General features: G+C 61.0%; 117 protein-coding genes and 2 tRNA genes (2 of these 119 running past the window's edge). 70 read left to right on the forward strand and 49 right to left on the reverse strand.

Features of this window, described 5'->3' with window-relative positions:
• The 4 genes in view from dnaQ to OF122_RS00580 are tightly spaced (at most 18 nt apart) and all read right to left on the reverse strand, a layout consistent with a single transcriptional unit that may run on beyond the window.
• Positions 1–36, reverse strand: the start of a protein-coding gene (dnaQ, locus tag OF122_RS00565) for a DNA polymerase III subunit epsilon (RefSeq protein ID WP_264227720.1). Its footprint begins 672 nt before the window's first position; 36 of the gene's 708 nt are visible here — the first part of the coding sequence; its start codon is at positions 34–36; the stop codon falls past the left edge of the window.
• A 5-nt stretch (positions 37–41) separates the two neighbouring features.
• Positions 42–635, reverse strand: a complete 594-nt coding sequence (coaE, locus tag OF122_RS00570; RefSeq protein WP_264225953.1) for a dephospho-CoA kinase — start codon at positions 633–635, stop codon at positions 42–44.
• Between the two features lie 18 nt (positions 636–653).
• Positions 654–1481, reverse strand: coding sequence for a shikimate dehydrogenase (locus OF122_RS00575; protein WP_264225954.1), 828 nt, complete (start codon positions 1479–1481; stop codon positions 654–656).
• Complete coding sequence (locus OF122_RS00580) at positions 1478–2146, reverse strand: Maf family protein (protein WP_264225955.1); 669 nt, start codon at positions 2144–2146, stop codon at positions 1478–1480. The genes OF122_RS00575 and OF122_RS00580 overlap by 4 nt, the downstream gene beginning before the upstream one ends.
• Before the next feature lie 401 nt (positions 2147–2547).
• On the opposite strand from OF122_RS00580, the gene hemE reads away from it, so the two are divergent.
• From hemE to OF122_RS00620, 8 genes are all read left to right on the forward strand, one after another.
• Positions 2548–3576 carry a uroporphyrinogen decarboxylase gene (hemE, locus tag OF122_RS00585; protein ID WP_264227721.1) on the forward strand — a complete coding sequence of 343 codons (1029 nt, stop codon included), beginning with the start codon at positions 2548–2550 and terminating at the stop codon, positions 3574–3576.
• Positions 3577–3603: 27 nt separating this feature from the next.
• Entirely contained in the window at positions 3604–4032 is a 429-nt protein-coding gene (gene hemJ, locus OF122_RS00590; RefSeq protein WP_264225956.1) for a protoporphyrinogen oxidase HemJ, read from the forward strand.
• Between the two features lie 150 nt (positions 4033–4182).
• Positions 4183–5448 (forward strand): transcription termination factor Rho, encoded by a 1266-nt coding sequence (gene rho / locus OF122_RS00595; RefSeq protein WP_264225957.1) that lies wholly within the window; start codon positions 4183–4185, stop codon positions 5446–5448.
• An 89-nt stretch (positions 5449–5537) separates the two neighbouring features.
• Entirely contained in the window at positions 5538–6848 is a 1311-nt protein-coding gene (gene mnmE, locus OF122_RS00600; protein ID WP_264225958.1) for a tRNA uridine-5-carboxymethylaminomethyl(34) synthesis GTPase MnmE, read from the forward strand.
• 102 nt (positions 6849–6950) lie between these two features.
• Positions 6951–8816 carry a tRNA uridine-5-carboxymethylaminomethyl(34) synthesis enzyme MnmG gene (mnmG, locus tag OF122_RS00605; RefSeq protein WP_264225959.1) on the forward strand — a complete coding sequence of 622 codons (1866 nt, stop codon included), beginning with the start codon at positions 6951–6953 and terminating at the stop codon, positions 8814–8816.
• Positions 8813–9472, forward strand: coding sequence for a 16S rRNA (guanine(527)-N(7))-methyltransferase RsmG (gene rsmG / locus OF122_RS00610; RefSeq protein WP_264225960.1), 660 nt, complete (start codon positions 8813–8815; stop codon positions 9470–9472). Before mnmG ends, rsmG begins: the two co-directional genes overlap by 4 nt.
• A 37-nt stretch (positions 9473–9509) precedes the next feature.
• Entirely contained in the window at positions 9510–10310 is an 801-nt protein-coding gene (locus OF122_RS00615; RefSeq protein ID WP_264225961.1) for a ParA family protein, read from the forward strand.
• A gap of 11 nt (positions 10311–10321) precedes the next feature.
• Positions 10322–11203, forward strand: coding sequence for a ParB/RepB/Spo0J family partition protein (locus tag OF122_RS00620; RefSeq protein ID WP_264225962.1), 882 nt, complete (start codon positions 10322–10324; stop codon positions 11201–11203).
• Between the two features lie 42 nt (positions 11204–11245).
• Here the strand turns inward: OF122_RS00620 and holA are convergent, their stop codons facing one another.
• Genes holA through leuS form a run of 3 tightly spaced genes read right to left on the reverse strand, consistent with a single transcriptional unit; the run spans position 11246 to position 15367 of the window.
• The gene (holA, locus tag OF122_RS00625; protein ID WP_264225963.1) at positions 11246–12268 is read right to left on the reverse strand and encodes a DNA polymerase III subunit delta; all 1023 of its coding nucleotides are present in this window, start codon (positions 12266–12268) and stop codon (positions 11246–11248) included.
• On the reverse strand, positions 12265–12759 hold the full coding sequence (lptE, locus tag OF122_RS00630; RefSeq protein WP_264225964.1) for an LPS assembly lipoprotein LptE: 495 nt from the start codon (positions 12757–12759) through the stop codon (positions 12265–12267). Before lptE ends, holA begins: the two co-directional genes overlap by 4 nt.
• A complete protein-coding gene (gene leuS / locus OF122_RS00635) occupies positions 12746–15367 on the reverse strand; it encodes a leucine--tRNA ligase (RefSeq protein WP_264225965.1) in 2622 nt (873 codons plus the stop codon). The genes lptE and leuS overlap by 14 nt, the downstream gene beginning before the upstream one ends.
• A 93-nt stretch (positions 15368–15460) precedes the next feature.
• Here leuS and OF122_RS00640 point away from each other — a divergent pair, with 93 nt between their 5' ends.
• From OF122_RS00640 to OF122_RS00650, 3 genes are all read left to right on the forward strand, one after another.
• Positions 15461–16135, forward strand: a complete 675-nt coding sequence (locus OF122_RS00640) for a YggS family pyridoxal phosphate-dependent enzyme (RefSeq protein ID WP_264225966.1) — start codon at positions 15461–15463, stop codon at positions 16133–16135.
• A 103-nt stretch (positions 16136–16238) separates the two neighbouring features.
• Complete coding sequence (locus OF122_RS00645) at positions 16239–16922, forward strand: response regulator transcription factor (protein WP_264225967.1); 684 nt, start codon at positions 16239–16241, stop codon at positions 16920–16922.
• An 87-nt stretch (positions 16923–17009) separates the two neighbouring features.
• Positions 17010–17462, forward strand: a complete 453-nt coding sequence (locus OF122_RS00650; RefSeq protein ID WP_264225968.1) for a cyclic nucleotide-binding domain-containing protein — start codon at positions 17010–17012, stop codon at positions 17460–17462.
• A 34-nt stretch (positions 17463–17496) separates the two neighbouring features.
• Here OF122_RS00650 and xth read toward each other — a convergent pair whose 3' ends face one another.
• The 5 genes from xth to OF122_RS00675 form a co-directional block, all read right to left on the reverse strand.
• Positions 17497–18297 carry an exodeoxyribonuclease III gene (gene xth / locus OF122_RS00655; RefSeq protein WP_264225969.1) on the reverse strand — a complete coding sequence of 267 codons (801 nt, stop codon included), beginning with the start codon at positions 18295–18297 and terminating at the stop codon, positions 17497–17499.
• An 86-nt stretch (positions 18298–18383) separates the two neighbouring features.
• The gene (locus tag OF122_RS00660; protein WP_264225970.1) at positions 18384–19016 is read right to left on the reverse strand and encodes a LolA family protein; all 633 of its coding nucleotides are present in this window, start codon (positions 19014–19016) and stop codon (positions 18384–18386) included.
• A gap of 161 nt (positions 19017–19177) precedes the next feature.
• Positions 19178–21781 carry a DNA translocase FtsK gene (locus OF122_RS00665; RefSeq protein WP_264225971.1) on the reverse strand — a complete coding sequence of 868 codons (2604 nt, stop codon included), beginning with the start codon at positions 21779–21781 and terminating at the stop codon, positions 19178–19180.
• A gap of 253 nt (positions 21782–22034) precedes the next feature.
• Entirely contained in the window at positions 22035–23408 is a 1374-nt protein-coding gene (locus OF122_RS00670) for an ammonium transporter family protein (protein WP_264225972.1), read from the reverse strand.
• Between the two features lie 32 nt (positions 23409–23440).
• Entirely contained in the window at positions 23441–23779 is a 339-nt protein-coding gene (locus tag OF122_RS00675; protein WP_264225973.1) for a P-II family nitrogen regulator, read from the reverse strand.
• 292 nt (positions 23780–24071) lie between these two features.
• Here OF122_RS00675 and OF122_RS00680 point away from each other — a divergent pair, with 292 nt between their 5' ends.
• The gene (locus tag OF122_RS00680; protein WP_408636280.1) at positions 24072–25298 is read left to right on the forward strand and encodes an FAD-dependent monooxygenase; all 1227 of its coding nucleotides are present in this window, start codon (positions 24072–24074) and stop codon (positions 25296–25298) included.
• Between the two features lie 9 nt (positions 25299–25307).
• Here OF122_RS00680 and OF122_RS00685 read toward each other — a convergent pair whose 3' ends face one another.
• From OF122_RS00685 to OF122_RS00695, 3 genes are all read right to left on the reverse strand, one after another.
• Positions 25308–25565, reverse strand: coding sequence for a Trm112 family protein (locus tag OF122_RS00685; protein ID WP_264225974.1), 258 nt, complete (start codon positions 25563–25565; stop codon positions 25308–25310).
• Positions 25562–26221 carry an LON peptidase substrate-binding domain-containing protein gene (locus OF122_RS00690; protein WP_264225975.1) on the reverse strand — a complete coding sequence of 220 codons (660 nt, stop codon included), beginning with the start codon at positions 26219–26221 and terminating at the stop codon, positions 25562–25564. Before OF122_RS00690 ends, OF122_RS00685 begins: the two co-directional genes overlap by 4 nt.
• 87 nt (positions 26222–26308) lie before the next feature.
• Entirely contained in the window at positions 26309–27244 is a 936-nt protein-coding gene (locus tag OF122_RS00695) for a thioredoxin family protein (protein ID WP_264225976.1), read from the reverse strand.
• 218 nt (positions 27245–27462) lie between these two features.
• Here OF122_RS00695 and OF122_RS00700 point away from each other — a divergent pair.
• From OF122_RS00700 to OF122_RS00720, 5 genes are all read left to right on the forward strand, one after another.
• Positions 27463–27537 (forward strand) — tRNA-Gly (locus OF122_RS00700).
• A gap of 343 nt (positions 27538–27880) precedes the next feature.
• On the forward strand, positions 27881–28087 hold the full coding sequence (locus tag OF122_RS00705; protein ID WP_264225977.1) for a cold-shock protein: 207 nt from the start codon (positions 27881–27883) through the stop codon (positions 28085–28087).
• Between the two features lie 53 nt (positions 28088–28140).
• A complete protein-coding gene (locus tag OF122_RS00710) occupies positions 28141–28317 on the forward strand; it encodes a hypothetical protein (RefSeq protein WP_264225978.1) in 177 nt (58 codons plus the stop codon).
• A 19-nt stretch (positions 28318–28336) separates the two neighbouring features.
• Positions 28337–28588 (forward strand): hypothetical protein, encoded by a 252-nt coding sequence (locus OF122_RS00715; protein WP_264225979.1) that lies wholly within the window; start codon positions 28337–28339, stop codon positions 28586–28588.
• Positions 28589–28779: 191 nt separating this feature from the next.
• Positions 28780–29055 (forward strand): DUF1488 family protein, encoded by a 276-nt coding sequence (locus OF122_RS00720; RefSeq protein WP_264225980.1) that lies wholly within the window; start codon positions 28780–28782, stop codon positions 29053–29055.
• A 111-nt stretch (positions 29056–29166) separates the two neighbouring features.
• Here OF122_RS00720 and OF122_RS00725 read toward each other — a convergent pair whose 3' ends face one another.
• Positions 29167–29880 carry a fumarylacetoacetate hydrolase family protein gene (locus tag OF122_RS00725; RefSeq protein ID WP_264225981.1) on the reverse strand — a complete coding sequence of 238 codons (714 nt, stop codon included), beginning with the start codon at positions 29878–29880 and terminating at the stop codon, positions 29167–29169.
• Between the two features lie 133 nt (positions 29881–30013).
• Between OF122_RS00725 and OF122_RS00730 the strand changes: the two genes are divergently transcribed.
• Positions 30014–30754: a sulfite exporter TauE/SafE family protein gene (locus tag OF122_RS00730; protein WP_264225982.1), complete on the forward strand. Its 741-nt coding sequence runs from the start codon at positions 30014–30016 to the stop codon at positions 30752–30754.
• Between the two features lie 69 nt (positions 30755–30823).
• On the opposite strand, the gene acnA is transcribed toward OF122_RS00730, so the two are convergent.
• On the reverse strand, positions 30824–33589 hold the full coding sequence (gene acnA / locus OF122_RS00735; RefSeq protein ID WP_264225983.1) for an aconitate hydratase AcnA: 2766 nt from the start codon (positions 33587–33589) through the stop codon (positions 30824–30826).
• Positions 33590–33808: 219 nt separating this feature from the next.
• On the opposite strand from acnA, the gene ccmA reads away from it, so the two are divergent.
• Genes ccmA through OF122_RS00760 form a run of 5 tightly spaced genes read left to right on the forward strand, consistent with a single transcriptional unit; the run spans position 33809 to position 36589 of the window.
• Complete coding sequence (gene ccmA / locus OF122_RS00740) at positions 33809–34453, forward strand: heme ABC exporter ATP-binding protein CcmA (RefSeq protein WP_264225984.1); 645 nt, start codon at positions 33809–33811, stop codon at positions 34451–34453.
• On the forward strand, positions 34450–35112 hold the full coding sequence (ccmB, locus tag OF122_RS00745; RefSeq protein ID WP_264225985.1) for a heme exporter protein CcmB: 663 nt from the start codon (positions 34450–34452) through the stop codon (positions 35110–35112). Before ccmA ends, ccmB begins: the two co-directional genes overlap by 4 nt.
• A complete protein-coding gene (locus OF122_RS00750; protein ID WP_264225986.1) occupies positions 35113–35883 on the forward strand; it encodes a heme ABC transporter permease in 771 nt (256 codons plus the stop codon).
• Positions 35880–36041: a heme exporter protein CcmD gene (gene ccmD, locus OF122_RS00755; protein ID WP_264225987.1), complete on the forward strand. Its 162-nt coding sequence runs from the start codon at positions 35880–35882 to the stop codon at positions 36039–36041. The genes OF122_RS00750 and ccmD overlap by 4 nt, the downstream gene beginning before the upstream one ends.
• On the forward strand, positions 36038–36589 hold the full coding sequence (locus OF122_RS00760; RefSeq protein ID WP_264225988.1) for a DsbE family thiol:disulfide interchange protein: 552 nt from the start codon (positions 36038–36040) through the stop codon (positions 36587–36589). Before ccmD ends, OF122_RS00760 begins: the two co-directional genes overlap by 4 nt.
• Positions 36590–36694: 105 nt before the next feature.
• Here the strand turns inward: OF122_RS00760 and OF122_RS00765 are convergent, their stop codons facing one another.
• From OF122_RS00765 to dapF, 5 genes are read right to left on the reverse strand one after another with little or no spacing between them, the layout of a single operon-like run.
• Complete coding sequence (locus OF122_RS00765; RefSeq protein ID WP_264225989.1) at positions 36695–37384, reverse strand: septation protein A; 690 nt, start codon at positions 37382–37384, stop codon at positions 36695–36697.
• 4 nt (positions 37385–37388) lie between these two features.
• Positions 37389–38621 (reverse strand): signal recognition particle-docking protein FtsY, encoded by a 1233-nt coding sequence (ftsY, locus tag OF122_RS00770; protein WP_264225990.1) that lies wholly within the window; start codon positions 38619–38621, stop codon positions 37389–37391.
• Between the two features lie 2 nt (positions 38622–38623).
• Positions 38624–38824 (reverse strand): hypothetical protein, encoded by a 201-nt coding sequence (locus OF122_RS00775; protein WP_264225991.1) that lies wholly within the window; start codon positions 38822–38824, stop codon positions 38624–38626.
• Positions 38821–40083 carry a tRNA (N(6)-L-threonylcarbamoyladenosine(37)-C(2))-methylthiotransferase MtaB gene (mtaB, locus tag OF122_RS00780; protein ID WP_264225992.1) on the reverse strand — a complete coding sequence of 421 codons (1263 nt, stop codon included), beginning with the start codon at positions 40081–40083 and terminating at the stop codon, positions 38821–38823. Before mtaB ends, OF122_RS00775 begins: the two co-directional genes overlap by 4 nt.
• A complete protein-coding gene (gene dapF, locus OF122_RS00785; protein WP_264225993.1) occupies positions 40080–40946 on the reverse strand; it encodes a diaminopimelate epimerase in 867 nt (288 codons plus the stop codon). The genes mtaB and dapF overlap by 4 nt, the downstream gene beginning before the upstream one ends.
• 286 nt (positions 40947–41232) lie before the next feature.
• Between dapF and ffh the strand changes: the two genes are divergently transcribed.
• The 11 genes from ffh (at position 41233) to OF122_RS00840 (ending at position 50070) form a co-directional block, all read left to right on the forward strand.
• Complete coding sequence (gene ffh / locus OF122_RS00790; RefSeq protein WP_264225994.1) at positions 41233–42780, forward strand: signal recognition particle protein; 1548 nt, start codon at positions 41233–41235, stop codon at positions 42778–42780.
• 40 nt (positions 42781–42820) lie between these two features.
• Positions 42821–43243: a 30S ribosomal protein S16 gene (gene rpsP / locus OF122_RS00795; RefSeq protein ID WP_264225995.1), complete on the forward strand. Its 423-nt coding sequence runs from the start codon at positions 42821–42823 to the stop codon at positions 43241–43243.
• 5 nt (positions 43244–43248) lie between these two features.
• A complete protein-coding gene (gene rimM / locus OF122_RS00800; RefSeq protein WP_264225996.1) occupies positions 43249–43818 on the forward strand; it encodes a ribosome maturation factor RimM in 570 nt (189 codons plus the stop codon).
• A complete protein-coding gene (gene trmD / locus OF122_RS00805; protein WP_264225997.1) occupies positions 43815–44513 on the forward strand; it encodes a tRNA (guanosine(37)-N1)-methyltransferase TrmD in 699 nt (232 codons plus the stop codon). Before rimM ends, trmD begins: the two co-directional genes overlap by 4 nt.
• 114 nt (positions 44514–44627) lie before the next feature.
• Complete coding sequence (rplS, locus tag OF122_RS00810) at positions 44628–45194, forward strand: 50S ribosomal protein L19 (protein WP_264225998.1); 567 nt, start codon at positions 44628–44630, stop codon at positions 45192–45194.
• A gap of 154 nt (positions 45195–45348) precedes the next feature.
• Positions 45349–45738, forward strand: coding sequence for a COG4315 family predicted lipoprotein (locus tag OF122_RS00815; RefSeq protein ID WP_264225999.1), 390 nt, complete (start codon positions 45349–45351; stop codon positions 45736–45738).
• 49 nt (positions 45739–45787) lie between these two features.
• Positions 45788–46279 (forward strand): RNA polymerase sigma factor, encoded by a 492-nt coding sequence (locus OF122_RS00820; protein ID WP_264226000.1) that lies wholly within the window; start codon positions 45788–45790, stop codon positions 46277–46279.
• Positions 46280–46291: 12 nt separating this feature from the next.
• Positions 46292–47083, forward strand: coding sequence for an anti-sigma factor family protein (locus tag OF122_RS00825; protein WP_264226001.1), 792 nt, complete (start codon positions 46292–46294; stop codon positions 47081–47083).
• A 42-nt stretch (positions 47084–47125) separates the two neighbouring features.
• A complete protein-coding gene (locus tag OF122_RS00830) occupies positions 47126–48571 on the forward strand; it encodes a protein adenylyltransferase SelO family protein (protein ID WP_264226002.1) in 1446 nt (481 codons plus the stop codon).
• 38 nt (positions 48572–48609) lie between these two features.
• Positions 48610–49344, forward strand: a complete 735-nt coding sequence (locus OF122_RS00835; RefSeq protein WP_264226003.1) for a DUF1223 domain-containing protein — start codon at positions 48610–48612, stop codon at positions 49342–49344.
• 354 nt (positions 49345–49698) lie between these two features.
• Positions 49699–50070: a DUF2794 domain-containing protein gene (locus tag OF122_RS00840; protein WP_264226004.1), complete on the forward strand. Its 372-nt coding sequence runs from the start codon at positions 49699–49701 to the stop codon at positions 50068–50070.
• Positions 50071–50168: 98 nt separating this feature from the next.
• Here OF122_RS00840 and OF122_RS00845 read toward each other — a convergent pair whose 3' ends face one another.
• The gene (locus OF122_RS00845) at positions 50169–50939 is read right to left on the reverse strand and encodes a Bax inhibitor-1/YccA family protein (RefSeq protein WP_264226005.1); all 771 of its coding nucleotides are present in this window, start codon (positions 50937–50939) and stop codon (positions 50169–50171) included.
• 249 nt (positions 50940–51188) lie between these two features.
• On the opposite strand from OF122_RS00845, the gene thpR reads away from it, so the two are divergent.
• The 6 genes from thpR (at position 51189) to OF122_RS00875 (ending at position 55182) form a co-directional block, all read left to right on the forward strand.
• Positions 51189–51728: an RNA 2',3'-cyclic phosphodiesterase gene (thpR, locus tag OF122_RS00850; RefSeq protein WP_264226006.1), complete on the forward strand. Its 540-nt coding sequence runs from the start codon at positions 51189–51191 to the stop codon at positions 51726–51728.
• Between the two features lie 209 nt (positions 51729–51937).
• Positions 51938–52465, forward strand: a complete 528-nt coding sequence (locus OF122_RS00855; RefSeq protein WP_264226007.1) for an invasion associated locus B family protein — start codon at positions 51938–51940, stop codon at positions 52463–52465.
• 95 nt (positions 52466–52560) lie between these two features.
• Entirely contained in the window at positions 52561–53073 is a 513-nt protein-coding gene (locus OF122_RS00860) for an invasion associated locus B family protein (protein WP_264226008.1), read from the forward strand.
• A 6-nt stretch (positions 53074–53079) separates the two neighbouring features.
• On the forward strand, positions 53080–53430 hold the full coding sequence (locus tag OF122_RS00865; protein WP_264226009.1) for a cupin domain-containing protein: 351 nt from the start codon (positions 53080–53082) through the stop codon (positions 53428–53430).
• A gap of 121 nt (positions 53431–53551) precedes the next feature.
• A complete protein-coding gene (rlmN, locus tag OF122_RS00870) occupies positions 53552–54751 on the forward strand; it encodes a 23S rRNA (adenine(2503)-C(2))-methyltransferase RlmN (protein WP_014132401.1) in 1200 nt (399 codons plus the stop codon).
• Positions 54752–54759: 8 nt separating this feature from the next.
• Positions 54760–55182: a GNAT family N-acetyltransferase gene (locus OF122_RS00875; RefSeq protein ID WP_264226010.1), complete on the forward strand. Its 423-nt coding sequence runs from the start codon at positions 54760–54762 to the stop codon at positions 55180–55182.
• A gap of 48 nt (positions 55183–55230) precedes the next feature.
• Here OF122_RS00875 and OF122_RS00880 read toward each other — a convergent pair whose 3' ends face one another.
• From OF122_RS00880 to OF122_RS00890, 3 genes are all read right to left on the reverse strand, one after another.
• Complete coding sequence (locus OF122_RS00880; RefSeq protein WP_264226011.1) at positions 55231–55428, reverse strand: YqaE/Pmp3 family membrane protein; 198 nt, start codon at positions 55426–55428, stop codon at positions 55231–55233.
• Between the two features lie 76 nt (positions 55429–55504).
• Entirely contained in the window at positions 55505–56356 is an 852-nt protein-coding gene (locus OF122_RS00885; RefSeq protein ID WP_264226012.1) for a 23S rRNA (adenine(2030)-N(6))-methyltransferase RlmJ, read from the reverse strand.
• 7 nt (positions 56357–56363) lie between these two features.
• Positions 56364–57011, reverse strand: coding sequence for a LysE family translocator (locus OF122_RS00890; protein WP_264226013.1), 648 nt, complete (start codon positions 57009–57011; stop codon positions 56364–56366).
• A gap of 156 nt (positions 57012–57167) precedes the next feature.
• Between OF122_RS00890 and OF122_RS00895 the strand changes: the two genes are divergently transcribed.
• From OF122_RS00895 to OF122_RS00920, 6 genes are all read left to right on the forward strand, one after another.
• A complete protein-coding gene (locus OF122_RS00895; protein ID WP_264226014.1) occupies positions 57168–58397 on the forward strand; it encodes an argininosuccinate synthase in 1230 nt (409 codons plus the stop codon).
• A gap of 180 nt (positions 58398–58577) precedes the next feature.
• Complete coding sequence (locus OF122_RS00900) at positions 58578–60659, forward strand: EAL domain-containing protein (protein WP_264226015.1); 2082 nt, start codon at positions 58578–58580, stop codon at positions 60657–60659.
• The gene (locus OF122_RS00905; protein ID WP_264226016.1) at positions 60632–61297 is read left to right on the forward strand and encodes an RNA polymerase sigma factor; all 666 of its coding nucleotides are present in this window, start codon (positions 60632–60634) and stop codon (positions 61295–61297) included. Before OF122_RS00900 ends, OF122_RS00905 begins: the two co-directional genes overlap by 28 nt.
• 46 nt (positions 61298–61343) lie before the next feature.
• Positions 61344–61730: a VOC family protein gene (locus tag OF122_RS00910; RefSeq protein WP_264226017.1), complete on the forward strand. Its 387-nt coding sequence runs from the start codon at positions 61344–61346 to the stop codon at positions 61728–61730.
• A gap of 192 nt (positions 61731–61922) precedes the next feature.
• Positions 61923–63749: a translational GTPase TypA gene (typA, locus tag OF122_RS00915; protein ID WP_264227723.1), complete on the forward strand. Its 1827-nt coding sequence runs from the start codon at positions 61923–61925 to the stop codon at positions 63747–63749.
• Positions 63750–63840: 91 nt separating this feature from the next.
• A complete protein-coding gene (locus OF122_RS00920; RefSeq protein ID WP_264226018.1) occupies positions 63841–64146 on the forward strand; it encodes an ATP-dependent Clp protease adaptor ClpS in 306 nt (101 codons plus the stop codon).
• An 18-nt stretch (positions 64147–64164) separates the two neighbouring features.
• Here OF122_RS00920 and OF122_RS00925 read toward each other — a convergent pair whose 3' ends face one another.
• Positions 64165–64941 (reverse strand): MBL fold metallo-hydrolase, encoded by a 777-nt coding sequence (locus tag OF122_RS00925; protein ID WP_264226019.1) that lies wholly within the window; start codon positions 64939–64941, stop codon positions 64165–64167.
• 189 nt (positions 64942–65130) lie between these two features.
• Here OF122_RS00925 and OF122_RS00930 point away from each other — a divergent pair, with 189 nt between their 5' ends.
• Both OF122_RS00930 and OF122_RS00935 read left to right on the forward strand, forming a co-directional pair.
• Complete coding sequence (locus tag OF122_RS00930; RefSeq protein ID WP_264226020.1) at positions 65131–66498, forward strand: hypothetical protein; 1368 nt, start codon at positions 65131–65133, stop codon at positions 66496–66498.
• Positions 66495–67307: a COG3904 family protein gene (locus OF122_RS00935; protein ID WP_264226021.1), complete on the forward strand. Its 813-nt coding sequence runs from the start codon at positions 66495–66497 to the stop codon at positions 67305–67307. Before OF122_RS00930 ends, OF122_RS00935 begins: the two co-directional genes overlap by 4 nt.
• A gap of 2 nt (positions 67308–67309) precedes the next feature.
• Here the strand turns inward: OF122_RS00935 and OF122_RS00940 are convergent, their stop codons facing one another.
• Entirely contained in the window at positions 67310–68485 is a 1176-nt protein-coding gene (locus tag OF122_RS00940; protein WP_264226022.1) for a GGDEF domain-containing protein, read from the reverse strand.
• Positions 68486–68676: 191 nt separating this feature from the next.
• Here OF122_RS00940 and OF122_RS00945 point away from each other — a divergent pair, with 191 nt between their 5' ends.
• Positions 68677–68997, forward strand: a complete 321-nt coding sequence (locus OF122_RS00945; protein WP_264226023.1) for a hypothetical protein — start codon at positions 68677–68679, stop codon at positions 68995–68997.
• Positions 68998–69059: 62 nt separating this feature from the next.
• Here the strand turns inward: OF122_RS00945 and OF122_RS00950 are convergent, their stop codons facing one another.
• From OF122_RS00950 to OF122_RS00985, 8 genes are all read right to left on the reverse strand, one after another.
• Positions 69060–69488 (reverse strand): metallopeptidase family protein, encoded by a 429-nt coding sequence (locus OF122_RS00950; protein ID WP_264226024.1) that lies wholly within the window; start codon positions 69486–69488, stop codon positions 69060–69062.
• Positions 69488–70897 (reverse strand): 3-isopropylmalate dehydratase large subunit, encoded by a 1410-nt coding sequence (gene leuC, locus OF122_RS00955; RefSeq protein ID WP_264226025.1) that lies wholly within the window; start codon positions 70895–70897, stop codon positions 69488–69490. The genes OF122_RS00950 and leuC overlap by 1 nt, the downstream gene beginning before the upstream one ends.
• A 127-nt stretch (positions 70898–71024) precedes the next feature.
• Positions 71025–71555 carry an inorganic diphosphatase gene (ppa, locus tag OF122_RS00960; protein ID WP_264226026.1) on the reverse strand — a complete coding sequence of 177 codons (531 nt, stop codon included), beginning with the start codon at positions 71553–71555 and terminating at the stop codon, positions 71025–71027.
• Positions 71556–71710: 155 nt separating this feature from the next.
• Positions 71711–76468, reverse strand: a complete 4758-nt coding sequence (locus OF122_RS00965) for an NAD-glutamate dehydrogenase (RefSeq protein WP_264226027.1) — start codon at positions 76466–76468, stop codon at positions 71711–71713.
• A 202-nt stretch (positions 76469–76670) separates the two neighbouring features.
• Positions 76671–78803, reverse strand: coding sequence for a sodium-translocating pyrophosphatase (locus OF122_RS00970; RefSeq protein ID WP_264226028.1), 2133 nt, complete (start codon positions 78801–78803; stop codon positions 76671–76673).
• Between the two features lie 287 nt (positions 78804–79090).
• Complete coding sequence (locus OF122_RS00975; RefSeq protein ID WP_264226029.1) at positions 79091–79411, reverse strand: DUF167 domain-containing protein; 321 nt, start codon at positions 79409–79411, stop codon at positions 79091–79093.
• Entirely contained in the window at positions 79408–79713 is a 306-nt protein-coding gene (locus tag OF122_RS00980; protein WP_264226030.1) for a YggT family protein, read from the reverse strand. The genes OF122_RS00975 and OF122_RS00980 overlap by 4 nt, the downstream gene beginning before the upstream one ends.
• Positions 79714–80040: 327 nt before the next feature.
• Positions 80041–80517, reverse strand: a complete 477-nt coding sequence (locus OF122_RS00985) for a tellurite resistance TerB family protein (RefSeq protein WP_264226031.1) — start codon at positions 80515–80517, stop codon at positions 80041–80043.
• Positions 80518–80773: 256 nt separating this feature from the next.
• On the opposite strand from OF122_RS00985, the gene OF122_RS00990 reads away from it, so the two are divergent.
• Together OF122_RS00990 and OF122_RS00995 are read left to right on the forward strand one after the other, a co-directional pair.
• On the forward strand, positions 80774–81304 hold the full coding sequence (locus OF122_RS00990; RefSeq protein WP_264226032.1) for a hypothetical protein: 531 nt from the start codon (positions 80774–80776) through the stop codon (positions 81302–81304).
• Positions 81304–81867, forward strand: a complete 564-nt coding sequence (locus tag OF122_RS00995; RefSeq protein WP_264226033.1) for a hypothetical protein — start codon at positions 81304–81306, stop codon at positions 81865–81867. The genes OF122_RS00990 and OF122_RS00995 overlap by 1 nt, the downstream gene beginning before the upstream one ends.
• A 33-nt stretch (positions 81868–81900) precedes the next feature.
• Here the strand turns inward: OF122_RS00995 and OF122_RS01000 are convergent, their stop codons facing one another.
• Complete coding sequence (locus OF122_RS01000) at positions 81901–82188, reverse strand: 4a-hydroxytetrahydrobiopterin dehydratase (RefSeq protein ID WP_264226034.1); 288 nt, start codon at positions 82186–82188, stop codon at positions 81901–81903.
• Positions 82189–82361: 173 nt separating this feature from the next.
• Here OF122_RS01000 and OF122_RS01005 point away from each other — a divergent pair, with 173 nt between their 5' ends.
• Together OF122_RS01005 and OF122_RS01010 are read left to right on the forward strand one after the other, a co-directional pair.
• Positions 82362–84743: a putative bifunctional diguanylate cyclase/phosphodiesterase gene (locus tag OF122_RS01005; protein ID WP_264226035.1), complete on the forward strand. Its 2382-nt coding sequence runs from the start codon at positions 82362–82364 to the stop codon at positions 84741–84743.
• 85 nt (positions 84744–84828) lie between these two features.
• Positions 84829–85593, forward strand: coding sequence for an N-acyl amino acid synthase FeeM domain-containing protein (locus OF122_RS01010; protein WP_264226036.1), 765 nt, complete (start codon positions 84829–84831; stop codon positions 85591–85593).
• An 18-nt stretch (positions 85594–85611) separates the two neighbouring features.
• Here OF122_RS01010 and OF122_RS01015 read toward each other — a convergent pair whose 3' ends face one another.
• The 6 genes from OF122_RS01015 to hemC form a co-directional block, all read right to left on the reverse strand.
• The gene (locus OF122_RS01015) at positions 85612–85896 is read right to left on the reverse strand and encodes a YrhK family protein (protein ID WP_264226037.1); all 285 of its coding nucleotides are present in this window, start codon (positions 85894–85896) and stop codon (positions 85612–85614) included.
• A 77-nt stretch (positions 85897–85973) separates the two neighbouring features.
• Positions 85974–86049 (reverse strand) — tRNA-Thr (locus OF122_RS01020).
• An 88-nt stretch (positions 86050–86137) separates the two neighbouring features.
• On the reverse strand, positions 86138–87514 hold the full coding sequence (locus OF122_RS01025) for a heme biosynthesis protein HemY (protein WP_264226038.1): 1377 nt from the start codon (positions 87512–87514) through the stop codon (positions 86138–86140).
• Positions 87511–88848, reverse strand: a complete 1338-nt coding sequence (locus OF122_RS01030; protein ID WP_264226039.1) for a COG4223 family protein — start codon at positions 88846–88848, stop codon at positions 87511–87513. The genes OF122_RS01025 and OF122_RS01030 overlap by 4 nt, the downstream gene beginning before the upstream one ends.
• 54 nt (positions 88849–88902) lie before the next feature.
• A complete protein-coding gene (locus tag OF122_RS01035) occupies positions 88903–89646 on the reverse strand; it encodes a uroporphyrinogen-III synthase (RefSeq protein WP_264226040.1) in 744 nt (247 codons plus the stop codon).
• On the reverse strand, positions 89639–90586 hold the full coding sequence (gene hemC, locus OF122_RS01040) for a hydroxymethylbilane synthase (RefSeq protein ID WP_264227724.1): 948 nt from the start codon (positions 90584–90586) through the stop codon (positions 89639–89641). Before hemC ends, OF122_RS01035 begins: the two co-directional genes overlap by 8 nt.
• A gap of 134 nt (positions 90587–90720) precedes the next feature.
• Here hemC and tsaD point away from each other — a divergent pair, with 134 nt between their 5' ends.
• The 5 genes from tsaD to OF122_RS01065 all read left to right on the forward strand — a co-directional run bounded on the left by tsaD (position 90721) and on the right by OF122_RS01065 (position 93992).
• Positions 90721–91782 carry a tRNA (adenosine(37)-N6)-threonylcarbamoyltransferase complex transferase subunit TsaD gene (gene tsaD, locus OF122_RS01045; protein ID WP_264226041.1) on the forward strand — a complete coding sequence of 354 codons (1062 nt, stop codon included), beginning with the start codon at positions 90721–90723 and terminating at the stop codon, positions 91780–91782.
• Complete coding sequence (locus tag OF122_RS01050; protein WP_264226042.1) at positions 91779–92771, forward strand: NAD(P)H-dependent glycerol-3-phosphate dehydrogenase; 993 nt, start codon at positions 91779–91781, stop codon at positions 92769–92771. Before tsaD ends, OF122_RS01050 begins: the two co-directional genes overlap by 4 nt.
• A 9-nt stretch (positions 92772–92780) precedes the next feature.
• Positions 92781–93071, forward strand: a complete 291-nt coding sequence (locus OF122_RS01055) for a YciI family protein (RefSeq protein WP_264227725.1) — start codon at positions 92781–92783, stop codon at positions 93069–93071.
• Between the two features lies 1 nt (position 93072).
• Positions 93073–93489 (forward strand): EVE domain-containing protein, encoded by a 417-nt coding sequence (locus OF122_RS01060; RefSeq protein ID WP_264226043.1) that lies wholly within the window; start codon positions 93073–93075, stop codon positions 93487–93489.
• 89 nt (positions 93490–93578) lie between these two features.
• Entirely contained in the window at positions 93579–93992 is a 414-nt protein-coding gene (locus tag OF122_RS01065; protein ID WP_264226044.1) for a DUF1761 domain-containing protein, read from the forward strand.
• Between the two features lie 202 nt (positions 93993–94194).
• Here OF122_RS01065 and OF122_RS01070 read toward each other — a convergent pair whose 3' ends face one another.
• Complete coding sequence (locus OF122_RS01070; protein ID WP_264226045.1) at positions 94195–94386, reverse strand: DUF1674 domain-containing protein; 192 nt, start codon at positions 94384–94386, stop codon at positions 94195–94197.
• Between the two features lie 115 nt (positions 94387–94501).
• On the opposite strand from OF122_RS01070, the gene htpX reads away from it, so the two are divergent.
• The 4 genes from htpX (at position 94502) to purH (ending at position 100213) form a co-directional block, all read left to right on the forward strand.
• Positions 94502–95482 (forward strand): zinc metalloprotease HtpX, encoded by a 981-nt coding sequence (htpX, locus tag OF122_RS01075; protein WP_264227726.1) that lies wholly within the window; start codon positions 94502–94504, stop codon positions 95480–95482.
• 11 nt (positions 95483–95493) lie between these two features.
• The gene (locus tag OF122_RS01080) at positions 95494–96801 is read left to right on the forward strand and encodes an RsmB/NOP family class I SAM-dependent RNA methyltransferase (RefSeq protein ID WP_264226046.1); all 1308 of its coding nucleotides are present in this window, start codon (positions 95494–95496) and stop codon (positions 96799–96801) included.
• 80 nt (positions 96802–96881) lie between these two features.
• A complete protein-coding gene (locus OF122_RS01085) occupies positions 96882–98534 on the forward strand; it encodes a heparinase II/III family protein (protein ID WP_264226047.1) in 1653 nt (550 codons plus the stop codon).
• Between the two features lie 86 nt (positions 98535–98620).
• The gene (gene purH / locus OF122_RS01090; protein ID WP_264226048.1) at positions 98621–100213 is read left to right on the forward strand and encodes a bifunctional phosphoribosylaminoimidazolecarboxamide formyltransferase/IMP cyclohydrolase; all 1593 of its coding nucleotides are present in this window, start codon (positions 98621–98623) and stop codon (positions 100211–100213) included.
• Between the two features lie 233 nt (positions 100214–100446).
• Here purH and deoD read toward each other — a convergent pair whose 3' ends face one another.
• Positions 100447–101154 (reverse strand): purine-nucleoside phosphorylase, encoded by a 708-nt coding sequence (gene deoD / locus OF122_RS01095; protein ID WP_264226049.1) that lies wholly within the window; start codon positions 101152–101154, stop codon positions 100447–100449.
• A 177-nt stretch (positions 101155–101331) separates the two neighbouring features.
• On the opposite strand from deoD, the gene leuD reads away from it, so the two are divergent.
• Genes leuD through leuB form a run of 3 tightly spaced genes read left to right on the forward strand, consistent with a single transcriptional unit; the run spans position 101332 to position 103518 of the window.
• Complete coding sequence (leuD, locus tag OF122_RS01100) at positions 101332–101937, forward strand: 3-isopropylmalate dehydratase small subunit (RefSeq protein WP_264226050.1); 606 nt, start codon at positions 101332–101334, stop codon at positions 101935–101937.
• 40 nt (positions 101938–101977) lie between these two features.
• Positions 101978–102409: a GNAT family N-acetyltransferase gene (locus OF122_RS01105; protein ID WP_264226051.1), complete on the forward strand. Its 432-nt coding sequence runs from the start codon at positions 101978–101980 to the stop codon at positions 102407–102409.
• Between the two features lie 11 nt (positions 102410–102420).
• Positions 102421–103518 carry a 3-isopropylmalate dehydrogenase gene (gene leuB / locus OF122_RS01110; protein ID WP_264226052.1) on the forward strand — a complete coding sequence of 366 codons (1098 nt, stop codon included), beginning with the start codon at positions 102421–102423 and terminating at the stop codon, positions 103516–103518.
• A gap of 219 nt (positions 103519–103737) precedes the next feature.
• Here leuB and OF122_RS01115 read toward each other — a convergent pair whose 3' ends face one another.
• Positions 103738–104730: an LLM class flavin-dependent oxidoreductase gene (locus tag OF122_RS01115; protein ID WP_264226053.1), complete on the reverse strand. Its 993-nt coding sequence runs from the start codon at positions 104728–104730 to the stop codon at positions 103738–103740.
• A 76-nt stretch (positions 104731–104806) separates the two neighbouring features.
• Positions 104807–105295 (reverse strand): YciE/YciF ferroxidase family protein, encoded by a 489-nt coding sequence (locus OF122_RS01120; protein WP_264226054.1) that lies wholly within the window; start codon positions 105293–105295, stop codon positions 104807–104809.
• A 111-nt stretch (positions 105296–105406) separates the two neighbouring features.
• On the opposite strand from OF122_RS01120, the gene OF122_RS01125 reads away from it, so the two are divergent.
• The 5 genes from OF122_RS01125 to OF122_RS01145 all read left to right on the forward strand — a co-directional run bounded on the left by OF122_RS01125 (position 105407) and on the right by OF122_RS01145 (position 109347).
• Complete coding sequence (locus OF122_RS01125; RefSeq protein WP_264226055.1) at positions 105407–105964, forward strand: acyloxyacyl hydrolase; 558 nt, start codon at positions 105407–105409, stop codon at positions 105962–105964.
• 105 nt (positions 105965–106069) lie between these two features.
• Positions 106070–106627, forward strand: coding sequence for a fasciclin domain-containing protein (locus tag OF122_RS01130; RefSeq protein ID WP_264226056.1), 558 nt, complete (start codon positions 106070–106072; stop codon positions 106625–106627).
• 335 nt (positions 106628–106962) lie between these two features.
• Complete coding sequence (locus OF122_RS01135) at positions 106963–108003, forward strand: aspartate-semialdehyde dehydrogenase (protein ID WP_264226057.1); 1041 nt, start codon at positions 106963–106965, stop codon at positions 108001–108003.
• The gene (locus tag OF122_RS01140) at positions 108000–108311 is read left to right on the forward strand and encodes a YciI family protein (RefSeq protein ID WP_264226058.1); all 312 of its coding nucleotides are present in this window, start codon (positions 108000–108002) and stop codon (positions 108309–108311) included. Before OF122_RS01135 ends, OF122_RS01140 begins: the two co-directional genes overlap by 4 nt.
• A gap of 151 nt (positions 108312–108462) precedes the next feature.
• The gene (locus OF122_RS01145) at positions 108463–109347 is read left to right on the forward strand and encodes an EamA family transporter (protein WP_264226059.1); all 885 of its coding nucleotides are present in this window, start codon (positions 108463–108465) and stop codon (positions 109345–109347) included.
• 5 nt (positions 109348–109352) lie between these two features.
• On the opposite strand, the gene OF122_RS01150 is transcribed toward OF122_RS01145, so the two are convergent.
• The gene (locus OF122_RS01150) at positions 109353–109823 is read right to left on the reverse strand and encodes a GNAT family N-acetyltransferase (protein WP_264226060.1); all 471 of its coding nucleotides are present in this window, start codon (positions 109821–109823) and stop codon (positions 109353–109355) included.
• Positions 109820–110126, reverse strand: partial view of a carbonic anhydrase gene (locus tag OF122_RS01155; RefSeq protein ID WP_264226061.1) — the 3' end only. Its footprint extends 338 nt past the window's final position; only the last 307 of its 645 coding nucleotides appear in the window; its start codon lies beyond the right edge, outside the window; the stop codon is at positions 109820–109822. The genes OF122_RS01150 and OF122_RS01155 overlap by 4 nt, the downstream gene beginning before the upstream one ends.

Below are 110126 nucleotides of genomic sequence, written 5' to 3' on the forward strand. Positions count from 1 at the left end.
CCCCGTGGTTTCGGTGTCGAGAACGATTTCGCGCAAAAGACTCATTGCGCGGCCTCTTTGCGCAGCGCCTCGATCACGGCATCGGTGCGGGCCATCGTATCGTCCATGGTACCTGAAGTGTCGATCGTGTAATCGGCCCGTGCCCGCTTTTCATCCTGGGTCAGTTGACGCGACAAGATGAAATCGAGCTTTTCATTGCTCATTCCCGGTCGGGCCAGAACCCGCTGGCGCTGGATTTGCGGATCGCAATAGGTGGTAACGGCCTTGTCGATGGAATATTTGGCCCCGGTTTCAAAAAACAACGGGATCTCCACGATCGCCAATCGGTTGCCTTCCGCTTCGGCCTTGTCCATAAAATCAATCGCCTTTTCGCGCACGAGAGGATGGATCACCTCCTCGAGCTCGGATATCCGCTCGGGCTCTGCCGCAATTGCCGCACTTAAGGCTTTGCGATCGACAACGCCCTGGCTCACCGTACCGGGAAAAAGTGTTTCAACAAGAGCGGCGGCCTCCCCGGCATAGAGCTCGTGCACGGCCTCGTCAGCCGAATAGGTGGGGAAACCGAGCTCGGCAAAGCGCGCGAGCACCGTCGATTTTCCAGTGGCGATGGAACCGGTGAGCACAACGCGCAGCATATTTCCCTCGAATACTCGTTACTGCCCAAGCGCGGCCAGAACGCGGTTTCTGAGCCCTTCGGTGACGGCAGGCTCGACGCCAAACCATGCCTTAAAGCCCGGCACTGCCTGATAGAGCAACATACCCAGCCCGTCCACAATGGCAAACCCCTCGGCGCGCGCCTGGGCCAGAAGCGGGGTAATGAGCGGTGTATAAACGATGTCGGTGACCACAGCTCCCGGCGCGAGGCGCGACAGCTCGAGCCCTTCGAACCGCGTGCCTTTCATACCGACCGAGCTTGTGTTGACCAGAAGACCCGATCCCTCCGTCCGCGAGGCCATATCGTGCAGAGCGCCAGGCACAATCGTGGGGCCGAATTCGGCGGCCAAAGCCTCGGCCCGCTCCAGCGTCCGGTTTATGAGATCGATGCGCGGTACGCCTCTGTCGATCAGCCCGGCCAGAATTGCCCGCGATGCCCCGCCCGCGCCAATAACGAGTGCGGATTCTAGTCCCTTGTCCCAACCGGGGGAGGCGGCATCGAGATTGGCAAGGAACCCCACATAATCGGTGTTGGAGCCCGATATCGTGCCGTTATCGACCACCAGCGTGTTGACCGCGCCGATCTTTGCGGCCAGCGGGTCGATCTCCTCGATCAGGCCCATCACCTCTTCCTTGTGCGGAATGGTGACATTGCCGCCCACGAACGCGCCATCGCGCAGTCGGGCAACGAACGCAGCCAGATCGTCCGGCGCGACGTCTATCGCCTCATAGCTTGCATCAAGCTCGTGCTCGGCAATCCAGCTTTGGTGGATCAGCGGCGATTTGGAATGGGCGATCGGGTGTCCGATGACGAAGGCTTTTTTCATGAACCGGGCTCGAAGACTTTCGGGGCGTGCTGTTCGAGGGCCGCCAGAAGGGGGAGCAGCGGCAGGCCCAGAATGGTGAAATAGTCGCCCTCGATCCGCTCGAAAAGCCGGATGGAGGGGCCTTCGAGCCGGTAGGCGGCGACAGAATCCAGGATCGCTTCGCCTTCCAGATCGAGAACACGATCCAGCGTCTTGCGATCGAACGGCCTGAAGGTCAGAACGGCGGTCTCGACGGCGCTCCAGACAATCTGACCGTTGCGGGCCAGCGCGACACCTGAATGGAGCTCATGCGATTTGCCCGCCATGCTCATCAGCCGCGTGGCGGCATCGTCGCGGTCGATGGGCTTGTGCAGACCCCGGCCTTCAAAGGCAATCGTCTGATCGGCGCCGATCACCATGGCACTGGGCGCTGTGGTGCTGACGGCGAGGGCCTTGGCCTCAGCCAGGCGCCGCGCGAGACCTTTCCGATTCTCACCTTCGGTCAAGGCAGCTTGTTCGATTTCGCGCTCGTTTACGTCCGCGCTTGCGAGGGAAAACTGCAACCCCGCGTTTTGAAGAAGGCTTTTCCGCGTTGTGCTTTTCGAGGCAAGGATCAGCATAGACGGGCCTTTGGCGTTGGGGACCGCACGAGCTTTTCCACATGCGTGGCCACAGTTAAAGCCCATTTCCGATCTGGACAGATCACGGGCCGAGTTTTCCCCAAACGCCGATATTGGGTTAACAGCTCGTAAACTGGGGACGGTTCTGTGCACCTGGGGACAAGAGCGTGGAAAACCTGCCGATCTGGGCGGCGCGTAGCGTTAATCTTTCATTAAGGATTTGCACAGGGCAGACCTTAACGAAACGTTAATGACACGGGCCGCCGCACCCTTTCATTCCCACTTTTCCAGAAGCGTTCGCTGCCGAGCATGCCGCGCGAAACTGACGCAAGCCGATTTGGAGGGGTGCGGTTGTGGGCTGGAAACAATTGGTGCAAAACACAGCTATAAAGAAAAAGAAGACTCTTTAAGACTTAGATTCCTTCAAAGACCCAAGAGCCCCAAAATTGCTTTCGCCCTCACCTAAGCTGCGCTCCGGAAAACCGCTTCTCGATACGGCGCTGGGGATGCGCCAGGAGCGTCCCCCAATCTGGATCATGCGTCAGGCCGGACGCTATCTTCCCGAATACCGGGAGGTGCGGGAGAAAGCGGGCAGCTTTCTCGATCTTTGCTATTCGCCTGCCCTGGCCACCGAAGTGACGCTGCAGCCGCTGCGACGGTTCGATCTCGATGCGGCAATCTTGTTTTCCGACATTCTGGTCATCCCTCACGCGCTGGGCCAGAACGTGCGCTTTGCGCCGGGAGAAGGGCCGATCCTCGATCCGATCGATGAGAACAGCCTTGCAACGCTCAAGCCTGAAAAGGCTCTGGATAATCTCGACAAGGTTCTCGAGGCTCTCGACAGGATCAAACTGGCTTTGGGCGAGAACAAGACCCTGATCGGGTTTTGTGGCGCGCCCTGGACCGTTGCAACCTACATGATCGGCGGACGTGGTTCGCCCGACCAGGCGGCCGCGCGTCTCTTTGCGCTTGAGCATCCTGAGACCTTTGCAGCGCTGATCGATATCCTTGTCGAGGTTTCAGCCCAGTATCTGGTTGCCCAGTTTCGCGCTGGAGCGGACATGGTGCAGATTTTTGAAAGCTGGGCGCTTAACCTGGACGAAGACGCCTTCCGCAGCCATGTGATCGAGCCCAATCGGCGTATCGTCGAGCGCGTGCGCAGCTTCATCCCCGACGCTCCGATCACGGGCTTTCCGCGTGGCGCAGCCGGAATGCTGGCCGAGTATGCGGAAAAAACCAAAGTCAGTGTCCTGGGTCTCGATTTTGCCACCCCTCTGGCTTTTGCATCATCGAATCTGCCAAAGACACTTCCCGTGCAGGGCAATCTCGATCCCTTGCGGCTGGTTGCCGGCGGCAAGCAGATGGAAGACCGCGCAGAGGAAATCATCGAAGGGTTTTCCGATCGCCCGCATATCTTCAATCTGGGGCATGGGATCGTGCCGCAGACGCCGATCGCTCATGTTTCGCGGCTTGTCGATATCGTCCATGGGCGCTAAGCAAGTTTGGAGGCTTGGGAGAGTTTGATGCTGGAATGGGTCAAGGCATTGCATGTGATTTCGGTCATCGCCTGGATGGCCGGGATGCTTTATCTGCCGCGCCTGTTCGTTTATCACGCAGATGCCGAAAAGGGGTCGGTCCAGTCAGAGACCTTCAAGGTTATGGAACGCCGGCTCTATCGCGCCATCATGACCCCGGCGATGATCGCTACCTGGGTTTTCGGGCTCTGGATGATCCATCTTTACGGGCTGGGAATTTTTGCCATGGGGTGGATCTGGGTGAAGCTGGCGTTCGTTATCGCCCTTTCCGGATTTCACGGTTTTCTGGGCAAGACCCTGCGGGCCTTTGCCGGCGACGAGAACGCGCGGCCGGCCAAATTTTTTCGGGCCATCAACGAAATTCCCACGGTCATGATGATCGTCATCGTCGTCATGGTGATTGTTAAGCCATTCTAGGCTCGGGTTGTGCTTGCAATGAGCGCATTGAATGGTTTATGAGAAGCGTGCAACTCACCCATTCGCGGTGAGATGGGCGGCAAATTGCTCCGCCCCGCTTCTCCCTCCTTTTTTAAGTTTATCCCGACCATCCCCCTAAGAAGGCTGATCATGGAATTCATGAAGCTCAGGGACCTCAAGGCCAAATCACCGGCCGAGTTGCAGTCCTTTGCCGAAGAGCTCGACGTCGAAAATGCCAATACACTGCGCAAGCAGGAATTGATGTTCGCCATTCTCAAGCAATTGGCGACCCGCGATGTGGAAATAACCGGCGAAGGCGTTGTCGAGGTCCTGCCTGATGGTTTCGGCTTCCTGCGCTCTCCAGATGCCAATTACCTGCCGGGCCCTGACGACATCTACGTCAGCCCCTCCCAGATCCGCCGCTTTGGCTTGCGCACCGGCGACACGGTCGAGGGCCAGATCCGCTCTCCCAAGGAAGGCGAGCGCTATTTCGCGCTGCTCAAGGTCAATACCATCAATTTCGAGGATCCCGAACGGGTCCGCCACAAGATCAATTTCGACAATCTCACCCCGCTCTATCCCGATGAGCGGCTGAACATGGAACTTGCCGATCCCACCACCAAGGATCGATCGGCCCGGGTCATCGATCTCGTTGCGCCGCTCGGCAAAGGCCAGCGCGCCCTGATCGTTGCTCCGCCGCGTACCGGTAAGACTGTATTGTTGCAAAATATTGCACAATCTATCGCGACCAATCATCCCGAATGCTATCTAATCGTGCTTCTGATCGACGAACGGCCAGAGGAAGTGACCGACATGCAGCGCTCGGTGAAGGGCGAGGTTATCTCCTCGACCTTTGACGAACCGGCATCACGGCACGTCCAAGTAGCTGAAATGGTTATCGAAAAGGCCAAGCGCCTTGTGGAGCACAAGCGCGATGTGGTGATTCTGCTCGATTCGATCACCCGTCTGGGCCGCGCCTACAACACGGTTGTCCCGTCCTCGGGCAAGGTGTTGACCGGTGGTGTCGATGCAAATGCCCTGCAGCGCCCAAAGCGCTTTTTCGGTGCGGCGCGCAATATCGAAGACGGCGGCTCGCTGACCATCATTTCGACCGCCCTGATCGATACCGGAAGCCGTATGGACGAAGTGATCTTTGAAGAGTTCAAGGGCACGGGCAATTCGGAAATCGTTCTCGATCGCAAGGTCTCCGACAAGCGTGTGTTCCCGGCGATCGACGTCACCAAATCGGGCACCCGCAAGGAAGAATTGCTGGTCGAGCCCGATGTCCTGCGCAAGATGTATGTGCTGCGGCGCATTCTCAACCCGATGGGGACTGTCGACGCCATGGAGTTCCTGCTTGATAAATTGCGGCAGACCAAAACCAATGCCGAATTCTTCGAGTCGATGAACACTTAGGATTTTCGCCAGCCCAGGCTACATATTTGAGGCCGCGCGTGGCGTTGACACGGCGCGGCCTCGCTGCATTCTGAACTCGGACGATTGTGATGCAGACCAGTACAACCATTGCCGCGCTGTCCACGGGCAGCCTGCCGTCTGGCGTTGCCGTCATCAGGTTGTCCGGACCGAAAGCCTTTGCGGCCGTGCGTGCTCTTTGTGGCACTCTGCCGGTGCCCCGAATGCTGACGCTGACGACTTTGCGCCATCCGGGAACCGGGGACGCGCTGGACCAGGGTCTCCTCGCGGTGTTTCCCGGACCCAATTCCTTTACCGGCGAGGATTGCGCCGAGCTCCAGGTTCATGGCTCCCCGGCGGGCGTAAAGGCCATTCTTTCTGCTCTGACGGGCCATTGCGAGGTTGAACTGGCCGGCGCTGGCGATTTCACCCGCAGGGCCTTTGAAAACGGCAAGCTCGACCTGACTGCGGTCGAAGGTCTTGGCGATCTGCTGGAAGCTGAAACCGAATCTCAGCGCCGCCAGGCGTTGTCGCGGCTCGACGGTGGTCTTGCGGATCAGGTCATGGTCTGGCGCGCACTGCTGCTCGATGCCCGGGCGGAGATCGAAGCACGGCTCGACTTTTCCGACGAGGACGATGTTCCGTTCGCGCTGCCGGCCCGTTTTATCGTTGATCTACAAGAGCTTGTCGGCAAGCTCAAGGACGCGCTGGATAGCTACCAACGCGGTCGCATTGTCCGCGAGGGCTTTCGCATCGTCCTTGCCGGCGCTCCCAATGCGGGAAAGTCGAGCCTGCTCAACCGCCTGGCCGGTTCGGATCTGGCGATTGTTACTGCTGAAGCGGGTACGACGCGGGACACCAAGGACGTCGCCATCGATCTCGGGGGCCAACTGGTTACGCTGACCGATACTGCCGGGCTGCGCGAGACCGACAGCCTGGCTGAGGGAGAAGGAATTAAGCGAGCCAGACGCGCCATGGAGAGCGCCGATCTTGTTCTTTGGCTGATCTCCCCTGATGCTGAAACGACACCGGACGCCGCGCCGGATGTTCCTCTGTGGCGACTGGGCACCAAATCCGATCTTGGGCCCACCACGGGTCCGATCGATCTATCGCTTTCAGTCATGACCGGCGAGGGCGTCCCGGCCTTGCTAAAAAGGCTCGAAAGCCATATTGAAGGCCGCCTTGGCGCGAGCGAAACGAGCCTTGTGAGCCATCTTCGGGATAAGAAGGCGCTTGAACGAGCGATCCTGAGTGTCAAGACGGCGCTTGATCGGATCGAACAGCCCGAATTATGCGCCGAGGATTTGCGCCGTGCCGCAGATATTTTGGCCGGCCTGATTGGCCTTATGGACAATGAAGCGGTATTGGACAGACTGTTTGCCGGGTTCTGTATCGGGAAGTGATTCACGTGAAACACGGACCGCGCCTATTAGAGCGATTCACGTGAAACACAACGATATGCGATCAAAAACGGATTCACGTGAAACATCATCGAGACTGCAATCATGAGTGACTATGGCGTCATCATTGTCGGCGGAGGACATGCGGGAGCGGAAGCCGCTGCCGCTTCGGCCCGCCTTGGCGTAGCAACTGCCCTGGTCACCCATCGTTTCGCGACGATTGGCGAGATGAGCTGCAATCCGGCAATTGGTGGATTGGGCAAGGGCCATCTGGTGCGTGAAATCGATGCCCTCGATGGCGTCATGGGCCGGATCGCCGACAGGGGCGGCATCCAGTTCCGCGTCCTCAATCGGCGCAAGGGGCCCGCAGTGCGTGGTCCGCGGGCGCAGCAGGACCGCAAGCTCTATCGCGAGGCGATGCAGGCGGAGCTTTCCGGCACGCCCAATCTGGACATCATCGAAGGCGAAGTCGACGATCTTCTTGTGACCGACGGTGTGGTCAGTGGCGTCGTGCTGCTCGATGGACGTCAGATCTCAACCAGGGCCGTGGTCCTGACCACCGGCACATTCCTGCGTGGTCTCATCCATCGCGGCGAGGAGACCATTCCGGCGGGCAGGGCAGGGGAAAGACCGGTACTTGGCCTCTCAGTCCGTCTGGAGGAGCTCGGGCTCAAGCTGGGCCGGCTCAAGACGGGTACGCCTCCGCGGCTTGATGCCCAGTCGATCAATTTTTCCGCGCTATCAGAGCAACTCGGCGACGAACCGCCCGAGCCGTTATCGGCGCTCACAGACGTCATAACGACGCGCCAGATTTCGTGCTTTGAAACCCGCACTACGCCCGAAGCACATCAGATCATTGCTGATAATCTTTCAAAATCAGCGATGTATTCGGGTCGCATCCAATCGCGGGGGCCGCGCTATTGCCCTTCGATCGAAGACAAGATCGTCCGGTTTGCCGACAAGGACAGCCATCTGGTCTTCCTTGAGCCCGAGGGGCTCGACGATCCGACCATTTATCCAAACGGTCTTTCCACGTCTCTCCCGGCCGATGTGCAGCTGCAATTTCTGCAAGCGATGCCCGGTCTTGAGAACGTGGCCATCAAGCGTCCGGGTTACGCCATCGAGTACGATCATGTCGATCCGCGCGAGCTGGCGCCCAGCCTGATGTTGCGCGCTCTGCCGGGGCTCTACCTCGCCGGTCAGATCAACGGCACGACGGGCTATGAAGAGGCCGCCGCGCAGGGGCTTCTGGCCGGGGCCAATGCGGCCCTGGCTGCGCTTGGCCGGGCACCCCTGATTCTGTCGCGCACCAATTCCTATCTCGGCGTGATGATCGACGATCTGATTTCCCGAGGCGTAACTGAGCCCTACCGGATGTTCACCTCGCGTGCCGAATTCCGCTTGCAGCTTCGGGTCGACAATGCCGACCAGCGGCTTACACAGCTTGGGATCGATATCGGCCTGGTGGGTGAGGAGCGAGAGCAGCATTTCCTCGCCCGTACGGCGCGACTGGATGGAGCCAAGGCGCTTTTGCATTCCCTATGGGTAACTCCGACCGAGGCTCGCAAAGTCGGCGTGAACGTCAATGCCGATGGCGTGCGGCGCACAGCCTTTGAACTCATGAGCTATCCAACCACCACACGGCAGGATCTTGAAGCTGTGTGGCCCGAGATTTCGGACATAGAAACAAAGACTTATGAGCAAGTGACCATAGACGCGCAATATGCTGTGTATCTCGAGCGCCAGCAGGCCGATGTCGAGGCCGTCAAGCGTGATGAAGCACGGGAAATCCCCACCTGGCTGGACTACAGTCTGTTGCCCGGGCTTTCCAATGAAATGAAGCAGAAGCTAATCGCCGCTCGTCCGCAGACCATCGCTCAGGCTCAACGCATCGAAGGCGTAACTCCTGCGGCCCTCACGCTGGTCCTGGCCGTTATCCGTCGCGGCCGCATCGACCGGAAGGCGTCATGACAGGCGATTCGGGCCGTATCGCGGATCTGGAGCGGGTCGGCGCGGCGACATTTGGCAATGCGGAGGTCATTTCCGCTCAACTCCATAGGTTCTCGGATCATCTCCTGCGCTGGCAGAAGGTTCAGAATCTGGTTTCACGTGAAACACCGGGAGATTTGTGGACGCGCCATATCCTTGATTCGCTTCAGATTTTGCCGTCGATCAGCCCATTTTCCGGGCATCTGCGCATCCTCGATATCGGCAGTGGCGGCGGATTTCCGGCGATTCCTCTAGCCATCGCGCTGCAGGGGACGGATTTTTCCATGCATCTGATCGAGTCCAACACACGAAAATGTGCGTTTCTACGCGCCACGGCACGCGAATTCGATCTTCCGATCACCGTTCACACCGCCAGAATCGAGACGGTGGCGCCTGAAACCATAGGTTCCGTCGATCTTTTTACGTCTCGAGCCCTGGCGCCTTTGCCGCTGCTTTTGAGCTATATCCACCGTTTTTGGGGTCCGGAAAGCCGTGCTGTTCTGCATAAAGGGCGCGAAAATGGGGAAGAACTGAAATCAGCGGATTCAGATTGGGTTTACGATGTGTTAAAGCATCAAAGTGCGACGGACAAAGACGGCGTTCTGCTCGAGATATCCCATCTGCGGCCTCGCACCTAACCTAAGTGTTTGAAACCATGATGGTTTCGGAGGTCAGATGCATCCGCGTATCATAACTCTCGCTAATCAGAAGGGCGGCGTCGGCAAAACAACGACGGCGATCAATTTGGCAACTGCCCTTGCGGCCATTGGTGAGCAGGTTCTCATCGTCGATCTCGATCCTCAGGGCAATGCGTCCACGGGCCTCGGCCTTGGGCGTCAGCAGCGTGAGCGCTCGTCCTACGATCTGCTGCTCAATGAATCGACGGTCAAGGATGCGGCGGTCCGCACCAATGTGCCCAATGTGGCGATCGTGCCTTCGACCATGGATCTGTTGGGTGTTGAGCTGATGATCGCGGCTGAGCGTGATCGCGCGTTCCGCCTGAAGTCGGCGCTCGACAATGTGGCCGAAGTGACTATTGACGGCAAGCCGATCACCTATGTGCTGATTGACTGCCCACCGTCCCTCAATCTGCTCACCATAAACGCGCTGACGGCCGCGGACGCGGTTCTCGTGCCGCTGCAATGCGAGTTCTTTGCGCTGGAGGGTTTGAGTCAACTGCTTCAGACCATTGAGCAAATTCGCTCGACGCTCAATCCGCGCCTGTCGATCCAGGGCGTTGTGATGACTATGTTCGACAAGCGAAACAATCTGTCCGAGCAGGTGCTCAGCGACGTGCGCGAGCATATGGGAACGCTGGTCTATGATACGGTCATACCGCGTAATGTGCGGCTGTCCGAAGCGCCCAGCTATGGCAAGCCGGCATTGCTGTATGATCTTAAATGCGCCGGAAGTCAGGCCTATCTTCGATTGGCCACCGAAGTGATCAAGCGTGAACGCCAGTTGCGGGCGGCCTGATGGAGAAGACCATGAACGATAAACCCACTCGCCTCGGCCGCGGCCTCGCCGCCCTCATCGGAGACATGCAGCCGCTGGAAGCCGCGCCGCGCCAAGCGGAAACGACCGGTACGCGTCGTCTGCCGGTGGAATTCATCATCGCCAGCCGCGCCAATCCGCGCAAGGATTTCGACGCAGAGCTGCTCGAAGACCTGACCAATTCGATTCGCGAAAAGGGCGTCATGCAGCCGCTCCTGGTACGCCCAAGCGATCAGGGCCCCGATGTCTTTGAAATCATTGCCGGCGAGCGCCGGTGGCGGGCCGCTCAGAGGGCAGGGCTGCATGAGGTTCCGGTCATTATCCGTGAGGTCGATGACAAGGAAGCTCTTGAGCTGGCTATTATCGAAAACGTTCAGCGCGCCGATCTCAATCCGCTTGAAGAAGCGCAAGGCTATGGCCAGCTGATCGAACAGTTCGATTACACCCAGAACGATCTTGCCCATGTCATCGGCAAGTCCCGTTCACATGTTGCCAATACGCTTCGGTTGCTCAGATTGCCCGACGAGGTGCAAGGCATGCTGGAGCGTGGCGAATTGACCGCCGGGCACGCACGGACGCTGATTACATCTGACGATCCGCTCGCTTTGGCTCGACGGATTGTCGATTCGGGTCTTTCGGTGCGTGAAGCCGAAGCGTTGCATCAAAAGGGCGCTGAGGCGCGCCGGCCGCTGCCGATCGGCGAAAAGCGCGGGCCGTCAAAGGATGCGGATACGTTGGCGCTCGAAAAACAATTGTCAGATGCTTTGGGATTGTCGGTCACGCTCGAACATAAGGAGCGCGGCGGGAAGCTTGAAATCCGGTACAAAACCCTTGAGCAGCTCGATGGCATCTGTGCACGTTTGCTGCCTCATTAGGGCGAGTTGCACGTGAAACATCGTGCTAAGTGGTTGATGCAACTAGCGTCTTGCAGCGGCCATGCAGATCGCCAGCAAGGCCTGGCGCCCAATCGCGGGTGCGAGCGGCCCTGATTTGCGGCTTTCCAGAATTGCGCTGGCCAGTCGATTGCAGGCTGCGGCCAAGCCATCATCGTTCCAGAGTCTGAGCTGCTGTTCGAAGCTGGACTTGCGGGAAAAGTGAATACGCGGCGTCGCACGGCTGATGATCTGATCCATGCTCGCGCCGGTGTCGATTTCAGCCCGCATGGCCCGCAGTCGGGAAAAGTGCTGCATTGCAACGATGAGCAGACGTTGTGCGTCGGTGCCGGCGCTTGCTGCGCGCGTCATGGCTTCATCGAAGCGGCGTGCATGGCCGGTTGCGACAGCGTCAACCACAGCATCGACGGCCAGCGCAGCGTTGTCGCCGCACAGTTTCATAACCTCCTCGCGCGACAAGGTTCCACCCTCGCCGGCATAGAGAACGAGTTTTTGCAGCTCGCTTCGCGTCACCTGCCGGTCATTGCCCAGCATATCGCGCAACATGGACACCAGATCGGTTTCGAGCGTTATTTCGGCCTGAGCAAATGTCTCGCGGATCAGGGTGTCAATCGTCTGGCCGGTATCGGCGTAGCATGGCAGCGCCCGGGCATCCTTGCGGGCCTCGGCCTGCTTGCGCAGGGCATCTGTGGGCTTGAGGTCAGCCCCTTCAACGATGAAAACTGTTTGAGCGCCTTCGTCCAAGAGCTCAACCAGCGTTGGGGCCAGTTTATTTGTCGCTGCCCGGATGCGGATTGTCGTCTGGCCGCCGAACAATGATGGGCTGCGCGCCAGAATCCCCAGCCGTTGCGGATCGGCGTCGATCTCGCTCATATGCAATTGAGAAAGACTCTCCGGATCGGGTGGGTCTCCGGCGAATTGCTTGACGAGCCGCGCCGCATTTTCGCTGACCAGCCCTGTGTCGGGGCCGTAAACCAGCACAAGGCCGGACGTCAGGTCGGGCCTCGACAGGAATTTCTCAATGTCACGGCCCTTGAGAGCGGTCATTGCACCCCAAGATCGGCAAGCAGAGCCAGGCGAATGGTTTCCGCTGCGGACCTGGCTGCCTGCTCCTCGGCTGCGGCGCGCGCGGCATCGTCGGCAACGATCTGGCCGTTTGTGCGATAGCCGGCAGTGGCTGATCGCGTGCCGGCGCTCATTCGCACGCCGTTCTGCTCAACACGATAAGTTATTGTAATCGTTAGCTGATATTCGGAAATTGGGCCCGGTACGTCGGAAAGTCCAATCCGTGTTGCACTGGATGAAACCTGAGCAGAAAACTGCGGCGCGTCGGCGGTTGCCGGACCAAACCGGCCCGAAAGCGTCTGATATACCACTTGCTCAAGGCGCGTTTCGGGCTCCGCATAACGCAGCGCGACGCTTTGGCTGGAGATGGCCGCATCGCCATAAACAGGCGTTAACGTGCAGCCGGCGGAAAGCCCCGCCGCTGCCAATGCAACGCCCAAACAGGTGGCGCGGACGATTCTAGCAAACGACATTGACGATCCTGTTGGGCACGACGATCACCTTACGTGGAGGATTGCCGTCGAGAATGCGGGCAACCGCTTCCAGTGACAAGGCCGCAGCTTCCGCCTGCGTCGAGGGAGCGTCCTTGGGCATCTCTATTTCGCCGCGCCGCTTTCCATTAACCTGAACGGCCAAAACCACAGTATCGTCAATAAGATATGCGGGATCTGCCTCGGGCCAGGGCGTGTCACAAACCATGGTCTGATGACCCAGGTTTGCCCAGCAGCTCTCGGCCAGGTGGGGCATCATCGGGGCGATGAACTGCACAAAACGCTCAATGGCAATTCGCAGGGCCGAAATATTGGCAAGCGAGGGCGATTCGCTGACGACCGGGATAAATTTCTGAATGGCGTTGGCCAGTTCATAGATCTGGGCGACGGCGCGGTTAAATCTCAGACCGGTCAGATCGGCCTCGATCAGCGCCGTTGCCTTGTGGGCGGCTTTCAAAATGTCGATCGTGCGTGGGTCTTCCTGGTCGATCGTGCTGGGTTCGAGCGAAAGCAATTCACGCGCTTCCCCAACCAGCTTGTGGACGCGCTGCGAAAAGCGCCAGGCGCCCTCGATACCTGCCTCTGTCCATTGGACGTCGCGTTCGGGCGGAGAGTCCGAGAGCACAAACCAGCGCACGGTATCGGCGCCATAGGCGGCAATCATATCGTCGGGATCGATGACGTTGCGCTTGGATTTGCTCATTTTTTCGATCGATCCGATGGTCACCGGCTCGCCGGTAACCGATGAGGTCGCCACACGCTGCCCATCGGATGTTTCGAGCACGACCTCGGACGGCGACATCCAGTTGCCCTGGGCGTCCTTGTAGGTCTCGTGGGTCACCATGCCCTGGGTGAACAGGCCCTTGAATGGTTCATCGATGTCCATGTGCCCGGTGCGGCTCATGGCGCGGGCGAAAAAGCGCGAATAGAGCAGGTGCAGAATGGCGTGTTCGATGCCGCCGATATACTGGTCGACCGGCAGCCATTCGTTGGCCATTTCCGGAATGGTCGGGTTTTCAGCCCGCGGCGCTGTAAAGCGCACGAAATACCATGAGGAATCAACGAATGTGTCCATGGTATCGGTTTCACGCCGCGCCTTTGAGCCGCATGAGGGACAATCGACCTGCTTGAAGGTCGGGTGCCTGTCGAGCGGATTGCCGGGCGTATCGAATTCCACATCGGCCGGCAGACGTACCGGCAGCTGATCCTTGGGCACGGGCACGATGCCGCATGTGTCGCAATGGATTACCGGGATCGGGCACCCCCAGTAGCGCTGGCGGGAAATGCCCCAGTCGCGCAGCCGGTAATTGACCTGGCGGACACCCTGGGGCTTGCCTTCAACCTTTCTGGTTTCAAGAAAGCGGGCAATGGCGTCCTTGGCCGCATCGACGTCCAATCCATCGAGGAAGCCGGAATTGAAGGCTACGCCCGGTCCGGTATAGGCTTCGGCGCCAATGGAAAATTCATCGGCGTCGGCATCGGGTGGCAGAACGACCGGGATAACCGGCAGATCGTAGTTGCGTGCGAATTCGAGATCGCGCTGATCGTGGGCCGGACAGCCAAAAATCGCACCGGTGCCGTAGTCCATCAACACGAAATTGGCGACATAAACGGGCAGAGTGGCGCCTTCGATGACCGGATGCTTGACGGTGATCGCGGTCCGGTAGCCCTTTTTATCGGCCTTTTCGATCGCTTCGGCCGACGTACCCATGCGATGACATTCGGCGATAAACGCGGCGAGATCTGCGTCGTTCTTGGCGATATGGGCGGCGATTGGATGATCGGCCGAAAGCGCGACGAACGAGGCGCCGAACAGGGTGTCGGGGCGGGTGGTAAAAACTTCAACGCTAGGTTGATCGGCATCGCCTTCGGCGATCTCGAACAACACCCGCAACCCTTCGGAGCGGCCGATCCAGTTTCGCTGCATCAGACGTACTTTTTCGGGCCAGTCGGTCAAACCGTCGATCGCGGACAGCAGATCTTCAGCGAAGTCGGAAATCTTGAAGAACCACTGGGTCAATTCGCGCTGTTCGACCAGGGCGCCCGAGCGCCAGCCGCGACCGTCAATCACCTGCTCATTGGCCAGCACCGTATGATCGACCGGATCCCAGTTGACCTTGGAGGACTTGCGCGTCACCAGGCCCGCTTCGAGCATGTCGATGAACAACATCTGCTGACGATGATAATATTCCTCGTCACAGGTCGCGAATTCCCTGCTCCAGTCGAGCGAAAAGCCCATGGATTGCAGTTGCTTGCGCATCGCAGCGATGTTTTCATATGTCCAGTCGCGCGGGTGAACCTTGTTGGCCATAGCCGCATTTTCGGCCGGCATCCCGAAGGCGTCCCAGCCCATTGGGTGCAAAACCTTCTTGCCCTTGGCGCGCTGGAACCGGGCCACCACATCGCCCATGGTGTAATTGCGCACATGGCCCACATGGATGCGGCCCGAGGGATAGGGGAACATCTCGAGGACGTAATAGGGCTGACGCGGATCGTCGTTGGACGTTTCGAAGGTTTTCTTCTCCGCCCAGACCTTTTGCCAGTGGGGTTCTTGTTCGCGCGGATTGTAGCGCTCGGAAGCGTTTGCCATAGAAAGTACCGGTCGCGGCCCTATACTTGAGAAGAGATGAGAAATTGGGTAGGCGACCATCACCAGAAAAGCGCCGGAAGGTCAACCATTCCCATGAGCCCAAACGCCCCGGAAACCGCTGCCCAGCGGCTCGCGGACATCAGGAACCGCATGGATCGCGCCGCCAATCGCATTGCAGGCAGCGTCCCTGCCGAACTGGTGGCGGTATCCAAGACGTTCGACGCCGACACGATCATTCCGGTCATAGAGGCCGGCCAGCGCCATTTTGGCGAAAACCGAGTTCAGGAGGCCCAGGGAAAATGGCCGGATTTAAAGGCGGCGTATCCCAATATTGTTCTCCATCTGATTGGGCCGCTGCAGACCAACAAGGCTGGTGACGCCGTAGCGCTGTTCGATGTCATCGAGAGTGTGGATCGCGACAAGCTGGCCAGAATTCTGGCAAGCGAGATGGAAAAGCAGGACCGCAAGCTGCCGTGTTTTGTGCAGGTCAATATCGGCGGCGAGGAACAAAAGGCCGGGGTGGCGGTATCGGAAACTGTTGAATTCGTGGGCCGATGCAGGGATCAATATGGGCTCGATATCGTTGGATTGATGTGCATTCCGCCGCTCGGGGAAGCGCCGGGTCCGTATTTTGCCCAGCTGGCGCGTTTGGCCAAGGAAGCGGGTGTATCGCAACTTTCGATGGGCATGAGTTCGGATTTCGAGACGGCAATCGTGATGGGAGCGACACAGGTTCGAGTGGGTTCAGCTCTTTTCGGCGCCCGATAACGCGCATGTGATTGGCGATTGTTCGACCGGACCTCAATTGAATCGTATGTCCTTGAGAAGGCAGGTGTGTAACCCTCGCCAATGAGAATCGGGAGTTTTGCTGATGAATAAGCGCCGTTTGCTGGTTGTCGATGATGACGCCGAATTGCGTGCCGCATTGGTGGGGCAGCTCGAACCTTATCGGGAGTTCGATATCACCGAAGCCGAAACAGCGGCTGCTGCGCTCGAGACGGCAAAGTCCGGCCATTTCGACCTTATGCTGCTCGATGTCGGACTGCCCGACATGGATGGGCGCGAGGCGCTAAAGATCATGCGCAATGACGGGTTTCGGGCGCCCGTCATCATGCTGACGGGCCAGGACAGCGAGTCCGATGAAATCCGCGGGCTGGAGAGCGGCGCCAACGATTATGTCACCAAGCCCTTCCGCTTTTCGGTGCTTCTGGCGCGCATGCGGGCCGCCCTTCGCCAGCACGACCAGAGCGAGGATGTGGTCTTTACAATCGGGCCCTATAGCTTCCAGCCGGCCGCCAAGACGCTCGAAAATGGCGATGGCTCGAAAATCAGGCTGACCGACAAGGAAACTTCGATCCTGAAGTTTCTTTATCGGCAGGGGGCCAAGACCATTTCGCGCGACGTTCTGCTCGCCGAAGTGTGGGGGTACAACAATCGGGTCACCACCCATACGCTCGAGACCCACATCTACCGCCTGCGGCAAAAGATCGAACGCGACCCGTCAAACGCGCGGCTCCTGGTTACAGAAGAAGGCGGATACCGGCTGGTTCCCTGATATCTCTCGACCCAATTTCGTCTAAGTCTTTGCGAGCTCGGTAATTTATGCCAATCATATGCCCTTAACGCGCGACCGGGGGCATGTATGGACGAAGCGGCGGCAGTGGCCGCACTCGCAGAGCTTGACGTTTTTTCCAGCTTTTCTGATGAACAGCTGCGCCTTTTAGCGTTTGTTTGCGAGGAAATCTCGCTGGCCCCGGGCGATGCTCTGTATGCCGCCGGCGATGCTGCCGATGGGGCCTATGTGCTGGTTTCGGGGGCTCTGGAGTCGACGCACTCTCCGGTCGAAGGCAGTGGGCAATTTCGCATCGAGCCGGTTGCGCTGGTCGGTGAGCTTGGACTGATGTTGACGCGCCCGCGCGGCGCTTCGGTCAAGGCGTTGCGGACGAGCACGCTGCTTTTCGTACCAAGGGCGCCGTTCATGAAACTGCTGCGCAGCCATCCCGAGCTTGCCGAAGACGTCGCAGCAACGCTGCGGGCCGAGCTTTCGCGCTATCTCGACTCCATTGCCCAGCTCGGTGAGCGGTTTTCTAGATAGAGCGCCTTTCGCTTTTCGAGAAGGCGGGCCGGCATTATTCGAATTCCACGATCACCGGAACGTGGTCTGAAGGCTTTTCCGACCAGCCGCGGGCCGGGCGCAGGATATGGGCAGCTCTGGTGTGCGCTGCGACGTCTCGTGTCGCCCAGATGTGGTCAAGCCGGCGGCCACGGTCCGAGACATCCCAATCCTTGGCCCTGTAACTCCACCAGGAATAGACCTTTTCCTCGATGGGAATGTGCTGGCGCACCAGATCGACCCAGTTGCGCCGGGACAGCAGGCGATCGAGGGCTTCGGTTTCGACCGGAGTGTGGGAGACGACTCTTAAAAGCTGTTTGTGGCTCCAGACGTCGTTTTCATGCGGCGCAACATTGAAATCGCCGCAGATCAACTGGCGCTCATCGAAAATAAGATCGTCGAACCATTCTTCCATTTCGGCAAGAAAATCGAGCTTGTGGCGGAATTTGGGGTTGATCTCGGGATTGGGTTCATCGCCGCCTGCGGGGACATAGAAATTATGAACTGTGAGGGGGCCCTTGCCGAAGTCGAGCCGCGCGGAAACGTGGCGGCAATCGGGTATGTCGCAGAATCCGCGCGCCGTGATCTCGTCGAGCGGATGTTTCGAAACGATGGCCACCCCGTGGTAGCCCTTTTGCCCGTGCACCGCCTGATGGGGATAGCCGGCATCGGCCAGCGCCGTTCTCGGGAACTGGTCATTCATGCACTTGATTTCCTGCAGGCACAGGACATCGGGGCTGTACTGGGACAAAAAGTCGAGAACGATGGGCAGGCGCAAACGCACCGAATTGATGTTCCAGGTGGCAAGCGAAGGCATGAAGGGCTCAAAGGTCAAAATAGCGGGCCGGGCCTTTATGACGGTCCGGCCAGGCGCGGTAAAGCCCTTGGCCGCATGTGTCCGGATCAGTTCTGGGCGTTGACCGAACGGTAGGTGGGATCAATGCGGAAGTACTGATCGGGAATCTCGATGCCTTTTTCGGTCTCGGTGATCGAAAAGGTCGTCTCAACGCCCGAGGGTTCGATAAGACTCCACTGCACGAGATCGAGAGTTTCGCGGTCAAAGATCAGCGAAACCTGAACGGTGCCGATGGGGCTCTCGTCAACGATCATGACCGAGACATGGGTCTCGGACATGATGACATCGGAGAGGTTGGAGTTGATCAGGCTGACCTCATCCCCGAGAAACTGGCGCAGCGGCACATTGTCCTGCGGGTAGGCGTATTGGGTGCGCTCCTGGCGATCGATGACGTAAAAGCCGCGGCCCTGCGAAATGATTTCCTCGCGGCTCGGCGGAGCATAACGAAAGCGGACCATGTCGGGGCGCTTGAGCCAGAACGTGCCCTCGATCCGCCCGCCCTGGCTGTCGATCTGGACAAAGCGACCGGCCATGGTGCGGATTTCGGTGTTGTGGGCGGAAATCTCCTGGAGGAGAAACTCTTCATCGGGGGTCAGCACGCGGGACTGGGCACTGACCGGCATGGCCAGTGCGAGCGCGCAAATGCCCGCTGTCAAAATTGCGGCGGCAAGACGAATCATTTCCAGGACTCCGTTTCAGTACAAAGAGGCTGCCCCTTGGACTGTCGAGGTAAATCGCAATTGCGGCAAGAGCGCGAACCCGGATGGCCCGGCGGTAAACTCATCGTGTGTCGGAGAGGTTCCCAACCAGACCAGTGGCACCCATTTATCCTGGAAACACTCTAATAGCCGTCGGCGTTGTCGCCGATCAGAACTTCGCGTTTGCCCGCATGGTTGGCGGGAGAGATGATGCCTTCCTGCTCCATGCGCTCGATCAGCGTCGCGGCCTTGTTGTATCCAACCGAAAGACGGCGCTGGATATAAGAGGTCGAAGCCTTCTTGTCGGACAGCACGATATTGACGGCCTTGTCATAGAGCTCGTCACCCGAGCCGCCAAACCCGCCGTCGTCATCAAAACCGCCCTGGCCGTCCTCATCTTCGGCGGTGATCGATTCAAGATATTCGGGCGTACCCTGGCTCTTGAGGTGAGCAACGATGTCCTCGACCTCGTTGTCGGCGACGAACGCGCCATGAAGGCGCTTTATGCGACCGCCGCCCGCCATATACAGCATGTCGCCATTGCCCAGCAGCTGTTCGGCGCCCTGTTCACCCAAAATGGTGCGCGAATCGATCTTGGAGGTCACCTGGAACGAGACCCGGGTGGGGAAGTTGGCCTTGATCGTGCCGGTGATGACATCGACTGAGGGGCGCTGGGTGGCCATGATGATGTGAATGCCGGCGGCGCGAGCCATCTGGGCGAGCCGCTGGATGGTGCCTTCGATGTCCTTGCCGGCGACCATCATGAGGTCGGCCATCTCGTCGACGATCACCACGATGAAGGGGAGGGGTTCGAGGTCAAACTCCTCGCTCTCAAAGATCGCTTCGCCGGTTTCCCGGTCAAAGCCGGTCTGAACGGTGCGCGTTAAAACTTCGCCCTTGGCCGCCGATTCGGCGACGCGGGCGTTGAAACCATCGATGTTGCGCACACCGATCTTGCTCATCTTCTTGTAGCGATCTTCCATCTCGCGCACGGCCCATTTGAGGGCAACGACCGCCTTGGCGGGGTCGGTGACCACCGGGGTCAGAAGGTGCGGGATGCCGTCATAGACGGAGAGCTCGAGCATCTTGGGGTCGATCATGATGAGCCGGCACTGCTCGGGGCTCATCTTGTAGAGCAGGGAAAGGATCATGGTGTTGATCCCGACCGACTTGCCCGAGCCGGTGGTGCCGGCGATGAGCAGATGCGGCATACGCGCCAGATCGACGATGATCGGTTCGCCGCCAATGGTCTTGCCCAGGCAGATGGGCAGCTTGGCCTTGGCCTTGTCGAAATCGTTGGAGGCCAGAAGTTCGCGCAGGAAGACGGTTTCGCGCGTCTTGTTGGGCAATTCAATGCCGATGGCGTTGCGGCCGGGGACGACGGCCACACGGGCGGAAATGGCGCTCATGGAACGTGCAATGTCGTCGGCCAGCGAGATCACGCGGCTCGACTTGATGCCCGGAGCAGGCTCGAGCTCGTAGAGCGTAACCACGGGCCCTGGACGAACATTGATGATGTCGCCCTTGACGCCAAAATCTTCGAGCACGCCTTCGAGGCGCTTGGCATTTGCTTCGAGCGCTTCGGGATTGTGTTCCGGCAAGACCTGGGTCGAACTCGGTGCGGCGAGGAGCTCCAGAGGCGGCAGTTCGAAGCCGTCGGTGGGCAGAAAAGACGCCTGGGCCTCGCGCACCTGGCGCGGGGACGGCGCAGGGCGTGGCGCGGGCGCGGTGACCCTTGCCCGGCCGGGCTGCTCGACGATCATGCGGGCAATGTCGTCCGCCTCGCGACGAGAGGAGGTCTGCTGCGCAGGATAATCGTCCTCGTAGTCCTGGTAGGTGTCGTCCTCCCAATCGCGGGCGGATTGGGGCTCGGGGTGGGCCTCGTGATGATCGATGGCTATCGATCTGTCGAGCTGAGGCTCGAAATCGGTGTTCTGCCAATTGCGGGCCGGCATCTGGTCGTTCGCCGGCTTGCGCCGGAAAATCCGTTTTGCCGCGGCACGCGCGCCATAAAAGGTGTGGGCGACAAAGCCGATGGCCACATCGAAGATCCCGCTCGAATCCGGGCTATCGTCAATTTCGGGCTTAGGCTCGGACGCTTTCTTGCGGTGGGCGGTGGTTTTGGACGGGACCGGCAAATCGCTTTCGAATGCCGGCCGCGACCGCGCGGATAGCCAAACCAACCCCAGAGCAGGAACGCCGAGCAAGGCGGCATAAAGAATGGCGCCCCAACCTTGCGGCGCGTCGCCGGCAAGGGTGGTGAACAGGTTGGTAAACCCGGTGCCGATGAACCCGCCCAGGCCGAGCGGCAGGGGCCAGCTGTCGGGGGACGGAAAGCAGGCAAACATGCCCGTGGCCAGGGTGGTTCCCAGCAGCCAGCCCGTCAGGCGCAGCCCGAGATAGGATGGCACGATGCGACGGAACATCGACCACGACCACAATAGCGGCGGCAAAAGCAGCAGCGGTGCCCCGAGGCCGAAAAGCTGAAAGCCGATATCGGCCATGGCGGCGCCGGGAAAGCCCAGCCAGTTTTCGACGGGTTTGTCGGTGGCATAGGAAAAGGAGGGGTCATCGACCGACCAGGACGCCAGCGCCACAAGGCCAAATGCACAAACCAGAGCGACGGCGATGCCGATGATTCGCACGGGAATGGTGATCGAAAGCACCGGAGTTGAGCGGTGGCTGTCGTCCAGATGCGGTGAAGGATGCAGGGTCATCGAGCGGCCGGTCGGTTTACGCAGTACCATTTGCCGACAACCCTAGTCGTGCATGGTTAACCTTGGATTAGCGTGTGGCGGGAATTTGGCATCAAAAAAGCCCCACCTGAGCAGGGTGGGGCCAATACCCCTGTCGGGGGTCGGGAGAAGCTGAAGAGGGGATGCAGCCCATATCGTTTGCGAGTGGGAAGGCCTCTTTGATGTGGGTCAAGAGGGATATGAGCTGCATGCCGTCTTCAGCGGCAGAAAAAGGCCCGGGCTGATGCCCGGACCTTGAGATCGATTAGCGGAATTCCGGATAGGCTTCGACGCCGACTTCGGCCTTGTCGAGGCCAAGCGCTTCGTCGTCTTCAGAGGGCCGCAGGCCCATGGTGGCCTTGAGGATCAGCCATACGATGAAGCTGGCCACGAAGGTGAAGATACCCACGATGACGATCGAGAGCAGCTGAACGCCCAGATTTGCATCGGAATTGCTGAAGATCACTGCGATGGTGCCCCAGATGCCGGCCAGAAGGTGGACGGGAATGGCGCCGACAACGTCGTCGATCTTGAGCCTGTCGAGCAGGGGAACAGCGAAGACCACGATGACGCCACCGACAGCACCGATCAGCGTGGCGGTGCCCAGACCTGGGGTCAGGGGCTCGGCAGTTACCGAAACCAGGCCGGCAAGAGCGCCGTTGAGAACGAAGGTCAGGTCGACCTTCTTGTAGATGATCGCCGTGAGGATCAGAGCGGCAATAGCACCGCCGGCGGCGCCGGCATTGGTGTTGGCCATGATCCGGCCGACGTCAGCCACATCGCCGACAGAGCCCATCGCCAGCTGGGATGCGCCGTTGAAACCGAACCAGCCCATCCAGAGGATGAATGTGCCAAGAGCGGCCAGCGGCATGGATGAACCGGGCATCGCGTTGACGGTGCCATCGGCATTGTACTTGCCGATACGGGCGCCCAGCAGAATTGCACCGGCGAGAGCGGCCCAGCCGCCAACCGAGTGAACCACTGTCGAACCGGCAAAATCCAGGAAGCCCATTGCATCGAGGAAACCGCCGCCCCACTTCCAGGACGCCTGGATCGGGTAGATCAGCCCCGTCAGAACGACGGTAAAGATCAGGAACGGCAAGATCTTGATGCGTTCAGCCAGCGTGCCCGAAACGATCGAGGCGGTGGTGGCGCAGAACATGACCTGGAAGAAGAAGTCCGAGCTGGTTGCAGCATAGCCGAAATCATCGGCGTCATCGGCCGTGATGCCGACAGCTTCGAGGATGCCGATGCCGAAGGCGCCCAGATAGCCACCGGTATCATCGGAGCCGATGGTCCAGTTGCCGAGCGGATACATCAGGTTGTAGCCGATGAGGTAATAGAAGATGGCAGCGATCGAGAAGAGCGAAATGTTCTTCAGAAGCTGCATCGAAACGTTCTTGGTGCGCACCAGGCCGGCTTCGAGCATGGCAAAGCCAGCGGCCATCCACATCACCAGCACGCCGCCGAAAATCATCAGGAACGAGTTGAGAATAAACACAACGTCGGCAGAAACACCCTCAGAGACGGTTTCGACCACTTCCTCGGCCACCCCGGCATCCTGCCCCAGCGCGGGCAGTGCTATGAGCAGGGAGGCTAGCGCCGCCGCACCCAGCAATTTGCTTGTCTTGAAATTCATGATTGTCCTTCTCCTAGTTGGACGCCAGGCACTTAGAGAGCTTCCGTTCCGGTTTCCCCGGTACGGATGCGGATGGCCTGTTCGAGATCGAGAACGAAAATCTTGCCGTCGCCGATACGGCCCGTCTGGGCGGCATCCTTGATGGCGCTGGCAACCGCGTCGATCTGAGCGGCGTCCACGGCGATCTCAACCTTGAGCTTGGGGAGGAAGTGAACGGCGTATTCAGTACCGCGGTAGATCTCGGAGTGACCCTTCTGACGTCCGTACCCCTTGACCTCTGTTACGGTCATGCCGTGCACATCGAGCGAATTGAGGGCCTGACGGACCTCTTCGAGCCGCGATGGCTTTATGATGGCTATTAGCAGTTTCATGGGTGCTCCTTTCCGAATTCCGCACCTGACACGCGACATAAGGACTCAAAAGCCGTGCCAAACTGCCTTTTCTGGGCTTAACCGATTGATATTAAAGGAATTTACTGAGAGATTGGGCAACTGCCAATTTCTGGACACAATTCAACATGCCTAAAAAATAGGCGTCTTTTGGCCGGTGTTTTAACGATTGGTGAATTTAGGGGCACGGACGCGCTGAGCCGCTGCGGCAATACTTTCCTTGCTTCATGCGTTTCCCAGACGCATGTTTGGGGCGAAACGATCCGGAGCCCTGATGATGGCGCAGACTGGCGAGGTGCATAGCTTTGACGTGTTGATTGTGGGCGGTGGCCCCGTTGGCCTTTCGCTGGGCATAGCGTTGGCCCGATTTGCCCCCGGAATGAGGGTGGGTCTTCTCGACCGGCGCAAGCTGGCCGTCCCCAAAGATTCGCGGGCCTCGGCGATTGCCGCTGGGGTGCGGCATCTTTTTGAGGCGATCGGGGTCTGGGACGGCATGGCCGAGGGGGCCAATCCCATTGCGGAAATGAAAATCACCGATTCCGGAACTGGTGACATAAGCCGTCCGGTGTTTCTCGACTTTTCCGGTCACCGGGGGCCGGGCGAACCTTTTGCGCATATGGTGCCCAATACGGCCAGTGCCGCCAGCCTCATCGCCGCGGCACAGGAACTGGTGACGATAATCGAGCCGGGCGCTGTTTCAGCCTTCACCACGGGGGCAGCCGGTGGCGAGGTTGTCCTTGAGGACGGGCGGACCCTTTCGGCACGGTTGGTCGTGGCGGCCGATGGTGGCAAGTCGATGCTGCGGGAACTGGTCGGGATCAGGACCCTTTCCCACGACTATCGCCAGTCGGGGCTGGTGACGACCATCAGCCATGCCCAGCCGCACCATGACGTGGCCTATGAGCATTTTCGGCCCGCTGGTCCTTTTGCTTCGCTGCCCCTTTCGGGCAATCGCTCTTCGCTTGTGTGGACCGAAACGCCCGAGACCGCGCAGGCCCTCCTTGCCATGGCGCCTGAGGATCTCGCGCACCGGATAGAAGCGGCCATGGGATCGGTTCTTGGGTCAGTGGAAATTGTTGAAACCGTCCAGAGTTTTCCCTTGAGCCTGGTTCTCGCCCATCGGCTTGCCGCGCCCCGTCTGGCGCTGGTGGGCGATGCTGCTCATGTGATCCATCCGCTTGCCGGGCAGGGGCTCAATCTGGGCCTGCGTGATGTTGCGGTGCTTGCCGAGGTCCTGGTCGACGCTGCAAGGCTGGGGGAAGATTTCGGTTCGATGGCGGTGCTTGAACGCTATGAACGCCGGCGGCGTACCGATACGGCTTTGATGGCGTTTGCGACGGACGGGCTCAACCGGTTGTTTTCAAATGATGTTGCACCGGTCAGGGCCGTGCGTGATTTCGGACTTTCGCTCGTCAATCGCATCGACCCGCTCAAGGATGCGTTCATCACCCAGGCGGCTGGGGCGTCCGGAGCCAAACTGCTCAAGGGTATCGCGCCTTAGATTGCGATCCTAGTTATCTGAAGCAGGACGGTTGCGCAGAGCTTCAGCTTCGTCCTCGTCGATCCGTCGTGCCGCATCGATTACCAGCAGGGGAACGCCCTTGCGGATGGGAAAGGCGTAGCGGGCGACGATTGAGATCAGCTCGGAGCCGTCCGCCGATAGGGTCAGCCGTGTCTTTGTGACCGGGCAGACGAGCATTTCGATGGTGCGCGGATCAAGTCTGTAACGTGGATTGTCGTCCGGCGGCGGGGCGTCCGGGGACGTCATTGCAGGACGACGCCCGACCGGGCCCTTGCCATCTCGATTTCAGCGAGAGCCATCAGGGTCTCAGCGCGCTCAACGAGCGTACGGGCTTCAAGCAGTGCCTGCTTTTCGGGTCCGCCATAGGGTCCGAGCATGGCGGCGAGATCGACCAGTTCGCCAGTCGCCATATCTTCGATTTCGTCCCAATCGACCTCAATGTCGGAAAACTCCGCATGGGCCCGCAGCACAGTGAGCAGGCGCGGGCGATCGACTGCATCTTCGCCGAGTTCGGGGGTGAAATCGGCGGCAAAACCCGTGGTATCGATCCGCGCCTGGCGATAGGGCGTCGCCGTGGTCAGTTCTTCGATCGGCGTAAACCTGCAGACGCCCTCGAGAATGATGAAGTAGCGGCTTTCGGCCTGCTCTTCAAAATGAGTGATGCGACCGATGCAGCCCACTTTTTCCAATGGCACCTGGCCACGCGGTGCCTCCTCGGCGGTGTCGCGCGGCTGGATCAGGCCGATCATGCGGTTTCCGGCCAGTGCGTCGTCGACCATGGCAACGAAGCGCGGCTCGAAAACATTGAGCGGCCGGTGCGAACCGGGCAGCAAAAGGGCACGGCTCAGCGGAAAAAGTGCGAGCATATCGGGAAGTTCCGATATCGAAGCCGGGCGGCGCATGGCGTTTCCTCTCCTGGCTCTGTCCTGGAGCCGTTTCTCTTTGATGAATCCTGATCGTCAGGTTCCTATCTTATTGCGGATCGCGCTTTATCGAAACAGCAGCGAGGACAACATGCGACGCCCCTTGAGCGATGCGGCGTCCTTGGGACCCCACGCTTCGAAAAATTCGAGCAGTTTTTTGCGGGCGCCGTCATCCTGCCATTCGCGGTCGCGCTCCATAATGGCGATCAGCGACTGAACGGCGGCAAGCCGGTCGCCTTTGGCGTTGCGAATCATCGCCAGATCGAAGCGGGCCTGATGATCGTTCGGGTTGGTGGTCAGCGCCTGTTCGAGTTGGGTGGCATCGCCGAGCTTTTCGGCCCCCTCTTCGAGCGAAATTGCCGTTTCAAGCGCTTTGGCGCCGGCGTGGCTCTGATCCTCGGGCAGCATCGCGAGGGTTTGGCGCGCCCCATCGCGATCGCCGGTCCGGAACTGCACGGTCGCAACGCCGACAAGTGCGTCCAGATTGTCCGGGGCATGGCGGAGCACGGTGGCAAAGATCTGATAGGCGCGCTCGAAATCTTCCGCATCAAGCGCCGCCCGGGCCGCTTCCATGGCGGCTGCGATCTGGCTTTCGGCTTCAGAAGGGCCGCCCACACCGGCCTTGGCTGCCATGTCGATGAGCTTTTGGGCAAAGCGGGCAATCTCGCTTTCCGGCAAGGCGCCCATGAAGCCATCCGCCGGACGGCCACCGATAAAGCCAAAGACGGCAGGGATCGATTGCACGCCCATCTGACCTGCAAGAGCCTGGTTTTCATCCACATTGATCTTGACCAGCGCGACCTTTCCCCCAAGGCCGGTGACGACCTTCTCCAATGCCGGCGTCAACTGTTTGCAGGGTCCGCACCACGGTGCCCAGAAATCAACGAGGACAGGGCGCTGCATCGAGGCTTCGAGAACATCGGCCTGAAAACGCGCGGTCGATGATTCGATGATCAGGTCGTCCTGAGCCGGCGCCTGCTTTGGGGTGAGATTGAGGTCCATCTGGTGCTGCCTTTTCTGGCCCTTCGGTTAGGTGCCGACGTTTGGGTCGAGCCTTACACCAAGCCGGGCGCCGGTGCAAAAGCCCAAAGCTGTTGTCTGTTTGCCGCCGTGGTGGGGGCGTTGTGGCTGAGCGTGAAAATATGGGTTGCAATTGTCATTTCGGTTGGGCATATAGGCGCCCATCGCGGTGCCGCCAAGGGGCGGACCGGGATTGGAGTGCGGGCGTAGCTCAGGGGTAGAGCATAACCTTGCCAAGGTTAGGGTCGTGAGTTCGAATCTCATCGCCCGCTCCAAAAATTCCAAGGCGTGAGAGCCTTGAGATCAAAGGGCCGAAAGGCCCTTTTTGCTTTTCCAGACTATCATGAGTTGACCGATCCGCTGGCGTAGCGGTCCTGCGGCGCTTGCCGCAATTGTCGGGTGTTTGGTGCCTGAACATTATGGGCCTTGTTTATCGGGTTCGCCATACCCATATATCGAAGTACGTTTTCAGCCGATCATTGGCTTTTCCCTGCACCGGCGTACCGGCACAGGACCATCTCCTGATTTTTTGCGAACGTTCTAGATCCGATCCGCGTGTTGCGGGCCGGAAACATGCCCGCATGTCCGCTGGACCGGGCCACACGAAAAGATACTTTCATGATCAACGGTACCGTCAAGTTCTTCAATGCCACCAAAGGCTTTGGTTTCATTTCGCCTTCTGATGGCAGCAAGGACGCCTTCGTCCATATTTCGGCGGTAGAGCGCGCCGGTCTTTCGGGTCTCGCCGAAGGCCAGGCCGTCAGCTACGAGCTGGAAAACGGTCGCGACGGCAAGGCATCGGCAGTGAATCTGCAGCTTTCCTAAAGTTATGGCGCGCCGGGACTGAGCTTCAGCCCCGGCCTTCAAGGCTAAAGCCTATGACAAAGACACCTCTCGAGGCTGCCGAAAGCCGGTTCCGGTCGATCTCGATCACCGAAAAGAACGGGCAGTTCGCGGCCATTCGCCAGGCCCTTCAGGCGCGCGAGCGCAAACTGAGAGACGTCCAGAAAGCAGCGCGCCTCGAGAAAAGGTCGCTGCCCGACAGCGACGCATGACGCCGGAGAAAGCACCATTATGAAAACCAAAGCTGACGGATTTGACTATAAGGCCAGCGCTGAACTTTATCCAGGCAAGCGTTCAACACGGTATCGCACGATCCGTTACCGCCGCTTCGAGAGCACGGCAAAGGCGCTGCGCTATCTCATGGAAGAAATGCCCCCCGAGCTTCTGGCTGGAGCCATCCTTGAAACCGAGGAACGGCGTTTCGGTGCCGATCAGATTACCGCGCTCTACAAGGACGAAGCCTATCCGTTGCCAAGAGCGTGACCCTGAAAAAGGATAAAGCCGATGCATACATTGAGCAAAATCATTCCTTTCCCAATCTCTTCCAGGCGCGCTGGCCAATTCAGCTCTGCCGCCTATCCGCGCTTTGCCGTTGCGTTCGGTGATCGCGATCGGGTCCCCCTGAACGGTATCGCTCAACCCGAAATAGCCCTGGTGTTGCCGGATGTTTCGCCATGTCATTGAGCTTTCCCAATCCGAGCCGAGACTTTCAGAAGTCGCGCAATGCTGTCGGTTTCACGGGTTACGATGGCATGTTTGAAGTTCAATTCTTCGTCGACATCGATGCGTTGGCCAAGCTGGACACCAGTTCAATTGCGTCGGGCACTGCTGAATCACGCTGGCTCAATGCCTTTGATGCGTTGCGTACGTCTATCCTGGACGTCGCACGCGAAGTTTACGCCAACAGCCGGCGCACAACTTACCTGTTGACTGCTGCCGACTTTCGATAGCTGGTAAAATATCAAACTGCGAGAGCTTGACATCAAAGGGCCGAGGGGCCCTTTTTCGTTTGCAGGCTTTGTCAGTGCTCGTCCTGGAGCGGGCAGTGTGCCCGGCACCTGCTAGACGACCTTCACTCTGATTTCGCCTACGCCCTGGACGCTTGCGACGATGGAATCGCCGCGAGATACAGCGCCAACGCCCGACGGCGTTCCGCTCATGATGATATCGCCGGGCCGCAGCGCAAAAAAGCGAGACAGGATCGAGATCATCTCGGGCACCTTCCAGAGCATCTGGTTGAGATTGCCTTCCTGGCGTGTTTGCCCGTTGACCGCGAGTGTGATCGCGCCCTGATCGGGATGCCCGATGCGGCTGGCGGGGACCAGCGGTCCGCAGGGCGCGGAAGCCTCGAAGCTCTTGGCTGCCTCCCAGGGGCGGCCGAGTTTTTTGGCTTCGGACTGAAGGTCCCGGCGGGTCATGTCGAGACCTACGCCATAGCCAAAGACGTGATAGAGAGCGTCTTTGACCGCGATGTCGGTTCCGCCTTTCGCTAGCGCGACGATCATTTCCACTTCGTGGTGCACATCGGATGTTTCGGAGGGATAGGGGAAGGTGCCATCCGAAATTGCCGCGTCACCATGCTTGAAAAAGAAAAAGGGTGGTTCCTTGTCGGGATCATGACCCATCTCGACGGCGTGCGCGGCATAGTTGCGGCCGATACAGAATATCCGGTTGACCGGAAAAACGTCCCTTGTGCCTTCAACGGGTAGCGTCGGCACGGGATTGGGGGGCAGTACGAATTCGGTGCCGGCAGGTTCGCGTGCGTTTTCGCTCATTTTTTCAATTCCTAGTGGCATCAGGTGGGCGCTGCCGAGGGATCGGGCACCTGCCTAAAGGTTTGATTGTCTTGGTCAGGCAACTGGTTTAGCAAGTGTCGTTGCCCACCCTATCCTCAGTCTTTGCCCATCCATGGACATTATTGCACTTGCCATCATCTTCGTCGCAGTCGGCGCCGGAGCAATTTCGAAGGGTGCGACCGGGATGGGCATGCCGCTCATTGCCATTCCGTTTCTCGCGGCAACCTTCGGCCTGCAGCACGCCATCGCCGTGCTGTTGATTCCAATTCTGGTTTCCAACGCGTCCCAGCTCTATCGCTTTCGGCATGCGCGTGGCGAAGCAGGGTTGGGCTTTTTGCAGCCCATGCTCATGCTCTGCGTGGTTGGCGTTATCGCCGGAACGTGGTTTTTGACGTCGACGCCCGAGCGCGGTCTGGCGTTGACGCTGGGAATCCTGCTGCTCGGCTATCTGGCGCTGCGCCTGTTGAACCCGCATTTCACCGTGGGACCCCAGGCAGCCAGGCGCTGGGCAATGCCGGCGGGTCTGGGTGCGGGACTGCTGCATGGCGCGACGGGGATTTCGGCGCCGATCGGGGTGACGTTCATCCACGCCATGCGGTTCGGCCGCGATGCGCATGTTTATGCGGTTTCGGCGATGTTTATGGTTCTGGCGATCTTTCAGGCGCCCTCGCTGTGGGTGGCCGGCATCCTGAGACCCGAATGGCTGATGCAGGGTATGTTTGCGCTGATCCCGACCTTTCTGTTCATGCCGGTGGGTCAATGGCTCGCGGGCAAGATGAGCCAAAGCGCCTTCGACCGCATGATCCTGATCTTTCTCGGTGCGATCGGGCTCAAGATGGTGCTGGGCTTCTAGTCAGTGTCAGATTTCGGCAGGAAAAAAGGCGGCCATTGGCCGCCTTTTTCTTTGTCGTCCTAATGCCTGTTATGCGGCAACCAGATTGCGCAGCACATATTGCAGGATACCGCCATGGCGGTAGTACTCGAGTTCGTCCAGCGTATCGATACGCAGAAGAACCGGCACGATTTCCTTGCGGCCGTCGGCAAAGGTGATGTCGAGTTCGAGCGTCTGGCGCGGCTCGATTTCGGTCAGCCCCCGGATAGAGACTGTCTCGTCGCCGGTGATGCCGAGCGACTGCCAGGAGGTGCCGTCCTCAAAGACCAGCGGCAAAACACCCATACCCACCAGGTTCGAGCGGTGGATACGCTCGAAGCTCTGGGCAATCACGGCGCGAACGCCAAGCAGGGTCGTGCCCTTGGCCGCCCAGTCGCGTGACGAGCCCGTGCCGTATTCCTTGCCGGCAAAGATCACCAGCGGTGTGCCCTGAGCCTTGTACTCCATGGCCGCATCATAGATCGGCACCACTTCGCCCGAGGGAGACTTGGTAAAGCCGCCTTCGACTCCGTCGAGCATCTGGTTCTTGATGCGGATGTTGGCGAAGGTGCCGCGCATCATCACTTCGTGATTGCCGCGACGCGCGCCGAACGAGTTGAAGTCGATCGGCTTGACCTGCCGCTCCATCAGGTACTTGCCCGCGGGCGTGCCCGCCTTGAACGAGCCGGCGGGGGAGATGTGATCGGTGGTGATCGAATCAAGGAAGATCGAAAGGACCCGAGCGTTCTCGATATCGGTGATCGGCTTGGGTTCCATGGTCATGCCCTCGAAATAGGGAGGGTTCTGAACATAGGTGGATGAGGAGCTCCACTTGTAGGTTTCGCCGCCGTCGACCTTGATTTCCTGCCAGCGCTTGTCGCCCTTGAACACATCGCCGTAGCGGCGCTTGAACATGTCCACCGAAATTGCCGAGCGCAGAACTTCGGCAACTTCGGTCGAAGTGGGCCAGATATCCTTGAGATAGACAGGCTGTCCATCGGACCCGGTGCCGAGAGGCTGGGTCGTGATGTCCGCGGTCATCTTGCCCAGCAGTGAATAGGCGACGACCAACGGGGGCGAGGCCAGATAGTTGGCGCGAACGTCCGGATTGACGCGGCCTTCGAAGTTACGGTTGCCTGACAAGACCGAAACGGCAACCAGATCATTGTCGTTGATGGTCCTGGAGATGTTTTCGTCGAGCGGGCCCGAGTTGCCGATGCAGGTCGTGCAGCCATAGCCGACAGTGTTGAAGCCCATCGCGTCGAGGTCTTCCTGCAGTCCCGACTTTTCAAGGTATTCGGTAACGACCTGGCTGCCGGGAGCGAGCGAGGTCTTGACCCAGGGCTGGGGCTTCAATCCCTTTTCGCGCGCCTTGCGGGCCACGAGGCCCGCGGCGATGAGCACTGAAGGATTGGACGTGTTGGTACACGAGGTAATTGCGGCAATCACGACGTCGCCATCGGAAATCCGATAATCGGCACCGTTGACGGCATAGCCATGGTTTTCGCTATCCTCGGGGGTATCATGGACGCCGGTGGCACCCTCATCGATATAGCGCGAGTCGCCCCTGGATTCCGGCTCGGGCGACACCTTGCGGCCGCCGGTAATGTCTTCGAGCGCCTTGACGAAGGCAGTCGAGGCATCGGTCAGTGCAACGCGGTCCTGAGGGCGCTTGGGGCCGGCAAGCGAGGGAACGACGGTCGAAAGATCGAGTTCGAGCGTATCGGTAAAGACCGGATCTTCGTCGTTGTCGGACCGGAACATGCCCTGTTCCTTGGCATAGGCTTCCACCAACGCCACCCGATCGGGCTCGCGGCCCGAATCGTTGAGGTATTTGATGGTTTCCTTGTCGATCGGGAAAAAGCCGCAGGTCGCGCCGTATTCGGGCGCCATGTTGGCGATGGTCGCCTTGTCTTCGAGCGAGAGGTTGGAAAGGCCGGCGCCGAAGAATTCGACGAATTTGCCGACAACGCCCTTCTTGCGCAGCATTTCGACAACGTGCAGCACAAGGTCGGTCGCCGTAGTGCCTTCGGGCAGTTTGCCGGTGAACTTAAAGCCGATGACTTCCGGGATCAGCATGGAAATGGGCTGGCCCAGCATTGCGGCTTCAGCCTCGATGCCACCAACGCCCCAGCCCAGAACGGCCAGACCGTTGACCATGGTGGTGTGGCTGTCGGTGCCCACGAGCGTGTCGGGATAGGCGATTTCCTCGCCGTTTTCCTGTTTGGTCCAGACGGTCTGGGCCAGATATTCGAGATTGACCTGATGGCAGATGCCGGTTCCGGGAGGCACAACGCGGAAGTTTTCAAACGCCGACTGGCCCCAGCGCAAAAATTCATAGCGCTCGCCGTTGCGTTGATATTCCTTTTCGACGTTCTGCTCGAACGCACCAGGGGTGCCGAAATAGTCGACCATTACCGAGTGATCGATGACCAGGTCGACGGGGACCAGCGGGTTGATCTTCTGGGGGTCGGCGCCGAGATTTGCGGTGGCATCGCGCATGGCGGCCAGATCGACAACGGCGGGAACACCGGTAAAGTCCTGCATCAGAACGCGGGCAGGGCGATAGGAGATTTCGTGTCCGGCGCGGCCACGGTCGTCGAGCCAGGCCTTCACGGCCTTGATGTCGGCAGCCTTGACGGTGCGGTCATCTTCGAAGCGCAGCAGGTTTTCCAGAACGACCTTGAGGGAATGGGGCAGGCGGGAAATACCATCCAGTCCGTTCTTTTCAGCCTCGGCGAGCGAAAAGATCGTATAGGCCTTGTTTCCAACGGTGAGGTTCGTTTTGGTCTTAAAGCTATTGGATGTCTCGGTCACGCGGTCCGCCTTGTCTCAATAGGGTTGCGGGTACCCCCGATTGAGACCGGGCCAAGCGGCCAATTTCGCGTCGAAAACAGTGCAACGCTGCAATGGCCACCGGCTCGTCCGGAGGCATGAAGCGGGAAAGCATAAGTTCTCCCCCACCTTTTTCGCCCTCTCTATAATGAATCCAATTTGCACTTGCCAGCCCGGACTTTGGTTCAATAGAGCTTTGGCATGATCAATGAAGGGCTTTCCCGCATGCCGGAAACTGGCCTTGGCGTTAACGCCCTGTCGCTCAGCAGGGGCGGGCGGGCCATTCTGACAGAGTTGAGCTTTTCGCTCGAGGCGGGAACGGCCCTGATGCTGCGGGGCCCCAACGGGGCCGGCAAGAGCACCTTGCTGATGGCCCTGGCTGGGCTACTCGATCCCGTCGCGGGACGCATTGAGCACCTGCGATCTGATCCCGAGGCGCCGAAATACGGACATTTGCATTATGTCGCGCACGCGCCTGCGATAAAAGCGGGGCTCAGCGTCGCCGAGAACCTTCAATTCTGGGTCGATCTGCTCGATGACAAGGCTGCAGACGTCGAAGCGGCCTTGTTTCGGGCTGGGCTGGATAGATTGGGCAGTATCGATGCCGGGCTGCTTTCAGCCGGGCAGATCCGGCGCCTTGCATTGGCACGCCTGATTGCCGTCCGCCGTCCGCTCTGGCTGCTCGACGAACCGACAAGTGCGCTCGATACCGCCGGATCGGCCTGGGTGGGGTCCTTGATTTCAGATCACCTGCAAGAGGGCGGGCTTGCGGTCATTGCCACCCACCTCGACATCACCGTTGAGGGCAACACCAGGACGCTCGAATTGGGCGGATTGGCGCAATGAAGCCATTGGCCGCAATCATTGTTCGCGATCTCCGTCTTGGTTTGCGCCAGGGTGGGGACATTCTGACTCTGGTGCTGTTCTTTGTCATTGTCGGCGTCCTGATGCCGTTCGCTGTGGGGCCGGATCGGCCACTTCTCGCCCAACTGGCGCCGGCCATCATATGGGTCGCGGCGCTTCTGGCGCAGCTTTTGTCCAATGAGCGCCTGTTTCGCGGCGACTTCGACGATGGAAGCCTGGCGGTCTTCCGGCACGCGATCATTCCGCTCGAAATGGTTGTCGCCGCCAAGCTTGTGGCGCACTGGCTTCTCACCGGCCTGCCGTTGATTCTTGCCATGCCCATTCTGGCGCTGATGCTCGGGCTGGACGGCCAGGGGTTCTGGCTGGCGGTCCTATCTCTGGCGCTCGGCACACCGGCGCTGGCCGCGTTCGGGGCCATCGGGGCGGCTGTGACAGTTGGCCTCAAGCGCGGAGGGCTGGTTGCACCGGTTCTTGTCTTGCCGCTGAGCCTGCCAGTGCTTATTTTCGGTACAGGTGCGTTTGATGTAGCGCGGCTGGGTGCATCGTCGCAGGCGCTGCTGCTGCTCGGCGCACTCAGCCTTTTAAGCGTAACGCTTGCACCGTTCGCCGCGGCGCTGGCGCTGAAGATTTCCGGGGAATAGATGGTTCAAACCCAACCCAAACCCGCCGAGCCGGGATGGTTCACCCGCATCGCCCATCCGGGGATGTTCATGGGGTGGTCGCGCCATTTTGTCCTGCCTCTCTCGGCCGTTACGGCACTGACCTTTGCGGTGGGGCTCTATTTTTCGTTCTTTGCATCCCCGGCGGACTATCAGATGGGCGATACGGTGCGCATGATGTATGTGCATGTGCCCAGCGCGTGGCTCAGCCAATTCTGCTATGCGGTGATGTTCTGTTCGGCCATCGGAACGCTGGTCTGGCGCCATCCCATGGCCGATGTCAGCCAGAAGGCGGCGGTTCCGCTCGGTGCGGCCTTCACTGCGCTGGCCCTTTTCACAGGATCGATGTGGGGCCGGCCCACCTGGGGCACGTTCTGGGAGTGGGACGGGCGGATGACCTCGACGCTGGTTCTTCTGTTCATCTATCTCGGCCTCATCGCCCTGTGGCGGGCCTTTGACGATCAGCTCAAGGCAGCCCGGATCGTTGCGGTTCTGACTCTGGTGGGGGCCATCAACATTCCGATCATCAAGTTCTCGGTCGATTGGTGGCAGACCTTGCACCAGCCCGCTTCGGTCTTCAGGACCGACGGGCCGACTGTCGATGGTTCAATTCTCGTGCCGTTGCTCGTGATGACGCTCGCGTTTTCGCTTCTGTTTGTAACGCTGCATCTGGTGCGCATGCGCACCGAAATCACCAGGCGCCGCATTCGCTCGCTGGAATTGGCTCAGACTCGCGCGGGAGAGCAGGCATGATCGATCTCGGCCAGCACTGGGAATTCATCACTGCAGCCTATGCCGGAACGATTATCGTTGTCGGTGGGCTTATTGGCTGGACCGTTTATTCGGCGCGCTCTGCAAAAGCACGTGCGGCCATGCTCGAGGCGGCGCGGCAGGCGCGCAGACCGCAATGAAACCTTCGGTCAGGATCGGGCTGGCGGTCTTGCCGCTCATTGTCCTTGCGGCTTTGCTTGGCGTTTTTGCCTCACAGATGGGGCGTTCGACGAGTTTCGTGCCGTCCGCACTCATCGACAAACCCGTGCCCGAATTCGCTCTCGCATCTGTCGATGGGCATGCCCAGCCAGGGTTTGCCAGCGCTGATCTGACCGGCAATGGCGTGGTGGTCGTCAATGTCTTTGCGTCCTGGTGCGTGCCATGCCGTGCGGAGCACCCGTTCCTGATGGAACTCGCTCAAGAGCCGGTCAAGATCTACGGTCTCAACTATGACGATCCGGCTGAGAACGCCCGAGCCTTTCTGGCCGAACTGGGCAATCCCTATGACCGGGTCGGCGCGGATCGGGATCGCCGGGTGGGCATTGAATGGGGCGTTTATGGCGTACCGGAAACCTTCGTTGTCGACAATGAAGGCATCATCCGGTTCAAGCATGTCGGTCCGCTCGACCAGGAGAGCTACGAGAACGTGCTCCTCCCGGCCATCGAAGCGGCGCGCACGCCCGCCTGAAGCGCGTCCAGCAAAAGTGGAAACGGTTTTGCGGTTCGGACGCGCGACGAAACGACCAGCTAGATCAAGTCCGCGGTTCGAAGAAAAGCGGATTTGATCTAGAATTTACATCTCGGTCTGAGCGCCTTCGGCGGCTGCCTTGACAGGGTTCGCCGCCGGCTCTTCACTTGGGGCGTATTTATTGAGCAGGGGCAGCTGGCTCATGGCGAAAACCATGGTCAGCGGCATGATGCCCCAGACCTTGAAGGCCACCCAGAAATCGTCGGAAAAATTGCGCCACACGATTTCGTTGAGCGCGGCGAGCACGAAAAAGAACAGGCCCCAGCGCAGGGTCATCAGATACCAGCCGCGGTCCTGGAGCTTGTAGACCTCGCCAAATACGTAGCGGAGCAGGGAATGGCCGAAGGCCAGACCGCCGAGCAGCACCGAGCCAAACAGCACATTGGTGATCGTGGGCTTGAGCTTGATGAACAACGCATCCTGAAAATAGAGCGTCATCCCCCCAAACACCAAAACCACGACGCCGGTGACCAGCGGCATGACAGGAATGGTCTTGAGGATCAGCTTGGACAGGGCCAGCGAGATCGTCATGGCCACCATGAAGACGGCGGTCGCAAAGATGATCGGCTGGCTGAACCAGGTCTGAAGCACCGGGAAAGCCTCAAGGATGTTCTCACCCTGGGCATTGACAAGAAAGAACACGACAAGCGGGCCCAGCTCAAGCGAGAGCTTCGTCAGTGCAGGCTTGAGATCCTCGATGCCGGCTTCGGCGGATTTGGGTTGGCTTTCAGCCATTAATTTACTCCTTGCCCGCAATCGCGCGGGCGAAATCTGAGGCCCTGAAGGGCTCGAGGTCGCCGATCGCTTCCCCGACGCCGATAAAATGGATGGGCAGTCCGAATTTCCTGGCGATGGCGACCAGGATGCCTCCGCGCGCCGTTCCATCGAGCTTGGTCATCACAAGACCGGTTACACCTGCTTTTTGCCCGAAGATTTCGACCTGATTAAGGGCATTCTGGCCTGTCGTGGCATCGAGTGTCAAAAGCGTGGCATGCGGCGCGTCCGGATCGCGCTTTTTGATGACCCTGATGATCTTTTCGAGCTCGTCCATCAGCTCAACACGGTTCTGCAGGCGCCCGGCGGTATCGATGATGACGACATCGGTCCCGGTGTCCTGGGCCTTTGCCACGGCGTCGAACGCCAGACCCGAGGCATCCGCGCCGGTCGGGCGGGTCATAACTTCAGCGTCGTTGCGCTGGCCCCAGACCTGGAGCTGTTCGACAGCGGCAGCGCGAAACGTATCGCCGGCGGCCAGCAGCACCGACTTGCCTTCGGCCTTGAGCTTGGCCGTCAATTTGCCGATGGTTGTCGTCTTGCCCGAGCCATTGACCCCGACCATGAGGATCACGAAGGGCTTGCTTGTGCCATCGATAGACAGCGGCACAGCCACAGGGCCGAGCGTCGCCTCGACTTCGGCAGCGAGAACGGCCCGCACGTCTTCGAGGGAGACGTCCTTGTCGAACTTGTCGGCGCGCAGCTTGTCGGTGATCGCCATTGCCGTATCTATGCCGAGATCGGCGGCGATCAAGGTGTCTTCGAGGTCCTGCAGCGTTGCTTCATCGAGCTTGCGCTTGGTGAAGATTGCTCCGATCGAAGAGGTGAGGTTGTCAGAAGACCGTTTGAGACCGGCGCCCAAGCGCTGAAGCCAGTTCCGCGGCTCTGCCGGTTCAGCTGGTAAGGGGGCGGCGGCCGGCTCGGGTTCGCCTGCTGCGGGCTCTTCCGGGTCGGACGCAATTTTGTCTTCAATGGCATCGGGCCGCTCAAGGGGGTCGGTCACATCGTCCGGCGTGGGCGGCTCATGCTCGGGAGGATTGGGATGGCCCCGTTCAAGCCATTCGGCCTGCATTTCGGGTGGTGCCGCGTCGCGGGAATCCTCGTCCTCAGAAGCGGATGTCGTCGGTTCGGGCTCGGTCGGCGCGGGTGTCCGGCCGAGCATACGATCCCATAGTGAGGGCTTTTTTGGTTCGGCCATGCCTATCCGTCAGTCCTGTTGCGCCGGTCGTTTTGTTCGGCCGCGCGCTTGAGTTTGTCTTCGCTTGATGAGGTTTGCTCGCCGCTCGGCTTGTCGCTGTGTCGCGAGCTGCGGTCCAAGACGCGTTCGGTTTCGGACCTGTTCTTGTCGCGATCCTGATCGAGCATGTCTTTTGCGGTCTGGGGCGGGAGCTTGGTGCTCATGCTGCTTGCCTTTCGGGCTCTCCGATGAGCCCGGCCGCATCGGCGCCGTTTATAAGGGTGGAAACGATCTCGCCGGGCTTACCAGCGGAAAGCTTTACAGGCACGAACTGTTCCGTCCGCCCAATCCCTTCGCGCTCGACGAGGACGTTTTCGCTATGACCGATGCGCGACTTGCAGAGGGTGGCAAACTGGGTTTCGCCCAGTGCACGCAGCCGTGCCGCGCGCTCCTTTCCGACGCGGCGTGAAATCTGCGGCATCCTTGCTGCCGGCGTGCCTTCGCGCGGGGAAAAGGGGAAGACGTGCAGATAGGTCAGGCCCGCCTCGGTCACGAAGCGCAGCGTATTTTCAAACATCGCTTCGGTTTCGGTTGGAAACCCCACGATGATATCGGCGCCGAACACCATGTCAGGCCGCAAGCCACGCAGCTTTTCCACGATCCCAAGTGCATCGGAGCGGCTGTGGCGGCGTTTCATGCGCTTTAGGATCATATCGTCGCCCGATTGCAGCGAGAGATGCAGGTGCGGCATCAGGCGCGGATCTGTTACGGCGTCATAGAGCGCGGGGTCGGCTTCGATGGAATCGATCGAGGAAATCCGCAGGCGCGGCAGGGACGGAACATGCCTCAGGATCGATTGGGTGAGCTTGCCCAGTGTTGGCGAGCCGGGCAGATCGCCGCCATAGGAGGTGATGTCGACCCCGGTCAGGACCACTTCGGCGTAGCCATTGTCCACAAGGCGTTTGATCTGGTCGACCACGACCCCCATGGGTACCGAGCGTGATGGGCCGCGTCCAAAAGGGATGATGCAGAAGGTGCAACGGTGGTCGCAGCCGTTCTGGACCTGAACGAAAGCACGGGCCCGCCCGTCGAGCCCGTCGATCAGGTGGCCGGCGGTTTCGGTCACGCTCATGATGTCGTTGACCTGGACCTTGTCGTTGAGCGGCACGCCGAACGCGATGGGCCGATAGCTTTCAGACTTGAGCTTGTCGTTGTTGCCGATCACCAGATCGACTTCGGCCATGTCGCCGAAATCGCGTGCCTGGGTCTGCGCCGCGCAGCCGGTGACGATGATCCTGGCGTCGGCGTTCTCGCGCCGCGCCTTGCGGATCGTCTGCTTGGCCTGGCGCACAGCCTCGGCGGTCACCGCGCAGGTGTTGATGATGATTGCGTTCTCCAGGCCGGATTTTTGCGCCTCGGCCTTCATCACCTCGGATTCATAGGCGTTGAGCCGGCACCCGAAGGTTATGGTCTCTATGCTCATGCGGCATCCTCACCCAAAAGGGCAGGCGGGATGATGCCTTGGCCGTCCAGTGTCCAGGGGCCGGTCATCAGGATGTGATCGTCGGAAACCCGCCATTCAATATCGAGTGGGCCGCCGGGAAGCTCGACCGTCACCTGGCGCCCGGTCAGCCTCTTGCGGGCCGCAGCCACGGCAGTGGCACAGGCGGCGGTGCCGCAGGCCAGCGTCAGTCCTGCGCCACGCTCCCAGACCTTGACCCTGATGCGATCATCAGCGAGCACCTGGGCCAGCGTGATGTTGGCGCGCTCGGGAAAAATGGGGTGATTTTCGAGCAGCGGGCCGAACTTGGCCAGATCGTGGGCGTCGAGATCATCGACCCAGAAGATGGCATGCGGATTGCCGACATTGACCACTGAAGGGGTGTGCAGGAGCGGCTTGTCGATAGGACCGATCTGCAATTCGATGCCGTTTGTATCGGCAAAAGGCTCGGCCAAAGGAATCTGATCCCACTCAAAGTGCGGGGCCCCCATATCGGCCGTCACCAGATCGCCGTTGATCCGAGTGATCAACATGCCGGCATTGGTGCGGATGGTTACGAGGTTCCTGCCGGTTTCGTCGGCGAGCAGTGCTGCGATGCAGCGTGTTGCATTGCCGCAAGCATCGACCTCTCCGCCTTCGGCATTGTAAATGCGCATGAACACATCGACGCCCTCGATCGCGTCGGGCTCCATGACGATCAGTTGATCACACCCGATGCCGGTTTTCCGGTCCGAAATGGCGACGATCTGCTGGCGCGACAGCGCAATTTCCCGCGCACGCGCGTCCAGAACGACGAAGTCGTTTCCAAGGCCATTCATCTTGAGGTAGGGCAGTGGCGCGGTCATTTTCGGGTTTCTGGGCTCAACCAAGGGGCATCTGTGGCTTATATGGCGCAAAAGTCTTGCGATTTCCACCTTTGCACCCAATCGTGCTGCAATTGACTCCGCTCCCCTGCCTGCTTATAAGCCGCCTCGACCTTCTGTCAGAAACGATGGATTTGCGAGTCACTAGGCAACCCGAGAGGTTTCCGGTCAACATCCGCCAGCGCGTTGCGCCCGCGGGTGGGTTTTGCATTTGGCCGCTTGGGACCCATATTCGCATCTATCCTGACACGAACGAAATGAGCGAACTATGTTTGAAAGCCTGTCAGACCGCCTGGGCAAGATCTTTTCCGGGATCACCGGAAGAGGTGCGCTGAGCGAAGCCGATGTGCAAGCCGCGCTGCGCGAGGTTCGCCGCGCGCTGATCGAGGCCGACGTTTCGCTCGAAGTGGTGCGCGCTTTTACCGAGCAGGTCGGCACGCGCGCCGTTGGCGCTGAGGTCACCCGTTCGGTCAAACCCGGCCAGCAGGTCATCAAGATCGTCCATGACGAACTGGTGGCGGTTCTGGGCGAGGAAGCCTCGCCCATTTCGCTCAATGCTCCGTCGCCGGTGCCGATCCTTATGGTCGGTCTGCAGGGCTCGGGCAAGACCACCACAACCGGCAAGATCGCCAAGCGGTTAAAGGACAAGCAGAACAAGCGTGTCCTGATGGCCTCGCTCGATACGCGCCGGCCGGCCGCCATGGAGCAGCTCAAGACGCTTGGCGGCCAGATCGGCGTCGATGTGCTCGAGATCGTCCCCAACCAGTCGGCGGTCGAGATCGCCAAGCGCGCGATTTCAAGCGCCAGGACGGGTGGCTACGACGTGGTGATGCTCGATACGGCGGGCCGCACCCATATCGACGAAGAGCTGATGGAAGAGACCGCCGAGATCAAGCGCGTCTCCAATCCGCATGAAATCCTTCTGGTGGCAGACAGCCTGACCGGTCAGGACGCCGTCAACCTGGCGCGATCGTTTGATGCTCGGGTCGATATCACCGGTATCGTTCTCACGCGTGTGGATGGTGACGGGCGCGGTGGTGCGGCTCTTTCCATGCGGGCTGCCACCGGCAAGCCGATCAAGCTGATCGGTGTGGGCGAAAAGATGGATGCGCTGGAAGACTTCCATCCCAGCCGTATCGCAGACCGCATTCTGGGCATGGGCGATATCGTCTCGCTGGTCGAAAAGGCCGCGGCGAACGTCACCGCCGAAGACGCCCAGAAAATGGCCAAGAAGCTCAAGAAGGGTCAGTTCGATCTCGACGACCTCATGGGCCAGCTTTTGCAGATGAAAAAGATGGGCGGCATGGCCTCGCTCATGAAGATGATGCCGGGCATGGGCCAGATGGCCAAGAACCTGCCCAATGGCCGCACCGACGACAAGGTCTTTGACCGTCAGGTCGCCATCATCCAGTCGATGACCAAGAAAGAGCGCGAAAAACCCGACCTGCTCAACGCCTCGCGCCGCAAGCGCATTGCGGCGGGTTCGGGCGTCGAGGTTTCCGAGATCAACAAGCTCATCAAGATGCATCGCCAGATGGCGGACATGATGAAAAAGGTGTCGCGCGGCGGGCCCGGTGGACTGGCGGGCATGTTCGGCGGCATGGGCAAGCAGATGATGGGCGGAATGCCCGACATGGACCCGGCCCAGATCGAACAGATGACAAAGCAGATGGGGGGCGATTCCTCCAAGCTGCCCGACGATTTTTCCAAGCTCGTCAAGCAGGGTGGGGGCGGAGTGCCCGGCCTTCCCGGACTTGGCGGCTCGAAATTCCCGGGACTTCCGGGATTGCCCGGATTGCCGGGCAAAAAGAAGTAGACCGACTTAAATTCTATCCAAGCAGAAAGACAAAGACACTATGGCTACCAAGATCCGCCTGGCTCGCGCCGGCTCCAAGAAGCGCCCTTACTACCACGTCGTTGTTGCCGATGTGCGCGCGCCGCGTGACGGCCGCGTTATCGAGCGTATCGGTTCGTACAACCCCATGCTCGAAAAGGGCGACGAAAAGCGCGTCGTGCTCGATATCGAACGCGCCACCTACTGGCTGCAGAGCGGCGCCCAGCCGACCGATCGTGTCGAGCGCTTCCTTGATGCCGCCGGTCTTCTCAAGCGCACCGCCAAGAACAACCCCAACAAGGCAAAGCCGGGCGCCAAGGCGCTGGAACGCCTTGAGGAAAAGAAGGCCGCTGAAGAAGCCGCCAAGGAAGCTGCTGCCGCTCCGGCTGAAGAAGCAGCCCCTGCCGAAGAGGCTCCTGCCGCTGAAGAAGCGACCGCCGAGTAAGATCGGTGACCGGGCGCAAAATGCCTGAAGACCGCATTCTCATGGGCCGCATCGGCGCGGCCCATGGGATCAAGGGCGAGGTGCGCATCACCGCGTTCACCGAAGACCCTCTGGCCATTGCCGACTACGATCCGCTCGAAACCGACCGCCAGGGGCTGTCGATCTCGATTGCCAAGGCAAGGCTGGCCAAAAATGTCGTTATCGCGACGCTCAAGGGCGTCTCCGACCGCAACGATGCCGAAAAGCTCAATGGCGTTTCGCTCTATGTCAGCCGCGATCGGCTCGAAGAGCCGGACGAAGACGAATTCTACTACGCCGATCTGATCGGACTCGAGGTCCGGCTTACCGATGGCGCCGTGCTGGGCACGATCTCGGCCATCGAAAATTTCGGCTCTGACGATCTGTTGGACATCAAGCTCGCTGAGAACCGCAAATCGGTCTATCTGCCGTTCACCAAGGCGGTCGTTCCCGAGCTCCACATCGCCGATGGTTATATCGTGGCTGTACCCCCCGAAGGCTGGCTCGAGGATACGCCGCGCGATCCTGAAGATGTCGATCCGGGCGAAAGCCGATGAGCTTTCGTGCTTCGGTCATAACGCTTTTTCCCGATCTCTTTCCCGGTCCGCTTGGCGCCTCGGTCATCGGTCGCGGCATGGAAAAGGGCGCATGGTCGCTCGAAGCGCATTTTCTGCGCGATTATGCCAGCGACAAGCATCGCACGGTTGACGATACGCCCTCGGGCGGTGGCGCGGGCATGGTGCTGCGGCCCGACATTCTTGCTGCAGCGCTCGACGATGTTGCACCGGCAGACGATCGACGCCCGAAAATTCTGATGAGCCCGCGTGGCAAGCCGCTGACCCAGGCGCGGGTTCGCGCCCTCGCCGAGGGACCCGGTGCGGTGATCGTTTGCGGGCGTTTCGAGGGGATCGACCAGCGGGTCATCGAGGCGCGCAATCTCGAAGAAGTCTCGATCGGCGATTATGTACTGGCCGGCGGAGAGGTGGCCGCCATGGTGCTGCTCGAGGCTGTGGTGCGGCTCTTGCCGGGGGTTCTTGGCGCGGCGGAAAGCCATGCCGACGAGAGCTTTGAAAACGGCCTGCTCGAATATCCGCAGTACACCAGGCCCCAGATTTTCGAGGGGCGCGAGATCCCCGAAATCCTGACCTCCGGCGATCATGGCCGGATCGAAAGATGGCGCCGGGAACAATCGGAAGCCCTGACCCGGCAAACACGTCCCGATCTGTGGGCTCGCTATACCCAAAAGCCCTAGACTCCGGGGCGCATGGCGTGTATAGCGCGCTCGACTATGGGATGCGCACATCCCGCCGTCCAAACAAGACCGGGCCCAAAAGGGCTCCTTTGAAAAGATAGAACGGAAAACGAAATGAACATCATTCAGCAGCTCGAAAAAGAGCAGCTCGATGCGCTCGTTGCAAAACGTGCCATCCCCGAATTCTCTCACGGCGATACCGTCAAGGTCTGGGTCAAGATCCGCGAAGGCGAAAAAGAACGCCTTCAGGCCTATGAAGGCGTTGTGATTGCCCGCACCGGTGGTGGGCTGATGGAGAGCTTCACGGTCCGCAAGATTTCCTATGGCGAAGGCGTGGAACGCGTGTTCCCGGTCCACTCGCCGATGATCGATCGCATCGAAGTGCTCAAGCGCGGCAAGGTGCGGCGCGCCAAGCTCTATTACCTGCGCGATCGTCGCGGCAAGTCGGCGCGTATCTTTGAATCGACCAATGCCCGCACCAAGAAGATCGAGGCTGACGAGCGTCAGGTTGCCGTCGAGGCCCGCGCGGCGCGCGAAGCCGAAAAGGTCGCTGCCGCAGAGGCCCTGGCCGCTGAACTGGCGGCAAAGGAAGCTGCCGAGAAAAAGGCTGCCGAAGAGGCTGCTGCAGCAGAGGCCGCAGTCGCTGCCGAAGCACCCGCCGAGGAGAACAAGGGCGAATAAGCCTCCTTGTTCTGCATCAGTTTTTGAAAGCCCGGTCTTTTGGCCGGGCTTTTTTGTGCGCGCCGGGAATAAATCGGGCGGCACCGGTGTCTAATGGATGTGAGGGCGTGCGCTGGGCGCATACGCCCTGTCATGCACCAAGGGAGACATCGTAATGACTTTCCGTATTTTTGCTTTAATGGCCACCGGCGCAGCCGCTCTTGTTCTTTCAGCCGGCGCGGCCTTTGCCGCTCCGGACGTTCAGACGCTCGAAACCGACATCGGTGAAGTGATCGCCGATGCTGACGGAATGGTGCTCTACACCTTCCGCAACGACGCCGAGGGCGTTTCCAACTGCTATGATCAATGCGCCGTCAACTGGCCGCCCTTTTTCGCCGAGGAAGGTGCCATGGCCGAAGAACCCTATTCGATCGTTGAGCGTACCGACGGCACGATGATGTGGGCCAAGGATGGTTGGCCGCTCTACTACTGGATCAACGATACCGAGCCGGGCATGACCTCAGGTGATGGCGTTGGCGGCAATTGGGACGTGGCGCGTCCCTGATGCTAGGATACTCGGCGCGGCCCATTGGTGGCCGCGCCGGGACCAGCGGATGCGTGAAGCGCTTTTGACACATTTACCGGCGCTCCGGCGCTACGCCCACGGGCTTGCGGGCAATCGGGAAGAGGCTGAAGACCTCCTTCAGGGCACACTGTTGCGCGCTGTCGAGCACAGCAAGCAATGGCGGGGCGAGAATGGCCGAAGCTGGCTTTACGCCATCATGACCAATCTCAACCGCAACCGGCTCAGGACAAGAGCGCGCCAGCCGCTGCTGCAGCCGATCGATGACGGGCTGGCCGTGTCCGACGATGCGCCGCCGCCCGACCCATTGCTGCACAATACGTTGATGCGCGCGCTCGATACGCTCAGCCCGGAGGCGCGCGCGGTTCTGCTGCTTGTCGCCATCGAAGGATGTGCCTACGCCGAAGTCGCCCAGATTCTCGATCTGCCGATCGGCACGGTGATGTCGCGGCTGTCGCGGGCCCGCCGGCAATTGAGCGAACTGTTGGCCCACAAATCCATAACCTCTCTTTCAAACCGATGATGTCGCACGCCCATGACCAGTGAAACCGGCAAACCAGTCTCGGAAGATGAACTGCAGGCCTTTGTCGATGACAGGCTCGATGCGGAGCGCAGGGCGCAGGTTCGGGCTTATCTGGACGCCAACAGTGAGCTTGCGGACGAGGTGGAAAACTGGCGCACCAATGATGCTGCGCTATCCGAGCTTCTTTCGGTCTATGGGTATGGAGACATGTCCGACCTCCCCCATTCCGCCCGTCGGCCCGTGGCGCGTTTTGGCGGCTGGCCGGCACTGGCCGCGGCGCTGGTTGTCGCGTTCGGGCTGGGTGGCGGCACGGGCTATCTGGCCCGAGGTCTCTGGATGCAGCCGCCACAAACCCAGTTGGCCGAAATGGAATCGGCCTGGCTCGAAATGGCGGCGAGGGATGTTTTTTTGACCTATGTCCGCGAAGTGCGCCATCCGGTCGAAGTGGATGCGTCCGAACGCGACCATCTGGTCAACTGGCTGGGCAACCGCATTGAAAAGCCCTTCACCGCGCCCAGCCTTGCCGATCTGGGGTTCGAGCTTGTCGGCGGGCGGCTGTTGCCGATCGGGGGAAAGCCGGGTGCCATGCTGATGTATGAAAACGCCCAGGGCGACCGGGCCACGATCCTGTTGGCCCGCAATTCCGGGGCGCGCGATACGGCATTTCAGTTTTCCGCGGATTCAGGGGTCAATACCTTCCGCTGGATCGACGGACCTTTGGCCTATGCGATTTCGGGGTTTCTCGATCGCGGCTCGCTCGAAGACATTTCGCGCGAGGTTTACGCGCATTTCGAAACCATCTAGTCGGGGAGTGAACCTCAGGCGAAGGGCGGGCGTTGGACTGATATGAACGATTTCGACGCCAGCGCGCGCTTTTCAGGCGCCAAGGTACACGCCCGATTGGGAGAAGCCTTCTTCGATCCCGTCCAACCGGCCGATTTTCCGCAAGCGGTTTTGCGTTATCGTAACCAGCGTTGGGCCGGGCGCATGGGGCTTGCCGGGCTTACCGATGCGCAATGGGTTAAGCATTTCGGCCGTTTTGCTCCGTTGCCGGGGAGCTTTGAGACCCCGCTGGCCCTGCGCTATCACGGCCACCAGTTCCAGAGCTACAACTCCGATATCGGCGATGGACGCGGGTTCTTGTTTGCCCAGGGCTATGATCTGGCTGACGGCAGGCTGCGCGATTTTGGGACCAAGGGGTCGGGGACGACGCCCTGGTCGCGCGGTGGCGACGGGCGGCTTACGCTCAAGGGCGGCGTGCGGGAGGTTCTGGCCACCACCATGCTCGAGGCGCTCGGCGTTGAAACCTCCAAAAGCTTTTCGCTGATCGAAACCGGTGAAGCACTCTATCGCGGTGATGAGCCCTCACCGACCCGCTCATCGGTTCTGGTTCGGCTTTCCCATTCCCATATCCGTGTCGGCTCATTTCAGCGCCTCGATTATCTTGGCGATCACGCGCGAATGAGCGAACTGGTTGAACACTCCATCGCCCACCATTACCCCGAGCTTTCCGATCTTGCCGCCGATGCACGGGTTCCGGCCTTCATGGGCGCGGTTGCTGGGGCTGTTGCACGGGTTACCGCGCAATGGATCGGGGCAGGCTTTGTTCATGGAGTGCTCAATACCGACAACACCAATATCACCGGCGAGAGCTTCGATTACGGCCCGTGGCGCTTCCTTCCAGCCTATGATCCACGCTTTACGGCGGCCTATTTCGACGAGACCGGCCTTTATGCCTTCGGTCGGCAACCGGACGCGATGGCCTGGAATCTTACGCGCCTGGCCGAATGCCTTGTGCCGATTTCCAGCGTTGAAAAGCTCGAACCCGAACTCAACCGCTTCTGGCCCGAATTTCAGTCCCAACTTGCAAAGGTCAGCATCGGCAGATTGGGACTGCTGCCTCGCGGACAGACGCCCGATGGTGAACTGGTGTCGGCGTTTTTTGCCTTTATGGCAGCGGAACGCCCGGCCTATGAGCAGGTGTTCTTTGATTGGCGGGGCGGACTGGCTTCGGAGGGCAGAGCATTGTCCGGTCCGCAGGCAGCGCTCTATGGCAGCGAGACGTTTCTGGCGGTTCGCGACCTGCTCGCGGGCTACGATCTCGCGCCCGATGCCAATCTTTCTCACCCCTATTTCAAACGCCCCAGACCCCGCACGATGCTGATCGAGGAGGTCGAGGCCGTTTGGGCTCCGATTGCCCAGGCCGATGACTGGACGGCTTTTGCCACGGCGATCGAGGAGATCGAGGACATGGGCCGAGCCTACGGCGTTGAAACTTTCACCATCAATTGACTGGCGGGGGCAGGGTTGAGCGCGTACAAAACACGCCCATGAACATCCTTTCGCTTCGGCTCCGTCTCGCCCTTATCCTCTGTCTTGTCGCTCTGCCGGCGGGCGCTATCGAGATTCGGGGCGGTGCGGATGCGGTGGTCGAACTGTTTACCAGCCAAGGGTGCTCACGTTGCCCCGACGCAGACCGGCTTCTGGCCCGGCTGGGAGAGCGTGAAGACGTCATCGCTCTCGCCTATCATATTGATTATTGGGACTATATCGGCTGGGAAGACACTTTCGCCCTGCCGGCCAATACCGAGTTGCAGAAGGGTTACGCTCAGAGCTGGGGCAAAAACCGGATTTATACGCCTCAGATGGTCATCAACGGCCAGAGCGCTGTTGTCGGTTCGGATGCGGCGGAAGCCGAGCTTGCGATTGAGCGGGCGAGGTCGTTGCTGCCCGTCACCCTGGAGATCAATGGATCGGATTCGGTGGTGTTCAGCGCCCCGGCAGATGACACCTTGTCTCCCGCCGTCGTCTGGGTCGTGCCTTATCGCGCCCGGGCCGAAGTGACGATAGAGCGCGGTGAAAACTCGGGGCAGGCGCTACCCTATACCCATATTGTCACGGCCCGTCAGGCCATTGGAATGTGGGATCCCGAACAGGGCGCCGAGATCACCATCCCACTCGAAGAGGTTCTGGGATCCAATTCGGATGCTGCAGCTGTCATTGTTCAGGAAAAGGATGGTGCTTTGCCCGGACGCATCCTCGGCGCCGCGCTGTTTACGCGCTGACAGTGCACAAAGAAAACTCCCCGAATCTGTTTAAGACCGGGGAGCGGAGGCATTGATTTGGAGGACGCGAAGCCTCCCAAAAAGCGCCAGGATTTCCCGGAGGCAAGGCCGGGAGGGGCGCCGGCCAGCTGGATCCATGGTTTGGGGGCTCGGTGGACCCAGCGGCCGGCTACTGGAGGCAATGATTACATCCTAGCGGCGTAAAATGGCGCAAGCGGGGTCCGATTGTGGCCTAAATCCGGTCAATTGGAGGAAAGTTTGCGCCAAGCGATCGTGCAGTTGACTCTTGCCAGCGCGCCCGAACGCGGCAATCATCGTCAAGTGATTGTCACATCCGCATGGAGGGAGCCCGGTTTGAGCGAGCGCTTCGAGAGCAACAAGGGCGATGTTTTCCCCTTTTCACCCACCCGCTCCCCAAGCCGGCCTGTTCCTGTCGTCAGTTTCGACCGCAAGGAACTTGCGTTGATCCTCAACGTCTATGGGCGCAAGGTCGCCGCCGGCGAGTGGCGCGATTATGCGCTCGATTTCGGGCGCGAACGGGCCATGTTCTCGATCTATCAACGCACCTCGGAGCGACCGCTGTTCGTTGTCGAGAAGAACCCCAAGCTCGCCCGACGTCAGGGCCAGTACATGGTGATGGGAAGCGACGGGCGCGTCCTCAAGCGCGGCCATGAGCTTTCAAGCGTGTTGCGCATACTCGATCCGCAGCTCCACGTGGTGCGCTAGCTTCGCCCGTCGGCAGGCAAGCAAAAAGGCCGCGGAAATCGATCCGCGGCCTTTTGTATTGGCTCATTGCACCTGCGGCACTGACCCCGCCGCCGCTCCTATTCGCGATTGCCGAACAGGCGCAGCAGCATCAGGAACAGGTTGATGAAGTCGAGGTACAAGGTCAGCGCGCCCATGATGGCGAGCTTGCCCAGACCTTCGTGGCCGATGTTTTCGGCATAGGCTTCCTTGATCTTCTGGGTGTCATAGGCGGTCAGCCCGACAAAGATCACGACACCGATCGCCGAGATGGCGAATTCAAGCGCCGAACTCTGCAGGAAGATGTTGACCACCATGGCGATGATAATGCCGATCAGGCCCATCATCAGGAACGAACCCATGCCTGTCAGGTCGCGCTTGGTCGTGTAGCCGTAAAGGCTCATCGAGCCGAACATGGCCGCGGTGATGAAGAACACCTTGGCAATCGAGGCATCGGTATAGACCATGAAGATCGACGAGAGCGACAGCCCCATCATGGCGGCAAAGCCCCAGAAGGTGGCTTGCGCGGCACCGAATGAAAGCTTGTTGATGCCGAATGAAAGCACCAGCACAAAAGCAAGCGGCGAGAGCGCCACGACCCACATCAGCGGGCTCGTATAGAGCAGAACGCCCCATTGGGTCAGGTACGTGCCGTTGGCAAGCTGCGCCGCGGCGGCCGATGCCTCGGTGGTAACGGCCATCTGATTGCCGAAGAAGGCGATCAGGCCGGTGACCACCAGGCCGATGCCCATATAGTTGTAAACACGCAGCATATGGCTGCGCAGACCTTCGTCGATGGCGGCGGCCGTGCCTACGCGCCCAGCGACGGTCTGACGGTCGTATTGTGCCATTTTCCGTTCCATCCTCAGTTAAAAATTGGCTTTCCGGCGACCGGAGCGGCCCCATGCCGTTCCCGGCCCTGCCAGTTGGCCATCAATATGGAGATGAGGGGTTGAAATTACAAGCGAAACCGGTTGACCAACCGCGTCGTTCCGGCGGGGCAACGGGTTTTTTGATCGCCCGTGAGTGCGGATGTGATAGGCTTTGATTCGGTCGGGCCGGATCGGGCCGGTCGACCGGGACATGGAGGGCTTTCGCTCATGCCCAGGTTGTTTACCGGATTGCAGATCCCCGAGGATATTGCTTTCGTCCTCTCGCTCAAGCGGGGCGGGCTGTCGGGCGCCCGCTGGATCGATCCGGAAAACTATCATGTCACCCTGAGATATATCGGCGACGTCGATCAGCGGATGGCTGCCGAAGTCTATGATGCGCTCGAGATGCATGCCGATGTCGAGCCTTTCGATCTCACCATTTCCCATCTGGGGGTTTTCGGCGGCAATAAGCCGCGGGCGCTCTATGCCGCCATCGAACCCACCGAACCGCTCGTGCGCCTGCAGGCCAGCCAGGAAAGGTTACTCCAGCGGGTCGGGTTGAATCCCGACGGCCGCAAGTTCATCCCTCATGTCACGCTGGCTCGTCTGCGCGACACGAGCCCTGCCGATCTGGCGCGCCACATCGCCCAGGCCGGCCATTTTGCGCCAATGCAGTTTTCGGTCGATGAGTTCGTGGTGTTTTCGAGCCGGGATTCGGTGGGGGGTGGGCCCTATATTGTCGAGCAGGATTACCCACTCGCCGCCTAGGGCAAAATCATTCAGCCGGCGTTCAGCAGCCCAAGGGCATAATATCACACACAGACTTTGGATGATCGGGCCAAATTCCGGCCAAATTCATTCCTAGTTTGTGTCCTGTCGGGAAAAGCCGCGCGTATTTGCTCCTTGGTAACCATAATGGGTGCAAAAAGAGCGGCAGTCATGTGCATGTATGAGAGATTAAGGGGAAGGGTTTGGCGATGAATCCAGCGTTTCGCAGCCATATCCGCCGCACGGTAGCCGCGTTGGTTTCCACTGCGGTCGTGTTTTGTGCCAGCCCGGCGGCCTTTGCCGCCACAAATCTGGGAACCTTCGACTTCTGGACGGCGTGGACCGATACCGATGGGGGTGGCAAGATCTGCTACATCTCCTCGACGCCCCAGACGATCGAGCCCACCAACGTGAACCGCGGGGCGATTCATTTCATCGTCACCATCCGGCCCACCAACCGCAACGAGGTGGCGACGATCGTGGGATATCCGATCCATGAAACCAACGCCAACGCGTCGGTTTCGGTCGATGGCCGGTCCTATCCGATGGTTACCCAGGGCGAATCGGGCTGGCTGGCCTCGATCGAAGACGAGCCGGGATTTGTGGGCGCCATGCGGGCTGGCTCGAACATGGTGGTTCGCGCCACCTCCCAGCGTGGCACCAATACCGTGGATACCTATTCGCTGCGCGGGGTCACCGCCGCCCTCAACGAGGCGGCCGAGGAATGCCCGCAATAGCGCCAGCGCTTGCGCGAAAAGAAGCAATTTGGCAAAGGTCGGGTCCGCCCGGCCTTTTGCATTTGAACCAGCCCAGATCGTTTAGGACCTTTTTCATGGCATTCCGTTTCACCAACATCGTGACCTTGGCTGCCCTCTCGATGGCAGCCTGTCTGTCTCCGGCACTGGGCCAGTCGGTGCGCATCCTGGGTGAACATAATGCCTGGTCGGCTTATGCGACCACTGAAAGCGCTGGGCAGATCTGTTTCGTTCTGTCACGGCCGACCGACACTGAGCCGGTGCCTGCGGGATTTACCGGCGCCTATTTCTACATCACCCACCGTCCCGCGCAGGGCATCCGCTCTGAAATCAATCTTGTTGCCGGATATCAGTTCGCGCCCGAGAGCACTGCGACGCTCACCGTGGGTAGCCAGGATTTCGAGCTCTTTACCGAAGGCGATGCCGCATGGATGGCCGACCCGGCGCAATCGGCAAATGCGGTTCAGGCCATTCGCGCCGGTTCCACGATGTCGGTGACCGGCACCAGCGCCGACGGTCAGAGCGTGCGTCAGACGTTTTCGCTTTCCGGAGCCACCGCGGCCGGGCGGTCGATGGATGGGGCCTGTTAGCCGACGATGATTGCTCCCGTCTCCAAAGCCAATGCCGCCCATTACCTTTGGGGCCAGGCTTGCGAGGGCTGGCATTTGCTTGAGCGTTCAGATCTGCATGTCATCCACGAGCTTATGCCTCAAGGCGCGGGCGAAACGGCGCATCGCCATGAAATCGCGCGGCAGGTGTTCTTTGTTCTGTCGGGCAAGCTGGGTATGGAAATTGAGGACACGATCCACCAGCTGGCGCCGCACGACAGTCTCGAGATCGCGCCCGGTATAGTGCATCGCGCCTTCAATGCCGGCCGGGAGCCTGTCGAATTTCTCGTCATCTCGCATCCGAGCACCCGCGGCGACCGGCAGGACGAACCGCTCTGACTTTGCGCTGCGTGCCCGATTGTGCTAGAGGCTGGCGCTGGATGCGCGCCGCCGTCTTGAATCGGGCTGGCCCAAATCCATATACCCCGAAACCCTCACAGTCCTTCTGGAATTGCTGCCCATGAGTCTGGCGCTCAATATCGATCATGGATCCGTGCCGCGTCCGCAAAAATCCGGACCGCTCGATCTGCTGGGCCTTTCCAAGAAGGAGATCAGCGCGAGACTGGCCGAAACCGGCCTTTCCGAGCGCGATTCACGCATGCGGGCCAGCCAGCTCTGGAACTGGATCTATGTGAATGGGGCCACCGATTTCGGAGCCATGAGCAATATCGCCAAAGGGTTGCGCGCCGATCTGGCGCAGGCTTTTACCATAGGGCGCCCGGAAATCGTTTCCGAACAGGTTTCCAATGACGGCACGCGCAAATGGCTGTTCCGCTTTCGCGACCCGGCGCACCCCAACATGCCGCCGGTCGAAGTGGAAACCGTCTATATCCCTGAATCGGATCGCGGAACGCTTTGCGTTTCCTCGCAGGTGGGCTGCACGCTCACATGCTCGTTCTGTCATACCGGCACCCAGAAGCTGGTTCGCAATCTCACCGCCGGAGAAATTCTCGGCCAGGTGATGATGGCGCGTGAACGGCTGGGGGATTTTCCGGGCGGCGTCCGGCCGACCGACGGGCTGGTACCGCATGGGGAAAGCCGGGCCATCACCAATATCGTGATGATGGGCATGGGTGAGCCTCTCTACAATTACGAGAACGTCAAACAGGCGCTGCTCATCGCTTCTGACGGGGAAGGGCTTTCGCTCTCCAAACGCCGGATCACGCTCTCGACCTCCGGCGTCGTGCCCCAGATCGAGCCGACGGGCTCTGAAATCGGCGTCATGCTGGCTATTTCGCTCCACGCGGTGCGCGACGATCTGCGCGACGTTCTGGTGCCGATCAACAAGAAATGGCCGCTCGAAGAGTTGCTCGAGGCCTGCCGGACCTATCCGGGGGTTTCCAATGCCAAGCGTATCACTTTCGAATACGTGATGCTCAAGGGCATCAACGACTCCGATGCTGACGCGCGCGAACTGGTGCGGCTATTGGCCAAAATTCCCGCCAAGATCAATCTGATCCCGTTCAATCCATGGCCAGGCTCGAACTATGTGTGTTCGGACTGGGACCGGATCGAATCATTTGCCGATATCGTCAACCGGGCGGGCTATGCCTCGCCGGTCAGGACGCCGCGCGGCCGCGATATTTTTGCCGCCTGCGGACAGCTGAAATCGGAGACCGAACGGCTCAAGAAGAAGGACCGCGAGGCCTTCATGCTCTGAGGAGCACCATGATCACCGTCAAGCTGCTCGACGAGAACGATCTCGATCTTTTGCTGTCGGCCGATATTTCGGTGTTCGACGAGCCGATCCGGCCCGATCTTGCCAAAGCCTATCTGGCCCATCCCGATTATCTGATCGCACTGGCCAGTGACGGAGACAAGGTCGTGGGCATGGCCACGGGCCTTTATTATTTCCACCCCGACAAGCCGCTTGAATTCTTCGTCAACGAAGTGGGCGTGGCCGAAAGCCACCAGCGGCAGGGTATCGCCAAGCGGTTGATGACGACGCTTTTCGATGCCGCGCGCCGGCGCGGAGTCAAATATGCGTGGGTGGGAACCGAGGACGACAATATCCCCGCCAAGGCGCTTTATGCAGCGCTCGATGGCAAGGGACAGGCCATGGCTTATTACGAATTCGATCTCAAGGATTGAGTGGCCCGGGCGCCAGAGCATTCTCGCTTGCACGGCCCTTGGCGTGATCTAGCGCCGGTAGCTGAAGTCCTCGCGCGTGCGGTAGCTGGCGATGATCCAGATGGCGTGGATAAGGCCCGGAATGTAGCCCAGGAGCGTCAGCAGGATGTTGAGCCAGAAATGCAGCCCGAAGCCGACGCGCAGGAAGACGCCGAGCGGGGGGATGAGGATCGAAAACAAGATCCGGACAAAATCGCCAAAGGTCATATTTGCGGTTCCATAATCAAAAAGGTTTTTCGAATATGGGTACAAGTTCTCCAAGGGCAAGAGTGTTCCCCCAGAGCTAGCTTTCGCCCCGCACCCATTCGATATGGAACCGGCCTCGCCCCTCATCGGCCAAAAGCCCGGCAAGGATGGGCAAGAGCGTGCGCATTTCCTCTTTAAGGACGAAAGGTGGATTGACCACGATCATGCCGGTTCCATGCAGGCGCGGCGGCATGGATGGCGCACGGATCGTCAGTTCGAGGCGCAGGATCTTGGCGATCCCCGTACCCTCTAATGCCCTGACGTAAGAACGGACATCGCCGGGGTCCTTGATGGGATACCAGAAGGCATAGGTTCCCCCCGGCCAGCGCGCATGGGCCTTGACCAGCGCCTGAGTCATGCGCTCGAACTCGCCCTTGACCTCGAAGGGCGGGTCGACAAGCACCAGGCCGCGTTTTTCCTTGGGGGGCAGATGGGTGCCCATGGCGGCCCAACCGTCGAGTTCGGTCACCCGCGTCTGGATGTCGCCGGCGAAATTTTCACGCAGCGCCTGGGCATCGGCGGGGTGCAATTCGAGCGCCATCAGCCGGTCCTGATCGCGCAGCATGTGCCGGGCGATAAAAGGCGAGCCGGGATAATAGCGCAGTTGGCCGTCGGGGTTTTGCGCGTTCACCGCCGCCAGATAGGGCGCCACCAGTGCCGCGACCGGGTCGGGCACCGTAGCCGCCATCAAGCGTCCGATCCCTTCGCGCCATTCTCCGGTCCGGTTCGCTTCATCGCCCAAAAGATCATAGAGACCGACCCCGGCATGGGTATCGATCACTCGAAACGCTGCCTCCTTGCGCATCAGGTAGGCAAGGATGCGCGTGAGGATGATGTGTTTGACCACGTCGGCGAAATTGCCTGCGTGGAAGGCATGGCGATAGTTCATGGGCAGGCTATTTTCTGGCTTCCGCCGTCAGGATGGTCACCGCAAAGGCGGCAAAGACGGCCGCGAACGACCAGTTGAGCGCCTTTTGAATTCGTGTCGAGCGCATCAGGGTTTCGGTCAGCCATTGGGCCCCGACCACGATGGCGATGACGATGGGCAGCGAGAGCACCACGAATTCGATGCCCAGAAAAATCAGTTTGGCTGCCGCGTGCGGGTCGGATGCGGAAACGAACTGAGGCAGGAAGGTCACAAAGAACAGCGCAACCTTGGGGTTTGTGAGGTTGATTCCAAGGCCCGTAAGATAGGAATTCTTGAGGCTCGGCACCTTGCCCGAGGCGCGCGCCACCGTAAGCCCGGTTCCCGAGCGAATGGCGGCAAAGGCCAGCCAGAGCAGATAGACCGCCCCGGCGATTTTGAGCGTCCAGAAGGCCGCCGGTGCCGTAACGATCAGAATGGAAATGCCGAAAGCGGCCAGCATGGTGTGCACGGCTATGCCGGTCACGGCGCCGCCAACCGTCGCAAATCCGTGTCTGGGCCCGAAATTGACGGTCCGGGAAATAAACAGCGCCATGTCCGGTCCGGGCGTTATGGCCAAAACGATGGCCGCCAGAGCGAATGCGAGAATGATCGAAAGGTCGGGGGCATAGACCAGCATTTTTGTGTGTCCGGCAACAAAGGAGCGGGGCAGACCATGCGCGTGCGCGCTGCGCCGTGCAACCCGATATTTGCGCCAATATGGACAGGCCGGGCGCGATCTGATTAGTGTCGCGCCAACTTATCCTGAGCTTTCAACGCGGTTATCGGTCACGCCATGAGCAAAGACATAAACAAAGTCGTCCTCGCCTATTCAGGGGGACTTGATACCTCCATCATCCTTAAATGGCTCAAGCAGGTCTATGATTGCGAGGTGGTGACCTTCACCGCCGATCTGGGCCAGGGCGAGGAGCTCGAACCGGCTCGCCAGCGCGCCGAAATGATGGGCATCAAGGAAATCTACATCGAGGATCTGCGTGAAGAGTTCGTGCGCGATTACGTTTTCCCGATGTTCCGGGCCAATGCGCTTTATGAAGGCGTTTATCTGCTCGGAACCTCGATTGCCCGTCCGCTGATCGCCAAGCGTCTCGTCGAGATCGCCGAGGCGACGGGCGCCGACGCGGTGGCACACGGCGCGACCGGCAAGGGCAACGATCAGGTCCGGTTCGAATTGTCGGCCTATGCGCTTAATCCGGGCATCAGGGTCATTGCGCCCTGGCGCGAATGGGATCTTCAGAGCCGCACCAAGCTTATCGAATTTGCCGAAAAGAATCAGATCCCGGTGCCCAAGGACAAGCGCGGCGAAGCACCGTTTTCGGTCGATGCCAACCTCCTGCACACGTCTTCGGAAGGCAAGGTCCTCGAAGATCCGGCCGTCGAAGCGCCCGATTACGTCTATCAGCGTACGGTCGACCCGGTGGACGCCCCCAATACACCCGAAACCATCACCATCGGGTTCGAAAAGGGCGATGCGGTCTCGGTCAATGGCGAAAAACTGTCGCCCGCCAGCCTGCTTACCAGGCTCAACGAGCTGGGCGGCAAGCACGGCATCGGTCGCCTCGACCTGGTCGAAAACCGCTTCGTGGGCATGAAGAGCCGCGGCATCTACGAAACGCCGGGCGGCACGATCCTGCTCGCGGCCCATCGCGCCATTGAATCGATCACGCTCGATCGCGGCGCCGCGCACCTCAAGGATGAAATCATGCCCCGCTATGCGGAGCTGATCTATAATGGCTTGTGGTATTCCCCCGAGCGCGAAATGCTTCAGGCGCTGATCGATAAAAGCCAGGAATTCGTTGCCGGCGAGGTCACCCTCAAGCTCTACAAGGGTTCGGCCAATGTGGTGGGTCGCTCCTCGCCCTATTCGCTTTATTCGGAAGATCTCGTGACCTTCGAAGAGGGCACTGGAACCTATGACCACCACGATGCCGAGGGCTTTATCAAGCTCAACGGGTTGCGCCTGAAGACCTATGGCGCGCGCAAGCTGCGGCTGGCACGCGGCCAGTAGAATTCGGCGGGGCCGAAGAGAAATTCGCTTCGGTCCCGCCCGCTCGATCAAATTTGAACATTTTGCGTCGCGCTTAAAGCCTCTTTAAGTCGCCACGGCTAGTCTTTAACCCCAATCGGTCTTTGGGGAAAGAACGGCAAGATGGTGCGAGAGCCGACCTCTGAGCGTAGCAGCGAGGCTTTGCTTCTCGACGCTGCCCTACAAACGATCCCGTTTGGATTTTGCGTCTGGAGCGCCGATTTCGAGCTGGTCATGTGGAACCAGCACTATCTCGATATCTATGGCTTTCCGCGCAAGTCGATCCGACGCGGCATGAGCCTTTTCGAAGTGGTCGCGCTTTCAACCGCGCTGGGCAACCATCCCGACACCGATCCCAAAAGCTTTTACGATGCCTATACCGCCGAACTCATGGGCAATCGCTCGGGATTGCGCGCCGTCAATCTCGAGTTGACGGCATCGCACCGCACGCTGGAAACCGCTCACATTTTTGCCCCCGGCCTTGGCTGGGTCGTCACCCATGAAGACGTGACCGATGAGATTGCGCGCTCGGACATGATGAGCGAGCGCAAACGGGAGCTCGAGCGCCAATATGCGCTGCTCGACGCAGCCATCAACAACATCTCGCAGGGCCTGTCGATGTTCGACAATGACTTCCGGCTGGTCACCTGCAATGCGGAATTCGTTTCGATGTACAGGCTGCCTCCCGAGCTTGCCCGGCCGGGGGCGAGTTTCGACGATATTTTGGAGCACCGGCGCAAGACCAACACGCACGCCCCGGTGGATCGCAATGCCTATCGGTCCGAGCGCCAGAAGATCCTTACGGGCGGCCAGTTCGTGCGCGAAGTGGTCAAGATGGCCAACGGGACGTTCCTGTCGCTACGCCACCAGCCCCTGAGCGGGGGTGGTGTGGTCACCACCCATGAGGACATCACCGACCAGTTGGCCGCCGAAGCCCGCATGCGGCATATGGCGACCCATGACGCGCTGACCGACCTGCCCAATCGTGGCCTGTTCCGCGAGGAGCTCGAAGCGGTGCTCAAAGGGCTCGAAAAGGGCAAGCAGCCGGCCCTGCTGGCCGTCAATATCGATCATTTCAAGGCCGTCAACGACAGCGAGGGGCATACGGTTGGCGACAAGGTGTTGCGCAAGATCGCCGAGCGGCTGTCCGAAACCGTCGGATCGCGCGGGATTGTGGCCCGCCTTGGGAGCGATGAGTTCACCGTCTTGATGCCCAATGTCGGTGTTCCTCACGACGCCGCCGATCTGGCCCGTGCCATCGTCAAGGCGATTGGCGAGCCGATCATGTTCGGCCGCAAGGCAATAAAGCTCTCGACCTCGATCGGGATCGCCGTTGCTCCGGGCGACGGCAAGAGCACCGATGCGATCATGAACAATGCCGACCTGGCCTTGCTCCGCGCAAAATCGGAGGGCCGGGGCACCTACCACTTTTTCGAAGCCGGTATGGATGCGACACTGCAGCGTCGCCGGACGCTGGAAACGGGACTGCGCGACGCCCTGGCAAACAACGGGTTGTCTGTTGTTTTCCAGCCCATTGTATCACTTCAAACCAACGTGGTCGTGGCGGCCGAGGCGCTCATGCGCTGGGACCATCCCCGGCTGGGTCCGATTTCTCCGGTCGAGTTTATTCCCATAGCCGAAGAGACCGGGATCATTCACGACATCGGCGGCTGGATACTGGAGGCGGCGACAAGGGCGGCCGCGCAATGGCCCGGCCCTGTGCGGGTCGCCATCAACCTTTCCCCGATTCAGTTCAAGCGTCCCGACCTAGTGTCCACCATAAAGGCGGCGCTCGAGGCGGCCAGCCTTGACGCCAGCCGGCTCGAGCTTGAGATCACCGAATCCTTGCTGCTCGAAAACAGCCAGTCCAATATCGACGTGCTGCTGGCGGTGCGCAGACTGGGCGTTCGGGTGGCCATGGATGATTTCGGGACCGGCTATTCGTCGCTCTCTTATCTGCGGGCCTTTCCGTTCGACAAGATCAAGATCGACCGCTCGTTCATGGCCGATGTCGCCACCAAGGCTGACAGCCGTGCCATTCTGGGCGCCATGATCTCGCTGGGGCGCAATCTGGGCATGACCACGGTGGCCGAAGGCGTTGAAACGGCAGAGCAGCTTGCCGTTGTGCGGGCCGAGGGGTGCACGCAGGTTCAGGGTTATTTCTTCTCGCCGCCGATTGAAGGCGAGGCTATGCTGGCCATGCTGCAAGCAGAACAATGCAATCGGGTCAGGCAGAGAGCCTGACACGGTTTCGCGAGACCGAAAGCTCAAAGGCCATGCGCCGGACCGTGCCCTATGCCGAACTGCTCGCCCTGGCGAAGCGCCACGCCCGGCGGGTCGATGAGGCCGAAGACGTCGTCCAGGAGGTCCTGATCGCGGCGGCTCTGGCAGGGCGCAGCGATTTTTCCAGCGCTGCTGATCGGCGCTGGATGGCGGGCGCTATTCGCAAACGCTCAGCCTTCGACGCCCGCTCGGCCGCCCGCCGGCGTGAGCGCGAGGCGCGGTGGCAGGCCGAAGCGCGTGCTGCTTCGGCCCCGGAAGGCGATGCCCTGAGCGTCATCCTCGCCGATCTGCCAAAGGGCCTGCGTGTCGTTGCGGCGCTGGCGCTTTCGGGGCATTCGAAAACGGAAATCGCCTATCTGCTCGATCTGCCCGATACTGCCTTGCGGCAGCGCATCCGCGCCCTCAAGCTGGCGCTGGCAAAAAAGGGCGTTGCGATGCCGGCCGAAATGATCGGGCTCAATCTCGATCTGGCCTATGGCACCATAAGGGATGGGTTGCTTGCGGCTCTGCAGCGTCATGGCGGCGCCTTTGCCAGCCATGATCCGGACGGGCATGTTTTTTTCGTCCGATCGTCACGGCCTGCCTCACAAAAGACCTGAGGGCGGCAACGGGGGATGTTTCAAACCCTTTTTCGAGGAGAGTTTCATGACCATGCCCAAACTGCAGGCGCCAAGCCTTGTGTTTTACGTATCCGACATCAGGCGCACCGAAGCGTTCTATCGCGATGTGCTGGGGATCGATATTCAGCGCCGCGAAGGGGCCGAGCCGTTCTGGCTCGTCGCCCCGTTCGAGAGCGGCTTTGAAGCGATATTTTTCGAACAGGAAGGCAAGCGCGGCGATACGCCGGCGCTGGTTTTCGATCTCAGAGAGGGCGGTATCGACGATGTGGTTGCGGCCCTGGCCGAAAAGGGCGTGACCATCGTTACCCCTGTCTCGGAGGCGCCCGGCGGCTGGAGTGCCGACTTTCTGGACCCGGATGGCTTTGGCCTGGGACTGTGGCAGTCCGAAGACCTCCCACGGTCGCTGAAATAGTTCCGATATGGCGCGAAGGCGGGCCGTTTCGCCTTCGCGCATGCCAGCCCTGCGCCGTTTTTCCTTGTTTGCGGGGCCGTCGTGAGGTATGGGCAGCCACATTATTTACTTCGTCGCGTTTCCGAACCGCAAAAGTGGGTGCCACTTTGGCTGGAAACACTCCGGTAAATCCCGAAAATGGCTGGCCCCCTTATGAGCTTGCGCAATATTGCGATCATTGCCCACGTTGACCATGGCAAAACGACGTTGATCGACGTCCTGCTGCGGCAGTCCGGCACCTTCCGTGACAACCAGCGCGTCGATGAACGCGTCATGGATTCCAACGATCTGGAAAAAGAGCGTGGCATCACCATTCTGGCGAAGGTCACTTCGCTCAACTGGAAAGACCATCGCATCAACATCGTCGATACGCCGGGCCACGCCGATTTCGGGGGCGAGGTCGAGCGCATCCTGTCGATGGTCGATGGCGCGGTGATCCTGGTCGACGCTGCCGAAGGGCCGATGCCGCAGACCAAGTTCGTGCTCTCCAAGGCCCTCAAGATCGGCCTGCGCCCGATCGTTGCGATCAACAAGATCGACAAGCCCGAAGAACGGCACAACGAAGTGCTCGATGAGATCTTTGATCTCTTCGTGTCTCTCGATGCCACTCCCGAGCAGCTCGATTTCCCTGTTCTTTACGGTTCGGCCAAGCAGGGCTGGATGGCGGACGATCCGTCCGGACCCAAGGACACCATGGGCCCGCTGCTCGACAAGGTCATCGAACATTTCGAAGAGCCCAAGGTCGAAGAGGGCCCGTTCCGGATGCTGGTCACGACCATCGAACGCAATCCCTTCCTTGGCCGCATCCTGACCGGGCGGGTGTTTTCGGGTTCGGTCAAGCCCGGCGATTCCGTCCATGCGCTCTCGCGCGACGGCAAGACTGTCGAAAAGGGTCGTATCTCAAAGGTTCTCGGCTTTCGTGGTCTTGAGCGCGAGCCGATCGAAGAGGGCAAGGCCGGCGACATCGTCGCTCTGGCGGGTCTTGAAACAGCGACCGTTGCCAACACCATTGCCGTGCCGCAGGTCTCCGAGGCGCTTGAAGCCAAGCCCATCGATCCGCCGACCCTGTCGGTTACCTTCCGCATCAATGACGGCCCGCTGGCCGGCCGCGAAGGCGACAAGGTGCAGTCGCGCGTCATCCGCGAGCGTCTGCTGCGCGAAGCCGAAGGCAATGTGGCGATCCGGGTCACGCCGGGCGATGACAATGACAGTTTCGACGTTGCCGGCCGTGGCGAACTCCAGCTGGGCGTTCTGATCGAAACCATGCGCCGCGAAGGGTTCGAATTGTGCCTTGGCCGCCCCAAGGTGCTATTCCGTGAAGAGAACGGGCAAAAGCTCGAGCCGATCGAAGAAGTCATCATCGACGTCGACGACGAATATTCGTCCGTGGTCGTCCAGAAGCTCACCGAGCGCCGTGGCGATCTTGTCGAAATGCGGCCCTCGGGCGCCGGTCGTACCCGCGTCCGGCTTTACGTTCCCACCCGTGGATTGATCGGCTATCAGGGCGAATTGCTGTCCGATACCCGCGGCACGGCAATTTTCAACCGCGTATTCCACGAATATTCGGCGTTCAAGGGCCCGCTGCCCATGCGCCGCACCGGCGTTCTGATTTCCAACGCCACCGGCCAGGCCGTGGCCTATGCGCTGTTCAACCTCGAAGATCGTGGCCCGATGCTGATCGATCCGGGCGTGGACGTTTACGAGGGCATGATCGTTGGCGAGCACAATCGCGAGAACGATCTCGAAGTGAACGTGCTTAAAGGCAAGCAGCTCACCAATATCCGCACCACGTCAAAAGACGAGGCGATCCGGTTGACCCCGCCCAAAAAGCTCAGTCTCGAACAGGCGCTCAGCTATATTGCCGATGATGAATATGTCGAGGTCACGCCCAACTCGGTGCGGCTGCGCAAGATTTATCTCGACCCCCATGATCGCAAGCGCGCTTCGCGTGCCGCGGCAGCAGAAGCTGCGGCCAGCTGAGCGCTGCAAGCGCTCCAAGTTGATTTGGCATTGACGCGGAGCGGGCCTATATTAAGGGCCCGCTCTGCCCATGTTTTCAAGAGGTGCCGTCATGAGCGATACTTCGACCAAGCAACGCACACAGACCAAGCTCAAGACCGCGCGGCCCAAGCTGCACAAGGTCATCCTCATCAATGATGATTACACGCCGCGCGATTTTGTGGTGAAGGTCCTTGAATCGGTTTTCCGGCTCGGCGAGCCGCAAGCGGAATCGATCATGATGACCGCGCACCAGAAGGGCGCGGCGGTCATTGCGGTTTACACCAAGGAAATCGCCGAGACCAAGGCAGATGAAGCTATCGAGCTCTCCCAGCAGTTCGGCTTCCCGCTGATGGTCACGACCGAGCCCGAGGAATAGGGCCCGGTCGCAGGGTCATCAATACCACTCGCCGCGCACCACTTCAGTACCGCCGCCGGCTTCATCCATCAGCAATTGCTCGAACAGATCGATGTCGCTGTCCCTGTAGTGATAGGGATAGACATAGGTTGGCAGGAAGGCCGCCACGCCTGACGCTGCCTGTTCCTCGCTCATTGTGAACGGCAGGTTCATGGGCACGAAGGCAACCGAAATGTTTTCGAGGGCGCGCATTTCGGGAATGTCTTCGGTGTCCCCGGCAATATAGACGCGCTTTCCGCCGATGGTGAGGATATAGCCATTGTCGCGGCCCTGTGGGTGATATTGCAGCCGGTCCTCGGTGGTGTTGTAAGCCGGGATCGCCTCGATGGAGATATCGCCGAAACTGTCGCTGTCGCCATTGGCCATTTCGCGGGCGTTGGATGCCAGTGCTTCAGGCAACATGGCAAAGACCGCCGGATTGGCAATGATTTCGGTCCCTTCGACCACAAGCGCCTCAAGCGTGGGCAGGTCGAAGTGGTCGCCGTGCTCATGGGTAATGAGGATCAGGTCAGGAGGCGGCAGGTCGGAATAGAGTTCGGCTCCGCCAACCGGATCGACATAGATCACACCTGAGGGGGTCTCGATGACCAGCGAGGCGTGCGAGATCGGGTGGATGAAAAAATCACCCGCGTCGGACGGATAGAGATCGCCTTCGGGCTGCTGGCCGAAAGCCGTGCGGGGCAGGATGGTGGTAACACCAAGCGCGGCGAGGGTGGATAATCCAAGGCCAAGTGTTTGTCGGCGGTTGATGGGCATGGTCGCGTCCTCCAGGCTGCAATGTTGCTCAACCACTATAAACGTTGGAGCCCGGGAAATGATCGCCAGCTGACATTCACAATGGCGCGAGCCTCGCATGCGAAGAAAACTGATCTCGATTTCGCCGGTATTTGCCTGTTAATCTGACCTTAACATGTGAGACGCGGGCCGTGGCCCAGGGGATTTTCAATGCCGAGCCAGAACAACGCCGCCCGCATCGGGCAGACGATCAAGGGTCTTGAAACCACAACGCGCTTTGCCCTGGCGGTCCTCGCGCTGGCCAGCGGGGTCTATACCTATCTGGGGGTGAGGGGCCTTCTGGATGGCGACGCCAATTTCGTGTTTTTCGCAGCGATCATCTATTCGGCGGCCGTATCGGTCGGCATTTATGTGTTCTGGAGCTATATGATGCGGTTCCTGCCGCTCATGCGCACCATGAGCCAACGGCTCGCGATGACGGTGGTCATGGCGCTGGGCTCTGTGATGATCGTCGCCATGAGTTCCTGGCTCAATGCCGCAGCCCTTGCCGGCTCGGCGGCGCTCGAACAGCACATGGCGGTGACGCTGGAAGATTATACCGGCGATCTTGATGCTGCCCATGCCAATGCACTGGGCGCGCAATCGCTTCTGCCCGACGTGCAACGCGCGTCCGAACGATTTGCCACGCTGGCCGATGAGGAACGCAGCGGCGGTGCGCTGACCGGCTCGGCGGGCTCGGGATCGGTCGTGCAGCTTTTGAGCCAGATGAGTTCGCAGATGAATTCGCTGGGCACTTCGATTTCGAATTCGCAAGCGCGGGTCAACGAATTGTTCCAGACCGGCTCGGAACGGCTCAGCGCGATGCGGGAATTGGTGTCAGCGCCGGGCGCCGTGCAGCCGCGTGCCGATGAGTTCGCCGCCGAGATTGTCGCTCTGACCGGGGTCATCGCCGCCTTGCAGGAAACATCGGTCGCGCCGTCTGTGGCGCGTGCTGCCGAAGATCTTTCGCTGGGGTTCATCGCTCCCGTCGCCGATGGACTAAGCGCCGGGCTCGTGGTGCGTCAGGACGCGGCCATGGCCAATATCCGCGAGGCGGTGTCGGCCCAGTCGACGGCGCTCAGCGAGGCGGCGCAGGCAATCATCAACCAGCCGCGCGTCGAACCGCGCCGGTTCGTTCCACTTTCGAGCGCCGAGGCCGTGCTGCGCTATGCTTCCGATTTCCTGCCCTCATGGGCGGGCGCTATATCCATCGACCTTTTGCCGGTCGTTCTGGTTCTGCTGCTGGTGGTGGCCCACGAGGCCATGCGGCGCGACGCCGAGGCGCTTGATGACGCGGAAACGCTGACCGCCGCCGACATGATGCGGGCCGTGGCGCTGCACAACCAGATGATGGCGAGCGCGGTATCGACCGAACGGGTTGAGCCGAAAGACCAACCCGAGGACGAGCCGCTCGTCGAGCCTGAACCAGCGGAGCGCGCCGAGGCAGATGAAGCGTCCAGCACCGAAACCGAGAACGATACCGTCACGACAATTCCCGCCTTTCAGCGCAAGCGAGGCGACGGGCCAGTCCGGTCATGAGCAGCCTTGAAACACCGACGCCGCGAAAAAGCGCGGCCAGAGCGGTCGTTGAAAGGATCGCGGCAGTCGAGGATGGCGCGATCCTCAAGACCGTGTTCTTTGCCATGCTGGCTGGTGCGGCATGGGTCCTGGCGAACGATTATTTCGAGCTCAATGCCAGCCGGCCCGGTGATCTGGCGGTAACGCCCGGAGACCCGATGCTCCCGGCCGTCGATCGACCCGAAATCGATCCGGACAATCCGGCCTATCGGCCGCTCGAACACATCACGACGCCGCCCGAGCAGCTTGCCGAACCGCTCTCGATCGAGTTGGTCGGCGGCGGTGTGCTCATGCTTTCGGGAACCATCGTTCCGGGTGCCGCCACAAGCTTTGCCGGTGAGATCGAGAGACGGGGCGACTATGTTGAGACCGTAGCGCTCAATTCGCCGGGCGGATCGGTGGAGGACGCGCTGGTCATCGGAAGGCTGATCCGGGAGAACGGTTTTGATACGGCGGTTGGCGATGGTGCCTTGTGCGGCTCGTCGTGTCCGCTGGTGCTGGCCGGCGGCGTCGAGCGCATCATATCGGACAATGCGGCGGTCGGAGTGCATCAGATTTATGCCGGGGCTGGAGGCGACGATGTCGGCTCGGCCCAGGCCATGTCCGATGCGCAATCGGTGACGGCGCGTATCGCGCGCTATCTTGGGGAAATGGGCATCGACCCGCTGGTGTGGATCAACGCCATGGAAACGCCCCCCGACCGGCTCTATTTCCTGACGATGGACGAAATGGAGCAAACCCGGCTGGCCGCTACGTCGGGTCCGAGTTGATCTTATCCATGTCGGATTGTGGAGACGCCGAAGCTGGAGCTGGCGGCCAGGCGAACACAATTGCCGCCGGCTTTCTCGGCCTCATCGAGCGCCCATAATCCGCGGGCCAGCATATCGGCATAGACCTCTCCTTTTTCGCGCTCGGTAATCCCGATGCTGAGCGTAATCGGCCGGTCAGGCTCGCTCAGGCTTTCGATGGCCGCCACGCGCAGGCTTTCCGCCGCCTGCCGGGCCGCCATGAGATTGGTCCGTGGCGAAAGCACAGCGAAATCACGGTCGGCCATTCGCCCCACCAACGCATCGCGGGGCACATAGTCGCCAATCAGCGCGGCGAGGGCCTTGATGGGTGGAATGGCTGTCCGCTGGGGTGCCGGCAGGTTCAATGCGATCAGGGTCAGGGTCAGATCGGTTCTCTCGGACGTCTCGGTCTGGGCCAGAGCCAGGGCACGCCTCTCCGCGTGGGTGGTAAAGCCAACGCGATTGAGCAGGCCCGTTTCGGCATCCCGTTCGGCCTTTTGGATCAGGCGCCCGGCGGTGTCGCTGAGCATAAGCGCCAATCCGCCTGTTGCCACGATCAGCAGCAGGACGGCGCCCGATGCTGTTGAAAGCCCCGCATAGACAGTGCCGGAAAAGCCCGCGGCGGAGGCGCCAACGCCACCGACCCAGAGCGCGAGGAACGGCTTGGCCAGAAAATGGGCCGCCAGGGCCAGGAAGAGCCAGATGAACAGCCAGTCGAATGCCGTCTTTGATGTTGCGCGCCAGATGACCGACAGCGAGAGCAGGCTCAAAAGCGCATAGGGAAGCTGGTAGAGAAGCTGGCGCACGAAATCCTCGCGCGGCAGGTCGAGAATGAGCCAGTAGAGCAGGGCTGATGCCGTTACGATGGCCCATCCGCCGCCCAGGTGAAGATCCACCCGGTAGCGGATGGCGAGGCCGTAGGCGACGAGAACGAACATTGCGACCATGGCGAGCGCGATCACCATGCGGGTCGGGCCAGGATAAAAACCCGTTGTCAGCACGATCTCGCCGAGAAAGCTGACGGCGGCAGCGGCGAATGCCCAGGAGAACCAGAGAGCCCCGCGATTTTTGGGGTCAAAGCGCGCCAGGGCAAAAAATGCCCCCGCTTCGATCGTGCAAAGGGCGACGATCACCCAGAATACAAGCAGCGCGCCGGTCATAGTTTCTTCGTCCAGACATTCGTTGGCGCCCCTTTTTCATGGGCGTCCAGCAGGTCATTGTGCCACGCCACCAAAGACCCGGCCAAATGGGGTAACCTGTTCGGCATGGCTCTGCCAAGCCCATGTTTCTCGCAACGGTTCGTGCGGCGTCCTCGTTGTCGGTTCAAAAGGAGCGATTGGAGGAACGGAAAATGGCAAAGGTGCTCAGTGAACTTCAGGATATCAAGGAATGGACGGAGGCCCGCGGCGGAAATCCGATCATGGCCGATATGCCGGACGTCGGCGGCAGGGAGCAGCATCTTTTGGGCCTGACATTCGATCAGCACATGCTCAATGCCGATGCAAACGAGGGGCCCGACAGGCCGGGTGCCCATTTCGATCTCGTGGATTGGGACGCCTGGTACCTGGCCCTCAAGGCTCAGGACCTCGTCCTTGTGGTCGATGACGATCTCGAAGGCGACACCTACGCCGATTATCGCTTCATGAGCCGGGGAGAGGCCGAGAGCCGGTAAAGGTCACCGCAAGCCGTCGTCTTTTTTCTGCCGGCTCCCGAACCGTAAAAGTGCGCTCACTATTACTGGGAGCCGTCGATGGCATACATGTCGTCGTCGGACAGGCCGAAATGGTGGCCGATCTCGTGAACGAGAACGTGCGTCACGATTTCCCCCAGCGTATCGGTGTGCTCGGCCCAATAGTCGAGAATCGGCCGGCGATAGAGCCAGACCCTGTTGGGCATCTGGCCGGTATGGGGGACGATGCCGTCCTCGGTCATCCCGATCCCTTCGAACAACCCCAACAGATCGAAGGGGCTTTCGAGGTCCATATCCTTGCAGATCTCTTCAGTCGGAAATTCGGCGACCCGGCATTCGACGCCGCGTGACATCGATCTGAAAGGTTCGGGCAGCGCTTCGAGCGCCTTTATTGCCAGTGCCTCGATATCATCGAGCGAGGGAGCCGCCAGTGGCCCCCACAGGTTTGCGTCGCCCTGAGACGGTTCAGCCATCAGGCCGTTGGCCACTCACGAATATCGACGAAATGACCCTTGATGGCCGCGGCGGCGGCCATGATGGGCGAGACCAGATGCGTGCGGCCCTTGAAGCCCTGCCGGCCCTCGAAATTGCGGTTCGAGGTCGAGGCGCAGCGCTCGCCCGGTGCCAGCTTGTCGGCGTTCATGGCCAGGCACATCGAGCAGCCCGGTTCGCGCCAGTCGAACCCGGCTTCGATGAAGATCTTGTCGAGCCCTTCGGCCTCTGCCTGCGCCTTTACCAGGCCCGAGCCGGGAACAACCATGGCATTGACGCGCGGATGAACCTTGTGGCCGGCAACGATCGCCGCCGCGGCCCGCAAATCCTCGATGCGCCCATTGGTGCACGAGCCCAAAAATACCCGGTCGAGTTCGATATCGGTGATTTTCGTGCCGGCCGTGAGCCCCATATAATCGAGCGCGCGCTTTTTGGAGGCGCGGCGGTTGGCGTCGGCGATGTCATCGGGGTTGGGAATGGCGCCGGTCACCGAGATGACGTCTTCGGGGGAAGAGCCCCACGAAACGATCGGGGGCAGATTGGCCGCGTCGAGCACCACTTCCTTGTCAAACGTGGCGCCCTCGTCGGTATAGAGCGATTTCCAGTAGTCGAGAGCCATGTCAAAGGCCTTGCCCTTTGGCGCACGGGGGCGATCCTTGACATAGGCAAAGGTCTTTTCGTCGGGCGCGATCAGCCCGGCGCGGGCGCCGCCCTCAATCGTCATGTTGCAGACCGTCATGCGGCCTTCCATGGACAATTCGCGGATGGCCTGGCCGGCAAATTCGATGACATGGCCATTGCCGCCGGCGGTGCCGATTTCGCCGATGATGGCCAGGATGATGTCCTTGGCGGTCACCCCGTCCGGCAGCGAGCCGTTGACGGTGACACGCATGTTCTTGGCCTTGGACTGAATCAGGGTCTGGGTGGCCAGAACATGCTCGACTTCGGAGGTGCCGATGCCGTGCGCCAGCGCGCCGAACGCCCCGTGGGTCGAGGTGTGGCTGTCACCGCAGACAATGGTCATGCCGGGAAGCGTGAAACCCTGCTCGGGGCCCACGATGTGGACGATGCCCTGGCGCATATCCAGTTCGTTGTAATATTCGACGCCGAAATCGACCGCGTTCTTGGCCAGCGTATCGACCTGGATTTTCGATTCCGGGTCGTCGATTCCGTGCGTTCTGTCGGAGGTGGGAACGTTGTGATCGACCACGGCCAGCGTGCGCTCGGGCGCGCGCACCTTGCGGCCGGCCAGGCGTAGACCCTCGAACGCCTGCGGGCTCGTGACTTCGTGGACGAGGTGGCGGTCGATATAGAGAATGGCGGTGCCGTCCTCATTATATGCGACAACGTGGTCGTCCCAGATCTTGTCATAGAGGGTCTTTGCGCTCATCGGGCGATCAATCCATATCTCGTGAGGTATCCGTACCAGCGGGTACGGTTGGCTGTTTTACGCCCGCAACCCCGGTTGGGTCAAGAGTTGCGGGCCAAGGATTGATGCACAGGCGATGGGGCCGGGTTCAGCCCTTGTTGGCCAGTTCCATTGACTCAAGGATCATCTTGCGTGCGTCTTCGACACCGCCGATCCGGTCGATCTTGGCCCATTTGCCCGGCTCGAGATCCTTGTAGTGCATGAAGAAGTGCTTGACGCGCTCGATCTGGATCTCGGGCAGGTCGGTCACATCGTGGATGCCGTCATACATGCGGGTGAGCTTGGAAACCGGTACGGCGAGGATTTTTTCGTCCTGTCCGCCATCGTCTTCCATGAACAATACGCCGACCGGGCGCGAACGCACGATTGCGCCGGGAACCAGCGGGCGGGAATTGAGAACGATCACGTCGAGGGGGTCGCCATCGCCGCACAAGGTGTGGGGAACAAAGCCGTAATTGCCCGGATAGCGCATCGGGGTATAGAGAAACCGGTCGACGAACAGCGCACCCGATGCCTTGTCGATCTCGTATTTGATCGGCTCGCCGCCCAGGGGCACTTCGATGATGACGTTGAGGTCTTCGGGCGGGTTCTTGCCTACGGGGATCGCGTCGATATTCATTTTGCCGTTCAATCCTGAACTTGTGGGGGAGGAGGAGTCCGGCAGCTTTTTGCCTATCGGGCAAGCCAAATGCAAGGTGTTTCGGGATCGTGGCGTGGCGAACATGACGGGCTCGCCATAAGAGAGCCCGTCATGGGAGTGTCATCTGAGAAGGCCTAGCTCCGGGCCAGGTCGCTCAACAGCCCTGCGGCGACCGAGAGGCGTGATATCGTCAGGTCGCCGGCGATCAGATCGGCCACTGTTTCGCCCATACGGGCAATCGTGGCTCCATGCGGCGCCTTCCAGGCCGCGATCCGATCCTCGACCGGTCCATCGCCGGACGACAGGATGTCGGCTGCCAGATCGCGCAGGCCCCGGGTCAGATTGGCCAGTGCCCTGTCGATCGCCATGCGATCGAACCTGTCAGCGGCATCGATGGCCGCGCCCTGTTCGGTCAGCCGGCCCAGCCTGAACATTTCGATCACCGCAAACATCGCCTTTGCCGCATCGAGCACGTCGGCCTTGCATTTATGGGCGACGAGCACCGCGTCGGGCGCGAGCGAAAGCACGGAAAGCGCAGCGATGGATCGGGCAAGATCGGGCGGCGTGCCGCCGGCTTCAAAGCCCTGTTCCTGGGCGGCGATCGCCTCGGCGAGAAAGGGGGAAACCAGATCGGAAAGCGAGGCTCTTATCGTCGATATGCCGGCACGATAGCGCTCGATCATATCGGAAAGCCCGCCGGAAAAGTCCTCATTGCGCAGGAACCAGAGCGCCATGCCAACCTGCAGGCCTTGAACCTCGGCATAAAGCGCGAGCTGGGTATCTCCGGAAATGGTTGTATCGAGCGCATCGATTGCCGCGTTGAGACCGGCCAGATCGAAACTGTCGCGGGCCGCTGCATAGGCAAAGGCCACGGCACCCGGCTCGGCGGCGGTGATCGATGTCAGGCGTGTTACGAAAGCCGGTCCACCGCGATTGATCATGGCGTTGGAGAGCACCGTGGCGATCACCTCGCGGCGCAGCCGGTGGTTCTCGATGGTCTGGGGGTAGCGTGATTTGAGCGTTTCGGGGAAATAACGGAACAGCTCGCGCGCCAGGTAGGGATCGTCGGGGACCGGGGATGCAAGCAGATCGCCGTAGAGCGTCAGTTTGGCGTAGGCGAGCAGCACGGCCAGTTCGGGCCGGGTCAGGGCCGCCCCGCTGGCGGCGCGTTCGGCCAGCGTCGCATCGTCGGGCAGATATTCGACGGTCCGGTTGAGTTCGCCTGCCGTCTCGAGTTCGTCAATGAAATCGACAAGATCGGGAAAGTCGGCCATGCCGCGCCGCTGGGCGAGCGACAGGGCGAGAGTCTGGAGATAATTGTTGCGCAGGCAAAGCTCGGCGACCTCATCGGTCATTTCGGTGAGGAAAGCGTTGCGGTCCTCTATGGCCAGAGAGCCCGAGCGCACCATGTCGGACAGCGCGATCTTGATGTTGACCTCAAGGTCGGACGAATTGACGCCGGCCGAATTGTCGATGGCGTCGGTGTTGATGCGCCCGCCGTTCAGTGCATATTCGATGCGCCCGAGTTGGGTGAGACCCAGATTGGCGCCTTCACCGATCACTTTGGCGCGCACCGCCTGTGCAGGTACGCGAATGGCGTCATTGGCCTTGTCGCCAACCGAGGCGTCGGTTTCCTCCGTGGCGCGGATGTAGGTGCCGATGCCGCCAAACCAGAGCAGATCAACATCGGCCCTCAAGATCGCCGACATGATTTCACTTGGCGAGGCACTGACCCCGGTGAGGCCGAGAAGCGTCTGCATCTGGGGTGAAAGCGGGATGGATTTGGTCTGGCGCGAAAACACCCCGCCACCTTCGGAAATGAGCGCGGTATCGTAATCCTGCCAGCTCGAGCGCGACAGCGCGAACAGTCGCTCGCGCTCTGTGAAGCTTTTTTCGATATCGGGATCGGGATCGATGAAGATGTCGCGGTGATCGAAGGCGGCAACCAGCCGGATTTTCGGCGACAGCAGCATGCCGTTGCCGAAAACGTCGCCGCTCATGTCGCCGACGCCGGCAACCGTGAACGCCTGCGTCTGGATGTCGATGTCGATTTCGCGGAAATGGCGTTTGACGGCCTCCCAGCCGCCGCGGGCCGTAATGCCCATCTTCTTGTGGTCGTATCCGGCCGATCCGCCCGAAGCAAAGGCGTCGCCCAGCCAGAAATCGCGGGATTGGGATATGGCGTTTGCCGTGTCGGAAAAGCTCGCGGTACCCTTGTCGGCAGCGACGACGAGATAAGGATCGTCCCCGTCGCGCCTGAAAATCTCCTCGGGCGGCAGGACCGTGTCTCCGATCAGGTTGTCGGTCACATCGAGCAGGCTGGAAACGAAAATCTTGTAGCAGGCGGTGCCTTCGGCCAGGAAGGTGTCGCGGTCGGGATTGGCCGGCATGAGCCGGGGGACGAACCCACCCTTGGCGCCGACCGGCACGATCACCGCGTTCTTGACCATCTGGGCCTTGACCAGCCCGAGGATTTCGGTGCGGAAATCCTCGGCGCGGTCCGACCAGCGCAAGCCGCCACGGGCAATTGGCCCGCCGCGCATGTGGATGCCCTCGACGCGCGGGGAATAAACGAAAATCTCGCGCCACGGCCTTGGCTGGGGGATGCCTTCGAGCCGGGTCGCGTCGAATTTTATGGCGAGCGCCGGGCGCGGCTTGCCCTCGATCCGCTGATAGAGGTTTGTGCGCACGCTCGCTTCGATCAGATTGAGCAGTCGCCGGATGATCCGATCCTCGTCGATCGAGGCGATGGTTTCGAGTCCGGCCGAGATTTCGGCGCGCAGGGCCTGGGCCGCCGCTTCCCGGTCGGCGTCGAGATGGGGATCATGCAGGGTGTGGAACAATTCGACCAACGCGCCGGCGGTGGCCGGGTGCGCTGAAAGCGCCGTCCAGATATAGGTTTGCGACCAGGCGATGCCGACCTGTTTGAGATAGCGCCCCAGGGCGCGCAAGATGGCGACATCGGTGTGGCCGAGGCCGGCGCTCAGGGTCAGCCGGTTATAGCCGTCATTTTCCACGAGCCCGCTGGAGACCGCGAGAATACCATCCTCGATGCGCCGCGCGCTCTCGCCCAGGTCGATTTCCGTGCCATTGGTGGTCTTGATCGCCATGGCATGCAGAAAGCGCGGCTGCGGTCCGAGCGGGTGGATGGTGTAGGTGCGCTCATCGATCACCGAAAAACCGAAATTTTCCAGCATCGGCACGCGGGCCGACAGCGGAATGGGATCGGCTCTGTGATAGACGTTGAGCGTCAGACTGGAGGGTCCGTCGGTTCCCCGGCTCAACCGCACGGCAAGCGGATTGTCCGGTCCCAGCGCCTTGAACACGGCAATATCGTCAAGGGCATCGGCGTGCGAGTGGGCGACCTGGTAGTCGGCGGAAAAGGCGCTGGCATAATCGGCGATTTCGCCGGGCCGGGGCGCCGCCGAAAGCAGGCGGTCCGCAAAGGTACGGGTCAACTCGGAAATTTCGCTTTCCAGCGCCTCGCGGTCGGGGCGCGGCGTGGGGCCGCCATTGCGTCCGATAATAAAATGCACGCGCGCCAGATCGCCCTCGGGAAAGTCGGGGGCAAAGGCAGAAACGCGCCCGTCATAGCGGCTGGCCAGATGATCGCCGATCCGGGCTCGGACATTGGAATCGAAGCGGTCGCGCGGCAGGTAAACGAGAACCGAAACGAAATTGTCGAACCTGTCGATGCGGGGCAGAACCCGCACGCGCGGCCGGTCGGGCAGGGTGGCGATCACATTGGCGAATTCGAAAAGCTCGTCCTCGGAGATCTGGAACAGCTCGTCACGCGGATAATTGTCGAGCGTGTTCATCAGCGCCTTGCCCGCATGCGAGCGCGGATCGAACCCGGACCGGGCCATCACCCCGGCGATCTTGCGCCGGACCAGAGGGACCTCGCTCACAGGCGTGGCGAGCGAAGCGGAGGTAAACAGGCCCAGAATGCGCAACTCACCGGTGATCGTGCCGTCCGCATCGAAGGTCTTGATGCCCACATAGTCCATATGCACGCGCCTGTGGACAAGCGAACGGCGATTGGCCTTGGTGACCATCAGCGGCTCGTCGGTGTCCAGAAACGCCAGATGCTGTTCATTCATATGGACGTATCGCGTACCCTGACGCAGATAGCGATAATCGGGGTCACGCAGAATACCCAGCCCCGATCCCTCGAGCGGAACCAGTGTCTGCTCCCCGTCTTCACCTGTCAGCTGGTATTGGCGCATGCCAAGGAAGGTAAAATTGTGGTCGGCCAGCCAGGCGAGAAAATAGATCGCCTCGGTCAGCGCCTGCTCGCGCATGGCCGGCGGGTGCGAGCGATAGGCAACGACGGCGGTGCGCAGACGCTCGAGCATGTCGCGCCAGTCGACGACCGCGGCGCGCACCTGCGCCATGGTCTGGGTCAGTTCCTCGGAAATGACAGAGAGCGAGTGGAGATCGGAGGGCGTATCGATATGGATCTGGAGCACGCTTTCCTTGCGGGCACCTTCTGCCTCCTCGATCACCTGCCAGGGGGATGTTGTATCATCGACCGCAACCGTTGGATGGGTCATGAACCGGATCGAGCCGCCGGCGGCCCGGACCGCCGCCAGCGCCGAATCGACGATAAACGGTGTATCGGCCGAATAGATGTCGATAATGGTTATCCCCGACACGATCGCCGCGTCGGGCGTCCAGATGCGGATATCGGCCTTGCCGGGGGTGCGTTTGCCGATATGGGAGAAGGTCGTGGCCAGAAGCGCTTCGAGCGTTTGCGCCGGATAGAGCAGCAGATCCTGCTCGTCGGCCGAGCGCAGCGCGTTGGTGACGAACCGCGCCAGAGCGGGCTTTTCGGATCTCAGGGCGATCAGGCGGTCGCGCCAGGGGCGCAGGGTTTCCGTGGTATCGATCATCTCCCGGCGTCCCTCAACGTTTTCCGGTATGGTGGAGAGCTTATGCCCTTGCTGGCGGAAAGCCAATATCAGCTTTAGGATTCAAGGACATAAGACGATGGTATCTGTCAGCCTCGCTGCCCTTTTCGCATGTGATCCGTCCGTCTAACGCAAAGAGCCGGGCAGGGTTGCCCGGCTCTTTGTGATTTGTGTCCCGCTTTTTCTAATGAAGCACGGCCAAAAGCAGCAGCGCCATTATATTGGTTATCTTGATCATCGGATTGACGGCGGGGCCGGCGGTATCCTTGTAGGGATCGCCCACGGTGTCGCCGGTCACCGAAGCCTTGTGGGCCTCGGAACCCTTGTAATGGGTCTGGCCGGTCGAATCGGTGAACCCGTCTTCGAAGCTCTTTTTGGCGTTGTCCCAGGCACCGCCACCCGCCGTCATGGAGATGGCGACAAACAGGCCCGTTACGATCACGCCTAAAAGCATGGCGCCCAGCGCGGCAAAGGCAGCGGCCTTGCCGGCGATTACAAGGATCACCCCGAACACCACGAGCGGTGAAAGCACAGGGAGCAACGAGGGGACGATCATTTCCTTGATCGCGGCCTTGGTCAGCATGTCGACGGCCCGGCCATAATCGGGCTTTTCGGTGCCCGCCATGATGCCGGGCTTTTCGGCAAATTGCCGGCGCACTTCGACCACCACCGACTGCGCGGCGCGGCCCACGGCGGTCATGGACATGCCGCTGAACAGGAACGGCAACAGGCCGCCGAACAACAGGCCGACGACGACATAGGGATCGGCCAGCGAGAAGCTGATCTCACCGACGCCGAAATAGAAGTCGCCCTCGACTGCCTCGCCGATGAAATAGGCCAGATCCTGGGTATAGGCGGCAAACAGCACCAGCGCGCCAAGGCCGGCCGAACCAATGGCATAGCCCTTGGTCACGGCCTTTGTGGTGTTGCCCACCGCGTCGAGCGCGTCGGTGTTCTTGCGCACTTCATCGGGCAGCCCGGCCATCTCGGCAATGCCGCCGGCATTATCGGTCACCGGCCCGAAGGCGTCCAGTGCCACGATCATGCCGGCCAGGGCCAGCATGGTGACCACCGCCACTCCGATGCCGAACAGCCCGGCCAGGGAATAGGTGACGATGATGCCCGCGATGATGACCAGAGCGGGCAGGGCCGTGGATTCGAGCGAAACCGCGAGGCCCTGAATCACATTGGTGCCATGCCCGGTGATCGAGGCTTCGGCGATCGAATTGACCGGGCGCCGGCCGGTGCCGGTGTAATATTCGGTGATCCAGATGATCAGCCCGGTGATGACCAGCCCGGCCACGCCGCAGCCATAGAGTGCCCAAGGGGTGAATGTGATATCCCCGACCGCGATGGACCGGCCCATGTCGCCAAAGATCAGCCACATCACCGGAACCAGTGCGATGAGCGAAAGAACGCCAGTAGCGATGACGCCCTTGTAGAGCGCGCCCATGATGTTGCCCGAGGCGCCGAGCTTGACGAAATAGGTCCCGGCAATCGAGGTCAGAACGCACACCCCGCCAATGGCGAGAGGCAGCACCATGCCGATCAGTCTCAGATCGAGCGGCAGGATGATCGCGGCCAGCACCATGGTGGCAACGATGGTCACCACATAGGTTTCGAACAAGTCGGCGGCCATGCCGGCGCAGTCGCCGACATTGTCACCCACATTGTCGGCGATGGTGGCGGGGTTGCGCGGATCGTCCTCGGGGATGCCCGCTTCGACCTTGCCCACCATGTCGCCGCCCACGTCGGCGCCCTTGGTAAAGATGCCGCCTCCAAGCCGGGCGAAAATGGAAATCAGCGAGGCACCGAAGCCCAGAGCGACAAGCGCGTCGATGACGGTCCGGTCGGTCGCCTCGAACCCCATGGCCAAAAGAGCGAGGAAATAGACTGTGACGCCCAACAGGCCCAGTCCGGCAACGAGCAGTCCGGTCACCGCACCCGATTTGAACGCCAGGTCCAGCCCGCCGGCCAGAGAGGTCGTTGCCGCCTGGGCGACCCGCACATTGGCACGGACGGAAACGTGCATGCCGATGAACCCGGCAGCGCCCGAGAGGACCGCGCCGATCAGAAATCCGATTGCCGCATAGATGCCGAGCAGGAGCCAGGCAACGACAAGAATGACGACGCCGACAATGGCGATGGTTGTGTACTGGCGCTTGAGATAGGCGGTGGCGCCTTCGCGGACCGCGGCGGAAATCTCCTGCATGCGGGCGCTGCCGGCATCGGCGGCCAGAAGCGAACGCGTGGTCACGATGCCGTAGACGACCGACAGGACGCCACAGGCAATAATCAGCCATAAGGCCAAAGTCATAGTGGTATTCCCCTCACTTTGCGTCCGGATCGACGCTTCGGGAGGATCGGCACGAGGTCCGCGCTCCCGATACGGTCCGGTCTACTTCCCTTCTTCCCCGCCACCAAAAGTTCCTCTCCCCCGGCGACAGCAAAGACCCGCATTTTATTGCGGCCGGGACCGAGGATGGCCCAAGTTTATCCCAGTGGCAATCCTCTAATCTTGCGCTCTATTTTGGTCAGTATTGCTGGCTTATTTACAGTTACGGGCTTGAAACCCAACGGAGTTCGCCAGGCATCAGTGTTGACCTATTGGTCCGCAAGGCTCTCCAGCATTGCGCAAAGAGTGGCCGGGTCTCCCCGGGCCAGAATCACTTTGGTCCGGCTGGTCTGGCCGCTGGAAAGCGTGAGGGCGGATTTGGGCAGGGAGAGGGCTTTGGCCAGAAGGGCGATGACCGCCTTGTTGGCCGCGCCCTTGTCGGGCGGCGCGCAGACGCGAACGGCCAGCGCACAGCTTCCGTCAGCGCGGGTCCGTGCGCCTTCGAGCCTGTCGGCGCTGGCATTGGGTGTGACGCGCAGCGTGATCCGCGCGCCATCGGGAACGAGGGTGAAAAAGGAAGGGCGGCTCACAGCCCCTGCATGGCGACCTGTCGCATGAGCGGGTAGAGGATCACCAGCCGGATGAAATAGATCGCCAGGAACAGAACGATCGGGGAGATGTCCAGGCCGCCGAAATTGGGCAGCAGGCGCCGGATGGGCGCGAGCAGCGGGTTGGTCAATTGCCAGAGCATATTGGCGATCGTCGCGACCAGCTGGTTGGACATGTTGAGGATGTTGAAGGCCAGAAGCCAGCTCACGATCACCTGGGCGATCATGATGAAGATGACGAGGCTCAAGACCACGTCGACAAATTGTAAAAGCCCAAACAGCATTGGCGGTCCCTTTATGCAATCGGTTCTATATAGAACGCGAAACGCCTTATGGAAATGGGTGTGGCGATCTGATGGCCGCACCTGTCCCCGGCAAAGAAAAAAGGCCCGCCTCAATTACGCGAGGGTCGGGCCTTTGCAAGAGTTCGCCCGGTACGCAACACACAAAGATCCGGACAGGGGCACACAATGCACAGACCGTGCCAGAATGCCGGTTACCCAATATGGGGCGTATGGTGCGCGATTTGATTCAATATGTAGAAATCTGCCGCATCGAGACGGTAAAGGTTTTGCATTCTGCAACGCACGAGATTTGCAAATTGCAAAAATTCACGCCGTCTCGTCGCTGTCGGTATTGAGGTCGGGCGGGGTGGTTGGCCGCTTTGCCTGATTGCGCAGGATGGTGCGCTGGCGCGATGAAACGCCGATCAATTCGGCCACGCGCCAGACCATGTTGTCCTCGAGCTCGTGATTGGTGTCATCGGCAAACACCACCTGCCACATCATGCGGATGATCTCGATCTTTTCGGGTTCTTCGAGCTGGGAGAGTTTTGAGGTGAACTGGTAGAAATCGACAGCGTCGCGGTCGCGACGGCGGGCCTCGGCCATGATGCGTTTCACCTCGGATTCATCGAGGCCATAATGGTCCTTGAGCGCATTGGCGATGGCCTTGGCCTCGATTGGGCTTGCCGAGCCGTCGACCGAAGCGAGATGGACCAGAAGCGCTGCCACCGCAAGGCGCGGATCGGTCGGCTGCGTGGCGCCCTTTTCGGGTTGGCGGAACAGCTTTGCCAGAGAATCGAACATCAAGCGGCACCCCTTCGCGGGCATAAATTCATGAACGGCAAATCCAGGCATCAGACCGATTCCACCGGTTCTGCGCATGATCTAGGGTAAGGACCGTCCATGCCCGGCTCAAGCGATCTTGCGCAGTCGTGAGCAAGGATTTTTTCCATTGTCGTTTGCCTGCCACAGGCAATCTGGAGGTCGTTGTTTTCCGCCGATCGTCGCGATAGGGTCGCCGCGTAAATCAAAGGCTGGCATGGGGGAGGAGCCGGGCACGATGATTGCGGCGTGGGCATTGATTGTGGGCGGGCTGGTGCGTATTGCCGGCGAAGTGCTGGAAATTCTGGCCGGCAGCCATACCGCGCCAAGCAGCGCCCTTGCCGGAGGGGCACTGATCCTGGTCATGATCGGCTTTGTCGGGCTCTGGCCCGAGGCGCGCGAGAGCCGCCTGGCGCGGCTGGCAATCATCATGATCGGGCTGGGCACACTGGGTTTTGCCGGCATTGCCGCATGGTCGGTCAGCCAGGGTACGCTGCCTGTGGGCGTGGTATCGCTCCTGCCGGCCTTTATCGGGGTTGCGGCCGTCACGCTTTTGGGCGCACTGGCCCTTGCCGGTTGGCTGGTGACGTCGGCGCCTTATCCGGCATGGATCGGGATCGTGATGAGCATTTCGATCGCAATGTCGCTGGTGAGCAGTTTTGTCGCGTTCCCAGCGCTCGTCCAACCGCTTATCGATCTGGTTATGGCGTTTACCTTCATTCAGCTCGGGCTTTGCATGCGCGAGCGGCGCGGAATCGGAAATCGTTAATGATCCTTGCTGTCATCCTGCTTTTGGGCTGTGCGCTTTGGGCGCTCGGCGAAGCCATAATGCTCACGGGCGATCAGATCACCGTTCTGGGCGGCTCGATAGCGACGGTCGGGATGACCTTGGCGGGGGCCAGCGTCTGGACGCTCAAGGATTTGCCGGGCATGGCGAGACCGGGCCGAGTGGGGATTGTCCTTTCCGCCTTCGGCGCTTTTTCCTTTGCCATGGTGATGATCATCGTTCTCACCTCGGGGGTGCTGGGAGCGATGGCGGATGGCGTCGTGCGCCATGCCGACATCGTTTTCACCCCCTTTTACCTTCTAGCTCTGGTGTTCGTCGTTGCGGGCATGACGGCGTTCGCCGTTCACTTCAAAAACGCCCCCGGAGCGCCCGCCGTCGCCGCGCTGGTTCCCGCCGGCCTTGCCGGCGGACATCTGATCCGTCTGTTTGCCGCCGATGTGCCGGCCTATCACGAGACGCTTTCAGTGGCGCTTGCGCTCTATCTGGGCTGGCTGGGGGTGCGCCGGATAGCCCTGGCCCGCACCGTACCGCAACCCGGTCGCTGACGCCTGTCTGCCGTCAGGTCAGATCGTGCAGGCCTAGAGCCCGTCGATGGCCGTGGCCAGATCGATATCCTTTTGTGTCACGCGGCCCTTGTCATGGGTCTTGAGCGTGATCTCGACCCGGTTGTAGCTGTTGGACCAGTCGGGGTGATGACCGGCCTTTTCCGCCAGTAGCGCCACCTGGGTCATGAACGCAAAGGCATTGGAAAAGTCTTTGAATTTGAAGCTCTTTTCCAACGCGCCGGTGTCGTTGATCCGCCAGCCGTCAAGTCCGGCCATTGCGGCGTTCGCGTCGAATCCGGTCCGGGCGCTGTCATCTGTCATTTCGCGTTTTCCCTTCCTCGTGGCATTATCGGGGGCATTGTGCCGGTGCGATGGCCTTAACCCTGGGTAAGGACGGAGTGGTCGAACCGGGCTATATTGATTGTAAAGAGGTTCTTTACCACACGGCAACTTCGTGCCTGAAACCGATTGGGCCGCACGACATTGTCAACCTGATGCAAACCCCCAAAAGGGCAGGGTGGTTCCAGCCCAACCTCGCTGAAGCCGGTCAAAAGCAAATGCCGAAGGGCCACAGACATCTGCCCACGCTCGACTATGTCTCGATTGTGGCTTCGCTCTACAAGGACCGACGCGCCATGCTGGTGGGCATGGCGGCGACGATTGTCGGCGTGCTCATGGCCGCGATCAAGACCGACGCGCCTGTGCTTTACGCGGTGGCTTTAGCCTTCGTCCTCTCCACCGCCAAGCGCTATTACAATATGCTTGCGTTCGAAGAGAACCCGCCGGCACCCGATGATCGGGCCGCCGCCCGGTTCTGGGAGCGCCGGCAGACGATCCAGGGCACGATATCGGCCTCCATCTATGGCATCTGGTGCTTTGTTTCCTTTGTTGTGGTGGGCGACCCCTTTGCCGAACTTGTCGCCGTTTCGGTGACCATCGCTGCCATGATCGGCATTGTGACGCGCAATTTCGGCGTGGATCGGATCGTGACGTTGCAGTCGGTGGCCATTTCCATCCCGCTGGCCCTGGGGCTGGTGCTGGTCGGCGATGGCTATCACATGGCGCTTGCGGCGCTTCTGGTCCCCCTGATGGTCAGCTTCAGGTTCCTGGCGGCCGATGTGCGCGGCATGCTTTTGTCGCAGGTTCATGAACGCACGGTCGCCTCGAGGCTGGCGCTTCAACTCGATACGGCGCTCGAAACTATGCAGCACGGGCTGTGCATGCTCGACGAAAACGGAGTGATCGCGCTAGCCAATGACCGTGCGCAGCAAACCTTTGCCGGCATTGCCGGAGGCGCGTGGGTGGGTCGTTCGTTCTCCGACCTGCTCGAAGAAGCGATTGGCAAAAGGGCGTTGCCCGAGACGACGGCGGACCGGCTCAACCGCATGATCATCCAGCAGACGGGCGGCAAGATCGTCATGAAGCTTTCGGGCGATTTTCACTGCGAAGTCACCGTCTCCTCGCGCGAGGACCGTACGGTGCTGCTTTTTGAAAACGTGACCGCCCGTATCCGGGCTCAGGAGCGCATCAACTTCATGGCGCGCTATGACGGGCTGACCGGCCTGCCCAACCGCGCCTATTTTACCGAACAGGTCGAAGCCGATCTGGCCTCCCGCAGGCGGCTGGGACGGCGCGAGCCGGCGCTGCTGGCCATCATCGACCTTGATGATTTCAAGCATGTCAACGATACGCTGGGCCATCTTGCCGGCGACAAGGTGCTCACCGAAACGGCGGCACGCATACAGACGATCATGCACCGCAATTCGCGGCTGGCCCGGCTGGGCGGGGACGAGTTCGTCATCTATCGGGCCCAGGACACTGGCCCTGCGTCGATACAAGCCGAGGCCGAGGCGATCCTTTCGGTGCTGCAGCGGCCCTTCGAGGTCGGCGGGGAGCAGATCGACCTGAGCGCTTCGATCGGCTTTGTCTCGAGTTCGGACTCCCCGATTGCCCTCGACGATCTGATAACCCGGGCCGATCTTGCCCTTTATCGCGCAAAAGAGCACGGCAAGGGTCACTATCAGGCCTTTGTAGAGGAAATGGACAGCGCGTTCCGCTATCGCCAGCGTCTCAAATCCGACCTTGCGATTGCGATCGCGGAGGGGCAACTCCAGCTCGTTTATCAGCCGCTGGTCGAGCTCGGGACACGGCAGGTGGCCGGATGCGAGGCCCTGGCCCGCTGGACCCATCCTGAACTGGGGACGATCCCGCCCGATGTGTTCATCGGTCTTGCCGAGGAGACCGGCCTGATTTCATCGATCACCAAATGGGTGCTCAAGACCGCCACCGCTGAATGCGTCCACTGGCCCGATGCCATTTCCGTCGCCGTCAATGTCTCGGCGCGCGATCTGCGCGGCGAAGATCTGGCGCTGCACGTGGCCGAAGCGCTCGAGGCCAGCGGGCTGGCGCCCGACAGGCTGGAAATCGAGGTCACCGAGACCGCGTTGATCGAAGACCGGGAAGGGGCTGCCGCAAAGCTCGAGGTGCTGGCGGCGAAAGGCATCGGTATCGCGCTCGATGATTTCGGCACGGGCTATTCCTCGCTCTCCTATCTGCACGGCATGGCGTTCTCCAAGCTCAAGATCGATCGCTCGTTTGTTGCCGGCATCGCCACCAGCGAGCGCTCGCTCAAGCTGATGGCCAATGTGGCGCGGCTGGGCCACGATCTCGATCTGGTGCTGGTTGCCGAAGGCGTGGAAACCGAGGAACAGCTCGAAATCATCGCAGATCATACCAATATCGACCAGGTTCAGGGCTTCCTGTTCGGCACGCCTCTGCCGGCCCTTGAAACGCGCGCGTTGATCGCCCGCATGAACCAGACGCGCAGCCGCCCCAAAGCGGTCAAGGGGCGGCGGCCCGCCCTTGTGAGCAAATAGCTGCAAAACCGACCCGGTTTTGACGGCCAGGGCTTTTCTTTATCGTAAAAATTTTACTAACATTGCCCCATTTCGGGTGGTGCCAATGGATGATGCGCAAATCGTAACGCGGTCCAGAACGTCGCGTTTTGCCACGACCCTGATGGATATGCTCGAGCGGGTGGAATATCGCCGCGTCAGGCTCGACGAGCAGTTCGATCCGGTTTACCGCCTGCGCTATGAGGCGTATCGCCGGGAAGACGGCATCGGGGTAAACGCCCAGAAGATCGCCCGCGACCATCTCGATTTCACGGCCAACGCCATGTGCCATGGAGTCTATATCGATGGCGTGCTGGTCTCTTCGATCCGCCTGCATTTCGCAACCGCCCGGCACCGGGAATCGCCTTGCATGCGGATGTATCCCGAGCTGCTCAACACCATGCTCGACGCCGGGAAAACCTATATCGATCCCTCGCGCTTTGCCGCCGACCGCGAGGCAACGCTGGCCATTCCGGCCCTGCCGTTTCTCACCCTGAGGATCGCGGCCATGGCATGCGAATATTATGACGCTGACTATTGCCTTTCGGGGGTACGCGACGAGCATGCGGGGTTTTATAAGCGCGTGTTCGGCTCGCGGGAAATCGCCGGATACAGCCAGTATCCGGGCATGACTTTCCCGGTCAGGCTCTATGCCGCCGAAGTCTCTGACATCCGAAACCGCGTTGCCGATCGCTTCCCGTTTTTCATGTCGACGCCCGAGGAGCGCGAAAAAATGTTCGGGCCCGACAGCGATGCCAATTATCTGGGACTGATCCAGCCCACCGCTCGCCGGGCGGCTCTGGCCGAGGAGCGGTTCGTTCCGGCTGAATAGGCCGTACCCGCGAGCCCGTTACAGCGGGTCCTGGCGCCGGGCCAGCGTTTCGATATCGCCCAGCTTGAGATAGTGGAGTTCTCGCACCAGCCGAAGGGTCGGCTTGGCCGCGAAAAGGAGCGAGCCGACCAGAAAGAACCATGTGGCGGCGGTCTGGGTCGACGCAGAGAAAAACAGCACGCTGCCGATGACGAAACACAGGGCGGCGCCGAAATCGATGGTGGTGTACCAGATTTCATAGAGCGCATAGAGACGACGATGCGTCTCGGACCGGTTGCGGGCGTTGGGATCAAACAGAGCCATAATCGGTCTCCCATGCGTTTGACGTGTCAAGGCGCAGCCAGCGGAGCGCCGGATATGTTTTCAGGGCACGGAAAAACTGGTGCCGCTTGCGTGACTCGAACACGCGACCTCCGCATTACGAATGCGATGCTCTACCAACTGAGCTAAAGCGGCTTGGCCCAAAGGGGCGAATTGGCGTCTTTTACTTTCGGCGCGCGAAACGCGCAAGGGTTGATGCGTGGGCCAAACCAGCCTTTTTTGCCTATGGTTGCGTTTTGGTTGGCGTTGCTGCGTCCTTGATCGCGGGAAGGGTGGCGGGATCGGGCGTGGTGGCCGAAAGCGTTTTTTGCGGCGTGCGGGTCTGGACCGGCACCTTCCATTCGAAGGCGTCGAGCCGACCGGTGACGGGGGACGCGGGGGCCCAGTCCTCCGAAGTCACTCCGTCCGCGGTCCAGATGGGATCGGCAGGGGCGTTGACGGCACGGGACAGCCATTCGCGAGCCTTGCCCTGATCGCCCGATTGGCCTTCCTCGATCTCGGCCATCAAAAGGCACATCTGGCGCGTCGGCTTCTTGCCCAGAAAGGGGGCCAGCGCGTTGCGGGCCACGCTCCATTCATAGGCGTCGATTGCGGCCCGGGCCAGAACGATGGCCGCCATCGGGTGGCTGTCGGGAGCTTCGACAAGCGTGCGGATGCGCTTGAGGCGTTCAACGGCCGAGGTGCCGGGTTTGACGTGGGCATAGAGCGTTGCGGCATCGGGATGGAAACCGGCGCGCCAGGTCCGGCGCAACAGCGCCGACGCCCGTCTCGTGTCGCCGCGGTTGATCAGGATACGGGCCGCGATCAGCGCGGCGGGCACGAAATCGGGGATCGATTTGAGCGCCCGGTTGGCGTGTTCGTAGGCGGTATCGGGCTCGGTTTCTTCGATCGCGAGGGCAAGGGCGGTTTCGAGCACGCCCTGACGGCGCTTTTTTGTCGCCTTCTGGCTTTTGGTCTTGGCCGGCAAGGAGGCGCTCATCTCCAGCGCCTCGGCCCATGCGCCCTTGGTCGCCAGGTCATTGAACACCGCTTCTGATGCCCAATCGAGGCTGGGCGAGAGGGAGAGCGCCTTGCGTGCGAAGGTGATCGCCGCGTTCGAGCGGTCCTGGGTCCGCGCCTGTTCGTACAGCCCTGAAAGTGCAGCCAGCGCCGTGCGCTCGTTTGAAATCAGCGCCCGGTAGTGCTCGCGCGCCGATGAGAGATCACCCAGCGCCAGCTCGGCGCGGGCTTCGAGCAGTTGGGCTGCGGGGTTTTCAGGCAGCTTGGCGCGGGCGTCGCGGGCCAGCATGCGAGCGCGGGAAAAGTCTCCCGCCTGGAGCGCAATCATCCCGTCCGAAAGCGCCTCGACCCCCGCCTTTTCCTTGCGCCTGGCATTGGAGCGGGCCAGCGCGGCGGGGGCGCCGATCAGGCGCCGGATAATGGCCCAGGCAAGGATTGAAGCGACGATGACGCCGATGGCGATGAACAGGGCCAGGCCAAGGCCGGGGCTCATGCGCCAAGTCCCGAAGGCGATTTCGACCGTGCCGGGCAGGGCGATCAGCCAGGCCGCACCCAGGGCCACTACGAGGCTCAGGACAAGATAGACGATAAGGCGGATCATTGGCCGGCCTCCGCTGGCGCGATACCGGTCCTGGCCGCCTCGAGCAACGCGCTGACGGCGATGGCGCGGTCGAGCGCGCGGTCAAAGCCGGGGGCGGCCGATTGCATGGGGTCGGGCAGGGCGGAAAAGGCGGTTCTCGCCGCTTGGAGATCGCCCGCCGCGAGGGCTGCTTCGGTCCGCCCGACCAGCGCCTGCGGCGTGTCGCCATCGGTGGGCCGCAAGGCAATGGCCGAGGCAGCCTGATCGAGAAGCGTCTGCGCCCAACCCGCCTGTTCATCGCGGGGACGAGCGGCCAGAATTTCGGGGATTGCCGTCCGTAATTGGTCCAAAAGCCCACCCGCAGACGGAACACCGGCATTGGCGGCGGTCCGGACCTGTGAGGAAATTTCAAGATCGGGCAACAGCGTTTCAACGCTGGCCAGTTGTGCGGCAAAGGGCTGGCCTGAAGCGATGGCGGCTTCGAGCGCGCCCAGCGCAGCGGGAAGCTGGGTGGCCCGATCGCGCTCGGCGGCAACGGCCTCGAAATCGGACTGGCTGGCAATGCGCGCGTCGAGATCGTCGAGCCGTGTTTGCGCCGCTTCGATCACCGGTTGAATGTCGGCTAGTTGCGGTTCAACCGCATCAAGCCGCCCGGCCAGATCGTCAATCCGGGTGGAAAGCTCCGACAGCGTGTCGGCAACCTGGGCCACCTCATCGCCCGATGCGCCGGCGGCAAGAGCGTCGATGCGGCTCGAAAGCTCACCGATCTGCCCGCTCAAGGCGTTAAGATCGGATTGCGCGGCCAGCCCATCGGTCGAAGCGGGTTCGATGGCGGCAATCTCGGTCTCGAGTGCGTTTATGCGGTCAATGATTTCCTGGCTTTCGGTCTCGCGCGAGGCAATGGCGTTTTCCAGCCGCGTGGCGCGCGCGTCCATCTGCGATAGCGCATCCCCCGGGCCTTGCTGCTGCGGCCAGAAGCCGAAACTGGCCAATCCATAAGCGAGCGCCAGCCCTATAAGTGCGCCGGCTCCGGCGGTGGCGGCGAGCGGGGCCCAGGGCAGCGCCGGTTTTGTGGCCCCCGAGGGCTCGGCCCCCGATTGACCGCCAGGTTCGGAGACGGATTTGGGGGCGGATTGTTTTGGCTTGTCGTTAGGCGCCGAGCTTGCGGCGGAGGATTGGGGCCCAGACTTTGTCGACGGCCCTGTCTTGGGCGGCGCTTCGGCGGCGGCGGGCTTTTGGTCTGTCCCCGCCGCTCCGGCAGTCTTGCCCTGGGGCGCGGGCTTGTCCTTTTCGGATGCGCGCGCCGTTGCATCGATGATCGGGGGTTTGACCGGACCGGTTTTCTTTTCGGCCATTTCAGCCTGCCTCTTTGGGTTTGGGTCGGGCGGGTTGGTTTTCGTCATGGCCCATCATGGACTGATTTGATCGCGGGCAAAAGCCAGCGCCAGCGTCATCATCGCTTCGTGCGAGGGGTAATCGGCCAGCCCGATGCGCAGGAAATGGTTTTCGATCAATGGTTGCGCGACGTTTTCCGAAAGGCAAAGGCAATAAAGACTGCGCCTGAGCGCCTGATAATCGCGGGAGGCGATCAGTCCGGCAAAAATCGCCGCCGTGCGGCGCGAATAAAATACCGCACCATCGATTTTCCCGGTTGCCAGACGCTCGGCCAGACCCGGCGGCAGCATGGTGGCCGCGTGCATTTCGTAGAGTACGCGCATGTCGACCGTGATCCCGGCTTCGGCCAGCAGGCCGGCCAGATCGCCCGATTGATGGTGCGCGGCGGGATAGAAAATCTTGCCTGCCGGGCGGTCGGCGATGATGGCGCGGGAAAGATCGGCAAGCGTGCCCTCGGCGGCCGAGACATTTTCAAACCCGGCGGCCCGCGCCTCGCTGGCCGTGTGCTCGCCCACGGCATAGACCCTGAGCGTTGAAAACGCCTCGCCCTGCGGGTGGGCGGCCAGTGCCCGCACCCCATTGGCCGATGTGAGCGCGACGGCGGCAAACCCTGATGCATCGGGCAATGGAATGCCGGTGAAGCGCTCCTCGAGCATGGGCGCGACGATCGGGTCCAGCCCCAGCGCGGCAAGCCCGGCGGCTGTCCGCTCGGCGTCGGCCCTTGGCCTCGTGACGAGAACGCTGCGCCGATCAGCCATATTGGCCCTGCTTGAGCCGTTCGATGAAATCGGGTCCGGCATCGGCGAGCAGTTTTTCGCCCAGCCTGGTCCCCAGGTCGTGCCCCTGATCGGCGTCTCCGGCAATTTCGTCCTCATAGACTTCCGACCCGTCGGGGGAAAGGATCTGCCCGAACAGGGTCAGCCTCTCCCCATCGAGTGTCGTCAACGCGGCAATGGGGGTGCGGCATGAACCGTCGAGCACTTTCAAGAACGCCCGCTCGGCCTCGACCCGCTTGCGGGTGTCGGCATCGTCGAGCACTTCGACCAGCCGGTTGGCGGCGCCATCGTCGGCGCGGGTTTCAATAACGATTGCCCCCTGGGCCGGGGCGGGCGGGAAGTGCGCGACATCGAGCGTATGGGTCACCCGATGCGCCTCGCCCAGCCGGTTGAGCCCGGCCAGCGCCAGAAGCGTTGCGTCGGCCACCCCGTCGGCGAGTTTTTTAAGTCGCGTCTGCACGTTGCCGCGAAATTCCACTGTGCGGAAATCGGGCCGGAAGCGCTTCATTTGCGCCCGACGGCGCAGGGAGGATGAGCCGATTACCGCGCCCTCGGGCAGATGGTCGGGGCTCCTGGCAATCAGCGAGAGGAAGGCATCGCGCACGTCCTCGCGCGGCAGAAAGGCCGGCAGGGCAAAAAGGGGATCGATTTCGGTCGCCACATCCTTTGCCGAATGGACGGCGATATCGATCTCGCCATCGGCGAGGGCCTTTTCGATCTCCTTTGTGAACAGCCCCTTGCCACCGACTTCAGAGAGCGGGCGGTCCAAAATGATGTCGCCGCTGGTCTTTATGATCTTTATCGCGATGGCGTCGGTCTCCAGCCCGTTGATGGCAACCAGCCGGTCGCGGACCTCCTCGGCCTGCTTGAGGGCAAGGGGCGAGCCGCGGGTGCCGATGGTGAAAACGGGGGTGGACGTCAAAGATTGCAATATGGCCTCGCAGGTGTCACAGATGTGCGCGTTTTGCAGAACAGCAATTCTAACGCGGAGAAAGCGGGTTGCGATCCGCTTTTGCCATCAGACCACACGTTTTTGCCAGAGACCAGATCGCCGCAATGGATCGCGAGACTTTAGTTTTGGGGATCGAGACCAGTTGCGATGAAACCGCAGCGGCGCTGGTGCGCCGCTATCCCGACGGGCGTGGCGAGATCGTATCCAATATCGTGCGCAGCCAGATCGATGAGCACAGGGCCTTCGGCGGCGTGGTGCCCGAGCTGGCGGCCCGCGCCCATGTTGTTCACCTCGATGCGATCGTCTCCCGCGCGCTCGGTGGGGCGGAAACCGAGCTCTCGAAAGTCGATGTCATCGCTGCAACCGCCGGGCCAGGGCTGATCGGCGGGGTGCTCGTGGGGCTTACGACCGGCAAGGCGCTGGCCGCCGCAACGGGCAAGCCCTTGGTTGCCGTCAACCACCTCGAGGGCCATGCGCTCACCGCCCGGCTCACCGACGGAGTTCAATTTCCCTATCTGATGCTTCTGGTTTCGGGCGGGCATTCCCAGATCGTTCTGGTCAAGGGCGTCGGCGATTACGAGCGCTGGGGCTCGACCATTGATGACGCGTTGGGCGAAGCCTTCGACAAGGCGGCAAAACTTCTGGGTCTGGGCTATCCCGGCGGCCCGGAGGTCGAAAAGGCAGCGCAGCAGGGCGATGCCAAACGGTTTAACCTGCCGCGCCCCTTGCTGAGAGAAAAGCGCCTCGATTTTTCCTTTTCGGGGCTCAAAACGGCCCTGCGGCTGGCCGCCGAATCGGTGGCGCCGGTGACTGACACCGACATCGCCGATCTGTGCGCCAGCTTTCAGGCTGCCGTCACGGACATTGTTGCCGTCCGGTCCAGACAGGCGCTCGAACGCTTCGCCGCCGCATACCCTGATGCCGCTCCCACCTATGTGGTGGCGGGCGGGGTTGCCGCCAACAGGGCCATCGGCGGCGCGCTCAGAGAAATTGCGGCCCAGACCGGCGCGCATCTGGTCGTCCCGCCGGCCGCTCTCTGCACCGACAATGGTGCGATGATCGCCTGGGCGGGGGCCGAACGGTTCGCACTGGGGCTCACCGACGGGTTCGACGTCGCGGCCCGCCCGCGCTGGCCCCTCGAGGAATTGAGGTGGGGTGCGGCGTGAGCGCGAAAATTTTCGTTATCGGCGCCGGTGCCTGGGGCACCGCCCTGGCGCAAGCCGCCCGGCTGGCGGGCAATGATGTCGTGCTGGTTGGCCGCGACCCCGCCGCCATCGATGAAATCAATTCGGCCCACACGCTCAAAGCCTATCTCGGCGATATCGCTCTCGATTCGGGGCTCAAAGCGCAGACCGGTGTTTCCGGGCTCGAAGACGCCGACGCGATCCTCATGGTGGTTCCGGCTCAGGCGACGCGGGCCACTCTGGCCGATATCGGCGCCGACGCGCTGGCTGGAAAGCCGGTCATCCTGTGCGCCAAGGGGCTGGAGACGGTGACCAACGACCGCCAGAGCCAGATCCTGGGCGAACTCGCGCCAAATGCCGAGCCTTTCGTGCTCTCGGGCCCGAGCTTTGCTCACGACGTCGCCGCCGGAAAGCCCACGGCGGTCACTTTGGCCGGACCAACCATCGAGCGCGCCGAAGCGATTGCCGCATTGCTGGCCTCGGACAGTTTCCGCCCCTATGCCAGCGGGGATATCGTCGGGGTGGAAATGTGCGGCGCGCTCAAGAATGTCTATGCGCTGGGCGCCGGCGCCATCGAAGGCGCCGGGCTGGGCCTGTCGGCCCGCTCGGCGTTTCTGGCGCGCGCCTATGCGGAACTGGGGCGGATGATTGCGGCGATGGGCGGCAGCGAAGCGACGCTGTCGGGGCTCGCCGGCATCGGCGATCTGGCCTTAAGCTGCACCTCGAGCCAGTCGCGCAATTATCGCTTCGGGGTGGCGCTGGGGCAGGGCCGCTCGGTTAAAGACATCGAGGCCTCTGGCATGGGGCTGGCCGAGGGGCTATTTACCACTCCGGTTGCCAAGGCGGTCGCCGACCGTGACGGGATCGACGCGCCGCTGGTCAGCGCCGTCGATCTTTTGATTTCGGGCCAGGTCCGGATCGAGGCCATTGTGCCCATGCTGATGAGACGACCACTCAAACGGGAAGAATAAGATATGACGATGATGTTCGCGGTGACCGCACTCGACAAGAAAGACCATCTGGAAGCGCGCCTTGCGACACGCCCCGCACATTTGCAGTTCTGGGACGATAACGCGGCGTCGATGGTGCTGGCCGGGCCGTTTCTCGATGCCCAAGGCAAGGCGACGGGCTCGCTGATGATCGTTAAGGCTGACAATCAGGCCGCCGCGGAGGCGCTGGTTGCAAAGGACCCTTATGCCGAGGCCGGTCTGTTCGAAAGTGTCGTCGTCCGTCCCTGGAACTGGGTCATCAACCGGCCGGAGAACATTTGAAATGGCGTACTGGCTGTTCAAGTCCGAACCCGAAACCTGGGGTTGGGACGATCAGGTCAAAAAGGGTGGCCCGGAAGAATGGGGCGGGGTGCGCAATTATCAGGCGCGCAACAATATGCGTGAGATGAAAAAGGGCGATCTGGGCTTCTTTTACCACTCGGTCAAGGAAAAGGCCGTGGTGGGCATCGTCCGTGTCGCCAATGAAATCCACCATGATTCCACCACCGACGATCCGCGCTGGGAATGCGTGGATATCGAGGCGGTCAAACCCCTCGAGCGCCCCGTAACGCTCGATGAGATCAAATCGATGCCCGAGCTTGAAAACATGGTTTTGGTCAACAATTCGCGCCTTTCTGTCCAGCCGGTGGCCGAAGATGAATGGAAATTGATCTGCAAGCTGGGGGGCGTTGAACCCTGATTTACGGGTGCGGCGTTTTGGCGCACACTTCCCACGACCCGATTCGGAGAGAGCGGGTCTGAGCTCTGTTTTTGAGAGGGGAAAACGGGATGGATTATCTTAGTGTGAACTGGCTGGCCGTGCTCCTGGCCATGATCGCGTCGATGGCGCTGGGTGCTGCCTGGTACATGACCTTGTCCAAGCAGTGGATTGCCGCCACCGGCAAGACCACAGACGAAATCATGGCCGGCTCGGGCGGGCAGGCAACGCCTTTCATCTGGGGCGCGGCAATGCAATTGGTCATGGCCTATTTCCTGGCCCTTCTCACTCCGGCCATCATGGGCGAGGTGACAATTGCGTCCGCGGTTACAGTCGGCATCCATCTGTGGGCCGGGTTCATGGTGACGTCGATGATCCTCAATCACCGCTATCAGGGCGCCAGCTGGTCTCTGGCCGTGATCGATGGCGGATATCTTTTGGGCGTGATGATCGTCCAGGGCGTGGTGATCGGGCTTTTGGGTTAGGGCTGGCCGAAGTTTGCCTGGCGGGGCTGCCCGCCAAGTCCACTTACCAGTCACCCCGGCCTTGAGCCGGGGTCCAGTACACTCAGTGTTTGAGATAGGCAGCCAACTCTGCCGAGTACTGGGCCCCGGGTCGTCGCCCGGGATGACGCCAGTGAAAGGGGCCGGCTTGCGTTCGCCAATGAACCGGTGTTCCAGCCCGTCGTCAAAAGTCCGAGGAAATGCCCTTGATTTCCCAGTCCCCGTAGCGGGCCGGATCGAGCCCGCCGCGGCCATCGACCTCGCGCGGCGCGTTAGAGGTCTTGGCGTCGATTTCGGCGCGGCGCGTTTTGGCTTCTTGGAGGGCGCGCCGGGCGATTGCGGGATCGGGGCGTTTGGCCTTTGGCGTTTCGCGCATTTTTTCGAAACCACCTTCATGACGAAGAGTTTAGACATCGGGCCACTTGTGCAGGGGCCCGCCGGTTCCCATCATATAGGCAACTCAACTGGCTTAGGAAAGCCTGACGACAATGATGAATGCTCTGCGCACCACGATTTTGCTTGCCGGCATGACCGCGCTGTTCATGGGCGTTGGCTATATGATCGGCGGCACGGGCGGCATGGCTCTGGCCTTTTTGTTCGCGCTCGGCACCAACGCCTTTGCGTATTGGAACTCGGACAAGATGGTGCTCTCCATGCAGGGCGCCAAAGAGATCGATCCGCGCTCGGCGCCCGAGCTTTACCAGATGACCAAGCGGCTCGCCGACAATGCCGGCCTGCCCATGCCAAGGCTTTATCTCATCGCGACCGATCAGCCCAACGCGTTTGCCACCGGCCGCAGCCCCGACAAGGGCGTGGTCGCGGTCTCGTCCGGCCTTGTCAAATATCTCGACAGCCGCGAAGTGGCCGCCGTGATCGCCCACGAATTGGCCCATATCAAGAACCGCGACACGCTTACCATGACCGTCACCGCCACGCTGGCCGGTGCCATTTCCATGCTGGCTCAGTTCGGCCTGTTTTTCGGCGGGGCGCGCGACAACAACAATCCGCTGGGATTTGTCGGGGTGATCGCCATGGTCATTCTGGCTCCCATCGCAGCCATGCTGGTTCAGATGGCGGTTTCGCGCACCCGCGAATATGAAGCCGACAAGGATGGGGCTGAAATCTGCGGTGACCCGGCGGCGCTGGCCACGGCGCTTGAAAAGATTTCCTCGCTTTCAAGGCGCACGGTCAACGAGGCGGCCGAACGGGCGCCGGCCATGGCGCATATGTATATCTCCAACCCGCTCTCGGGCGCCCGCATGGACAACCTCTTTTCCACGCACCCCAATGTGGAAAACCGCATCGCGGCGCTCACGCAGATGGCGTCGCGCGTGCGGGGCGGTGGTGGTGGCCAAACGCCGCGCCAGAGGGTAAACCCCATCGAGGCCAATGTCCGGCCCGGTCAGAGCTGGCGTACGCCCGGCACGCGGCCGCGCTCGGATGATGGCAAACCATCGGGCCCCTGGGGATAGGTAAAAACAGTTTGACCGAGACACGCGATCTGCCCGGCCTCAAGCTTCGGCTTGAGGCCGCTTTTCATCTCAAATCGGTGCTCGAAGGCAAGCCCTTCGCCCCGATCGGTCCGGACCGGTTGGCCGAAAGCCGCGACCGGGCGCTGGCCAATCGCATGGTCACCACGGCCCTGCGCCGCCACGGCCAGATCGATGCCGTTTTTAAAGAGGTGCTCGCCAAGGGCGTTCCCCAGCGCGCCGGCATTCTGGAAGCGGTGCTGCGCATCGCCGTCGTCCAATTGCTGTGGCTTGACGACATTCCGGCCCATTCGGCCATTCATCTGGGCGTTGAATCGGCGCGGGCCGACAAACGGGCCGGACGGTTCGACAAGCTGGTCAATGGCGTGTTGCGCTCGATCCAGCGTGGGGCTGATCGGTTCGGGGCGCTCGACAACGCGATGCTGATCCCCGGTTGGCTGGCATCGCAATGGACCGGTGCCTATGGTGCCGATGCGGTGACGCGTTTTTGCGAAATCCTCGTTCAATCCCCGCCGCTCGATCTGACGCTCAAAGCCCCCGACCCCGATCTGATTGCCGTTTTGGGCGGCCAGCCCGTGCTCGGCCCGACCGTCCGGCTCACCGAGCGCGATGCGGCGGTGGCCGATCTGGCCGGCTTTGCCGAAGGCAAATGGTGGGTGCAGGATGTTTCGGCTGCCTTGCCCGCCCGGCTCCTGGGTGCTGCCAGGGGCGAAAAAATCCTCGATCTGTGCGCGGCACCGGGCGGCAAGACGGCCCAATTGGCCTCTGCCGGCGCCGAGGTCACCGCGCTCGATATTTCGGCCGACCGCATGGAGCGGGTGCGGGCCAATCTCGACCGGCTTGACCTCGATGCGGAAATTGTCGTTGCCGACGCCCTCGGCTACGCGCCCGGCCCGGTGTTCGATGCGGTGCTGCTCGATGCGCCCTGTTCGGCCACCGGCACATTCCGGCGTCATCCCGAAGTGCTTTTGCACCGCAATGCGCAAGGCATCGCCGAACGGGTCGCGTTGCAGCGCAGGATGCTGGCGCATGCCGCCTCGCTTCTCAAGCCCGGCGGACGGTTGATCTATTGCGTGTGTTCGCTCGAGGCCGATGAAGGCGAACAGCAATTGGGTTGGGCGAAAAAAGAGCTCCCCGACCTTGAGCCTGCGCCAATCGGTGCTGCCGAACTCGATGGCTGGGACGTGCCCCTCACGGCTGAGGGCACAGTGCGACTGACGCCGTCAATGACCCTGCCGAACGGGGTCAGTGGAGGGTTGGACGGGTTTTTCATCGCCCGCTTCGTGAAAAAAACAGCCTGAAGTGGTGGCAAAGTGCGGCTGGAGCCCTGTGGTTAACGCAAAGTTACTGGTACAGTCTGGGCCGCGAGTAGGGTTCGGGAATGGGCGTGTTTGAAGTTTTGCGTTTCGGTCTGAAGCGCGGCGGCATGGGTATTGCCGACCGGTGCGTGACCCATCCCCTGTTTTCCTGGACCTGGTCGGGCGCCAGCGAAGTCCGCTTCGTGCCGCGCCTTGCCGAATTCCGCCCGGCCGACGCCCAGACCATTGTCGAGATGATGGAGGGCCAGTACCTGCTTTCCGGCCGCATGGTGGAAACCGGCGGCGCGTCGCCCTTTGCCATCGAGAGCGATTTCGACGACTGGTTTGCCGATCTGCATGGCTTTGGCTGGCTGCGGCATATTTCCGCCGTTACCGATCCCGGCCAGCGCGCCTTTGCCCGCACACTGGTCCTCGACTGGATCGCCCGATTCGGCGAGTTCGATGCCGAAGCCTGGGATCTGTTCATCACCGCGCGGCGGGTGCTCAACTGGCTCAAATCGCTCTTTTTGCTGTTTGAAGGCGCGACGCCCGATCAGAGCCGGGCCATCCTGCGCTCGCTCTCGATCCAGGTGCAATCGCTCAAGGTGCGCGCGCCGCTGGTTTACGGACCGGTCACCCGGCTCATGGTGGAAATCGCGCTGGCCGGCGCAGCGCTGAGTGAAAGCGAAGAGCCAAAGGACCTTGCCGCCCACGTGGACGGGCTCGAGGCTCTGCTCGAAACCGTGCTCGACGATGACGGGCTGGTGAAAAACCGCAATCCTTTCACCCAGATTCAGATCCTGTCCGAAATCATCCCGGTCAATCAGGCCCTCGGTCAGCGCCACGGTCACATGTCGGCCGCAATCGGCCGGCGCATCGAGACCATGCACCGGGCGCTTGAAAAGCTGGTGCTGGGCACGCGCGAGCCGGTCTATGCCAATGGCTGCGGTCAGGTGCCGGTCGAGCTTGTCCTCGCCATCACCGCCCAATCGGGGGTGCGCGGTTCGGGTTCGGGACTGTGCGGGGGCTATGGCATTCTGGTCGATGGTCCGGGCAAACTGATCGCCGATTCGGGCGCTGTGCCGCCGCTGCCTTTTGCGCGTGACGCCCATGCGGGGGGCCTGAGCTTTGAATATGCGTGCGGGTCGACGCTGGTGGTCGGCAATTGCGGACCGGCGCCGGCGGGCCTGTCCGACAGCGGCAGTCTGTTCCGCCACACATCGGCCCACAGCGCACCGACCATCGATGATATGTCGAGCGCGCGGATCGGCGGCGGCAGCATGGCGGGCAATGCGTTGCGCGCCCGCGGCCCCGAACCGCTCATGACCATCGATGTGGCCGAGAACACGCTCGAGCTCACGACCGGCGCCTATCGTGATCGCTACGGGCTCGACATCGTCCGCCGCCTCACCCTGATGGGCGGTGGGCAGACGCTTGTGGGGCAGGATCGGTTCGTTGCGGCGGGAAACCGGTCCCGCCAGCAGGGCGCCTTCACCATCCGCTTCCATCTCGCCCCCGGCGTCGCCCTGGACCGCTCGAACGGGGAGGCGTTACTCCGCCTTACCCATCGCAATGGCGAGGTCTGGGCGTTTCTCTGGGAGGGGGCCGAAGCCGATATCGACGACAGCGTGCGCCATTCGGCCCATTTCGGGCTCAACCGCACGCGACAGATCGTCCTGCACGGCCCCGCCCGCTCCGATACGGATGTCGCTTGGGTTTTCACGCGGCAAAGCTGAGGCTGCGGCCTATTCCCGTTTGGGAAAAACCGTGATAGGCCCCGCCCCATCTTTCCCAAACCAACAGACATACGGCAGGACTTCCCATGGCTCATGCGGGTGCGACCAAGGTCAAAAGGGCGCTGCTCTCGGTCTCCGACAAGACCGGCATCATCGAATTTGCAACCTCGCTGGTGGCGCTTGGCGTCGAAATCGTTTCGACCGGGGGCACCCGCAAGGCGCTGGCCGAGGCCGGGCTGCCGGTGATCGACATTTCCGAAGTTACGGGTTTCCCCGAAATCATGGACGGGCGGGTCAAGACGCTCCACCCCAAGGTGCATGGCGGCCTTTTGGGCATTCGCGGCAATGACGCGCACAAATCGGCAATGCGCATCCACGATATCTCGCCCATCGATCTGTTGGTCGTGAATCTTTATCCCTTCGCCCAGACCGTCGCCAAGGGTGGCGATTATGACGAAGTGATCGAAAACATCGATATCGGTGGCCCCGCCATGATCCGCGCCGCCGCCAAGAACCATGGCGATGTGACGGTCATCGTCGACCCCGACGATTATGCGGACGTGCTTGCAGCGCTCAAGGAGCGCGGCGAAGTCGCCTATGATGCGCGCCAGAAATACGCCGCCAAGGCCTATGCCCGCACCGCGGCCTATGATGCGGGGGTTTCCAACTGGTTCGCCAAGACACTTGATCTGCCCGATCTCACCTGGCGCAGCTTTTCGGGCAAATTGCGCGAAGTGATGCGCTACGGGGAGAACCCGCATCAATGGGCCGCGTTCTATGCCGATGGCACCAACCGCCCCGGCGTTGCCACCGCCACCCAGATCCAGGGCAAGCAGCTCTCGTTCAACAACATCAACGATACCGACGCCGCGTTCGAAGTGGTCGCCGAGTTCGATCCGGAAAAAACGGCCGCCGTCGCAATCATCAAGCACGCCAACCCGTGCGGGGTCGGGCAGGGCGCAACGCTGACCGAAGCCTACCTTGCGGCCCTCAAATGCGACCCGGTGTCCGCGTTCGGTGGCATCGTGGCGCTCAACCGCCCGCTCGATGAGGACGCGGCCAAGGAGATCGTGAAACTCTTCACTGAAGTGATCATCGCCCCCGGTGCCAGCGACGACGCCATTTCGATCATCGAATCCAAGAAAAACCTTCGCCTGCTGATCACCGATGGCCTGCCCGATGCCAAGGCCGAAGGGCTCACCGTGCGGTCCGTTGCCGGAGGCCTCCTGGTTCAGACCCGCGACAACAAGAACGCCGATGATTGCGAGCTCAAGGTCGTGACCAAGCGCGCGCCCAGTGAGCAGGAAATGGCCGACCTTCTGGTCGCCGCCAAGGTCGCCAAGCACGTCAAGTCCAATGCCATCGTCTATGTGAAAGACGGCGCGACTGTCGGCATCGGTGCCGGCCAGATGTCCCGGGTGGATTCGGCCCGCATCGCGCACAAGAAATCAAAGGACGCCGCCAAGGCCGCCAAGGAAAAGGGCGCCTTGACCGAAGGCTCGGTCGTTGCGTCCGATGCTTTCTTCCCCTTCGCCGACGGTCTTGAAGCGCTGGTCGAAGCCGGCGCCACCGCCGTCATCCAGCCGGGCGGCTCGGTGCGCGACGAAGAGGTCATCGCCGCCGCCGACAAGGCGGGGCTCGCCATGGTGTTCACCGGCATGCGCCATTTCAGGCACTGATCTTCTGTCTCACGGCGCGCACCGCTGCGGGCATGACGCGCTAAAACCGCGCTATGCCCTCCGCTGCGCCTGCGACGGCGCGGCGAACGATCGCCGGGGTCCTCGCTCTGCTCGTCCGGATGTTCTCGATCTCTGAAAATGGGGTGGGATAACCCCCAGCCCCGCCCACAATTGTCACCCCGGGCTTGACCCGGGGCCCAGTACACTCAACGCCGGAAGCGAAAGCGCCAGCCTCACCCCACTGCCACGTCCAGCGCAATCTCCACCATATCGCTCAGCGATGTCTGGCGCGCTTCGGCGTCGATCTCGTCGCCGGTGATCAGGCAATCGGTCATGGTGCAGATGGTCAGCGCCTTCGCCCCGAACCGCGCGGCCAGCGTATAAAGCGTTGCCGCTTCCATTTCGACGCCCAGCACGCCGTGCTCGATCAGCTTGCCATAGGCCTCGAGCCCGGAGGGGTGGTAGAAGATGTCCGAGGACACGATCCCGCCCACATGCACGGTCTTGCCCTTGGCCCGCGCTGCGTCGTCGGCGGCCCGCAACAGGGAAAAATCGGCGGCGGGGGCATAATTGTAGTTCCCGAACGCGCCTTTGACGATCGTGGAATCGGTGGCTGCCGAAGCCCCGATCACCACGTCGCGCACTTTGACCTTGGTGTTCAGCCCGCCACAGGTGCCCACCCGGATCATGGTCTTGACCCCATAGGTGTTCAAAAGCTCATGCACATAAATGGCGGTCGAAGGCTGGCCCATGCCGGTCGCCTGCACCGAAACGGGCTTGCCGTTCCAGGTGCCGGTAAAGCCCAGGCAATTGCGCACCGAATTGACCAGCTTGGCATCGCTCAGAAACGTCTCGGCAATCCATTTGGCGCGCAGCGGGTCGCCGGGCAGCAGCACCGCTTGAGCGTAATCGCCGGGATTGGCATGGTTGTGCGGCGTCATCTTTTATCCTTTGGTCAAAAATCTGGCGCGCACCATACTTTGCAGCTTTGGCGCGTGCAATGGCCCGAGCCTGCTTGGCAAGCGCGCGCGATTGCATTAGAGACAGGGCAGAAAATCGTACCGCCGGGTACGGTTGCGCCTCGCGCGACAGGCCGGCGCCCTGTGGGAGAAAAAGTCATGGACAAGTTCACGACATTGACGGGCGTTGCCGCGCCCATGCCGATCATCAATATCGACACCGACATGATCATCCCCAAGCAGTACCTCAAGACAATCAAGCGCACCGGGCTTGGCACCGCGCTGTTTTCCGAGATGCGCTACAATGAGGATGGCAGCGAAAAGGCAGATTTCGTCCTCAACAAGCCCGCCTACCGCGATGCGAAAATCGTCATCGCCGGTGACAATTTCGGCTGCGGCTCCTCGCGCGAACACGCGCCCTGGGCGCTGCTCGATTTCGGCATCCGCTGCGTGATCTCCACCAGCTTTGCCGACATCTTCTACAATAACTGCTTCAAGAACGGCATCCTGCCCATCGTTGTCACCCCCGAACAGCTCGAACTTCTGCTCGATGACGCCGATCGCGGCTCGAATGCCACGCTGACCGTCGATCTGGAAAACCAGACGATTTCCGGCCCCGATGGTGGCACGATCACTTTCGATATCGACCCCGGCCGCAAGCACATCCTGCTCGAAGGGCTAGACGATATCGCCATGACGCTGAAAAGGGACGAGTCGATCTCGGGGTACGAAGGCAAGATGGCCGAAAACCGCCCCTGGGTTTAGGCGCTCGCTTAGCGCACGACGCGGAGAGGCGAAAGCAAGGATGGAGATCGTTTTCAAGCCTGACCCCGCGCAGGAGGATGTCGATGCCGTTCTTGCGCCGCTTGCTGAAGCCTCCGAGAAATCACGTCCGGGCGCGAATGTGCGGCGTATCAGCTTCTTGCTCAAGGACCCGCACACCGGTGCGGCGGCTGGCGGGCTGATTGGAAATGCGATTTACGAGTGGCTGTTTATCAATCTGCTCGCAGTTCCTGAAAGCCTGCGCGGGCAGGGCTATGGTGCCGAACTCATGGCTCGTGCGGAAAGCTGGGCGCGCGAACAGAATCTGACGGGCATGTGGCTCGATACCTTTGCATTCCAGGCGCCGGAATTCTACGCCAAGCTCGGGTTCACGCCTTTCGGAACCATCAATGACCACCCGGCGGGTTCGCGCCGGATTTTCTTCCAAAAGCGGTTTGCACCGCACACTGCCTGACAAGGATCACCATGGCCTCCAACACCCTCTTCCTCCTCCCCGGCGACGGCATCGGCACCGAGATCATGGCCGAAGTCGAAAAGCTCATTGCCCATCTCAATGGAACCGGCGCCACCGATTTCTCCTATGAGAGTGGTCTGGTTGGCGGCTGCGCGTATGATGCGCATGGGGTGGCGATTTCCGAGGCGGACATGGAAAAGGCGCTGGCCGCCGATGCCGTGATCTTTGGCGCCGTGGGCGGGCCGAAATGGGACGATGTGCCCTATGATGTGCGCCCCGAAGCGGGCCTTCTGCGCCTGCGCAAGGATCTGGGCCTGTTTGCCAATCTGCGCCCCGCCATCTGCTATTCGGCGCTGGCCGACGCCTCCTCGCTCAAAAAGGAACTGGTCGAAGGGCTCGATATCCTGATCGTGCGCGAATTGACCGGCGGGGTCTATTTCGGCGAGCCGAAGGAAATTACCGATCTGGGCAATGGCCAGAAGCGCGCCATCGATACCCAGGTTTATGAAAGCTATGAGATCGACCGCATCGCCCGCGTTGCTTTCGATCTGGCCATGACGCGCGGCAAGAAGGTCCATTCGGCCGACAAGAAGAACGTCATGAAGTCGGGCGTTTTGTGGGACGAAGTGGTCAAGCAGGCGGGCAAGGATTATCCGCAAATCGATCTGCACCATATCCTGGCCGATAACGCGGCCATGCAGCTTGTGCGCAATCCAAAACAGTTCGATGTGATGGTCACCGATAATCTGTTCGGCGATATCTTGTCGGATGCCGCCGCCATGCTGACCGGCTCGCTGGGCATGCTGCCCTCGGCCTCGCTCGGCGCACCCGATCCCGCAACCGGCAAGCGCAAGGCGCTTTACGAACCCGTGCACGGTTCGGCCCCCGACATCGCCGGGCAGGGCATTGCCAATCCCATCGCCATGTTCGCCTCGTTCGCCATGGCGCTGCGCTATTCGTTCGGAATGGTCGATCTGGCGACCAAACTGGAAACAGCGATTTCCGACGTCCTCGAGGACGGATTGCGCACCGGCGACATCATGCAGACCGGCTGCCGCAAGGTCACGACCGGCGAAATGGGCGATGCGATCATCGCGAAACTGGGCTAGCGCCAGCCGCCCTCTCCACCCCTGTCATCCCGGCCTAGAGCCGGGATCCAGTACCCCCGGCACATCGAGCGGGGCGGCGCGGAGACTACGGGTACAGCGCCTGTCGGGTCTGGTATTTCGGGCGTCCGGGGCGGAACCGCCAACTCTGCCGCTTACTGGATCCCGGGTCTTTGCCCGGAATGACGGTCGGGGTTGGTCCGGGCGAGGGGGCTTTGCCGCTCAGCCCCAAGCCTCTTTCAGCAGCCGATAGCTCTCCAGCCGCTTGCCGTAATCATGGATGGTTGTCGAAACCATCACCTCGTCGGCATTGGTTTCCCTTACCTTCTCCTCGATTTTCGCCTTCACCGTCTGGGGGCTGCCAACGATCCACAGATTGGATTGGGTCTCGACAAAGGCCCGTTCCTGTTCGGTCCAGGGATAGGCGTCGGATTCCTCGGGCGGCGCGATCTTTTGCGGATTGTTCTGGCGCAGGCGCAGCCAGGTCAACTCCATCGATTTCGAGAGGTGCTGTGCCTCCTCGTCGGTCGGTGCGCAGATCACCGCCACGCACAAAATGGCGTGCGGAGACGCGAACTGGTCGGACGGCCTGAAGCTGCGCCGGTAGGCGTCGAAGGCCGGCCCGGCCGGGGTGGGTGAAAAATGCGAGGCAAAGGCGTAGCCGATCCCGTATTGCCCGGCCATCTGCGCCGAGGCGCCCGAGGAGCCCAAAAGCCAGATCGGGGGCAGGGCGATTTCCGAGGGCACCACCTTGACCCGCGCCAGCGGGTGATCGTGGGGAAACCCGCCGCGCTCATAGGCGAGCATTTCGGCAAATTCGTGCGGGAAATCCTCGCCATTGGTTGAGCGCAGGGCCCGCAGCGTCAGCCCGTCCGAGCCGCCGGCTCGCCCGATCCCCAGATCGATGCGACCGGGATAAAGCCCTTCGAGGGTGCGATAGGTTTCCACCACCCGCAAAGGCACGTGGTTGGGCAGCATGACCCCGCCCGCGCCGATATTGATGCGCTTTGTGTGCGCCGCCGCATGGGCAATCAATATGTCGGGTGCCGACGAGGCGATGGAGGCCATGCCGTGATGTTCGGCATACCAGAGGCGCACAAATCCCATTTCGTCGCCCAGTCGGGCCAGATCGAGCGTTTTGGCGAGTGCGTCGGTTGTGGAATAGCCCTGCGAGATCGGCGCAAGGTCCTGAATGGAAAGCTGGGGCAAAGTCATTTTGCCAAGATGGGAGAAGGCGCGCCCCGGTTCAAGCGCGCCTTCATCGGTATTTTACGATTTACGTCAAAAAGGCTCAGGCGGCCTTCTGGTTGAGCTGATCTTCGCCCAGCCGGAGCAGTTTGTTGTCGGCGTCCTTTTCCTCGGCCAGCGTTTCGCGCAGATGGCCCAGCACCTCTTCGTGCCCCAGTTCCTTGGCCCATGCGACCAGCGTCCCATAGCGGGTGATCTCATAGTGCTCGACGGCCTGTCCGGCGGCAATCAGTGCTGCGTCCTTTGTCTTGGCGTTGGAAATTTCCCCGATCAGCTCTTCGGCTTCCTCGATTATCCCTTCGATGGCCGGGCATTCTTCCGACTGTGGCTTTTTGCCCAGAATCCTGAACACCTCATCGAGACGGGAAACATGGGTTTTTGTTTCTTCCAGATGCTCCTCGAACGCCTTTTTGAGCGGGGTGGCGCTGGCTTCCTTGACCATCGTGGGCAGTTTTTTGACGATCAGGTTTTCGGCGAAATAGATGTCCTGGAGCGTGTGGACGAACAGATCCTGTAGCGAAGAAATCGACATGATGGTAAGTCTCCGTTGGTGGTGCCAGACAACGGATTGCGCCTTGAGTGCGTTCCCAAGCTGTGCCAAACAACCGGACCAGTGGCTGAAATCAGGGCTTTTAGGGTGATCATGCGTAAATCTGTGATAGCGGCGCTCGGAGCGCTGATGATCGCCAACCCCGCCGCCGCCCAGGATATCGCACTCGATGAATTGCGGGCCGGGGTATTCTATCATTCAGCCTATAGCGGGTTCCTGCCCACCGGCGATAATTGGGATTTGTCGCGTCTTGAGAATGTGAAATTTTCGGCGCTGTTTACCTCGCCCGACATCGAGGCGTTCCGCTGGATCGGCTCGCCCCGCCCGGAAGTCGGCGCGACGCTCAATTTCAACGGCCGCGAAAACCTTCTGCACGCCAATCTCAACTGGCAGATCCCGGTGTTCGAGACCCCGCTCTATCTCGAGCTTGGCTTCGGCGCGGCGATCACCGATGGCGCGCTCTCGGGCGCAACCCGCCCGGCCCGCAATTTCGGCTGTTCGTTCAATTTCTACGATGCGGCGGGCATCGGGGCCAATGTCACAGAGAACGTCACGGTCACGCTGCGTTACGAGCACATCTCAAATCTCGAGCTCTGCTCGCCCAATGAGGGGCTGTCCAATCTCGGCGTGATGGTCGGCGTCAAGTTCTAAAGCGCAAGGTCGTCTGAAACTTTCTTGCGTGAGCGCCCGTAATTCCCCCTGTCAGCACGGCCAATGGGGCCGATGCACACCTCATTCCCATCAGGGGGGATCATCATGCTCAAATTCGTTTCCGCTCTCGCGCTCGGTGTCGCCATCTCGTTTGGCGCCTCGAGCGCCATTTTCGCCCAGGACAATCCGATGGTCGGCGGCGCGCCGATGTCGCCTGAAATGAACATCATCGAGAACGCGGTCAATTCGGCCGATCACACCACGCTCGTTGCCGCCGTCCAGGCCGCCGGTCTTGTCGATACGCTTCAGGGTCCCGGCCCGTTCACGGTGTTTGCCCCGACAAACCGAGCGTTCGGCAATCTGCCCGCCGGCACCGTCGATACGCTGCTCGAACCTGCCAACCTTGAAACGCTCCAGAAGGTTCTGACCGCCCATGTGATCGCCGGCGATTATTCCGCCGCAGAGCTGATCGCCATGGCCGAGGAAAACGGCGGCTCGTTCGGTTTGACCACGGTTTCGGGCGATCTTCTGGGCTTCCAGATCATCGGCGGCTCGCTCAAGGTGATCGATGAAAACCGCTCGGTGGCCGATATCACCATCGCTGACGTCAACCAGTCGAACGGCGTGATCCACGTTGTCGATACGGTCCTCGTCCCCAACTGATCAAAGCGTCGTTCCCTTGGCGTTTGGAGGCCCCGTCGCTTACGGCGGGGCCTTTTGCGTTTCTCACTGACCTTGGCAAAGCACCAAGAACCGCGTATGAAGCTGATCCCGAACGGCAGGAGCCCTTTTGCATGGGTTTTGCGACCATGACAGCGCTGCTCGATAGGACCGGCGATCGCGCCGGAACGAGACCGTTCGCATTGAAAACCACCACCAAAACCGCTTGACGCACTCCCCGGGCCAGCTCCTCCCGGCGGGGAGGGCGGCAAAGCACCAGTGGCCGAGCGGGCTCAACCCCGCGGCGCGGGAGGTGGGGTGAAAGGATAAGACATATTATGGGTTACAAGGTTGCTATCGTCGGTGCCACCGGCAATGTGGGCCGCGAAATGCTCGAAATTCTCGCCGAGCGCAATTTTCCGATCGACGAATTGGTGCCGCTGGCATCGTCGCGCTCGGTCGGTCGCGAAGTGAGCTTCGGGGACAAGATCTTGAAGTGCCGCAATCTCGATGATTTCGATTTTACCGGCACCGATTTCGTCTTGATGAGCGCGGGCGGCGACATTTCCAAGCAATGGGCGCCAAAGATCGGCGCGACCGGCGCCATCGTCATCGATAATTCCTCGGCGTTCCGCTACCACGAGGACGTGCCACTCATCGTTCCGGAAGTGAACGCGCACGTGCTCGATGCCTATATGGCGAAAAACGACCGCAAGAACATCATCGCCAATCCCAATTGCTCGACCGCCCAGCTCGTTGTGGCGCTCAAGCCCCTGCATGACCTGGCCAAGCTCAAGCGCATCGTGGTTTCGACCTATCAGTCGGTTTCGGGCGGCGGCAAGAATGCCATGGACGAGCTCTGGAACCAGACCAAGGGCATTTTCGTCAATGACAGCCCCACGCCGGCCAAGTTCACCAAGCAGATCGCCTTCAACGTCATCCCCCACATCGATGTGTTCATGGAAGACGGCTACACCAAGGAAGAGTGGAAGGTGCTCGCCGAAACCAAGAAGATGCTCGACCCCAAGATCAAGGTCACCTGCACCGCTGTGCGCGTGCCGGTGTTCGTGGGCCATTCCGAAGCGGTCAACATGGAGTTTGAAAACCCCATTTCGCCCGACGAGGCCCGTGAAGCGCTGCGCGATGCGCCGGGGATCGTTGTGTTGGACAAGCGCGAAAACGGCGGCTACATGACCCCGGTCGAAGCCAAGGGCGAAGACGCCACCTATGTCAGCCGCATCCGCGAGGACGTGACGGTGGAAAACGGGCTGGTCATGTGGGTGGTCTCGGACAATCTGCGCAAGGGCGCGGCCCTCAACACCATCCAGATCGCCGAGACGCTGATCGAGCGCGGCCACATGAACTCCAAGGCCGCATGATGCGTTGGGCTGCTCTTTTCACCGACAAGTCCGAGGGCGCCGCGGAAATCCGCGCCGCCCACACCGCCGACCATCAGGCCTATCTGCGCAAATACAAGGGCAAGATATTGCTGGCGGGGGCCATGCGCGCCGAGCCGGGCGGCAGCCCGGTCGGCGGTCTGTGGATCTTCGAGGCCGAGACCAGGGCAGAGGTCGAAAAGATCATCGCCGAGGATCCGTTCCAGGTCCACGGTCTGCGCGCCACCACCACCGTCAACGCCTGGGGCACCGCGCCGGGCTATGAGGACGTGGAGATCGCGCCGCGCTGATCGGGGTTCTTTTTTAGGAAGCCCCCTCACCCCGCTGTTGCACAGTCGGGTGAGGGGGGCTTGCCGCATTTGCCGGCACCCGCACAGGATGACAGCCCCGCGCCAGTGCGCTAGAGCACTTCCTCCCGCCCTTGTTTCTGCGAGCCTCCCCATGCCTTTGCGCGACGTTCTGATCGCCCTCGCTGTCGTTGCGATCTGGGGGCTCAACTTTACCGTCATCAAATTGAGCATTGCCGAGCTGCCGCCGCTGCTCTCTGCAGCGCTGCGGTTCTTTTTCGCTGCCGTGCCCATTGTGTTTTTCATTCCCCGGCCCAGGGCACCCTGGCTGCTGGTCGCGGGCTACGGGCTGTTCATGGCCTGCTCGCTTTATGCGCTGCTCAATCTTGCGCTGTTTCTGGGCCTTTCGGCGTCCCTCGCCTCGCTCGCCCTTCAGGTGCAGGCGATGTTTACCATCGCCATTGCGTTTTTCGTTTTCGGCGAGGTGCCGCGCCGGCTCCAGATCGTTGGCGGTCTCGTCGCATTCGGCGGCATCGGCGTCATCGCCTGGGGGCATGGCACCGGAGGGCAGTTGCTGCCTTTGGCCATTCTGATGGCGGCGGCGCTCAGCTGGGGCATCGCCAACAATATCTCGAAACTGGCCGGATCGATCCCCATGCTGCCTTTCGTGGCGTGGGGCAATATGCTGGGATCGATTCCACTTTTTGCGCTCTCGTTCACCTTCGAGGGCGGCCCGGCCATTTTTTCTTACATCGATCCGCCAAGCTGGAACGCGGTGATGCTGGTTGCCTTCCTGGCCTATCCGGCAACGCTGTTCGGGTTCACCATGTGGTCTGGCCTGCTCTCGCGCCATTCGGCGGCAACGGTTGCGCCCTTCACCCTTTTGGTGCCGATGGCTGGTATTTCGTCAGGCGTTCTGATCCTGGGCGAACCGATTTTTGCGGCCGATGTGGCCGGCGGCGTCCTGATCTTTATCGGGCTCATTCTGACCGTCGCCAGGATCAGGCCCAGACAGGTGCCGATCAACCCGGGCGCCTGAAACTTCTAGATATCCATTGCAAAGCGCAACCCGGTCACCGGCGAAGTTCGCATCCCCAGGCCTTCGTAAAAACGCTGCGCATTCACATTGTCGGGTTCCGCGGTCACGCTGACATAGGTGCAACCCAGGGCGCGAGCCAGATCGATCATCGCCAGCGTCAATTGAGTGCCCAGCCCAAGCCCGCGGTGGAGGGGATCGATGTAGAGGTGATGCAGGTGCATTCCGCGCTCACCCCATTGTGCAAAGTACAGCGGATAGCTGATGGCGTATCCGGCCGTTTTGCCGTCCCGCTCGGCCACGCGCGCAAAGGCCCAGGGCTGCGGCCCCAGCAAATCGCGCATCAGGGCCCGTGTGCCAACGGTTGTGGTTGCGCCATGGTGGGCCGAGAGCGTGTCGATCATCGCCGCGAGGTGGGAGAGATCGTCTTCGCGCGCTTCCCGGATGAGGGCCGGCCCGTCCGCGCCTTGCCCTTTCACAGCTCAGGCCGCATGAAGTCGCCGCTTTCCCCGTTCATGGTCCAGAGTTCACCCGAGGAGATGTCGAACCACGCCCCGTGCAGCGAGAGCTCGCCGGCCTGGACACGCTCTTTGACGAAGGGGAAGGTCATCAGATTGCCGATCGACTGGCGGATGACGATGCGTTCGAGCGCCGTCTGCTGCTCGGAGGAGGTGAGAAGCGAATTGGCCTCGACCTTGCCGGCCACCTCTTCGATCATGGTCAGCCATTTGCCGATGAAGGCGCCCTCGGGCGCGCGTCCCGCCGCCGTGGCCAGTGCCCCG

It is taken from the genome of Pelagibacterium flavum, assembly GCF_025854335.1.
In the GTDB taxonomy this organism is placed as follows: domain Bacteria; phylum Pseudomonadota; class Alphaproteobacteria; order Rhizobiales; family Devosiaceae; genus Pelagibacterium; species Pelagibacterium flavum.

Bases quoted from the DNA above. Each gene is read 5' to 3' on its own strand.
- OF122_RS00675 (WP_264225973.1), bottom strand. From the start codon at position 23,779: ATGAAACTGCTAATAGCCATCATAAAGCCATCGCGGCTCGAAGAGGTC.
- OF122_RS01140 (WP_264226058.1), top strand. From the start codon at position 108,000: ATGATGCGTTGGGCTGCTCTTTTCACCGACAAGTCCGAGGGCGCCGCG.
- OF122_RS01060 (WP_264226043.1), top strand. From the start codon at position 93,073: ATGGCGTACTGGCTGTTCAAGTCCGAACCCGAAACCTGGGGTTGGGAC.
- OF122_RS00705 (WP_264225977.1), top strand. From the start codon at position 27,881: ATGATCAACGGTACCGTCAAGTTCTTCAATGCCACCAAAGGCTTTGGT.
- ccmA (WP_264225984.1), top strand. From the start codon at position 33,809: ATGATCAATGAAGGGCTTTCCCGCATGCCGGAAACTGGCCTTGGCGTT.
- OF122_RS01025 (WP_264226038.1), bottom strand. From the start codon at position 87,514: ATGATCCGCCTTATCGTCTATCTTGTCCTGAGCCTCGTAGTGGCCCTG.
- OF122_RS00845 (WP_264226005.1), bottom strand. From the start codon at position 50,939: ATGGCACAATACGACCGTCAGACCGTCGCTGGGCGCGTAGGCACGGCC.
- OF122_RS01035 (WP_264226040.1), bottom strand. From the start codon at position 89,646: ATGGCTGATCGGCGCAGCGTTCTCGTCACGAGGCCAAGGGCCGACGCC.
- OF122_RS00985 (WP_264226031.1), bottom strand. From the start codon at position 80,517: ATGTTCGATTCTCTGGCAAAGCTGTTCCGCCAACCCGAAAAGGGCGCC.
- OF122_RS01070 (WP_264226045.1), bottom strand. From the start codon at position 94,386: ATGCGCGAAACGCCAAAGGCCAAACGCCCCGATCCCGCAATCGCCCGG.
- leuS (WP_264225965.1), bottom strand. From the start codon at position 15,367: ATGGCAAACGCTTCCGAGCGCTACAATCCGCGCGAACAAGAACCCCAC.
- OF122_RS00945 (WP_264226023.1), top strand. From the start codon at position 68,677: ATGGCAAAGGTGCTCAGTGAACTTCAGGATATCAAGGAATGGACGGAG.
- OF122_RS00925 (WP_264226019.1), bottom strand. From the start codon at position 64,941: ATGCCCATCAACCGCCGACAAACACTTGGCCTTGGATTATCCACCCTC.
- ppa (WP_264226026.1), bottom strand. From the start codon at position 71,555: ATGAATATCGACGCGATCCCCGTAGGCAAGAACCCGCCCGAAGACCTC.
- OF122_RS00690 (WP_264225975.1), bottom strand. From the start codon at position 26,221: ATGCGCCGCCCGGCTTCGATATCGGAACTTCCCGATATGCTCGCACTT.
- OF122_RS01065 (WP_264226044.1), top strand. From the start codon at position 93,579: ATGGATTATCTTAGTGTGAACTGGCTGGCCGTGCTCCTGGCCATGATC.
- OF122_RS00725 (WP_264225981.1), bottom strand. From the start codon at position 29,880: ATGAGCGAAAACGCACGCGAACCTGCCGGCACCGAATTCGTACTGCCC.
- OF122_RS00940 (WP_264226022.1), bottom strand. From the start codon at position 68,485: ATGACCGGCGCGCTGCTTGTATTCTGGGTGATCGTCGCCCTTTGCACG.
- rplS (WP_264225998.1), top strand. From the start codon at position 44,628: ATGAACATCATTCAGCAGCTCGAAAAAGAGCAGCTCGATGCGCTCGTT.
- lptE (WP_264225964.1), bottom strand. From the start codon at position 12,759: ATGTCGTTTGCTAGAATCGTCCGCGCCACCTGTTTGGGCGTTGCATTG.
- rlmN (WP_014132401.1), top strand. From the start codon at position 53,552: ATGAGTCTGGCGCTCAATATCGATCATGGATCCGTGCCGCGTCCGCAA.
- ccmB (WP_264225985.1), top strand. From the start codon at position 34,450: ATGAAGCCATTGGCCGCAATCATTGTTCGCGATCTCCGTCTTGGTTTG.
- OF122_RS00645 (WP_264225967.1), top strand. From the start codon at position 16,239: ATGAATAAGCGCCGTTTGCTGGTTGTCGATGATGACGCCGAATTGCGT.
- OF122_RS01115 (WP_264226053.1), bottom strand. From the start codon at position 104,730: ATGACTTTGCCCCAGCTTTCCATTCAGGACCTTGCGCCGATCTCGCAG.
- mtaB (WP_264225992.1), bottom strand. From the start codon at position 40,083: ATGAGCATAGAGACCATAACCTTCGGGTGCCGGCTCAACGCCTATGAA.
- OF122_RS00720 (WP_264225980.1), top strand. From the start codon at position 28,780: ATGTCATTGAGCTTTCCCAATCCGAGCCGAGACTTTCAGAAGTCGCGC.
- OF122_RS00950 (WP_264226024.1), bottom strand. From the start codon at position 69,488: ATGGCTGAACCGTCTCAGGGCGACGCAAACCTGTGGGGGCCACTGGCG.
- ccmD (WP_264225987.1), top strand. From the start codon at position 35,880: ATGATCGATCTCGGCCAGCACTGGGAATTCATCACTGCAGCCTATGCC.
- OF122_RS00660 (WP_264225970.1), bottom strand. From the start codon at position 19,016: ATGATTCGTCTTGCCGCCGCAATTTTGACAGCGGGCATTTGCGCGCTC.
- tsaD (WP_264226041.1), top strand. From the start codon at position 90,721: ATGGATCGCGAGACTTTAGTTTTGGGGATCGAGACCAGTTGCGATGAA.
- OF122_RS00980 (WP_264226030.1), bottom strand. From the start codon at position 79,713: ATGCTGTTTGGGCTTTTACAATTTGTCGACGTGGTCTTGAGCCTCGTC.
- OF122_RS01000 (WP_264226034.1), bottom strand. From the start codon at position 82,188: ATGACAGATGACAGCGCCCGGACCGGATTCGACGCGAACGCCGCAATG.
- OF122_RS00765 (WP_264225989.1), bottom strand. From the start codon at position 37,384: ATGGCTGAAAGCCAACCCAAATCCGCCGAAGCCGGCATCGAGGATCTC.
- OF122_RS01010 (WP_264226036.1), top strand. From the start codon at position 84,829: ATGGATGATGCGCAAATCGTAACGCGGTCCAGAACGTCGCGTTTTGCC.
- OF122_RS00865 (WP_264226009.1), top strand. From the start codon at position 53,080: ATGATTGCTCCCGTCTCCAAAGCCAATGCCGCCCATTACCTTTGGGGC.
- OF122_RS00970 (WP_264226028.1), bottom strand. From the start codon at position 78,803: ATGACTTTGGCCTTATGGCTGATTATTGCCTGTGGCGTCCTGTCGGTC.
- coaE (WP_264225953.1), bottom strand. From the start codon at position 635: ATGCTGCGCGTTGTGCTCACCGGTTCCATCGCCACTGGAAAATCGACG.
- OF122_RS00580 (WP_264225955.1), bottom strand. From the start codon at position 2,146: ATGGGCTTTAACTGTGGCCACGCATGTGGAAAAGCTCGTGCGGTCCCC.
- ftsY (WP_264225990.1), bottom strand. From the start codon at position 38,621: ATGGCCGAACCAAAAAAGCCCTCACTATGGGATCGTATGCTCGGCCGG.
- OF122_RS00575 (WP_264225954.1), bottom strand. From the start codon at position 1,481: ATGAAAAAAGCCTTCGTCATCGGACACCCGATCGCCCATTCCAAATCG.
- OF122_RS00710 (WP_264225978.1), top strand. From the start codon at position 28,141: ATGACAAAGACACCTCTCGAGGCTGCCGAAAGCCGGTTCCGGTCGATC.
- OF122_RS00875 (WP_264226010.1), top strand. From the start codon at position 54,760: ATGATCACCGTCAAGCTGCTCGACGAGAACGATCTCGATCTTTTGCTG.
- OF122_RS00640 (WP_264225966.1), top strand. From the start codon at position 15,461: ATGAGCCCAAACGCCCCGGAAACCGCTGCCCAGCGGCTCGCGGACATC.
- OF122_RS00775 (WP_264225991.1), bottom strand. From the start codon at position 38,824: ATGAGCACCAAGCTCCCGCCCCAGACCGCAAAAGACATGCTCGATCAG.
- OF122_RS01120 (WP_264226054.1), bottom strand. From the start codon at position 105,295: ATGTCGATTTCTTCGCTACAGGATCTGTTCGTCCACACGCTCCAGGAC.
- OF122_RS00750 (WP_264225986.1), top strand. From the start codon at position 35,113: ATGGTTCAAACCCAACCCAAACCCGCCGAGCCGGGATGGTTCACCCGC.
- OF122_RS00990 (WP_264226032.1), top strand. From the start codon at position 80,774: ATGATTGCGGCGTGGGCATTGATTGTGGGCGGGCTGGTGCGTATTGCC.
- OF122_RS00995 (WP_264226033.1), top strand. From the start codon at position 81,304: ATGATCCTTGCTGTCATCCTGCTTTTGGGCTGTGCGCTTTGGGCGCTC.
- OF122_RS00835 (WP_264226003.1), top strand. From the start codon at position 48,610: ATGAACATCCTTTCGCTTCGGCTCCGTCTCGCCCTTATCCTCTGTCTT.
- OF122_RS01015 (WP_264226037.1), bottom strand. From the start codon at position 85,896: ATGGCTCTGTTTGATCCCAACGCCCGCAACCGGTCCGAGACGCATCGT.
- OF122_RS00670 (WP_264225972.1), bottom strand. From the start codon at position 23,408: ATGAATTTCAAGACAAGCAAATTGCTGGGTGCGGCGGCGCTAGCCTCC.
- OF122_RS00650 (WP_264225968.1), top strand. From the start codon at position 17,010: ATGGACGAAGCGGCGGCAGTGGCCGCACTCGCAGAGCTTGACGTTTTT.
- OF122_RS01135 (WP_264226057.1), top strand. From the start codon at position 106,963: ATGGGTTACAAGGTTGCTATCGTCGGTGCCACCGGCAATGTGGGCCGC.
- holA (WP_264225963.1), bottom strand. From the start codon at position 12,268: ATGACCGCTCTCAAGGGCCGTGACATTGAGAAATTCCTGTCGAGGCCC.
- mnmG (WP_264225959.1), top strand. From the start codon at position 6,951: ATGAGTGACTATGGCGTCATCATTGTCGGCGGAGGACATGCGGGAGCG.
- OF122_RS00905 (WP_264226016.1), top strand. From the start codon at position 60,632: ATGCAATCGGGTCAGGCAGAGAGCCTGACACGGTTTCGCGAGACCGAA.
- OF122_RS00685 (WP_264225974.1), bottom strand. From the start codon at position 25,565: ATGACGTCCCCGGACGCCCCGCCGCCGGACGACAATCCACGTTACAGA.
- OF122_RS00910 (WP_264226017.1), top strand. From the start codon at position 61,344: ATGACCATGCCCAAACTGCAGGCGCCAAGCCTTGTGTTTTACGTATCC.
- OF122_RS00665 (WP_264225971.1), bottom strand. From the start codon at position 21,781: ATGGTACTGCGTAAACCGACCGGCCGCTCGATGACCCTGCATCCTTCA.
- htpX (WP_264227726.1), top strand. From the start codon at position 94,502: ATGAATGCTCTGCGCACCACGATTTTGCTTGCCGGCATGACCGCGCTG.
- ffh (WP_264225994.1), top strand. From the start codon at position 41,233: ATGTTTGAAAGCCTGTCAGACCGCCTGGGCAAGATCTTTTCCGGGATC.
- OF122_RS00760 (WP_264225988.1), top strand. From the start codon at position 36,038: ATGAAACCTTCGGTCAGGATCGGGCTGGCGGTCTTGCCGCTCATTGTC.
- leuC (WP_264226025.1), bottom strand. From the start codon at position 70,897: ATGAGCGCAAAGACCCTCTATGACAAGATCTGGGACGACCACGTTGTC.
- leuB (WP_264226052.1), top strand. From the start codon at position 102,421: ATGGCCTCCAACACCCTCTTCCTCCTCCCCGGCGACGGCATCGGCACC.
- OF122_RS00885 (WP_264226012.1), bottom strand. From the start codon at position 56,356: ATGAACTATCGCCATGCCTTCCACGCAGGCAATTTCGCCGACGTGGTC.
- OF122_RS00930 (WP_264226020.1), top strand. From the start codon at position 65,131: ATGCCGAGCCAGAACAACGCCGCCCGCATCGGGCAGACGATCAAGGGT.
- OF122_RS00695 (WP_264225976.1), bottom strand. From the start codon at position 27,244: ATGGACCTCAATCTCACCCCAAAGCAGGCGCCGGCTCAGGACGACCTG.
- OF122_RS01030 (WP_264226039.1), bottom strand. From the start codon at position 88,848: ATGGCCGAAAAGAAAACCGGTCCGGTCAAACCCCCGATCATCGATGCA.
- OF122_RS00820 (WP_264226000.1), top strand. From the start codon at position 45,788: ATGCGTGAAGCGCTTTTGACACATTTACCGGCGCTCCGGCGCTACGCC.
- OF122_RS00715 (WP_264225979.1), top strand. From the start codon at position 28,337: ATGAAAACCAAAGCTGACGGATTTGACTATAAGGCCAGCGCTGAACTT.
- OF122_RS00920 (WP_264226018.1), top strand. From the start codon at position 63,841: ATGAGCGATACTTCGACCAAGCAACGCACACAGACCAAGCTCAAGACC.
- purH (WP_264226048.1), top strand. From the start codon at position 98,621: ATGGCTCATGCGGGTGCGACCAAGGTCAAAAGGGCGCTGCTCTCGGTC.
- rpsP (WP_264225995.1), top strand. From the start codon at position 42,821: ATGGCTACCAAGATCCGCCTGGCTCGCGCCGGCTCCAAGAAGCGCCCT.
- dapF (WP_264225993.1), bottom strand. From the start codon at position 40,946: ATGACCGCGCCACTGCCCTACCTCAAGATGAATGGCCTTGGAAACGAC.
- OF122_RS00890 (WP_264226013.1), bottom strand. From the start codon at position 57,011: ATGCTGGTCTATGCCCCCGACCTTTCGATCATTCTCGCATTCGCTCTG.
- OF122_RS00860 (WP_264226008.1), top strand. From the start codon at position 52,561: ATGGCATTCCGTTTCACCAACATCGTGACCTTGGCTGCCCTCTCGATG.
- OF122_RS00825 (WP_264226001.1), top strand. From the start codon at position 46,292: ATGACCAGTGAAACCGGCAAACCAGTCTCGGAAGATGAACTGCAGGCC.
- OF122_RS00830 (WP_264226002.1), top strand. From the start codon at position 47,126: ATGAACGATTTCGACGCCAGCGCGCGCTTTTCAGGCGCCAAGGTACAC.
- mnmE (WP_264225958.1), top strand. From the start codon at position 5,538: ATGCAGACCAGTACAACCATTGCCGCGCTGTCCACGGGCAGCCTGCCG.
- rsmG (WP_264225960.1), top strand. From the start codon at position 8,813: ATGACAGGCGATTCGGGCCGTATCGCGGATCTGGAGCGGGTCGGCGCG.
- OF122_RS00880 (WP_264226011.1), bottom strand. From the start codon at position 55,428: ATGACCTTTGGCGATTTTGTCCGGATCTTGTTTTCGATCCTCATCCCC.
- OF122_RS01105 (WP_264226051.1), top strand. From the start codon at position 101,978: ATGGAGATCGTTTTCAAGCCTGACCCCGCGCAGGAGGATGTCGATGCC.
- OF122_RS01125 (WP_264226055.1), top strand. From the start codon at position 105,407: ATGCGTAAATCTGTGATAGCGGCGCTCGGAGCGCTGATGATCGCCAAC.
- OF122_RS01130 (WP_264226056.1), top strand. From the start codon at position 106,070: ATGCTCAAATTCGTTTCCGCTCTCGCGCTCGGTGTCGCCATCTCGTTT.
- xth (WP_264225969.1), bottom strand. From the start codon at position 18,297: ATGCCTTCGCTTGCCACCTGGAACATCAATTCGGTGCGTTTGCGCCTG.
- trmD (WP_264225997.1), top strand. From the start codon at position 43,815: ATGAGCTTTCGTGCTTCGGTCATAACGCTTTTTCCCGATCTCTTTCCC.
- OF122_RS00815 (WP_264225999.1), top strand. From the start codon at position 45,349: ATGACTTTCCGTATTTTTGCTTTAATGGCCACCGGCGCAGCCGCTCTT.
- OF122_RS01005 (WP_264226035.1), top strand. From the start codon at position 82,362: ATGCAAACCCCCAAAAGGGCAGGGTGGTTCCAGCCCAACCTCGCTGAA.
- deoD (WP_264226049.1), bottom strand. From the start codon at position 101,154: ATGACGCCGCACAACCATGCCAATCCCGGCGATTACGCTCAAGCGGTG.
- thpR (WP_264226006.1), top strand. From the start codon at position 51,189: ATGCCCAGGTTGTTTACCGGATTGCAGATCCCCGAGGATATTGCTTTC.
- OF122_RS00615 (WP_264225961.1), top strand. From the start codon at position 9,510: ATGCATCCGCGTATCATAACTCTCGCTAATCAGAAGGGCGGCGTCGGC.
- hemJ (WP_264225956.1), top strand. From the start codon at position 3,604: ATGCTGGAATGGGTCAAGGCATTGCATGTGATTTCGGTCATCGCCTGG.
- OF122_RS00730 (WP_264225982.1), top strand. From the start codon at position 30,014: ATGGACATTATTGCACTTGCCATCATCTTCGTCGCAGTCGGCGCCGGA.
- OF122_RS01145 (WP_264226059.1), top strand. From the start codon at position 108,463: ATGCCTTTGCGCGACGTTCTGATCGCCCTCGCTGTCGTTGCGATCTGG.
- OF122_RS00935 (WP_264226021.1), top strand. From the start codon at position 66,495: ATGAGCAGCCTTGAAACACCGACGCCGCGAAAAAGCGCGGCCAGAGCG.
- OF122_RS01055 (WP_264227725.1), top strand. From the start codon at position 92,781: ATGATGTTCGCGGTGACCGCACTCGACAAGAAAGACCATCTGGAAGCG.
- OF122_RS00680 (WP_408636280.1), top strand. From the start codon at position 24,072: ATGATGGCGCAGACTGGCGAGGTGCATAGCTTTGACGTGTTGATTGTG.
- leuD (WP_264226050.1), top strand. From the start codon at position 101,332: ATGGACAAGTTCACGACATTGACGGGCGTTGCCGCGCCCATGCCGATC.
- OF122_RS00620 (WP_264225962.1), top strand. From the start codon at position 10,322: ATGAACGATAAACCCACTCGCCTCGGCCGCGGCCTCGCCGCCCTCATC.
- OF122_RS00965 (WP_264226027.1), bottom strand. From the start codon at position 76,468: ATGATCGATACCACGGAAACCCTGCGCCCCTGGCGCGACCGCCTGATC.
- OF122_RS00895 (WP_264226014.1), top strand. From the start codon at position 57,168: ATGAGCAAAGACATAAACAAAGTCGTCCTCGCCTATTCAGGGGGACTT.
- rho (WP_264225957.1), top strand. From the start codon at position 4,183: ATGGAATTCATGAAGCTCAGGGACCTCAAGGCCAAATCACCGGCCGAG.
- typA (WP_264227723.1), top strand. From the start codon at position 61,923: ATGAGCTTGCGCAATATTGCGATCATTGCCCACGTTGACCATGGCAAA.
- OF122_RS00855 (WP_264226007.1), top strand. From the start codon at position 51,938: ATGAATCCAGCGTTTCGCAGCCATATCCGCCGCACGGTAGCCGCGTTG.
- OF122_RS01085 (WP_264226047.1), top strand. From the start codon at position 96,882: ATGGGCGTGTTTGAAGTTTTGCGTTTCGGTCTGAAGCGCGGCGGCATG.